At 69.6% G+C, this 100,573-nt stretch carries 95 protein-coding genes and 2 pseudogenes; 57 read left to right on the top strand and 40 right to left on the bottom strand.

Annotation, left to right across the window (positions count from 1 at the left end):
- Window positions 1-409: response regulator (locus tag GAS53_RS34875; RefSeq protein WP_151481761.1), on the bottom strand; the 409-nt coding region annotated here is incomplete at its 3' end.
- Window positions 410-496: 87 nt separating this feature from the next.
- Here GAS53_RS34875 and GAS53_RS34870 point away from each other — a divergent pair.
- Both GAS53_RS34870 and GAS53_RS34865 read left to right on the top strand, forming a co-directional pair.
- Complete coding sequence (locus tag GAS53_RS34870) at window positions 497-1,150, top strand: M15 family metallopeptidase (RefSeq protein ID WP_151481760.1); 654 nt, start codon at window positions 497-499, stop codon at window positions 1,148-1,150.
- A gap of 23 nt (window positions 1,151-1,173) precedes the next feature.
- Window positions 1,174-2,292 carry an endonuclease/exonuclease/phosphatase family protein gene (locus GAS53_RS34865; protein ID WP_151481759.1) on the top strand — a complete coding sequence of 373 codons (1,119 nt, stop codon included), beginning with the start codon at window positions 1,174-1,176 and terminating at the stop codon, window positions 2,290-2,292.
- Between the two features lie 67 nt (window positions 2,293-2,359).
- Here the strand turns inward: GAS53_RS34865 and GAS53_RS34860 are convergent, their stop codons facing one another.
- Window positions 2,360-4,051 carry a dolichyl-phosphate-mannose--protein mannosyltransferase gene (locus tag GAS53_RS34860; protein WP_225859274.1) on the bottom strand — a complete coding sequence of 564 codons (1,692 nt, stop codon included), beginning with the start codon at window positions 4,049-4,051 and terminating at the stop codon, window positions 2,360-2,362.
- A 169-nt stretch (window positions 4,052-4,220) separates the two neighbouring features.
- Here GAS53_RS34860 and GAS53_RS34855 point away from each other — a divergent pair, with 169 nt between their 5' ends.
- Entirely contained in the window at window positions 4,221-4,478 is a 258-nt protein-coding gene (locus GAS53_RS34855) for a hypothetical protein (RefSeq protein ID WP_151481758.1), read from the top strand.
- Between the two features lie 231 nt (window positions 4,479-4,709).
- Here GAS53_RS34855 and GAS53_RS34850 read toward each other — a convergent pair whose 3' ends face one another.
- The gene (locus tag GAS53_RS34850; protein WP_151481757.1) at window positions 4,710-5,216 is read right to left on the bottom strand and encodes a SigE family RNA polymerase sigma factor; all 507 of its coding nucleotides are present in this window, start codon (window positions 5,214-5,216) and stop codon (window positions 4,710-4,712) included.
- Between the two features lie 352 nt (window positions 5,217-5,568).
- Here GAS53_RS34850 and GAS53_RS34845 point away from each other — a divergent pair, with 352 nt between their 5' ends.
- The gene (locus GAS53_RS34845; RefSeq protein ID WP_151481756.1) at window positions 5,569-6,318 is read left to right on the top strand and encodes an SDR family oxidoreductase; all 750 of its coding nucleotides are present in this window, start codon (window positions 5,569-5,571) and stop codon (window positions 6,316-6,318) included.
- Window positions 6,319-6,678: 360 nt separating this feature from the next.
- Here GAS53_RS34845 and GAS53_RS34840 read toward each other — a convergent pair whose 3' ends face one another.
- Together GAS53_RS34840 and GAS53_RS34835 are read right to left on the bottom strand one after the other, a co-directional pair.
- Window positions 6,679-7,554, bottom strand: coding sequence for a PaaX family transcriptional regulator C-terminal domain-containing protein (locus tag GAS53_RS34840; protein WP_151481755.1), 876 nt, complete (start codon window positions 7,552-7,554; stop codon window positions 6,679-6,681).
- The gene (locus GAS53_RS34835; RefSeq protein WP_151481754.1) at window positions 7,551-8,195 is read right to left on the bottom strand and encodes a GNAT family N-acetyltransferase; all 645 of its coding nucleotides are present in this window, start codon (window positions 8,193-8,195) and stop codon (window positions 7,551-7,553) included. The genes GAS53_RS34840 and GAS53_RS34835 overlap by 4 nt, the downstream gene beginning before the upstream one ends.
- Before the next feature lie 113 nt (window positions 8,196-8,308).
- Here GAS53_RS34835 and GAS53_RS34830 point away from each other — a divergent pair, with 113 nt between their 5' ends.
- Window positions 8,309-9,373 (top strand): alpha/beta hydrolase family protein, encoded by a 1,065-nt coding sequence (locus GAS53_RS34830; protein ID WP_151481753.1) that lies wholly within the window; start codon window positions 8,309-8,311, stop codon window positions 9,371-9,373.
- A 411-nt stretch (window positions 9,374-9,784) separates the two neighbouring features.
- On the opposite strand, the gene GAS53_RS34825 is transcribed toward GAS53_RS34830, so the two are convergent.
- Entirely contained in the window at window positions 9,785-10,276 is a 492-nt protein-coding gene (locus tag GAS53_RS34825) for a hypothetical protein (RefSeq protein WP_151481752.1), read from the bottom strand.
- A 192-nt stretch (window positions 10,277-10,468) separates the two neighbouring features.
- On the opposite strand from GAS53_RS34825, the gene GAS53_RS34820 reads away from it, so the two are divergent.
- Window positions 10,469-11,758 carry a tetratricopeptide repeat protein gene (locus GAS53_RS34820; protein WP_151481751.1) on the top strand — a complete coding sequence of 430 codons (1,290 nt, stop codon included), beginning with the start codon at window positions 10,469-10,471 and terminating at the stop codon, window positions 11,756-11,758.
- A 145-nt stretch (window positions 11,759-11,903) separates the two neighbouring features.
- On the opposite strand, the gene GAS53_RS34815 is transcribed toward GAS53_RS34820, so the two are convergent.
- The gene (locus GAS53_RS34815) at window positions 11,904-12,839 is read right to left on the bottom strand and encodes a LysR family transcriptional regulator (RefSeq protein WP_151481750.1); all 936 of its coding nucleotides are present in this window, start codon (window positions 12,837-12,839) and stop codon (window positions 11,904-11,906) included.
- 279 nt (window positions 12,840-13,118) lie between these two features.
- Here GAS53_RS34815 and dnaE point away from each other — a divergent pair, with 279 nt between their 5' ends.
- Window positions 13,119-16,724, top strand: a complete 3,606-nt coding sequence (gene dnaE / locus GAS53_RS34810; RefSeq protein WP_151481749.1) for a DNA polymerase III subunit alpha — start codon at window positions 13,119-13,121, stop codon at window positions 16,722-16,724.
- Window positions 16,724-17,083: a DUF6300 family protein gene (locus GAS53_RS34805; protein ID WP_225859272.1), complete on the top strand. Its 360-nt coding sequence runs from the start codon at window positions 16,724-16,726 to the stop codon at window positions 17,081-17,083. The genes dnaE and GAS53_RS34805 overlap by 1 nt, the downstream gene beginning before the upstream one ends.
- A gap of 128 nt (window positions 17,084-17,211) precedes the next feature.
- On the opposite strand, the gene GAS53_RS34800 is transcribed toward GAS53_RS34805, so the two are convergent.
- Window positions 17,212-18,324: an ABC transporter substrate-binding protein gene (locus GAS53_RS34800; RefSeq protein ID WP_151481771.1), complete on the bottom strand. Its 1,113-nt coding sequence runs from the start codon at window positions 18,322-18,324 to the stop codon at window positions 17,212-17,214.
- Window positions 18,325-18,508: 184 nt separating this feature from the next.
- Here GAS53_RS34800 and GAS53_RS58510 point away from each other — a divergent pair.
- A pseudogene (locus GAS53_RS58510) lies at window positions 18,509-18,634 on the top strand (HNH endonuclease); the annotation flags it as partial.
- 34 nt (window positions 18,635-18,668) lie between these two features.
- Here the strand turns inward: GAS53_RS58510 and GAS53_RS34790 are convergent.
- On the bottom strand, window positions 18,669-19,109 hold the full coding sequence (locus tag GAS53_RS34790) for a VOC family protein (RefSeq protein WP_151481747.1): 441 nt from the start codon (window positions 19,107-19,109) through the stop codon (window positions 18,669-18,671).
- A 187-nt stretch (window positions 19,110-19,296) separates the two neighbouring features.
- On the opposite strand from GAS53_RS34790, the gene GAS53_RS34785 reads away from it, so the two are divergent.
- The 3 genes from GAS53_RS34785 to GAS53_RS34775 all read left to right on the top strand — a co-directional run bounded on the left by GAS53_RS34785 (window position 19,297) and on the right by GAS53_RS34775 (window position 21,633).
- Entirely contained in the window at window positions 19,297-19,650 is a 354-nt protein-coding gene (locus GAS53_RS34785; RefSeq protein WP_225859271.1) for a hypothetical protein, read from the top strand.
- A gap of 174 nt (window positions 19,651-19,824) precedes the next feature.
- Entirely contained in the window at window positions 19,825-20,703 is an 879-nt protein-coding gene (locus tag GAS53_RS34780) for a trypsin-like serine peptidase (protein ID WP_192583408.1), read from the top strand.
- 237 nt (window positions 20,704-20,940) lie between these two features.
- Window positions 20,941-21,633, top strand: a complete 693-nt coding sequence (locus GAS53_RS34775; protein ID WP_151481745.1) for a hypothetical protein — start codon at window positions 20,941-20,943, stop codon at window positions 21,631-21,633.
- A 263-nt stretch (window positions 21,634-21,896) separates the two neighbouring features.
- On the opposite strand, the gene GAS53_RS34770 is transcribed toward GAS53_RS34775, so the two are convergent.
- Window positions 21,897-23,030, bottom strand: a complete 1,134-nt coding sequence (locus GAS53_RS34770; protein WP_151481744.1) for a beta propeller repeat protein — start codon at window positions 23,028-23,030, stop codon at window positions 21,897-21,899.
- Between the two features lie 575 nt (window positions 23,031-23,605).
- Between GAS53_RS34770 and GAS53_RS34760 the strand changes: the two genes are divergently transcribed.
- The 4 genes from GAS53_RS34760 to GAS53_RS34745 all read left to right on the top strand — a co-directional run bounded on the left by GAS53_RS34760 (window position 23,606) and on the right by GAS53_RS34745 (window position 26,787).
- Window positions 23,606-24,682 (top strand): tyrosine-type recombinase/integrase, encoded by a 1,077-nt coding sequence (locus tag GAS53_RS34760; RefSeq protein WP_151481743.1) that lies wholly within the window; start codon window positions 23,606-23,608, stop codon window positions 24,680-24,682.
- A complete protein-coding gene (locus GAS53_RS34755) occupies window positions 24,679-25,032 on the top strand; it encodes a helix-turn-helix domain-containing protein (RefSeq protein ID WP_151481742.1) in 354 nt (117 codons plus the stop codon). Before GAS53_RS34760 ends, GAS53_RS34755 begins: the two co-directional genes overlap by 4 nt.
- Before the next feature lie 811 nt (window positions 25,033-25,843).
- Window positions 25,844-26,113, top strand: a complete 270-nt coding sequence (locus GAS53_RS34750) for a hypothetical protein (protein WP_151481741.1) — start codon at window positions 25,844-25,846, stop codon at window positions 26,111-26,113.
- A 113-nt stretch (window positions 26,114-26,226) separates the two neighbouring features.
- Window positions 26,227-26,787 (top strand): site-specific integrase, encoded by a 561-nt coding sequence (locus GAS53_RS34745; RefSeq protein ID WP_151481740.1) that lies wholly within the window; start codon window positions 26,227-26,229, stop codon window positions 26,785-26,787.
- A 461-nt stretch (window positions 26,788-27,248) separates the two neighbouring features.
- Here GAS53_RS34745 and GAS53_RS34740 read toward each other — a convergent pair whose 3' ends face one another.
- Window positions 27,249-28,076, bottom strand: a complete 828-nt coding sequence (locus tag GAS53_RS34740; RefSeq protein WP_151481739.1) for an SAVMC3_10250 family protein — start codon at window positions 28,074-28,076, stop codon at window positions 27,249-27,251.
- Between the two features lie 612 nt (window positions 28,077-28,688).
- Here GAS53_RS34740 and GAS53_RS34735 point away from each other — a divergent pair.
- Window positions 28,689-29,903, top strand: coding sequence for an alpha/beta hydrolase family protein (locus GAS53_RS34735; RefSeq protein ID WP_151481738.1), 1,215 nt, complete (start codon window positions 28,689-28,691; stop codon window positions 29,901-29,903).
- A gap of 452 nt (window positions 29,904-30,355) precedes the next feature.
- Here GAS53_RS34735 and GAS53_RS34730 read toward each other — a convergent pair whose 3' ends face one another.
- The gene (locus GAS53_RS34730; protein WP_151481737.1) at window positions 30,356-30,889 is read right to left on the bottom strand and encodes an SMI1/KNR4 family protein; all 534 of its coding nucleotides are present in this window, start codon (window positions 30,887-30,889) and stop codon (window positions 30,356-30,358) included.
- Between the two features lie 444 nt (window positions 30,890-31,333).
- Here GAS53_RS34730 and GAS53_RS34725 point away from each other — a divergent pair, with 444 nt between their 5' ends.
- The gene (locus GAS53_RS34725; RefSeq protein WP_151481736.1) at window positions 31,334-32,152 is read left to right on the top strand and encodes a hypothetical protein; all 819 of its coding nucleotides are present in this window, start codon (window positions 31,334-31,336) and stop codon (window positions 32,150-32,152) included.
- A 673-nt stretch (window positions 32,153-32,825) separates the two neighbouring features.
- On the opposite strand, the gene GAS53_RS55460 is transcribed toward GAS53_RS34725, so the two are convergent.
- From GAS53_RS55460 to GAS53_RS34705, 3 genes are all read right to left on the bottom strand, one after another.
- Complete coding sequence (locus GAS53_RS55460; RefSeq protein ID WP_192583407.1) at window positions 32,826-33,167, bottom strand: hypothetical protein; 342 nt, start codon at window positions 33,165-33,167, stop codon at window positions 32,826-32,828.
- Between the two features lie 809 nt (window positions 33,168-33,976).
- Entirely contained in the window at window positions 33,977-34,825 is an 849-nt protein-coding gene (locus GAS53_RS34710; RefSeq protein ID WP_151481734.1) for an alpha/beta hydrolase, read from the bottom strand.
- Window positions 34,826-35,159: 334 nt separating this feature from the next.
- Complete coding sequence (locus tag GAS53_RS34705; protein WP_225859270.1) at window positions 35,160-35,774, bottom strand: hypothetical protein; 615 nt, start codon at window positions 35,772-35,774, stop codon at window positions 35,160-35,162.
- Window positions 35,775-36,093: 319 nt separating this feature from the next.
- Here GAS53_RS34705 and GAS53_RS34700 point away from each other — a divergent pair, with 319 nt between their 5' ends.
- The 3 genes from GAS53_RS34700 to GAS53_RS34690 all read left to right on the top strand — a co-directional run bounded on the left by GAS53_RS34700 (window position 36,094) and on the right by GAS53_RS34690 (window position 40,122).
- A complete protein-coding gene (locus tag GAS53_RS34700) occupies window positions 36,094-37,062 on the top strand; it encodes a DUF3500 domain-containing protein (RefSeq protein WP_225859269.1) in 969 nt (322 codons plus the stop codon).
- Between the two features lie 471 nt (window positions 37,063-37,533).
- Entirely contained in the window at window positions 37,534-39,234 is a 1,701-nt protein-coding gene (locus GAS53_RS34695) for a TlrC/CarA/OleB/SrmB family ABC-F type ribosomal protection protein (protein WP_151481732.1), read from the top strand.
- A 258-nt stretch (window positions 39,235-39,492) separates the two neighbouring features.
- Window positions 39,493-40,122 carry a hypothetical protein gene (locus tag GAS53_RS34690; protein ID WP_151481731.1) on the top strand — a complete coding sequence of 210 codons (630 nt, stop codon included), beginning with the start codon at window positions 39,493-39,495 and terminating at the stop codon, window positions 40,120-40,122.
- A gap of 219 nt (window positions 40,123-40,341) precedes the next feature.
- On the opposite strand, the gene GAS53_RS34685 is transcribed toward GAS53_RS34690, so the two are convergent.
- Window positions 40,342-40,746 (bottom strand): RidA family protein, encoded by a 405-nt coding sequence (locus tag GAS53_RS34685; protein WP_151481730.1) that lies wholly within the window; start codon window positions 40,744-40,746, stop codon window positions 40,342-40,344.
- Window positions 40,747-40,999: 253 nt separating this feature from the next.
- Here GAS53_RS34685 and GAS53_RS34680 point away from each other — a divergent pair, with 253 nt between their 5' ends.
- The gene (locus GAS53_RS34680) at window positions 41,000-41,635 is read left to right on the top strand and encodes a TetR/AcrR family transcriptional regulator (RefSeq protein ID WP_225859268.1); all 636 of its coding nucleotides are present in this window, start codon (window positions 41,000-41,002) and stop codon (window positions 41,633-41,635) included.
- A gap of 165 nt (window positions 41,636-41,800) precedes the next feature.
- Here GAS53_RS34680 and GAS53_RS34675 read toward each other — a convergent pair whose 3' ends face one another.
- On the bottom strand, window positions 41,801-42,436 hold the full coding sequence (locus GAS53_RS34675) for a TetR/AcrR family transcriptional regulator (RefSeq protein ID WP_151481728.1): 636 nt from the start codon (window positions 42,434-42,436) through the stop codon (window positions 41,801-41,803).
- 237 nt (window positions 42,437-42,673) lie between these two features.
- On the opposite strand from GAS53_RS34675, the gene GAS53_RS34670 reads away from it, so the two are divergent.
- The 6 genes from GAS53_RS34670 to GAS53_RS34645 all read left to right on the top strand — a co-directional run bounded on the left by GAS53_RS34670 (window position 42,674) and on the right by GAS53_RS34645 (window position 49,565).
- Window positions 42,674-43,477, top strand: a complete 804-nt coding sequence (locus GAS53_RS34670) for an SDR family NAD(P)-dependent oxidoreductase (protein ID WP_151481727.1) — start codon at window positions 42,674-42,676, stop codon at window positions 43,475-43,477.
- Window positions 43,478-43,519: 42 nt separating this feature from the next.
- On the top strand, window positions 43,520-44,641 hold the full coding sequence (locus GAS53_RS34665; protein WP_151481726.1) for a DUF5938 domain-containing protein: 1,122 nt from the start codon (window positions 43,520-43,522) through the stop codon (window positions 44,639-44,641).
- Between the two features lie 12 nt (window positions 44,642-44,653).
- Window positions 44,654-46,213 (top strand): acyl-CoA synthetase, encoded by a 1,560-nt coding sequence (locus tag GAS53_RS34660; RefSeq protein WP_151481725.1) that lies wholly within the window; start codon window positions 44,654-44,656, stop codon window positions 46,211-46,213.
- 378 nt (window positions 46,214-46,591) lie between these two features.
- Entirely contained in the window at window positions 46,592-46,954 is a 363-nt protein-coding gene (locus GAS53_RS34655) for an ArsR/SmtB family transcription factor (protein ID WP_151481724.1), read from the top strand.
- Window positions 46,951-47,265 (top strand): hypothetical protein, encoded by a 315-nt coding sequence (locus tag GAS53_RS34650; RefSeq protein ID WP_192583405.1) that lies wholly within the window; start codon window positions 46,951-46,953, stop codon window positions 47,263-47,265. Before GAS53_RS34655 ends, GAS53_RS34650 begins: the two co-directional genes overlap by 4 nt.
- A gap of 191 nt (window positions 47,266-47,456) precedes the next feature.
- A complete protein-coding gene (locus GAS53_RS34645) occupies window positions 47,457-49,565 on the top strand; it encodes an MMPL family transporter (RefSeq protein ID WP_151481723.1) in 2,109 nt (702 codons plus the stop codon).
- 41 nt (window positions 49,566-49,606) lie between these two features.
- Here GAS53_RS34645 and GAS53_RS34640 read toward each other — a convergent pair whose 3' ends face one another.
- Window positions 49,607-50,944 carry a cytochrome P450 gene (locus GAS53_RS34640; RefSeq protein ID WP_151481722.1) on the bottom strand — a complete coding sequence of 446 codons (1,338 nt, stop codon included), beginning with the start codon at window positions 50,942-50,944 and terminating at the stop codon, window positions 49,607-49,609.
- A gap of 145 nt (window positions 50,945-51,089) precedes the next feature.
- Window positions 51,090-51,338 (bottom strand): DUF6336 family protein, encoded by a 249-nt coding sequence (locus GAS53_RS56810; protein ID WP_151481721.1) that lies wholly within the window; start codon window positions 51,336-51,338, stop codon window positions 51,090-51,092.
- Window positions 51,339-51,383: 45 nt separating this feature from the next.
- On the opposite strand from GAS53_RS56810, the gene GAS53_RS34630 reads away from it, so the two are divergent.
- Together GAS53_RS34630 and GAS53_RS34625 are read left to right on the top strand one after the other, a co-directional pair.
- Window positions 51,384-51,851, top strand: a complete 468-nt coding sequence (locus GAS53_RS34630; protein WP_151481720.1) for a hypothetical protein — start codon at window positions 51,384-51,386, stop codon at window positions 51,849-51,851.
- A 144-nt stretch (window positions 51,852-51,995) separates the two neighbouring features.
- Entirely contained in the window at window positions 51,996-52,958 is a 963-nt protein-coding gene (locus GAS53_RS34625) for a nucleoside hydrolase (protein ID WP_151481719.1), read from the top strand.
- 62 nt (window positions 52,959-53,020) lie between these two features.
- On the opposite strand, the gene GAS53_RS34620 is transcribed toward GAS53_RS34625, so the two are convergent.
- The 4 genes from GAS53_RS34620 to GAS53_RS34605 all read right to left on the bottom strand — a co-directional run bounded on the left by GAS53_RS34620 (window position 53,021) and on the right by GAS53_RS34605 (window position 56,613).
- Window positions 53,021-54,313: a serine/threonine-protein kinase gene (locus GAS53_RS34620; protein ID WP_225859267.1), complete on the bottom strand. Its 1,293-nt coding sequence runs from the start codon at window positions 54,311-54,313 to the stop codon at window positions 53,021-53,023.
- A gap of 883 nt (window positions 54,314-55,196) precedes the next feature.
- On the bottom strand, window positions 55,197-55,646 hold the full coding sequence (locus GAS53_RS34615; RefSeq protein WP_151481717.1) for a MerR family transcriptional regulator: 450 nt from the start codon (window positions 55,644-55,646) through the stop codon (window positions 55,197-55,199).
- Window positions 55,643-55,957 (bottom strand): hypothetical protein, encoded by a 315-nt coding sequence (locus tag GAS53_RS34610; RefSeq protein ID WP_225859266.1) that lies wholly within the window; start codon window positions 55,955-55,957, stop codon window positions 55,643-55,645. The genes GAS53_RS34615 and GAS53_RS34610 overlap by 4 nt, the downstream gene beginning before the upstream one ends.
- A gap of 251 nt (window positions 55,958-56,208) precedes the next feature.
- Entirely contained in the window at window positions 56,209-56,613 is a 405-nt protein-coding gene (locus GAS53_RS34605) for a MerR family transcriptional regulator (protein ID WP_151481715.1), read from the bottom strand.
- A gap of 429 nt (window positions 56,614-57,042) precedes the next feature.
- Here GAS53_RS34605 and GAS53_RS34600 point away from each other — a divergent pair, with 429 nt between their 5' ends.
- The 8 genes from GAS53_RS34600 (at window position 57,043) to GAS53_RS34565 (ending at window position 63,579) form a co-directional block, all read left to right on the top strand.
- Entirely contained in the window at window positions 57,043-58,551 is a 1,509-nt protein-coding gene (locus GAS53_RS34600) for a SulP family inorganic anion transporter (protein WP_151481714.1), read from the top strand.
- 312 nt (window positions 58,552-58,863) lie between these two features.
- Complete coding sequence (locus tag GAS53_RS34595; RefSeq protein WP_151481713.1) at window positions 58,864-59,541, top strand: CDP-alcohol phosphatidyltransferase family protein; 678 nt, start codon at window positions 58,864-58,866, stop codon at window positions 59,539-59,541.
- Window positions 59,542-59,673: 132 nt separating this feature from the next.
- Window positions 59,674-60,159, top strand: coding sequence for a hypothetical protein (locus tag GAS53_RS34590; RefSeq protein WP_151481712.1), 486 nt, complete (start codon window positions 59,674-59,676; stop codon window positions 60,157-60,159).
- Between the two features lie 176 nt (window positions 60,160-60,335).
- Complete coding sequence (locus GAS53_RS34585; protein ID WP_225859265.1) at window positions 60,336-61,037, top strand: Crp/Fnr family transcriptional regulator; 702 nt, start codon at window positions 60,336-60,338, stop codon at window positions 61,035-61,037.
- Window positions 61,038-61,128: 91 nt separating this feature from the next.
- The gene (locus GAS53_RS34580; RefSeq protein WP_151481710.1) at window positions 61,129-61,701 is read left to right on the top strand and encodes a redoxin domain-containing protein; all 573 of its coding nucleotides are present in this window, start codon (window positions 61,129-61,131) and stop codon (window positions 61,699-61,701) included.
- A gap of 6 nt (window positions 61,702-61,707) precedes the next feature.
- Window positions 61,708-62,607, top strand: coding sequence for a cytochrome c biogenesis CcdA family protein (locus GAS53_RS34575; RefSeq protein WP_151481709.1), 900 nt, complete (start codon window positions 61,708-61,710; stop codon window positions 62,605-62,607).
- Window positions 62,608-62,934: 327 nt separating this feature from the next.
- Entirely contained in the window at window positions 62,935-63,240 is a 306-nt protein-coding gene (locus tag GAS53_RS34570) for an SRPBCC family protein (RefSeq protein ID WP_151481708.1), read from the top strand.
- Between the two features lie 9 nt (window positions 63,241-63,249).
- Complete coding sequence (locus GAS53_RS34565; protein WP_151481707.1) at window positions 63,250-63,579, top strand: TfoX/Sxy family protein; 330 nt, start codon at window positions 63,250-63,252, stop codon at window positions 63,577-63,579.
- Between the two features lie 198 nt (window positions 63,580-63,777).
- Here GAS53_RS34565 and GAS53_RS34560 read toward each other — a convergent pair whose 3' ends face one another.
- From GAS53_RS34560 to GAS53_RS34525, 8 genes are all read right to left on the bottom strand, one after another.
- On the bottom strand, window positions 63,778-64,773 hold the full coding sequence (locus tag GAS53_RS34560; RefSeq protein ID WP_225859264.1) for a sigma-70 family RNA polymerase sigma factor: 996 nt from the start codon (window positions 64,771-64,773) through the stop codon (window positions 63,778-63,780).
- A 14-nt stretch (window positions 64,774-64,787) separates the two neighbouring features.
- Window positions 64,788-65,537, bottom strand: a complete 750-nt coding sequence (locus GAS53_RS34555; RefSeq protein ID WP_151481705.1) for an SDR family oxidoreductase — start codon at window positions 65,535-65,537, stop codon at window positions 64,788-64,790.
- Between the two features lie 198 nt (window positions 65,538-65,735).
- Window positions 65,736-66,881, bottom strand: a complete 1,146-nt coding sequence (gene pstS, locus GAS53_RS34550; RefSeq protein ID WP_151481704.1) for a phosphate ABC transporter substrate-binding protein PstS — start codon at window positions 66,879-66,881, stop codon at window positions 65,736-65,738.
- Between the two features lie 274 nt (window positions 66,882-67,155).
- Window positions 67,156-68,115: a formylglycine-generating enzyme family protein gene (locus tag GAS53_RS34545; protein WP_151481703.1), complete on the bottom strand. Its 960-nt coding sequence runs from the start codon at window positions 68,113-68,115 to the stop codon at window positions 67,156-67,158.
- 148 nt (window positions 68,116-68,263) lie between these two features.
- A complete protein-coding gene (locus tag GAS53_RS34540) occupies window positions 68,264-69,247 on the bottom strand; it encodes an aliphatic sulfonate ABC transporter substrate-binding protein (protein WP_151481702.1) in 984 nt (327 codons plus the stop codon).
- Between the two features lie 77 nt (window positions 69,248-69,324).
- Window positions 69,325-70,104 (bottom strand): ABC transporter ATP-binding protein, encoded by a 780-nt coding sequence (locus GAS53_RS34535; RefSeq protein ID WP_151481701.1) that lies wholly within the window; start codon window positions 70,102-70,104, stop codon window positions 69,325-69,327.
- A complete protein-coding gene (locus GAS53_RS34530) occupies window positions 70,101-70,913 on the bottom strand; it encodes an ABC transporter permease (RefSeq protein WP_151481700.1) in 813 nt (270 codons plus the stop codon). Before GAS53_RS34530 ends, GAS53_RS34535 begins: the two co-directional genes overlap by 4 nt.
- A 19-nt stretch (window positions 70,914-70,932) precedes the next feature.
- The gene (locus GAS53_RS34525; protein WP_151481699.1) at window positions 70,933-72,174 is read right to left on the bottom strand and encodes an ROK family transcriptional regulator; all 1,242 of its coding nucleotides are present in this window, start codon (window positions 72,172-72,174) and stop codon (window positions 70,933-70,935) included.
- 409 nt (window positions 72,175-72,583) lie between these two features.
- Here GAS53_RS34525 and GAS53_RS34520 point away from each other — a divergent pair, with 409 nt between their 5' ends.
- A complete protein-coding gene (locus GAS53_RS34520) occupies window positions 72,584-74,077 on the top strand; it encodes a sulfatase-like hydrolase/transferase (protein ID WP_151481767.1) in 1,494 nt (497 codons plus the stop codon).
- Between the two features lie 353 nt (window positions 74,078-74,430).
- Entirely contained in the window at window positions 74,431-75,753 is a 1,323-nt protein-coding gene (locus tag GAS53_RS34515) for a family 43 glycosylhydrolase (protein ID WP_151481698.1), read from the top strand.
- A 142-nt stretch (window positions 75,754-75,895) separates the two neighbouring features.
- Here GAS53_RS34515 and GAS53_RS34510 read toward each other — a convergent pair whose 3' ends face one another.
- Genes GAS53_RS34510 through GAS53_RS34500 form a run of 3 tightly spaced genes read right to left on the bottom strand, consistent with a single transcriptional unit; the run spans window position 75,896 to window position 78,590 of the window.
- Entirely contained in the window at window positions 75,896-76,777 is an 882-nt protein-coding gene (locus tag GAS53_RS34510; RefSeq protein ID WP_151481697.1) for a metal ABC transporter permease, read from the bottom strand.
- Window positions 76,774-77,640: a metal ABC transporter ATP-binding protein gene (locus tag GAS53_RS34505; protein WP_404829370.1), complete on the bottom strand. Its 867-nt coding sequence runs from the start codon at window positions 77,638-77,640 to the stop codon at window positions 76,774-76,776. The genes GAS53_RS34510 and GAS53_RS34505 overlap by 4 nt, the downstream gene beginning before the upstream one ends.
- Window positions 77,641-77,651: 11 nt before the next feature.
- Complete coding sequence (locus GAS53_RS34500; protein WP_151481696.1) at window positions 77,652-78,590, bottom strand: metal ABC transporter solute-binding protein, Zn/Mn family; 939 nt, start codon at window positions 78,588-78,590, stop codon at window positions 77,652-77,654.
- Window positions 78,591-78,830: 240 nt separating this feature from the next.
- Between GAS53_RS34500 and GAS53_RS34495 the strand changes: the two genes are divergently transcribed.
- The 10 genes from GAS53_RS34495 (at window position 78,831) to GAS53_RS34445 (ending at window position 86,329) form a co-directional block, all read left to right on the top strand.
- Window positions 78,831-79,145, top strand: coding sequence for a DUF1490 family protein (locus GAS53_RS34495; protein ID WP_225859263.1), 315 nt, complete (start codon window positions 78,831-78,833; stop codon window positions 79,143-79,145).
- Between the two features lie 12 nt (window positions 79,146-79,157).
- Window positions 79,158-81,518, top strand: coding sequence for a heavy metal translocating P-type ATPase (locus GAS53_RS34485; RefSeq protein WP_225859262.1), 2,361 nt, complete (start codon window positions 79,158-79,160; stop codon window positions 81,516-81,518).
- 224 nt (window positions 81,519-81,742) lie between these two features.
- Window positions 81,743-82,213: a Fur family transcriptional regulator gene (locus tag GAS53_RS34480; RefSeq protein ID WP_151481694.1), complete on the top strand. Its 471-nt coding sequence runs from the start codon at window positions 81,743-81,745 to the stop codon at window positions 82,211-82,213.
- 8 nt (window positions 82,214-82,221) lie between these two features.
- Window positions 82,222-82,443 carry a hypothetical protein gene (locus GAS53_RS34475; RefSeq protein WP_225859261.1) on the top strand — a complete coding sequence of 74 codons (222 nt, stop codon included), beginning with the start codon at window positions 82,222-82,224 and terminating at the stop codon, window positions 82,441-82,443.
- Window positions 82,444-82,461: 18 nt separating this feature from the next.
- Complete coding sequence (locus GAS53_RS34470) at window positions 82,462-83,478, top strand: CobW family GTP-binding protein (protein WP_151481693.1); 1,017 nt, start codon at window positions 82,462-82,464, stop codon at window positions 83,476-83,478.
- Window positions 83,475-84,506 (top strand): WD40 repeat domain-containing protein, encoded by a 1,032-nt coding sequence (locus GAS53_RS34465; protein WP_151481692.1) that lies wholly within the window; start codon window positions 83,475-83,477, stop codon window positions 84,504-84,506. Before GAS53_RS34470 ends, GAS53_RS34465 begins: the two co-directional genes overlap by 4 nt.
- Window positions 84,503-84,910: a (2Fe-2S) ferredoxin domain-containing protein gene (locus GAS53_RS34460; protein WP_151481691.1), complete on the top strand. Its 408-nt coding sequence runs from the start codon at window positions 84,503-84,505 to the stop codon at window positions 84,908-84,910. The genes GAS53_RS34465 and GAS53_RS34460 overlap by 4 nt, the downstream gene beginning before the upstream one ends.
- Complete coding sequence (locus GAS53_RS34455; RefSeq protein WP_192583404.1) at window positions 84,897-85,331, top strand: ArsR/SmtB family transcription factor; 435 nt, start codon at window positions 84,897-84,899, stop codon at window positions 85,329-85,331. Before GAS53_RS34460 ends, GAS53_RS34455 begins: the two co-directional genes overlap by 14 nt.
- 376 nt (window positions 85,332-85,707) lie before the next feature.
- The gene (locus tag GAS53_RS34450; RefSeq protein ID WP_151481690.1) at window positions 85,708-85,944 is read left to right on the top strand and encodes a DUF6186 family protein; all 237 of its coding nucleotides are present in this window, start codon (window positions 85,708-85,710) and stop codon (window positions 85,942-85,944) included.
- Between the two features lie 16 nt (window positions 85,945-85,960).
- Window positions 85,961-86,329: a DUF6256 family protein gene (locus GAS53_RS34445; protein ID WP_151481689.1), complete on the top strand. Its 369-nt coding sequence runs from the start codon at window positions 85,961-85,963 to the stop codon at window positions 86,327-86,329.
- Between the two features lie 100 nt (window positions 86,330-86,429).
- Here GAS53_RS34445 and GAS53_RS34440 read toward each other — a convergent pair whose 3' ends face one another.
- Window positions 86,430-88,739 carry an ABC transporter permease gene (locus GAS53_RS34440; RefSeq protein ID WP_151481688.1) on the bottom strand — a complete coding sequence of 770 codons (2,310 nt, stop codon included), beginning with the start codon at window positions 88,737-88,739 and terminating at the stop codon, window positions 86,430-86,432.
- On the bottom strand, window positions 88,736-89,443 hold the full coding sequence (locus GAS53_RS34435) for an ABC transporter ATP-binding protein (RefSeq protein WP_151481687.1): 708 nt from the start codon (window positions 89,441-89,443) through the stop codon (window positions 88,736-88,738). Before GAS53_RS34435 ends, GAS53_RS34440 begins: the two co-directional genes overlap by 4 nt.
- 78 nt (window positions 89,444-89,521) lie before the next feature.
- On the opposite strand from GAS53_RS34435, the gene GAS53_RS34430 reads away from it, so the two are divergent.
- Together GAS53_RS34430 and GAS53_RS34425 are read left to right on the top strand one after the other, a co-directional pair.
- Window positions 89,522-90,460, top strand: coding sequence for a sensor histidine kinase (locus GAS53_RS34430; RefSeq protein WP_225859260.1), 939 nt, complete (start codon window positions 89,522-89,524; stop codon window positions 90,458-90,460).
- A complete protein-coding gene (locus GAS53_RS34425) occupies window positions 90,457-91,164 on the top strand; it encodes a response regulator (RefSeq protein ID WP_151481686.1) in 708 nt (235 codons plus the stop codon). The genes GAS53_RS34430 and GAS53_RS34425 overlap by 4 nt, the downstream gene beginning before the upstream one ends.
- A 114-nt stretch (window positions 91,165-91,278) precedes the next feature.
- On the opposite strand, the gene GAS53_RS34420 is transcribed toward GAS53_RS34425, so the two are convergent.
- The 3 genes from GAS53_RS34420 to GAS53_RS55455 form a co-directional block, all read right to left on the bottom strand.
- Window positions 91,279-91,458 carry a hypothetical protein gene (locus tag GAS53_RS34420; protein ID WP_151481685.1) on the bottom strand — a complete coding sequence of 60 codons (180 nt, stop codon included), beginning with the start codon at window positions 91,456-91,458 and terminating at the stop codon, window positions 91,279-91,281.
- 209 nt (window positions 91,459-91,667) lie between these two features.
- Window positions 91,668-93,257, bottom strand: a complete 1,590-nt coding sequence (locus tag GAS53_RS34415) for a S8 family serine peptidase (RefSeq protein ID WP_225859259.1) — start codon at window positions 93,255-93,257, stop codon at window positions 91,668-91,670.
- A 287-nt stretch (window positions 93,258-93,544) separates the two neighbouring features.
- Window positions 93,545-94,051, bottom strand: coding sequence for a hypothetical protein (locus GAS53_RS55455; protein ID WP_192583403.1), 507 nt, complete (start codon window positions 94,049-94,051; stop codon window positions 93,545-93,547).
- 413 nt (window positions 94,052-94,464) lie between these two features.
- Here GAS53_RS55455 and GAS53_RS34405 point away from each other — a divergent pair, with 413 nt between their 5' ends.
- From GAS53_RS34405 to GAS53_RS34395, 3 genes are all read left to right on the top strand, one after another.
- Window positions 94,465-94,767 carry a hypothetical protein gene (locus tag GAS53_RS34405; protein WP_151481683.1) on the top strand — a complete coding sequence of 101 codons (303 nt, stop codon included), beginning with the start codon at window positions 94,465-94,467 and terminating at the stop codon, window positions 94,765-94,767.
- 71 nt (window positions 94,768-94,838) lie between these two features.
- A complete protein-coding gene (locus tag GAS53_RS34400) occupies window positions 94,839-95,156 on the top strand; it encodes an ArsR/SmtB family transcription factor (RefSeq protein WP_151481682.1) in 318 nt (105 codons plus the stop codon).
- A 635-nt stretch (window positions 95,157-95,791) separates the two neighbouring features.
- The gene (locus GAS53_RS34395) at window positions 95,792-98,431 is read left to right on the top strand and encodes an FG-GAP-like repeat-containing protein (protein ID WP_318723305.1); all 2,640 of its coding nucleotides are present in this window, start codon (window positions 95,792-95,794) and stop codon (window positions 98,429-98,431) included.
- 111 nt (window positions 98,432-98,542) lie between these two features.
- On the opposite strand, the gene GAS53_RS34390 is transcribed toward GAS53_RS34395, so the two are convergent.
- A complete protein-coding gene (locus GAS53_RS34390; RefSeq protein WP_151481680.1) occupies window positions 98,543-99,145 on the bottom strand; it encodes a class I SAM-dependent methyltransferase in 603 nt (200 codons plus the stop codon).
- 229 nt (window positions 99,146-99,374) lie between these two features.
- Between GAS53_RS34390 and GAS53_RS34385 the strand changes: the two genes are divergently transcribed.
- Entirely contained in the window at window positions 99,375-99,977 is a 603-nt protein-coding gene (locus GAS53_RS34385; RefSeq protein WP_151481679.1) for an XRE family transcriptional regulator, read from the top strand.
- Between the two features lie 469 nt (window positions 99,978-100,446).
- A pseudogene (locus GAS53_RS34375) lies at window positions 100,447-100,573 on the top strand (DNA-directed RNA polymerase subunit alpha); the annotation flags it as partial.

The raw sequence follows: 100,573 nt of genomic DNA, 5'->3' as shown, positions 1-100,573 counted from the left end.
ACTGCTTCCGGGTCAGCGCCACGTAGCGGCCGTCGCGGTAGACCTCGCGGCGGAACGGGTCCAGCCGCAGGCCTGCGATCTCCCGCACAGGGGGCCGGCTGTGGGCGCGCCTGCGGTCGAGCGCCCTGAGCCTGAGCACGAGCTCTTGCAGCTCGAACGGTTTGGTGAGGTAGTCGTCGGCCCCGAGCTCGAACCCGGAGGCCTTGTCGTCGAGCCGGTCGGCTGCGGTGAGCATGAGGATCGGCATGCCGCTGCCGGAAGCGACGATGCGTTTGGCGATCTCGTCACCGGACGGCCCGGGAATGTCGCGGTCGAGGACGGCGATGTCGGCGGCGATCGCTTCCAGGCGCAGACCATCGCGGATGGCTTCTGCCAGATAGGGCTCGTCCTCGACGATCAACACACGCATGCTCTCGATGCTAGAAGCCGACGCATATCGTCGACATATCGAAAAGCACATACGCGCCGGCAACACCGCGCTGCCTTGACTGACGGTATGGCTCGAATCCCACCATCAGCACGAACACCGACGCGCCAGTTTCGCCGGCTCCTTGTCGTCGGCCTGTTAGCCGTCCTAGCAGTGATCACCGCAGTCCTCGGCTACCAGGTGCCGAAGTCCTCGTCCCCCTCGGCCTCCTTGTCCCCCTGGGCCGCATCACCCTCGAAAACTCCTCGCAGTGAGCACCGTGGTGCGCTCGGCGAGGCCGACGGTGTGGTCCCCGACGGCGTGACGGTCTTCGATGACGCGATTCCGGCGGTGGCCAAACTCGATCCAAGTCTGCTCAAGGCTCTCCGCCAGGCTGCAACGGCTGCCGCGGACGACGGAGTCGAGTTCTACGTCAATAGCGGCTGGCGTTCCCCGGAGTATCAGAATCAGCTTCTTCGCGAGGCGGTCTCCAAGTACGGGTCTGAAGACGAGGCCGCCCGATGGGTGGCCACCGCGGCGACGTCTCCTCACGTGTCGGGGGACGCGGTCGACATCGGGCGGTCCAATGCCACGGCGTGGCTGTCCGAGCACGGTGCAGAGTACGGACTGTGCCAGATCTACAAGAACGAGCCCTGGCACTACGAACTGCGCACCCATGCGATCGATCGTGGTTGCCCCCGCATGTATGCCGACCCCACCCAGGACCCGAGGATGCAGCAGTGACCGGCAGTGAGCGAGGACTGACGATGGCGCAGGTGGACACGGCGGAGACCGGACAGGACGGCGCCCGCCGCCGGGATGTCGGCTCCGGAACCCGCCGCGCGCGCATCCGCCGGGGTGCCGGCTCCGGCGCCTGGCGCGAGGGCATCCGCCGGGTGGTCCGCATCGGTTCCCGGCCGGGCCCGTGGAAGCGCGGCCTGGTGCTCGTGGCGCTGGCGCTGCTGCTGGGCCTGCTCATGCTGCTGCACGCGAAGATCCCGAACCGGATCGGCGGCCTCGGCAGCCTGGTGGAGACCTTCCTGCCGTGGTTCGGACTGTTCATCCCGGTGCTGCTGGCCGGGGCGCTGTGGCGCCGCTCCGCCTCCGCGGTGGCCGCGCTGCTGCTGCCGGCCGTGGTGTGGCTGCACCTCTTCGACGGGCTGCTCGGCGACAAGTCCCACCCGGGCGGCGACCTCACCGTGGTCAGCCACAACGTCGGCGCCGCCAACCCCGACCCGGCCGGCACCGCCCGCGACCTGGCCGCCTCCGGGGCGGACCTGCTGGCACTGGAGGAGCTGACCGAGCAGGCCCGGGGCACGTACGAGCAGGAGCTGGCGAAGGCGTACCCGTACCACACGGCGCGGGGCACGGTCGGGCTGTGGAGCAAGCTGCCGCTGTCGGACACCCGGCCGGTCGACATCAAGATGGACGTCGGGCCGCTGGGGGACACCAAACCGGTCGACGTCAAGATGGCCTACGACCGGGCGCTGCGCACCACGGTGGCCACGAACCAGGGTCCGCTGGCGGTGTATGTGGCCCACCTGGGGTCGGTACGGGTGAATCCCAGAGCGGGCTTCTGGACGGACTCGCGGGACCGCAACGCGCAGGCGCTCGCCGAGGCCGTCGCCGCCGAGCAGAACGAGCGGGTGGTGCTGCTGGGCGACCTGAACGGCACCATGGACGACCGCGCGTTCGCCGACCTCACCTCGCAGCTGCGCTCGGTCCAGGACGCGTCCGGGGACGGCTTCGGCTTCAGCTGGCCGGCGAAGTTCCCGGTGGCGCGGATCGACCAGATCCTGGTCCGCGGCGTGGAGCCGGAGAGTTCGTGGGTGCTGCCGGCCACCGACAGCGACCACCTGCCGGTGGCGGCCGGAATCAGCTGGTGAACACCATGTCCCGCCACGAGCCCCATCGACGAGCGCGCCGGCATGCTGGCCAGGAGCCCAGCTCTGTTCAGATCCAGGTGTCGAGCCACATGCGGATGTGCCAGCTGGGATACGGAATCGTGAGACCCGTGTAGATCGGGAAGAAATAGATGAAGTTCCAGACGATGAGCAGGACGAGCGTGCCTGCCGCCACCGCACCGCGTGCCCGGCGTTTCTCACTCGAACTCGGCGGCCCCAACAGCGCGCCCAGCATCATCGCCACCGCCAGACACAGGTACGGCACGAAGACGACGGCGTAGAAGGAGAAGATCGTTCGGTCCTGGTACAGGAACCAGGGAACATAGCCCGCGCCGACGGCACACAGGACGGCGCCCGCGCGCCAGTCGCGACGCAGCGCCCAGCGGTAGAGCAGATACACGAGTGCGCAGCACGCCGACCACCACAGCAGCGGTGTGCCCAGCGCGAGGATCGCCTGTGAGCAGCCGGACGCCGCATGGCAACCGTCCTCGCCGCGTTCGGGCGACTGGTAGGAGAACAGCACGGGACGGCCGAGGACCAGCCAGCTCCACGGGTTGGACTCGTATTTGTGCGGGGTGTGCAGTCCCACGTTGAACTCGTAGACGCCGTACTCGTAGTGCCACAGGCTGCGAAGGGATGCCGGGATCCACGACCACGGGCCGCCGCGGTCGTCCGCCCAGTGCCGGCCGTAGCCCTTGTCGGTCAGGAACCAGCCGGTCCAGGTCGCCAGATAGGTCACCACGGCCACCGGCACGAGGGACAGTACCGACCAGCCGAGGTCCTTGCGCAGCACCGCCCGGTAGGGGTGGCGCGCCCCCGCGACGCGGCGGGCGCCGACGTCCCACAGCACGGTCAGGACGACGAAGAAGGCCATAAAGTACAGGCCATTCCATTTGCTGGCGGCCGCCAGGCCGAGGAAGGCGCCGGCCGCGATCCGCCAGGGCCGCAGGCCCGTCCCCATACGGTCGCCGGTGTGCCGGTCGGGGCCCGCCAGGCCGTCCGCGTCCACCGGCAGGGCGGCCGCGAGCCGGGCCCGCGCCCGGTCCCGGTCGAGGAGCAGGCAGCCGAACGCCGCCAGGACGAAGAACATGACGACGAGGTCGAGCAGCGCGGTGCGGCTCATCACGTAGTGCAGGCCGTCCACCGCCAGCAGCAGCCCGGCCAGGCAGCCCAGCGCCGTCGACCGGAACAGGCGGCGCCCTATTCGGCACAGCATCAGCACCGACAGCGTGCCGAGCACCGCCGTCATGAAACGCCAGCCCAACGGGTTGAGGCCGAACATCCACTCACCGACGGCGATCACCCACTTGCCCATCGGCGGGTGCGCGACAAAGGCCCCGGTGTCGGAGAGCGGGATGACCTGCGGATCCGCCAGGATCTGTGGGTCGGCGATCTTACGGTCCGGCCAGGTCCCCTCGTAACCGAACCGCAGCACGGACCACGCGTCCTTGGCGTAGTACGTCTCGTCGAACACGACGTCCCGCGGGCTGCCCAGACGCCAAAAGCGCGGCAGCCCGGCCAGGAGCGCCACCAGCAGCGGCCCGCCCCACCCCGACCAGCGCGCCAGCCGGCCCGCCGCCACCGGGGACAGCCCGAGCGTGCGCCACAGCCGTGACCCGGGCTCGGGAAACGGCACCACCAAGCGGTCGCGCACGGACGTACGCGGCCGCTCTACGTACCCGAAGCGGCGCAGCCGCCGCTCCCAGGAGGTCGGTCGGCTATCCGCCGCCTTCCGCGGCACGTCGACAAACGCGGTCGCGTTCTCACGGATCACGGGGGTCAGCTTTCAACTCGTGGAGAGCAGGACAAGCGGGGATCAACTGCCCGGCGGTCGGTGGCAGTCACGCCGGCTCAGCAGCCCCACTCATCGGGACCGCTTGAACCTGGCCAAGGCGCTACCTTGCTACCTGGTGGTTGACGTCCGTGTCGGCATCGGGACCGGCTCGGACGTTGAGGGGCGATACGGCATCGGCACCGGCCGGGTAGTCGACGTACAGGTCGGCATCGGTACCTCCCTGGCAGTGGAAGCGGGGCGGGCCGTCGACGGCACCGGCAGCGGCCTGGGAGTTGACGTGCAGGTCGGCACCGGCGCCTCGTTGGCAGTGGACGCGGGGCGGACCGTCGACGGCATCGGGGCCGACTCGGCAGAGGTGACGGGCCGGGGCTGAGGGCCAGTAGGCCGGCCCTGAGCGAAAGAGCTGGGCAGGACCATCAGTCCGACTCCCAGTCCAGCAACGGTCAGTACGGATCCGGTGGCCATCCAGGCCGCCCGGGCCCGCCGTCGGGCGCGAACGCCGGCTTGCAGTCGGTATCGGTGCCGGTCCTCATAGGGCGTGTCCTCCTGGCTGTCACGCATCATCCGTGCCAGCTCCTGCTCGAAGTGATCCATGGCTCCTTCTTCACTCCACCGGATTGGCTGCCTCAGCCAGAAGCTGCCGCAACCGTGCGACACCGCGTGCGGTGAGTGAGCGGGCGGTACCCACCGGACACCCCAGCACCTCCGCGACGTGCCGCTCGGGCAGGTCCTGGTAATAGCGCAGCACCACCGCAGCCCGCTGCCGCGCAGGCAGCAACGCCAACATGGCCTCCAGCCGGGTCCGTTCGTCCACGGCGGCGGTTTCGTCTGCCACCTCGGGCGGGTCGGGCAGCTGGTCCACGGGGTGCTCACCCCACCAGCGACGCCGTGCCGAGCGAGCCGCGGCACGGACCAGAACCCGGCGCACATACGCCTCGGGCGCCTGCTCGGCCACCTTCGGCCAGGCAAACCACAACTTGACAAGCGCCTCCTGCAGAAGATCCTCCGCCCGGTGCCGGTCTCCGCCGGTGAGCAGCCGCGCCAGGTGAAGCAACGCCGACCACCGAGCCGCCACGAACCGGTCGAACGCGTCGGCCCGCAACTGCCCCATCAGCGTCGTCCCTTACCTCCACACGCCCCTACATCTTCATAAAGACACTGGCCCCTGCCCCGCTATGCACTCCCGACATGTGGTCTGGCTCACACATGCCCATGCTGACATCGGCAGCGCGGGCGGGAGCAGCGCCAGCAGTTCGGGACGCCTCGTGGCGTCGGAGCCAACGTACTCGCGCCCCTCCGACGGGATGCAGCGCGGGCCTCGAAGGAGGATCGTGCAAGGAGTAGCGAGGATAGTTCTACTATTTGCGCAGGTCAGAGCGATTCAATGGGAATACCAGTTCTTCCGAGGAGCAGGAAAGTACCTGTTCTTCCGCGGATCCCATGACATCGCGAAGGGCCCCAGCATGAAGACCGTTCTGATCACTGGCACCTCCTCCGGATACGGGCGCGAGACCGCCCTCTACTTCCACGCGCAGGGGTGGAACGTCATCGCCACGACGCGCACGCCGCGTGCGGGCGTCCTGCCCGAGTCGGACCGGCTCCGCGTAGTCGAACTCGACGTGACCAAGCCAGATTCCATCGCCGCCGCTCTCGAGGCAGCCGGCCCCGTCGACGTCCTGGTCAACAACGCGGGCGTCCCCTCGATCAGCGTGTTCGAGGGCACCCCCATGGCCCGTGTACGGGAGGTCTTCGAGACCAACACGTTCGGCGTGATGGCGACGACCCAGGCGGTGCTGCCCCAGTTCCGCGAGCGCGGCTCCGGCGTGGTGGTCAACGTGACGTCCAGCGTGGTGCTGGGACACATGCCGCTCTCGGCCGTCTACAAGGCGAGCAAGATGGCCATCGAGGGGTTCACCTCATCCCTCTCGCTTGAGCTCGCGCCCTTCGGTGTGCAGGCGAAGACGGTCGAGCCGGGTGCCTGCCTGACGACGAACTTCGCGGTCAAGGCGACCAACGGCGCCTCGCTGGACGAGCTGGTCCCGGCCCCCTACGCACCGTGGGCGAAGAAGGCCATGGACGACTTCACGGGCCAGGGCCTGTTCACCAAGGAGAGCGATGTCGCCGAGACGGTGTGGCGAGCCGTGCACGACACGACCGGCCAGCTGCGATTCCCGGCCGGTCCGGACGCGGTCTGGCTCGCCCAGGCGAAGTGATCAACCAGCGGCCGAGCTTGAAACCGCACTGATGCCACGAGTCGGCCCCGCGCGCTCGCCCGCGCACGGGGCCGGCTTCGCGGTCCGGCATCCACCCGGACGAGACCTGCGCGCACACGTCGACAGGATCGACTGAAGGGCGCCTGCGTCCGCTCACTGCTCGAATCGGCAACCCCGGTCGGTCCACGGCTAGTTGGCCGAGCGGCCGCCCCTCGACCGAACGCAGCGCGGCCAACTGCTCCTGCACGATGGCGCGATGACGGCGCAAAACCGTGATGTGACGCGCGTCTGTCCCAAGGGCGGGGTGCTCGCTCGGTGCCTTCGCCCAGCAGGCATAACCTGCGCCGTCTGTTCCCGTCTTCAGCGCGTGGCCCGGTCTGCCGCTTCTCGAGTGATGTCGGCGTAGTGGCGGAAGAGGGCCGGTCGGGCTTCTCCGTGGTCGCGTTCGTGCAGGGCCGCCCAGCACCGGGCGATGAGCTCCCGGGCCTGGGTGCCGGGCCAGGGCTGGGGCAGGAGCTGAGGCGGCAGCAGCGGGTCGGGCTCCATGGCGCGGGTGAGTTCGGCCGCCAGCTCGACAGCGATGGTGAGGAGTTCGGACGGGGAGAGTCCGGCAGAGCCGGTGAGCCGGTCGAGGCGGGGCCGGGCGATGCGGCTCAGGCGGTGGTAGCGGTCGGCGATCTCCTGCAGGGGCCATAGGCGGCGGGCAAGTTCGGCGGGCTCTTGGGTGTCGCCTCTGCGTAGGTCGGTCGTACTGAGGAGGGTGAGCGCACCGTGGGCGTCGAGGCGTTGCGCCGCGTCTTCGACGTACGGTTCCCAGGCGTTGGCGCAGACGTACAGTCCGCCCTGGAGGGGGGCGCCGCCGAGGTGGACGAGTGTCTCGCGCAGGGCGTCCCGGGCCGTGCGCGCCGATTCGGGGACGGCGAAGGCGGCCAGGTGCCAGACGCCGTCCCAGGGGGCGAGCCCGGCGTCCTGGCGGAATGCGTGCCGCAGGAAGTCCGGGTTGGGGGCCAGGGCTTGTGTGGTGTCTTCCGTGGCGTGCAGCACTGCTTTGCGACCGCGGCCTTCATGGGTGAACCGGTTCTCGGCCACGAGGCGCTTGACGCAGAGCCGTACCTGCTGGTCGCTCATGCCGAGGGTGGCGGCGACGGTGTACAGCTCGTCCGCGCTGACCGTGCCGTCCTCCCGGATCAGCGCGTGGACGAGCATGCGGGTGGGGATCTCGACGTGGTCGGTCACGGTGTGCACAGTCCTCTCGGCCCATCCGCCTCGACAGGGCGATGCATGGTGGTCACCGCGCCGAATCCCAGCAGCCTGCGGAGGTACGGCGTGTGCTCGGTCCGTACGGCCGCGAAGCCGCGCCGCTCGTACAGGGCTCTGGCACGCGGATTGGTGTCGATCACGTCCAGTCTGATCTCCCGACAGTCCTGCTCCGCCGCGACGGCGGCCACTTCCTCGATGAGCAGGCTTCCGACACCGCGGCCGCGAACGTCCGGGGTGACGGCGATGCCGTCCATGACGAGCTGTCCGGGGGCCGGCTGGCGTTCGAACAGGGCGAGGAGCAGGAGTCGATGCAGTCCTCCCAGGTGTCCGTACGCGCGCAGCACGGCGGAGGCCGACCCGCCGGTGAGGGCCCGCCCGCCGAGCTGGTAGCCGGCGAGGCCGACGAGCTGCCCGTCGAGGAGCGCGCAGACCGCGCGATCGGCGTTCAGGTGGGCGGCGATAAAGGGCACCGCCTTGCCCGGCGGATTCAGTGCGGGACCGAGTTTGCGGCCGAAGGCGTCCCAGTACAGCTCGGCCGCCCGCCGCTCGGCTCCAACCGGAACGCCTCGCTGGACCGCCACCGGTCCGGTCCCGGGGCCTGTCGCGTCCAGTCCCATGCCGTGCCCCCTCTCGCACTGAAGCTGAAACCCAAATCTATCGTACTCAAGACGACCGTTCTCACAATGATAGTTTTGGGTGCTGCGCAAACCCGAACTGAGGCGGTCATCCCATGTGTCCAAAGACCCAGCCCCGACGGCGCGGGCTCCGCATCGCCGTGTGGTCACTCGTCACGGTCCTGGTCGTGGCCGCCGGTCTCGTCGGTGTGGTGCTGTGGCAGAACTCGTACGACATGGACGAGCAGCGGGTCTCGATCCGCCACGGCGGCCACACCCTCAACGGCGTACTGGCCACCCCCAAGGACGGCCGCAAGCACCACGGCCTGGTCGTGTACGTCCACGGCGACGGCCCCGTCGACGCCACCCACGACGACGGTTACAAGCCCATGTGGGAGGCGAACGCCAAGGCCGGGTACGCCTCTCTGTCCTGGGACAAGCCCGGCGTCGCAGGCGCACCCGGCAACTGGCTCGACCAGTCCATGGACGACCGGGCCAACGAGGCAGCCGCCGCCATCGCCTGGGCGCGCGCCCGCCCCGACATCGACGGCGACCGAATCGGGCTCTGGGGCGCCAGCCAGGCGGGCTGGGTCCTGCCAAAGGTCGCCGCCAAGACCCCGGTACGGTTCGTCATCGCCGTGTCGCCCGCGATCAACTGGCTCCAGCAGGGCCGACACAATCTCCTTGCCGAGCTGCGCGCCGACGGCGCATCGGCAGCCCGCACCAAGGCCGCGATCGCCAAGAGCGACACCACCCGCCGACTGCTGGAACGCCGTGCGGCTTTCGAGGAGTACGTCAAGGCCATGCACGGTGACACGGACGGCATGACCGCCGACCGCTGGGGCTTCATCTCCAAGAACCACACCGCGGACGCCACGCAAGACCTGCGCGCCCTGCGCGGCATACCGGTGTTGCTGACCCTCGCAGGCCATGACATCAACGTGGACACCGCCGACACGGAGCGCGTCTACCGCAAGGTGCTGGACACAGGCGGTGCACTGACCGTCAAGCGCTACCCGAACGCGGCCCATTCACTGCTCAAGCAGTCCATCGAGCAGTCGGACGTCAAGATCACGCTCACCGCGCTCTTCTCCCCCCGCTCGCTCTTCGCGAACGGATTCCTGGACGACCAGCGACGTTTCCTCAAGGATCTCGGCCGAGGCAGCAACGCCACTCCATGACAGTCCCGCAAGGTCGGCCATGGCGCACGGTGCACGTTCGTGTGTACCGCCTTGAAGCGAACGCCGACACAGCCGGTTCACCTCCTGGCGTAGCTGCAGTTGGGGGGGTATGCAGGTATGCAGTGCCTCCAGCGCGGCTTCCAGGCCGTCGGCCGAGGCGCCTTCCTTCCTGACAGCCCTTTAGATGTCATGTCACATCATGTTGTGCTCAGCCAGTATTGAGCCGAAGGAGGCGGCCGTGAACGAGACGTTGACCGCGTCAGCGGTCCGGGAGCCGATGGACGTGGCCCCGGGCCGGGTGGCCCGAAACAAGCCGCTGGAGTCCGCGGGCGAAGTGCCTGGCAGTCGGAGGACGGCGATGCACAAGGCGCCGCCGGGCCTGAGGACTTCATCATCGAATCCCATACAGGCTCAAGAGGTAGTGGAAGAGATCCAGTCGTCGTTGCACCGATGACGGTCCAGGCCCACGGCCTCGAATTCGTCCTCGCTCAGACCCCTCCTGGCGCCCAGCCGCCGAAGAGCGTGCGAAATCGGGCTGACTGCACGAGAGAACCGCTCGAACCGCGTCCTCGTCGGCACATCCAGCGGCCCCAACACCACTGCCTGATCAGCCCAGACGGCAGCTCGTTGCTCGCCGACGCCACCGAAGTACTCGGCCTCCACATAGGCCATCGGCCCTGCGGAGGACCACTGAGCGAGCAGCCTCTCGAAGCCTCCCGGCAGCCGCCAAAACCCCAGAGCCCCCGCAGCGCCGCCGTCCGTCACGGCATCGAAGACCTCATCCGTCATCGGCATCAGCGACAGGCCCTGCCGAAGAGGAGCCACGCGGGCGCCAGGAATGTCGCGTGACGCGGCACGGAGCAATTCGTCTCCCGCGATCACTGCCTGCAATTCGTAACCCACCCCAGGGCTCTCCCCACCGACTCGAGACCTCATCTTGCCTGATTCGCACGGTTCGAACAGCCGGACTTACCAGTGACCCCGAGGGAAGTGATGACACACCCATCATGACAGGTCAAAGGGTGTTTGCGTAGGACGAACGGCACAGGTCACCAGCCTTGTTCGGCCCTCTTCGAGACGCCCAGAATCTCCGTTATGAATCACTCGGGGAAAGTAGATCAGGACGACATTCTGCGGGCACGGAATGTACTGCTCGCATCGGGACGCCGCACTCCACGCGAGGAAGTCGGCGCCTACCGGGTGCTCGCCCAGGTCAGCCCCTCCTCCTACCTGCCCCTCCTGGTCAAGGCCCTGCAACGCTTGAGTTACGACTCCGGCTCCGGCTCCGGCGAACGGCATGCAGCCTGTCTCGCGCTGCGCGAGGAGGCGGTGGCCGCGGCGCGGGCCATCGATCCGGCCGAACCTGCCCGTGCGGATCTTCTGTACGAGGCACTCGACACGTGCCAGACAGAGCTGTACACCCTGGGCAGACGCGCCGAAGGCCTCGCCATGCGCGCCGAGATGCTCGCCATCGGCCGTGTTCAGGCCGAACTGTCCGGAGACCCCGCGGTCAAGGGGCTGCGTGACTGGGCTGCCGGTCTCTCCGAGGAAGGCCGCTATGCCGAGGCTGCCGATGCCCTGGCCGAGTGGGTCGCGGCGATCCTGCCCGACGGGCCCGGCGGTGGGGCGCTCGCCTGGTCACTCCTGGAGTGGATCGCCGCTCTCGATGACGCCGGCCGGTCCGGCGAAGCACTCGCGGCGTTCGAGACACTCGTCAGCACGGAAGTGGTCGAGGCCGCCAACGACCGCGGCCCGATGGCCTGCCGTCTCTACTCACTGATCGGGTACGCACGGATGCTCGACACCTGCGGCCGAGGTGAGCAGGCGGTCGCCGTACGGCAAGAGGCACTCGCCTTGCTGACGGAGTTGGCCGCCACCGGTGAGCGTAAGTCCTGGAGTGGCTATCAGGCGTCCTATTGGGCGGTTCTGCTGTCCTTCTCCGACGCCGACAACGAGCGGCCAACGTCCGGTGGACCGCGTCCGCCCTCGGGGGCGACGCCCATGCAGTGGTCCCCCGATGCCAAGCGGCGCTACTTCGGCAGCCTCGTCCCTCTGCGTGAAGCGGTGGACACCCTTGTTCCGCGAGCCGCCGACGATCCGGACCAACACCTGGCCGAACTGGTCCGGCTGCACCGGGTCCTCACCGTCCGCGCCGCTGTCTACTGGGAGCACCGCACTCATCTGTTCGCGGAGCGAGTGCGCTCCCTGTTCGATGGCGGGGTGGGCCTGGCCCGCCGGCTGTCCCAGCACCACCCGGCTGACGGAACCCCAGCACTGGCCAAGATCCTGATAGACCGATCGACCTTCCACACCGCGGCCGGCGAGTTCGGGCCGGCCCTCGATGACTTCTGCCAAGCCCTGAGCTGTCTGGGGGAGGCCAACTGACGCGAGTCAGCCGACGTCCGCATCAGGCGCCGCACCCTTGCAACAGGCCCAGGAGCAGGGCGCGGTGTGCGGAGCAACGGACGGTCGTCATGAGTCCCACCAGGGCCAGGACCATCAAGACGGTGAGGTGGGTGAAAGCGGCGGTCTAAGCGCGCTGGGCCCACTTCGGTGTCCAGATCCCGCTGTCGGGGCGGCCGGGGTATGCGGAGGTGAGATGGTCACGCAGTGCGGTGAGGGCGGGGTGCGGGTTGTCGGTGCGCCAGATCAGTGAGTGCGGGTAGACCGGCGTCGGGTCACGCAGGGGGATGCGCCGCAGGTCGTGGCCGGCAGGCCAGACCAGCGGAGTCTGCTCGCTGACGAAGGTCGCCAGCGTCGAGGAGCCCGCGATCGTGTCAAGGAGGGGCTCGATACCGAAGTTGGGGCCGACCGAGTCGATGGTGAGACCGAACGTGGCGGCGAGTTCGTCATAGTAGGCGGCCCACTCGGTGCCGGGCATGTTGCCGGGCATCCAGATCCGGCGCCCGGCGAGCTGGGCGGGAGCGATCGCGCGGGCGGCGGCGAACACGTGAGCCGGTCCGGTGAACAGGTGCAGTGGTTCGTCGAAGACCGGAGTCGCCTCGATGCCGTCAGGGAGCTGCCGGCCCGGCATGCTCACGGCGCGGAAGGTCGCGTCGATCGTCCCGGACCGGACGGCGGCGATGGCCGTGTTGGAGTCGAACAGGGTCACGACATCAAGATCGGTCTCGGGATACGCACGGTGGAAATCGCGTAGCAGTCCCGCCACTGAGAGTCGGCGCCCGATCACGTCGACACGCAACGCCCGGCGCCCTGGCCGCACGGAAGCGGCTGCCCGTTCCTCGGCTTGGAGGAGAGCCCGGGCGTAGGGCAGGAACGCCTGCCCGTCGATGGTGAGCCGGGCTCCGCGGGCCGTACGGCTGAACAGCTGCACACCGAGGTCCTTCTCCAGTACAGCGATGCGCTTGGAGACGGCCTGCGGGGTGATCGACAAGTCGGTGGCGGCTTCTTGGAACTGTCCCGCGTCCACGGCGGAGACGAAGGTGCGCACGGAGGTGAGGTCCACGCCGACCATCCTAGGCGGACAACCAATCGTTGAGTCTGGTCGGCGAAATGGTTGTTTGATTCCCGTACGCCACGCCCACTTTGATGTCTCTGGTCAACGTGCGGTTTGGCAAGCAGCACGGCAGGAGGCGTACTGCCCGGCAGCCGGGCGGCGTGACCGCGTCGCGACGTGTCGAGCCGTCCCGCCGTCTGGCGATGCCGTTGCGGTCGGCCACCGACAAGGCCCCTATCGCGTCTCTGGCCGGGATGGGGCTTCCTACTCACCCTGGAGGCGACCCACGTGCCGGATTCGTTTGTTCACCTGCACAATCACACCGAATACTCAATGCTGGACGGCGCGCAGAAGCTGAAGCCGATGTTCGGCGAGGTGGCCCGGCAGGAGATGCCCGCGATCGCCATGAGCGACCACGGCAACATGTTCGGTGCCTACGAGTTCGCGCAGGTCGCGAAGGACTTCGAGGGGATCAGGCCGATCATCGGCATCGAGGCGTATGTGGCGCCTTCCTCTCGGTTCGTCCGGAAGCAGGAGTTCTGGGGGCCGGGAGGCCGCCGTGCTGTGAGCCAGGACGGTGAGGGGTCCAAGGATGTCTCCGGTGGCGGCCGCTTCACCCACATGACCATGTGGGCGCGGAACAGCCAAGGCCTGCGGAACCTGTTCTGGCTCAGCACACAGGCCAGCTACGAGGGCCAGTTCCCCGCCGGCAAACCGCGCATGGACCGGGAACTGATCGCTGAACGACCGGACGGCATCATCGCCACCACCGGCTGCCCGTCCGGCGAGATCCAGACCCGCCTGCGGCTGAACCAGTACGACGAGGCGAAGGCCGCTGCCGCGGCCTACCAGGAGATCTTCGGACGTGAGAACTATTTCCTGGAGCTGATGGATCACGGCTTGGACATCGAGCGTGAGGTCCGTGAGGGCCTGCTGCGTCTGGCCAGGGAACTGAGCATTCCCCTCCTGGCCACCAATGACGCGCACTACGTCACCGAGGACCAGGCCGACGCCCACGACAGCCTGCTGTGCATCGGTGTCGGCAAGAACAAGGACGACCCGAACCGCTTCCGTTTCAACGGTTCCGGCTACTACCTCAAGAGCGCCGTCGAGATGCGCAGCCTGTTCTCGGAGCTTCCGGAGGCCTGCGACAACACTCTGCTGATCGCCGAGCGCATCGAGTCCTACGACGAGGTCTTCGACTACGTCGACGAGATGCCGCAGTTCCCTGACGTGCCCGAGGGCGAGACCCAGGAGTCGTGGCTGCGCAAGGAAACCCTCAAGGGCCTGGCGATGCGCTACGGGGACCCGATCCCCCAGCACGTCCTGGACCGCTTCGAGACCGAGATGACGGTCATCGGCCCCATGGGATTCAGCTCCTACTTCCTGGTCGTTGCGGACATCTGCCGCCACGCCCGGGACAACAAGATCTCCCTCGGTCCGGGCCGGGGTTCGTGCACCGGCTCGATCGTCGCCTACGCCACCCGCATCACCGAGCTGTGCCCCCTGGAGCACGGCCTTCTCTTCGAGCGGTTCCTGAACCCCGAACGCATCAACCCGCCGGACGTGGACCTCGACTTCGACGACCGTCAGCGCGACCGGATGGTCCGCTACGTCACCGAGAAGTACGGCGGGGAGTACACCGCCATGGTGAACACGTTCGGCAAGATCAAGGCCAAGAACGCGATCAAGGACTCCTCACGCATCCTCGGTTACCCCTACGCCCACGGCGAGCGGATCACCAAGGCGCTCCCGCCGGACCAGAACGGCAAGCCCGCCCCGCTGGCTGCCGTCTTCGACCCCTCCCACGAGCGGTATGGCGAGGCCGGCGAGATCCGGCAGATGTATGACAGCGAACAGGATGTGAGGCGGGTCCTCGACACCGCCCGGGGGGTGGAGGGCCTCACTCGCGGCACCGGCGTGCACGCCGCGGCGGTGATCCTGTCCAAGACGAGGCTCACCGACCGCATTCCGCTGCACATGCGTGCCTCGGACGGCGTGAAGATCACCGGCTTCGACTACCCGTCCTGCGAAGCCATGGGCCTGATCAAGATGGACTTTCTCGGGCTGCGGAACCTGGGGGTCATCGACCAGGCGATCGAGAACATCCGCGAGAACCGGGGCATCAGCCTGGCCACCGTGGATCCCCTGGACGGCGACCCGGCCACCGTCGTGATCCCTCTGGACGACGCCAAGACGTACCGGCTGCTGGCCGAGGGCAACACGTTCGGTGTCTTCCAGCTCGACGGCGCCGGCATGCGCGTACTGCTGAAGCAGATGGAACCCACCCGGTTCGAAGACATCGCCGCGGTCAACGCCCTCTACCGGCCCGGCCCGATGGCGGCCAACGCGCACACCAACTACGCGTATCGCAAGACCGGCCGCCAGGAGATCACCCCGATCCACCCCGAGCTGCGCGACGCTTTGGAGCCGATCCTCGGCAACACCTTCCATCTGCTCGTCTACCAGGAGCAGATCATGGGCATCGCCCGGGAACTGGCCGGGTACACCCTCGGCGGCGCCGACCTGCTGCGCCGTGCGATGGGCAAGAAGAAGCCAGAGGTACTGGCCGCGGAGTGGGACAAGTTCCACGACGGCATGCGCGGCAACGGATACAGCGAGGAAGCCATCAAGGCCCTGTGGGACGTCATGCTCCCGTTCTCCGGCTACGCGTTCAACAAGTCCCACACCGCCGGCTACGGCCTCGTCTCCTACTGGACCGCCTACCTCAAGGCCAACTACCCGGCCGAATACATGGCCGCCCTGCTTACCTCGGTCGGCGACGACAAGGACAAGGCCGCGATCTACCTCGCCGACGCCCGCAAGAACGGCGTCCGTGTCCTCCAGCCCGACGTGAACGAGTCCGTCGCCGAGTTCACCGCCGTCGGTGACGACGTACGGTTCGGGCTGCGGTCCGTACGCAACGTCGGCGACAACGTCATCGAGGCCATCGTCGACGCGCGCCGCCGGAAGGGGAAGTTCACCTCCTTCTCCGACTTCCTCGACAAGGCCGACCTGCCCGCACTGAACAAGAGGGCCGTGGAGTCCCTGATCAAGGCCGGCACCTTCGACTCCCTGAAGCATTCACGCAAGGGCCTCACCGCCATCCACGAGGACGCCATCGACGCGACCATCCCCGTGAAGAAAGCGGCGAGCTTCGGACAAGACGATCTCTTCGCAGATCTGCGCGGCGAAGGAAGCGGCGAACCGGCCTTCGGCCTCGCCTTCCCCATCGGCTCCGTCGACGACACAGAATGGCCCCGCAGACAACTCCTGGCGACCGAACGCGACATGCTCGGCCTCTACGTCTCCGCCCACCCGCTGGACGGCGCCGAGCACATCCTTTCCAGGGCACGTGACTGTTCCATCGCCGAACTCCTCGCCTCAGGCCGCACCACCGGGGACGTCCAGCTCTCCGGACTGATCACCGGCATCCAGCTCAAGATGAACAAACAGGGCAACGCCTGGGCCATCGTGAGCCTCGCGGACCGTGATGCCGGTATCGAAGTCCTGTTCTTTCCCGCCGCCTACCAGCTCGTACGGCACGCACTGGCCGAGGACAACGTCATCTCCGTCAAGGGCAAGATCGAGGACCGGGACGGAACCGTGAACGTCTTCGGCAGAGAACTCGCGGTACTGGACGTGTCCTCCGCCGAGCACGGCGGGAAACTCCCCGTGCGGCTCGCCCTCCCCGCCCACCGGCTCACCGAACAGTCCGTCAGAGAACTCAAGCGCATCCTTGCGGACCACCCAGGCGACAGCCCGGTCCACCTCAGTGTCCGCAGCGCACGCAAGACGACCGTCTACGTCCTGCAGGCCAAGGTGGACGCCATCACCGTCGCCTCTGACGTAAAGGGCACATTCGGAGCTGACGCGTGGGCGGGCCTGGCGTGATGCCGAGGACCGGTGAGACTGCCGCCGTCGAACTCCGGATCTCCGTGGCGCCCCCTCCTTGCCCACGCTGCGAGACGCCGGTGGTGCTGGTGGCTCGCTACCCACACACCTGGCGCAACCGGGCCGGAGAACGGATCGACGGCCTCAAGGAGACGGTGCTCTGCCGATCCTGCGACACCGATGACCCCGCGGCGGGAGAACTGCTGGCGCTGTTCGCCGCAGACGGCCAACTGAGCGCAGTGTGTCGTGAAGCGTTCGACAGGCTCGTTCATGACTGGCTGAACGTCGTACGCGACCGCACGCCGAACCGCGCGAATCTGGAATCAGAGGAGGCACGGTGGAGAGCCGGCGAACTGTAGTAGCTGAAAGTCGCGGTCGTCGTACGAAAGTGACTGTCACGAATGACCAGTTGAGCGAGTTCTGGGAGAGGGTCGGAGGCGATCACGTATGTGCGGACAGATCTGGGCAGTGGGTCCTCCGTGCGCTCTCAGCCGGCGTGGAGGATCCGAAAGCGATCGGGTTCCGCCGGATCTCGATCAACGACCTGGATCGGCGTCGAAGCCCACTGCCACACGCTGATGCCTGGCGTGCGGGAGAACTGGATCTGGCCACGGGTGCCTTCGACTGCAACGCGCGGCCAGGATTGGGCAGTGCGCGCCCGGTCCGCGCCGTGAGAACGCAGCACATCGGCGAGGACGGCGACCGTGTCGTAGCCCTCGAAGGCGACGAAGGAGGGCGCTTCGGCCAGCCGCTCACGGAGGGCCGTGTCGACTCGTGCACCGAGTGGGCTGAGGCGCTCTGGCAGGTAGCGCAAGAACGGGATCGCGGCGCCGTCGTCGCCCAGCGACGTTGTCCATTCGGCGAACTCCGGTTGTCCGGCCGGAGCACCGATCATGATCTCGGCGAGGCGCTGGTCGCGGCGGACGGACTTGACGATGGACACGGCCGGCTCCGGGTGGCCGACGAGCAGAAGGAGGGCCGTCGCGCGATGGTCGACGAGTTCGTCGCACACGGCAGTGGGGGCGAGCGCGCGCATGTCGAGTTCGATGACGGTGCCGCCGCGTGGAGCGAGGTAGTCCCGCAGAATGCGCGTCCCGGATGCCCAGTAGACACTCGGCTGGGCTGCTACGGCGATTCGGCTGTGGCCCGCGCCGAGGAGGAAGTCCGCGTAGACCTGCCAGCCGCGGGACTGCGGCGGGGAGAGACGCGCGACCCATTCCGTCGGCTGATCGGTGAGCGCGTCGAGAACCGCTGACGAGCAGAGGAACGGCAGGCCGAGGGCGTCCGCCCGGCCGGCAGCGGCGCGAGCGACGACGCTGTGATACTCCCCCGCCAAAGCAGCCACACCCAGGCTGGCCAATTCATCTACGGCCGCCACTGCCCTCTGTGGATCAGCCGCGGTGTCCCGGACCACCAGCTCGAGTGGTCTTCCGACGATCCCGCCCGCGTCATTGACGTCACGAACGGCCAATTCGAGTCCAGCGAGCAGGTGTTGGCCCGCCTCGACCCAGCCAGGCCGAGTCAGCGGAACGAGAGCACCGATCCGGACGGATGATCCGTCAGTCCGCTCCGCTCCAAGTGGTGTTGGTGCCGTATTCATGCGTTGACGTCTCCCGAGTGGCGATTCAGATTGCCGTTCGCCCGGATCGCAGGGTGGCAAGGCCCGGTGCCCGGTAGTACGCGTTCATCGCATCTCGCCGTGGCGGGCGCACCGGGGTGATCATGCCGGACATTGCATCCACTCCATCGCCAACAGGCAACCAGTTATTGTTCGCTGAGCTGCCGGGCTGTGCCTGTGTTCGCTGCACCACAAGCTCTTCGACCAGGGTGTCCTCAGTGTCGGATGGGGGTCCCCGCTCGAGCGAAGCCGAGAGTGGGGGGGTCACCGCATCCCCACCGCACCGAGACACCCGATGCACCCGTGCACGTTCCCTTCGGCAGCCTTCAGCTGAGCTGCTCGGCCAGTCCGACGATGATGCCCTCGGGGCCGCGGACGTAGCACAGCCGATAGCTGTCCTCGTACTGCGCCAGCTCGCCGACGAGTTCGGCGCCGTGGGTGCTCAGGCGGGCAACGACGTCCTCGATGTCGTCGACGGCGAACATGATGCGACGAATGCCCAGTGTGTTCGTCGGCGCGTCCTTCGGCTCGGCGCGGATCGCCTTCGGCGTGTGGAACATCGCCAGCTCGATTCGGCCGTGGCCGTCCGGGGTCCGCAGCATTGCGATGTCCTGTCGGACGTCGTCGAGCCCGATGACACGCTCCACCCAACGTCCCTCGATTGGCCCCTTGCGCTCCAGCTCCATGCCAAGTTCGACGAAGAACGAAATAGCAGCGTCGAGGTCGTCGACAACGATGAGTACGTTGTCCATCCGCTGGATCGTCATGTTGAGACTCCCTGGTGTGGCACGGCCACGGTGGCCGCCGCATCCGCCCTGAGACGGAGCCGGTAGTCCGGTTCTCGACATCCACTGCGACATCTTCTTCGAGAACCTCTTCACGTAGTAGTGCCCGTCACGCGCCAGTCGTACCGCTTCGGCCGAAACACCGCAGGTCAGAGACGCTCTCACTCTCTTGGCGCACCCTCAAGGTCCGAACACGCTGTACCCGCAGCCGGCCGGCACCGGCGGCCCGCTGCGCATCGTCTTCGCCGAGGGCCCGGGCCGGTACGTCCCTGGCGGGTTCCCCCTGGGCTCCGGGGACGTGGGGTACGTCCGGGGCGGCTCCCTGAACCTGCACGAACCGGGCGCCGTCCGGGCCCTGCTCGACGCGGCGGCGGCCCGCGGGTGGCAGCCGGGAGAGCGGGGGGCGGTGGAGGTCGACGGCCGGCCCCTGCTGGAGGCGGCGACCGCCGCGCGAACCGGGGAAGCCGACCCCGCGGGCCCTCCGTCGAGACGGGGACACCTGAGTGTCCTGGTTGGCCAGTGAGTCATTCACTCAGCCGCTTCGGCGCTCTGCTCAGCGTCGGTCGGGACTGTGAGCATGACAAGGCCCGGGCTCTCGACAGGCGGATAGTCCGGCCCTCGCATAACCTCATCTGCGGGGTGTGTCCCGAACCCACAAGCTGCCCATGAGCTGCGCATGGGCAAGGAGGTGGAAGGCATGCATCGGATCGTTGCACCCGCGCTGGCCATCGCTTCCGTCGTCGCGGTCGTTGCCGGGAACCCTTTAGGCAGCACGCCGAGCGGTGAGGCGGCGATCAGTACGGTGAAGTTCACCGCGGCCGAGCGCCGTGAGACTCTCACGTACTGGACGGCGGACCGGATGCGCAAGGTCGTCGCCGGTATCGACCTCGGGCACGACTCCGCATCCGTCAAACCCTGGCGCGGCCCGGCCATGAAGACGGTGGGACGGCTCTTCTTCACCAACGAGAAGGGCCAGGACTCCTACTGCACCGCCACCGCGGTCCAGAGCCGCAACCGTTCCGCGGTGATGACCGCCGGGCACTGCGTGCAGTTGCCCGCCTCACTCCCGGAGAACCACTACAGCAACATGGTCTTCGTGCCGGGCTACAGCGAAGGCAAGCGCCCATACGGGGCGTTCGTGGTGCGGGCGGTCGTGATGCCGCGCAGTTGGGAGCACGACGGCAAGAACGACATCGCCGCCGTCGTCGTGGACTCGCGGGACGGTACGTCACTGACCGACGCGGTCGGAGGCCAGGCCGTGGCCGTGGGCCGTAAGCCCGGCGGCGAGGTGACCGTGTTCGGTTATCCCGACAGCCAGGAGGAGCGCGGCGAGCGGCTCATGTACTGCGCGGGCACCACGTCGACTGCGCCCGAGGGTAGGCAGAGCGTGCGCTGCCCGATGGAGGGCGGGTCGAGCGGTGGGCCATGGCTGGCCGATTTCGAGGAGAAGTCGGGGCTGGGCAAGCTGGTGTCGGTGAACAGCTCCGGCGACGCGGTGGAGGGCAGCTCGGTCATGCAGGGCGAGGTCCTGGGCACGACGTCGGACGAACTCCACGCACGGGCCGAGCAGTTGTGAGCTCCGCGCCACGACCGTCGGGGATTCCATCCTGACTGGACCATGTGTCGCCACGGTTCTCCCTGGCCAACCTGTGGCTGCTGTGGTCGTACCTGGACTGACTGCGGAACGGGACGAAGGAGGGGCGCGCCGCATGCCATTCCTCCGCTTGTGTGAATTCAAGTCGTTTGTCTGGTGCGGGCGTTGGGGCGCGGTTAGCGTGCTTTGACCGATGTGCATCAAGGGGGGAAGCACCACATGCGAAAGACAGGCATGCGCAAGATTCTGGCGAGGCTGGGTGTCGCGCTGCTGGCGGCCACAGGACTCGTCCTGACCGGACCGAACGCCGCCCACGCCAGTACCGTCGTCGACATCCCGGCGCCCACGCCGGGCGGCGTCTCCATGACCGTGAAGTTCTACGGGGCCGTCGTGCCCCAGCCGTACACCCCGGACCCGGACGCCGCGTACAACGAACCGAACACCTGTCAGCTCTATTTCCGGCAGTTCGACCCGACCTCCGGCTGCGGTGGCTTCAAGCTGGGGACGGTGCTGCACAACGTCCGCGAGCAGCCCGGCTATCAGGCGGGACTGTCCGGCACCGGCTACTTCGACGCGTACGCCGACACGGACCGTACCTTCGGCTGCCTGCGTCCTGACGGCAGCTTCGACCACTCCACCGCCTTCGTCGTCCACCAGGATCAGCGCCGGCTGTCCCCGGTCTACGTCGAGGGTGGCGCCTACAACCTCGTCCAGCGGTTGCGGGACAACCCCGACGCCGAATACGGGCCCAACTGGTTCGTCAACTTCACTCCCATCGTGGACGTCGACTGCCCGGCAGGCATGACCCCGACCCAGTACGGGCTCAAGGTCAGCAACCTGCGGATCTCGATCGACGACCCCGAGATCTTCGGTACGACGACGTGGTCCCACCCGGGGCCGTTCTACGCGTAGCCCATTGAAGAACCGAGTCGTCGTACGGGGGCCGGCCGCGCTGCACAGGCCCCCGTACAGAACATCCGCGCCCATGGCCTGTGCCTCTAAGCAGCTTGGGTCAAGTTCGCTGCTGATCGCGGTGGAGGCACTCCTCGTACGGAGGCGTTGTTGAGCACCACCGTGTCCGGCCGGCCGATGGCAGACGAACTCCACCGGCACGGCCGTGTCGGCCGTGCCGGTGGTGCGCTCCCACAGCAGATCGGGCGCGGAGCGCACGGCCGCTAGCCGGGCTGCTCGTAGTGCCGCCACTCGCGTCCGCCGTCGTGAGAGATCCATAGCCCTTCGCCCTTCACCAGGTCGTACGTCGCCGTCGTCGCGTCCGCGATGCCGTAGAGCGTCGTGCCGTCGACGGTGAACGACGTGAATTTCACCGGCGTCTTCAGCTCGTGGAAGGCGCTGTGGGTGCGGTCGGCGGCGAGCCAGTAGCGGCCGCCTTCCTCGCCGACGAGCAGCCGCCCGTCCGCAAGCACCTCCAGGACCAGCGACTCCGGGCCACGCTTCAGGTCCCTCCAGGGAATGCCGCCGAGGATCGTCTGCCAGTGCCCGCCGCCGTCCGTCGTCACCAACAGGCCGCGCACGCCCTCGCCCCGGGTGAGAGACAGTGCCACAGTGCCACCCCGCGCGGCGAGGATGCCCCCCGCGTACGGCTTCGGGACGGCCGTGGAGCCAAGGGTGCGACCGTCGCGCTGCCATACGACGCGGTTGGGGTCTTCGGTCAGGGGCTGGTCCAGGCTCCAGGCCGTGCCCCGCTCGTCGACGGCGAGGCGGATGGCGTCGTCCGGCACTCCGGCCGGGGGCCCCACGGTGCGCGCGGCGGGTCGGTAGATGAGGGTCGGCTCCAGTTCGGCGAGCAGGATGTCGCCGGGGCGGGTGCGCAACGGGGTCTCGGTGATGATGACCTTGTGCCGCTTGCCACGTACATCGAGGGCGTACGCTCCCTCGGCCCCCTCCCCCGGCGGCACCCGCACGAAGCCCCCGCGCACCCCCTTGAACGCGGCCGGCGCCGCCTCCGCGTCCGCGTGTTCCGCGTGCTCGGCGACCGTACGGCCGCCAGGGCCGACAATGCGCCAGGCGGTGGCGGCCGGCCCCTCGTCGTCCTCGACGTTGCCGGCTTCGTACGTCAGGAGCAGCGAGCCGTCGTCCGCGCGGACCACGCCAGTGGGTGCGCCGGCCGCCTCGATGACGTCGGCGGGGCGCGGGTGAGGGTCTTCGATGACGCGCTTGTACTTCGCCTCGCGGTCTCCGGAGTCCCCGTCGTCGGAGCCGCCCGAGCCACAGGCGGTCAGCGCCACCGCCGCACTCGCCGCGGCCAGGAGCCCGACTGTCCGCCGCCCGCGTTTCCTCAGCCACGCCATTGCCGCATCCTCACATAAAGTGGCGGCCGCCTTGGCTGGAGGCAATAACCCAGGCCGCTCAAACGTCAGCGGCACCCAGTCAAGGTTCCGTGTCAACAGGACAGCCAACGAGCGAAGTCAGCGGGGGCGGCGTGCTCGTGGAGCGTGCCACTGATACCGCCGATCTCACCGATGCTCGCCGCCGCGCACGACCGGCCGCCTCCCGATGGGGCACTCCCTGGCGGCCCCGTCATGACCCGGAAGCCGGACGGCTTCCGGGTCATCGTGTTCGTCCGGGCGGGCAGTGTCGTGGTGCAGTCTCGTGGTGGCGCCAGCATGCCCTAGGAGCTCGCCGCCGCGATCCATTTCCAGGTCGACCAACCCGACCCCCTCACCGCGCTCCCAGACATTCTGGCTCTCGTCCACCCCGACCACCGCGGCCGCTACGCCACCGTCCTCGCGTCCGACTGGCACCCCGATCAGGCGACCGAGTTCAACAGTTGTCCGACCGCCGGAGGAGGCGCAACAATATTGCATCTAATGCAACGCTGGGAGGCGGTGTGAGACGGCTCGAGCTGCCAGGCGCGGCACATCTGATGCTCGTCGAAGGCGTCGCCTACCTCGACGAGTCGGCCGCCGTGTTCGACGCCATGTTGGAGGGCTGGGCACTTCAGCAGACCAGCCGAGTGCTGCAGCCCACGACGATCAACCCGCGGTTGTCGCTGATGCGGCGATTCCGGGACTTCACCGGCGAGTACCCGTGGGCGTGGGGGCCGGGTGATGTAGAGGACTTCACCGCGTCGCTCTGCGCGAAGCGGCGGGCCCACTCGACGATCCGCGGCTACCAGAACACGGTGGGCCTGTTCTGCGATTACCTGATCGACCGTCGGTATGGCTGGCAACCACTGTGTCTGGAGCGCTTCGGGGATGCGCCGGTACAGATCTGTCACGAGTGGAATACCGCGGCCCACCTCAACGAATACGAGGGCAAGCCCGAGCGCCGACCGATGTCCCACGAGGAGCTGCAGGCGTTCTTCGACCATGCCGACGGGCGTGTGCAGCGGATCGTGGATTCGGGCCGCAAGGGCGCGATGGCCGCGCTGCGCGACGCGATGATGTTCAAGACCAAGTATGCCTACGGTCTGCGCCGTCGCGAGCTCGTCCGGCTGGATCTGCCGGATCTGCGGCCGAACCCGCACGTGCCGGCGTGGGGCCGGTACGGGTCGCTGCACGTGCGCTACGGCAAGGCGGTCCGGGGCAGTCCGCCGCGGCGGCGCACCGTGCTGTCGGTGCCGGAATTCGACTGGGCGATGGATGGCCTGCAGCAGTGGGTGGAGCAGGCCCGACCGCGGTTGCGCGGTGCGGCGCATCCGATGTTGTGGCTGACCGAGCGGTCCAGCCGCGTGTCCGTGAACTACGTGGACACGCGGTTCGCGGAGCTGCGCGACGAGCTCGGGCTCGACAAGGCCCTGGTGCCCCATTGCCTGCGCCACAGCTACATCACCCACTTGATCGAATTCGGCTATCCGGAACAGTTCGTACGCGAGCAGGTAGGCCACCGGACCGCGTCGGCCACGGCGATCTACACATCGGTCAGCAACGACTTCAAGAACCAGGTGCTGGCCCGGGCGCTCGACCGGGTCTACGCACCCCAAGGAGGCGGACCGCGATGACGCGGAAGATGACGTTCAACTGGCACCTGCGGCAGCTGATGGCCACCCGCGGGATGTTCCAGACCTCCGACCTGGTCCCGCTGCTGGCCGAGCGCGGGGTCCACCTGTCGCGTGAGCAGGTGTACCGGCTGGTGACCAGCCCGCCGCAGCGGTTGAACGTGGAGGTGTTCGTCGCGCTCTGCGACATCCTGGCGTGCACCCCCAACGACCTCATCGAGCCCGTGGCGGCAACGCAGCAGGACCGCAAGGACACCGCCGTCGGGGAGACCGGCAGCGCCGGCATCGGGGACCTGCGGCCGGTGCGTGCCCGCATCGTCAAACCGGCCACGCCGGACGGTGAGTCGAACTGAGCTACCAGCGCCCCAGGGGCCGCTGCCAGGAGTGCGGGCGCGACGGCATGGAACTCCGCCTGATCGCCCAGACCGGGGGCCTGTGCCCGGCCTGTTACACCCGGCAGCGCACGGTGACCTGCGTCCGCTGCGGGCGGTTACGGCCAGCCAACCTGCGGCTGCCAGAAGGGCCGTTGTGCCTGCGCTGCTACCGACACGAACCGGACACCCAGACGGAGTGCATCCGTTGCGGACGGCGCAGCTGGAGCGACGCCCGGACCCCGGAGGGACCGCTGTGCAGCAGCTGCCGCCCCCGGCGCAAGGAGCCGTGCCACCTCTGCGGCCAGATGCGCGCCTTCCGCACCGTGCTGATGGGCGGTCCGGCGTGCCGACCGTGCTTCCTCCAGCTGCGACGGACCCCTGGTCCGTGCCCGTTGTGTTCGAAAACCAAGGTGCTGGCCTTCCACGCTCAGCGGGCTCCGGGGCAACGCGTGTGCGCGGCCTGCGCCAGCGAGCCATCACTGTTCGCCTGCCAGCAGTGCGCCAGCGAGGCGCACCACTACGGCAGCCGCTGCGCGGTCTGCGTCCTCGCCGAACGTGCCACCGCCCTGCTCAGCGGGCCCAACGGGCACGTCGTTGACCAGCTTCAGCCAGCCCTCCAGGCCCTGCTGGCCGTCGAGCGGCCCAAGTCGACCCTGTTCTGGCTGCAGACCAGCGACGCCGCCGGGATCCTTCGGGACATGGCGCAGGGGCCGTCACCCACCAAGGGCTGGACGCCCTGCCCCGCACCCAGCGCCTGGACCACCTGCGCGACTTCCTCATCGTCGCCGGAGTGCTGCCCGAACGCCCGGTCCATCTCGATCGCCTCAGCCCGTGGCTGGAGCGGCTTCTCGCCGACCGGCCCGTCGACCAGGCCCGGATCGTGCGCACCTACGCCGTCTGGCAGGTGCTGCGCCGCATCCGCGCCCGGGCCGCGCACACCCCGATCACCGTCAGCCAGGCCCAGCGGGCCCGCGCCTGCCTGCGCTGCGCTGCCGATCTGCTGACCTGGCTCGACGCACGCGGCCAAGACCTCGCCAGGCGGACCTGGAACAGTGGCTGATCGAAACCCCCAACAGCCGCAACTACACCCAGCAGTTCCTGTCCTGGGCCCGTGCCCGCCGTCTGACCGGAGATGTGCGCGTCCACCGGCCGCCGGAGGGCGAACCGTCCCAGATGATGGACCACGACCGGCGCTGGGCACTGGTCAACGACCTGCTCCACCAGCAGCACATCTCTGGCGAACTGCGCGTGGCCGGCCTGTTCGTCCTGCTCTTCGGCCAACCCCTTACGCGCATCGTCCAACTGACCGTCGACGACGTACACCTCGACGGCCCATGCGTCCAGGTCTGCTTCGCCCAAGACGCGATCATGCTCCCGGCCCCGCTCACCAATCTCGTCCGTGAACTGATCGGACGACGTGGGCAATCCAGCTTCAGCGCCGAGCCGCGCAAGTGGCTCTTCCCCGGCGGCGCCCCCGGACGCCATCTGACCACGAGCACCCTGGGCAACCGACTGCGTGCCCTGGGCCTGCCCGCGCGCGCCGCCCGAAACACGGCCCTGATGCAGCTCGCCGCGCACATGCCCGGCCCGATTCTCGCCAGCATGATCGGCATCACGCCAAGCCGGGCGGCCGCCTGGACGGACCTGGCCAAACGCGACTGGGCCGCCTACACCGCCCACCGCGCACGCGCGCAGCACCTCGACGCCCTTCCCGGGAGCACTCCGAACACATAGTGCCGGGGGCCACCCAACGTCGAGGACGGGCGTGGCCAGGGCCGTGCGGCGAGATGCCACGGAGGCGAGCTCCGTCAGCGATAGGCCCTCGTCGGCACTGACTGCCGTATCGGGACGGCTGTAGCCGCCTTGCAACGCCATGCACTGGAAGCGGCCAGGCCACCGGCGCTGCCGTTCGCCCGATCCCTCGCCCCCTTTCTCGCTCGCACTCCTCAATAATCGAACATATCTGCGATCACTTCAAGACGCCGGGAGCGCCGATTCAACCGAGGCCGTTGTGACTGAGCGCTCCAGTTGGCCGATCGAGCACCGTACGTGGCCGGTGGGGTGCTCAGCCGGAGTCGTTGACGACCGGTTGCCGTTTGTCCCGGCCCAGCGCGAGGCTCCGCGGCCGCGACAATCTGTGCCAATGTGTCCGTACGCCCGTCCTTGATTTCGACGTCCCGCCAGGTGGAGGGCCATCATTCATTCGACGGCGGGGACACATACTCGACGTAGAGCGGTGTGGCGATCACCGCCAAAGGATCAGGGCCTTGCCCCGAAGGGAGCGGTAGGACCGCAGTAACACGCGCGTGGCCCGCCATCCAAGCCGCTGTCAGTCGAGGTTCTAGCAGGTGGTCCAGCAACTCGACGACCGGCGGTACCTGCATTTCCAGTCTGTATCGCGTGCTGTATGGCGCTGTCATACGGTCCAGGTCCGGCTCTGCATCCGACGAGGGCACGCGAAGGTTCAGCTGGTCGCGAAGGTTCAGCTGGTACAGGAGTCGGGCGAACGTTCTGAGCTCTGTGTAGCGCGATGGGTTGCGGCTGCCGTCAGTGCGGCCGTCATCTTGACTGGCAGGCGAAACTACCGCCCCGCCGAGCAGGTGCTCGGCCGATCCGTGCATCAGGAGCCGAATCGCGCCTCCGGTCGGATAGCTCGCGGTCGGTTCGCCGTGATCGAGGAAGACTACGGCTCTGGGCTGGTGGCCGTCGCTAAGCGGGGCGTAGCGGTCGCTAAGCGGGGTGTAGCACAGCGGAGCCTCGAAGTAGACCCACTGGCCAGGCTGTACAGCATCGTCGGCGAACCATCCGGCAGCTCGATCGGAGCTCTCCAGCGCGGAAATTACTCTCGCGAGGTCGGGGATCACCCCGTCGTCCCCAGTGGGCGCGGTGGGGCCGACCTTGACACCGCCAAGGCCGGGGAACTTGACCTCTCCCTCGACCGGGGGCCGGCTGACCCAGCGTCGCGGTTTCTCGATCATGAACTGTCGAAGTTTGCGTTCGGATAGATAGACCAGTTCGCGCACAAACTCATGATGCAGGCAGGTCGAGTCCGACGTAGGCGGTCGGACGAACTTGGTTACGGGTCGCGCCCGCACAGACCCACATCTCGTGCGCTCGCCACCCGGCGGAAGCGTGACCTGCCGGGAAACAGCGCTGCACCGGTACCAGCCCGAGGCATGACGTTGCACACCAGAACAGCAGGTGGCCAATTCTCACGCTCAACTGGCCAACTGGAGCGCTCAGTCACAGTGTGACTGATGTCCTGTGTCACCGGACCTTGAGCGAATGTCACCGAACTTTGACTACTGGGCAGTTCGTGTCATCGAAGTTTGACCGCCCGGGAAAGTGCAGGTCAGGGCCTATTCTCTGGGCCCATGAAGGCGCGGGCGCTTCCCGGTCGGTGACACAGGTCACCGGTCCTGCTGGACCGCGAGCCCGAGGTGATCGGGATGGCCTCACAACCGGACGAACCGCCGACCGCATCAGCCCCAGGGTGTAAACCCGTGGGCCAATGCCCTCGCGAGAAATCAAACGGTGGGCCGATGTTGTGCGGGAGGGGCACGCGACACCGTTCCCTTGTGCCCACGGACTGGCCGTCGCGGCACGGTTGACGTTCTGTCACCACGGGAGGGCCCATGACCACCATGCCGTTCATCAGCCAGAAGGGCATGACGCGCCGCAGCGTGCTCGGAGCCGCGCTGGCCGCCGGGACCGCCGTGCCGCTTGCCGCGGTTGCCAGCCCTGCGCGGGCGGACTCGGGCACGCCCGCCCCGAAGCGGCTCATGCTGCCCGTGCCGACCGGGCCGCACCCGGTGGGCACGGTCCAACTGCACCTCGTGGACCGGTCACGTCCGGACGACATTGCGGGCCCCGGGCACTTTCGCGAGCTGATGGCCACCGTCTGGTACCCCGCCCGGGACGTCCAGCGGTACCCGGTGGCGCCCTGGATGCCGACCGGCGCATTTGAGGCGTTCCTCGCCGACGCCGGGTTCAGCGATCTGGCCCCCCTGGGGCCGCTTTCTGCCGGCCACGTGGGCGCTCCGGTGCGGCGATCGGGACGACGGCTGCCCGTGGTCGTGTTCTCGCACGGCGCGCACAGCCACCAGGGCGACCACACCGTCATGGTCCAGGAGCTCGCCAGCCACGGATACGCGGCTGTGTCGGTGGCCCATCAGTACGACACGTACACCGAGTTCCCTGGCGGTCGGATCGCCGTCCCGATCGACGACGAGCAGGCGCCGACGCTGCCCGGGGACTTCGCCACGGACCTGCGCTTCGTCCTCGACTGCGTCGAGCAGCTCGCCGCCGGGTGCAATCCCGACGTCGACCACAGGCAGCTGCCGGCCGGACTGCTCGGCTCCCTCGACCCGCGGCGCATGGGCGCGTTCGGCTGGTCGAAGGGCGGGACGGCCACCGCCTGCGCCACGCTCGCGGACGAGCGCATCCGGGCCGGGCTGAGCCTTGACGGCCCGATGCAGATGAACCCGCCACTGGCCGGCGACTTGGACCGGCCGTTCATGATGATGTCCGCCGAATTCACTCGGGCAACAGATCCCGAGGTCGCCGCATTCTGGTCGCACCTGCGGGGCTGGCGGCTGAACATCCAGGCCCAGGGCGCCGCCCACGTCTCGTACGGCGACAACGAGGCGCTGTTCCCACAGGTGGCGAAGCTGCTCGGATGGAGCAGGAAGCAGCTCCAGGACGTGATCGGCACCCTCGATCCCGACCAGGCGGTGAAGATCCAGCAGGCGTACCCGCTCGCGTTCTTCGACAAGCACCTGCGCCACCGTCGGGGACACCTGCTCGACGGGCCGTCCCCAGCCTTCCCGGCAGTGACGTTCCTCCCCTGAGTACCCGGGACCGCAGCACCGCGGTCCCTCGCAGGCCCTTGAGGGAGCAGGACGACTGGGCCGAGTTCTACGTTGGGCCCGAAATCCCAGGACCGGTGACCTGTGCCACCGAACCTTGATCTACGGCATCAAAGTTTGGCCGGCCACGAAACCCCTGGCCAGACGGTGCACGCCAGCCGGACCAGAGGGAGACGCGCCGGAATCAGCTTCGCCGCGCTGCGGAACCGTGGGAAGCGCCCGCGCCTTCATGGGCCCGGAGGACGGGCCCTGACCTGCACTTTCCCGGGCGGTCAAACTTCGATGACACGAACTGCCCAGTAGTCAAAGTTCGGTGACATTCGCTCAAGGTTCGGTGACACAGGACAACTGAGCGCTTCTGTCCCGTCTCTGCCGATGTGGCCCTTGTCTCAAATGATCTGGTCCGATTCGCCCCTGGTCTCAGGCGATCGGGTTCAGCGGCAGAGTTCCATGATGGTGTCGTCGAAGTCGGGGAACTCTCGCGTGGCCTGCTCAATCAGGAGCACTGCTGCCGCGCGATGGAGTGGAGCGAATTGTTCTGCAACGGCGGTCAGTTCACGGTTGGGGTGTGGGATCCAGTCGGGCGCGGGCTCGTACGAGGTGGTTGCCTCCCATGGGCCGAAGCCGTCGGCCAGCAACCACAGGAAAGCGCCCAGGTTGCGGGCGACGACGCCGGTCTCCCCTTCGGAGCCGAGGAAGACGACGGGCTGCTCGACCAGTGCTCGGCCTGGGCGGATCAGCCAGAATGCGGCGTACCCGCCGGTGCCATCTTGGCCGAACACGCGGAAGTCGTCGCCGCTCAGCTCGCCGTTGCCGGTCCACGCCCGGAACCAGTCGGTTGTCTCATCGGCAGTCAGGAAAGCCTCGAAGGGCTCGAAGTCGACACCGTCCTCGCCGACGCAGCCGAGCCGGACTGCCATGGCAGCGGCAAGCGGGGCAGGGAACTGGCGGTCCTCATTCGGTGTCACACAAACAGATTAGCGACGCGAAACCTTCCGCAACTACCAAGAGTGGCCGGCCACCCAGTGCTGGTATCAGTTCAGCACGCCAGTACCAGACCAGATCAACTGAGACGTGGTTCGGCATCCACCCCCGCCGAACCATGTCGGGTGAGAAACCGACTCGCAGGGCGTCTCAAGCGATCTGGTCGCCGCAGGTCACAGCCTGACTCGCGAACCAGATCCTTTGAGACGGGACAGCTTCAGTTGGCCAGTTGAGTGCTCGTCGGCCAGGGCCCGACTGCCCCCTGCACCGGCTCTGCCCCCGACGCCCTTTTGTAGACTCGCTGTGCTGGATGCAACGTCAAGGGGCTGCGTGCAGGTCTGACAGTCCGGGTGGGGAAAAGTGAGCGCACTGCAAAGGCGGCGACGAACAGCACGGCCGGTTTATCCGGTCTCCGGGCGGATAGCCACATGACCGTTCTCCGACACTCCGTGACCGTCCTTGCCCTGGGACCCGACCGGCTCCAGGAACTCACCAAGCTGATCTTGGACTTCACCGAATCCACCCAGGGCCGCGGACAGGAGATCGTGCTGGAGAACGGGCAGCCGGTCGCGGACGTGCGACTGATCAAGGGTCGGCACTTGCAGCCCGGCGCCCGGTACGAGCTCTCGGAAACCGGCTCCACGGACCAGGTGACTGTGCTCATACGTGAGTGGCGGCGCAGCAAATCGATCGCCGTGGAACAGCTACTGATCTCGGACGATTTGACGGTGTGGACGGTTCTGCGGCTGAGCACCCCCGACCGACCGCGGCTGCTGGAGGCCGAAGGACGGGTGCGGGGCCCAGAGGGATCGGGCGCGCTGCGCCGGGGGTCAGGAAAAGCGCGGCTCGACCTGGCCGCGTGGTGGGCGGCGGTCGACCTTGCGCCCCGGGCCCGGTCGGCGGTTCGTGCCCCTGCGACGGCACGGCTGAAGCACCGGCTGTTCGAGGCGCGGCTGTATCTGCGACCGCGTATGACGGATGACGGCCGGTGGCAGGTGGACGTCGCGGTCACCGTGCGAGGGCGGTGGCTGTTGCGGCCGGTCGCCGCTTTCGCCCTGATGGTGGCCGGGCGCCCGGTGCGACGGGGCTTCTGTTCCGCGGTGGAGCAGGCGGCCGACGGATGGAACCGGGCGATCGGCGATCTGCTGGCGCTCGGCCCGGACGACCTCCGAGCCGAGCTGGCGAGGCAGGCCACCGAGCGGACCCCGGAGGAGCCGATGGATGCCCGGCCTCCTGACCGCCCGTAAGTCGGCTTCCAAGTTCCGTACTGCCTACCACGTTCTGCAGTTATGGACGGCAAAGATGAGAGCTCACATGCTGTCGTGTACGGCGTTCGGCTGGAAGTTCATAGCTGCGACGTCTATGCGCGATACGTAGCAGCCCTCGACGCAGAACACTCAAATGGCCAACTCGCGCGCTAACTGGCCAACTGAAGCGCTCAGTCTCAGCCGTTGCGACCGAGTCACCGCTGTCCAATGAGCGCGTCACTCCAGCGGGCCTAATATCAATATTTGGTTCACTATGTCCACATGGTGGAGGCGTCGGCATATAACGCACAGATAATGGCGTGGCACTGGTTCTCGCGTGATCATGCGCTCGCGGCCACATTGCTCTGCCGCAAGTGCGGGGAGCTGGAGCACAACCCAGCTCAGCCCAATACCGAAGAGACGGCGCGAGGGCTCACCTGGTCCGAGGCTCAGGCAGCAGAGCATCGCACTTACGCGGTGGCGACCATCATGACTGCGGCGGCTTTCCTAGAAGCCGCATTCAACGAACTGGTGGAGTCGGCCCAGGGGGACAACCTAGCCGTAGGCGGAGGCAGGGGGAGGGCTCCAGAGTGCCGAGCGAGCAGTTCTCGCGGAACTGGGGAACAAGTGGGGCTACCGGCCGCCACCACTGGTGGAGCGGGCACAGACGGTCCTACAGCTTCTCGGCAGGGAGGAATTCGATGAGAGCGAGGCGCCGTACACGCCTGCCGAAACGCTGGCGCGCTTCCGAAACCGCTTGATCCATTACCGGCCCGAATGGCGCGCTGCTGGATCCGGTCCGGGGGATTACTGGACCGCCAGGAAGCTGGAACCGCTGGGCCTTGCGCTGCACCCCTTCACCACGCCTCACAATCCGTTCTTCCCGGACCGCCGCCTCGGGCACATCCAGCCCTGCCGCCTCCGCCGCGAGCGCCCCCAACTGCGGCAAGCCCACCGCCGCCCAGCCCACCGACGTGTGAGAGGCCTCGGCCGCGAGCGCGAGCAGCAGCGGCATGTCATGACCGGCCCTGACCGCCGTACCAGGGCGGATACGCCCGCCGGGCAGCAGCGAGCCGAGCGGAGACGAGGGCGCCGGCTCACCTGGACCGCCGCCCGCTCGCCATCGGTCTCGCAGACATGCCTCGATATTCGAGCATGAGTTCGAATGAATCAGGTCAGCCACGGCGGGCTTTGTGACGCGCAGCTGTGACTGAGCACGCTAGCTGGCCACTCTGAGCATCACAGTTGGCCAGTAGGCTCATGCCGGTGGATGCGTTCTTACCGTTCCTGATCTTGATCGGTGGCCTTGCCGCAGTCCTGGGTTTCTTCACCTGGCTGGCATCACGTATTCGCAGCCGCGGTCTCGCAGGCGGCGCCGTGAGTGCGGCCCTGGCCTCCTACGAGGAGGCGTTCCGCATCACCGCTCACGAGTCTCACGTTGAGATCCGAGCTCAGGCAGAACGCAAGGCGCCGATCCTGTCACCCGACGATCACTGGGGGCGAAGCCCCGGTGAAGCCGGTCAGGCAGGAGCAGAAGGTCGTCGGCCGGTGCAGCCGCGTCCTCGCCGGTCACGGTGGGGTCTTGGCCGCTGGGTCGATCGCCTGAGGTCCGGTCGCTGATCCCGGTCGCTGATCATGGACACCGTGTTACTGGTTGCCGGAGGAGTCGTTGCGCTGGGTGTCCTCGTGTTCCTGGCGGACCGGGTTCTGCTGGCGATGGAGGCTCGGGGCTGGATTCCTGATCAGGCACGACGTCTCATGGCCCTTGAGTGCTTCAGTTGGCCGCCTTGGTGCTCAGGGTTGTTGATCAATACCTGGCTGCACTCAGTCCTCGTCGGATCGCCACATCCAGCGGAGGGCATCGGGGAGCAGAACGCCGCCGTGGTTGGGGCTGTGACCGCCGTCGCCCAGGACCAGGCGGAAGTCGTAGCCGGCTTCCGCGAGCGCGGCCGCGACGCGCAGGTTGTTGGCGAGCCAGTTCCCCTCGGGCTCGTTCCAGCGCAGGTCACGATGGCCCGCTTGGAGGAAGATGCGCAGCGGCTTGCTGGGGACGCGGGGAATGAGTTCGGGGTAGGGGTTGCCGCCGGGCATCTGCGTGAAGCTGGACAGGAACGCGATGACCCGGCGGAACTTGTCGGGGCGCAGCCATGCTGCAGTGAACGCGCAGTTGCCGCCGCTGCTGCCACCGCAGATGCCCCACTGATCGGGGTCCTCGGCGATCGAGTAGTGCTTGCCGACCTCGGGGATGATCTCGTTCAGGAGGAAACTGACGTACCGATCGTCGAATGCGTCGTACTCGGTGTTGCGGTTCTTCGGATCCTCGGCGTCGGGGAAGATGCCGGGGTCGAGGAACACGCCGATGGTGACCGGGATGTCACCCCGGTGCATGAGGTTGTCCAGGACGATCGCCCCGCGGACCTCACCGGCCGGGTCCAGGTACCACCATCCGTCCTGGAACACCATGAGCGACGCTGGGTTGGCAGGGTTGTAACTCGCTGGCACGTGGACCCAGAACTTCCGGGACGTGCCGGGGTATATCGCGCTGTCGTTCCAGCCGAACTCGATCGTCTCGCCAGAGGGCACGCCGGGCTGTGCTGCAGAGTCGGGGCCGTGGGCGTAGCGAACGTTTGACTGGTGCATCGGAAGCGGCTGGTAGGGCACCTCGATCGTCACGCGGGCCAACTTAGGAGAGATCGCGACCTGCCTCAAAGGGGTTTGGGGTCTGTTGTGAAAGCGCTGGTCACAGCGATTCGTTGAGGCCGTTCAGACCGGCCTTGCGGACCGTCTCGACCAGCAGCACCGCGCCCGTCTGCGTCACCGCCCCACGACCGCCGCCCTCGACACGGACACACGGACACACGGATAGAACCCGTTACGCTTCTTCACCTGGAAAGTGCCTTCGACGCCACGGGAACAAGGACCTCGACAATCCTCGTTCTGCCTGGTCAGGGGCACTTTCCAGTTACTTGATCACCTGTCGGACAGCCCACGCCGTGAAAGCGCGAGGCTAGGGCGACCACAGGAACGCGTGCATGCTGCCGTCCGCCGCGGTGCCGAACCCGGTGACCTGGCCCCGCTCGTTGATCGCTTGCCCGAGGCTGGTCGCCCCGCCGCTGAGCGTGCCCAGATCCCGCATACCGCCCGAGGCAGACCGCAAGAACGCATGCACGCTGCCGTCCGCCGCGGTGCCGAACCCGGTGACCTGCCCCTGCTCGTTGACCCCCTGTCCGGAGCTGGTCCCGCCACTGAGCGTGCCCAGGTCCCGCATACCGCACGAGGCAGACCACAAGAACGCATGCAGGCTGCCGTCCGCCGTGTTGCCGAACCCGGCGACCTGGCCCCGCTCGTTGATCGCTTGCCCGGAGCTGATCTCCCCACCGAGCGTGCCCAGATCCCGCATGCCACCTGAGACAGACCACAAGAACGCATGGTCGCTGCCGCCCGCCGTGTCGCCGTACCCTGCGACCAGGCCCTGGTCGTTGATCGCACGCCCGACGCTGGACGTCCCACCGCTGAGCGTGCCCAGGTCTCTCATCGTCCCTGCGGGCGGCACCGGCGCCGCGACCTCCGCGGCCCCGGCGACCCCAACAGGCGCTGCCAGCACCCCGACCAGTAGGGCCACAGCGGCTAGACCACGTCTGCCCCGATTCCGCCCAACCAACATGCCTTACCCCTCCCCCAGCCGACCCGTTTGGCCAGCACGTCAGGCAATCACAAGGCTGGACAGGCGTTCAATCGATTCCCAGCCAACCGGGCCAGGCAGCCCACCCAACCTCGATCATTCATGGGGGCGGTCAGCTTGCTGACGGCCCGTCGCACATGCGGAGCGGACCCGCGACCGCTCGCATGCCTTTCTCGAACGGGCTTCCCTCAGGCGAAGCCGCATGGCGCACCATGGATCACGGGGGGCGTCAGATCGGGCGCCGACGGGAGGAGGAACGGTGGGCGGGAATCAGTTGAAGGCGACGGCCGCGGAGATGCGGGAGGCCGTGCGCGCGTTGCTGTCCGTGCTGGAGCCGGAGCAGGTGCGCGAGCTGCGCGCGGGGCCCGCCCGGCTGGACGCGCCGGAACTGCGGGAATGGACGTATCTGCCGGGCCCGCGCCCCGGGCTGCCCACCGAGGGCCTCGGCGGCGAGCAGCGCGAGGCTGTCGACGCGCTGCTGGCCGCGGCGCACAGCGCACCCGGAGCGGAGCTGGCGCGCGGCGCGATCGAGGTGGAGCGGCACCGCCGGGCCATGCTCGGCGCCACGGGTGCCGACCGCTACTGGGTGCGGCTGCTGGGCGACCCGGACGGCGACGATCCTTGGGGCTGGCGGATGAACGGCCACCACCTCGCCGTACACATATTGATCACGTCGGCCGAGATGCGGGTGACGCCGCACTTCATCGGGGCGGAGCCGGCGCACATCACGGACGGTCCGCAGGCCGGCCGCCGGCTGCTGGGGACGGAGGAGGACCTGGCCCGGGAGCTGGTCACGGACCTGGACGCCGGCCGACGGGCGAAGGCGGTCTTCGCCGCCGCGCCGCCGGAGGACATCTTGACCCGCGCCGACCCGTTCGCCGATCCAGACCTGCTGCCGGCCGGCCTGCCGTACGGGGACATGACGCCCGGTCAGCAGCGGCTGCTGGAGCGCCTGGTGCGCCGCTACCTCGACCGCGCGCCCGCGGCGTACGCGCAGGAATGCTGGTCCGATGCCGTGGCGCGAGGACTGGACGCGCTCTCCTTCGCCTGGGCCGGCGGCCTCGTTCCCGGGGACCGGCACTACTACTGCGTACGGGCCCCGGACTTCCTCATCGAGTACGACAACACTCAGGACGACGGCAATCACGCCCACTCCGTCTGGCGGCACGTCCGCCACGACTGGGGTGCCGACCTGCTCCGCGCGCACTACACAGAGCAGCACTGGTAGAAGGAGCGCGGCCGCCTCCGATCCCCTCGGCGGCGGTGCGGAGTCGCCAGTCGAGCGTCCGGTGGAGTCCGTGCGGTGCCGGTGCCGGTGCCGGTGGCGCCGGCACCGCGGCACAGCGGCACAGGCTCCGGCCGACGGCGGTCAGGGGAGGCCGAGCTGCGCCGTGCAACGTGCGATGGCACGTGCTCAACATCGGCTGTCACAGGACAACTGACCCCTCGCAGCAAAGGTTGAGCCACCACGCCCACCTCACCGCGCGGGGCCCGTTCGCGACAAGACCCGCGACCACGACGAGACGTATCGTCTTGCCAAATCCCTCCTCCGTGTCGTACCGTCCTCCGCATGGGTTCCCTGTGAGAAAACCGGCTCCGATGGCGTAGAGCACCGCTCCGCCATCGCCGCGCCCCGTCGTGCCCTCTCATCCACCCGATCCGGCCCGGGCCGAAGCCCGCGGCCAGGAGGGACCCGTTCATGCGCAGCTCACAACTCACCCTTCACCACGTCACCAAGCGCTATCCCGGCCGCACTGTCCTCGACCAGGTCTCCTTCACTCTGAAGCCGGGCGAGAAGGCCGGGCTCATCGGTGACAACGGCTCCGGCAAGTCCACTCTCCTGCGGCTCATCGCGGGCCAGGAACGCCCGGACAGCGGCGAGTTGACCGTGACCGCCGCCGACGGCATCGGTTACCTGCCGCAGACCATCCCCCTGCCCCCGACCGCCACCGTCCAGGACGCCGTCGACCTGGCCCTCGCGGACCTGCGCGCACTGGAGGCGGAGCTGCGCCGGGCCGAGCAGGCGCTCGGCGACGGCGCAGACCCGGCGGCACTCGCCGCGTACGCCGCCCTCCTCGAGCGCTACGAGGCGCGTGATGGCTACGACGCCGACCACCGTGTCGACCTCGCTCTGCACCATCTCGGCCTGCCCACGCTCCCCCGCGACCGACGACTCGGCACCCTCTCCGGCGGCGAACGTTCCCGGCTGGCCCTGGCCGCCGTCCTCGCAGGCCGCCCGGAACTGCTGCTCCTGGACGAGCCGACGAACGACCTGGACGACCAGGCCGTGGAGTGGCTGGAGGCACAGCTGCGGGCACACCCCGGCACGGTGCTCGCGGTCACCCACGACCGCGTCTTCCTGGAGCGCCTGACCTCCACGGTCCTGGAGGCCGAGGCGGGAAAGGTCACGCGGTACGGAGACGGCTACGCCGGCTACCGCACCGCCAAGGCCGCGGAACGCCGCAGCCGGCTCCAGGAGTACGAGGAGTGGCGGGCCGAGTTGGCCCGCAACGAGCGGCTGGCCGCCGGCCATGCGGTCCGCCTCGACGGCATCCCGCGCAAGGCCCCGCTGGCCAACTTCGGCCACGGCGGCTTCCGGGCCCGCGGCCGGGCGCACGGCGCGATGGCCCGTATCCGCAACGCCCGTGAGCGGGTCGACCGGCTGACGGCGAATCCGGTGGCGCCGCCACCGGAGCCGCTGGCCTTCACCGCGTGCATCGGGACGGCGGGGGACGGCGCAGATGCGTCAGCGGTGGTTCTCCCCTCGGTACAACTGTCGGACGTACGTGTATCGGTACAACTGTCGGACGTACGTGTAGGAGACCGCCTCCGCCTGGACTCCCTCACCCTCGGCACTGCCGGCCGGCTGCTGGTCACCGGCCCCAACGGCGCGGGCAAGACCACGCTGCTGAAGCTGCTGGCAGGTGAGTTACGGCCCGACGAGGGCTCGGTGCAGGTGCCGGGCCGGGTGGGCCATCTGCGCCAGGACGAGACGCCGTGGCCGCCGGGCCTGACGGTGGCGGAGGCGTTCGCGCTGGGCCGCGTGGGCTCCGCCGACGAGCACGCGGACGCCCTGCTGGCCCTCGGCCTCTTCCGCCCGGCGGAGCTCCGGCTGCGCATCGGCGAGTTGTCGTACGGCCAGCGCCGCCGCGTGGACCTGGCACGGCTGGTCTCGGAGCCTGCGGACCTCCTGCTGCTCGACGAGCCGACGAACCACCTGTCCCCGGCGCTGGTAGAGGAACTGGAGGCGGCATTGCTCGACTACCCGGGCGCGATCGTCCTGGTCACGCATGATCGCGCACTGCGGACGCGGTTCCGGGGCGAGCATCTGGATTTGCCGAAGACGGCCAGGTTCCGCTTGGGGATGACAGCCGGGCGGTTGGGGCGTGGCATGGGATAGCGGCGGCAGCGTCGCCGTCGCACCGGACCGCCACCTGTAGCGGTCGCACCCCGCTGACGAAGGTCGCATTCGTGGTCGGCTGCTGCCCGCGTTGGACTTCCTGGGTGTGTCGGACGTGCTGCCGCCGTTCTGCCTGTACTTCGAGCACAGGCAGGGCCGCGGACGGCACATCCCGGACTTCCTGGCGGTCAGTACCCCGGCACTCTCCTTCGGAAGAGCATGATGCCCTTCAGCACCCGCGAGCCCTTGGGGGAATGCATGCGTACCCGCGCGGCCATCACGCTCACCGCCGCCTGCCTCGCCGTCGTGACCGCCTGCGGCAGCACAGCGACCACCGCAGGCGGCCCGGAGCGCTACACATCTGCCCCAGCCGATGAACCCGAGGACCATTCGGAGGAGGACTACACCGGCCCCATCCTGATTCCGGACATGACCGGCAAGCAACTAAGTCTTGCTGTCTTCGAGGCAACAACACTGAACTTCGAATCCAGCGCGCACGACGCCCTGGGCCACGGACGCGTCCCGGATGTCAGCGGCGACGACCGCCGCTGGAAGGTCTGCTCCCAGACCCCGAAGGCCGGTAGCTACACCTCCGGGAACTTCGCCTTCGCCGTGGTGAAGCTCGACGAGGTCTGCCCGGTCGCGGACGCGGACGAAGGGCAGGCCACGGGATCGACCATGCCCGGCGTCGAGGGCAAGGCCGTCACGGCCGCCCGCCGAGCTCTCGGGAACCGCGCCGACATCACCGTCACCGACGCCTCCGGCCTGGACCGCATCCTCCTCAGGGAATCCGAGTGGCGGACCTGCACCCAGCAACCGGCCGCCGGAATCAAGCTCGACGGGCAGCACGTGAAGCTCACCGCGGTGAAGATGGAAGAGTCCTGCTGACCACCGCTGACAGGTAGGTGGAGCCAGAACGGGGTCAGCGGCGTCATCACGCTGCCGGCCATGGCCGCCACCGTGTACACCCTCACCCCACGCGGCCTGGACATCACCAAGCAGCACCACTGACGAGGCAACCGCCCCCGTCACCTGCCCTCATCCATGGACCAGTAGAGCCACTGACCAGTAGAGCCACTTGATTTCGGGACACACGTGAGTGGTCCGCTAAGGCCGTACTGCCACCGCGTCCACCTCGAACAGCATCCCGGGCAGTGCGAGGGAGGCAACGCCGCTCAGTGTCTGGGCCGGCAGCCGGTCGCCGAAGCGGGCGTGCAGCGCCTTGCCGAGGATCTCCAGTTTGTCGAGGTCGTGGTCGACGATGAAGGTGCCGAGGCGGACCACGTTCTCGTACCCGAGGTCGACCGCTTCGAGCGCCGACCGCAGCCGGTCGAAGGCCAGGTCCACTTGGGCAGCGAAGTCTCCGGGCACGGGAGCGCCGCTGGCGTCGGAGGCGTACTGGCCGCCGATGAAAACGAGTTCGCCGGGTGCTGAGACGGCGTGGCTGTAGCCGAACGGTGTCGGGTCGTGGAGGGCGGCCGCGTTGGTGATCGTGCGCTGATCGGTCGTCATATCTCCTCCAACATCTCGCGCGCGCCTGCCCATTCCACGGGGAGCGCGTTATGGGAACCCCCGCCTGCCGTTGGCTCCTGGACTTCCGGGCCAGCAGCGACAGTCGGCCGTTCGCACAGCTACTTGGCCATGCGAGACCGCCTCGGCGCCTCCCGCGCAGATCAATGTCACTTAGCGACATACTGCCTCTTGAAGACAGCAGAAGGGGAGAGTGCGAGGCGACATGGCCACAAAGCAACGCAGCGGGGGAGGGATGAGTGAGCAGCGGCGTGCGCGGCTGCGGCTGGAGATCTCCCGAGAGGCGGCGCGTCTCTTCTGGGACCAGGGAGTGGCCGCTACGAGCGGCGATCAGATCGCGGAGGCCGTGGATCTGTCCACGCGTACCATCTGGCGGCACTTCCGCAGCAAGGAGAGCTGCGCCGAGCCAATCATCATGCAGGGCGTAGTCACGTTGCTGGGCGTGCTGCGCCGCTGGCCCCGGCAGAGCTCCCTCGAAGACCACCTGGCCACGGAACTGACCGGCATCAGACTCGGCCACGAGAAGCCGCCCGTCGACCTCGCCGACGAGATGCTCGCGATGAAGATGATCCGGCTCGCCGACACCGAGCCGGCGTTGCGCACCGCGTGGCTGATGGCCTGCGATCAGGTGGAACGCGAGATGTGCGCGATCATCGGTGATCGTCTCGACCGCCCGGCCAGTGATCTTCAGGTGCGGATGCACGCCGCGTCGGCAGCGGCCGTGGTGCGGGTGCTGGACGAGCACATCGGCACCACCGTCCTCGCCGGCGACGACCTCACCGAGTTCCACGACGTGACGGCCCTCGCCCGGCGCTACGCCCACGCGATCCGCACCGCCACCGGCGGAGCCGTCGGCGACCCCATCGCCTGACGCCGCCGCCGGGCCACCGCTCGCCGGCCTCGGAGGAATCCGGGCCGGCCCGGCGGCCGTGGACCATCCAGGGCGGCGGCCGGCAATCGCACCGCCTCCTCGGGCAGCGGGCCGTGGTCCAGGACGGCGTGCCGCAGGACGCCGGACTCACGCGCGCCTCCGGGCTTACGCGGGGGTGACCAACCGCTCCAAGAGTTGTTCCACGCCGGCCTGCAGATCGGCGGGGGCACTGTCACGTCCGGTCAGGAACCTGAGCAGTGCCTGCTGGAACAGCCCGTCAAAGAGTGCGTACGCGACCGCGGGAGAGGCTGCGGCGGGTGAACCGGCGAGTTCCGCGTAGTGACTGACGATGCGCCAGATCATCTGTTCCAGGCTCTGGTCGATCTCGAGGACATCGTCGCGGAACGACTCCTCGAACAAAGCCTGATTCCGGAGGTCGTACCACAGCCGGTGCATCGTCGCGTCCTCACGCAACGTGCCGGCCATCGCCGCACCGAAGCCGTGCTTGAGCTCTTCGGCCGAGCCGGCGGTGATGACGATCTGGTCGTAGCGGGTGACGCACTCCGCCTTGTACTGCCGCACGCAGTAGGTGATCAGCTCCACCTTGTCGCGGAAGTAGTAGTGCAGGACGCCATGGGAGAACTCGGAGTTCTGTGCGATCTCGCGCAAGCTCGTACGGGCATAGCCGAGCTCGGACAGGGTCTGCAGCGCGGACGCGGCGAGTTGCGCCCGCCGCTCGGCGAACTTGTCGACCTGCCGCCGGGAGATCCGTTCCTGGTTCTTGCCCACGACCTGGGTCACAGCACGTCTCCCCGCCTACTTCGGCCCTTCCGCCCGCCCGCACCGTGCGGGTCCGCCACCAGGTTATCCCGGCCCGCGACGGCTCTCGGCAAAAATCTTGACAGTCGTCCAAGAAAGTCTTGACGACTGTCAAGAAGTGCCTACGCTGGCGTTGCGTCCCACGGTCCGGGCTGCCGGCCTGCGGCTGAGCGTGCGGCGCTGTCACGCAGTGCAGTCATCTCAATGAGGAGATGTTCCATGAGTGTGTACGACTTGACCGGACGCAAGGCCCTGGTGACGGGCGGTGCCCGCGGACTGGGTGCCGGGATGGCCGAGGCGCTTGCCCGGGCCGGCGCCGCCGTCGTCATCGGCGACATCCAGGAGGAGCTGGGCAAGGCGACTGCCGATGCGCTGAAGGAGTCCGGCGCCACCGCCGGATTCGTCTCGCTCGATGTGACCGAGGACGCGAGCTGGGAATCGGCCGTCTCGCAGACGATCGCCGAGCTGGGCGGCCTGGACATCCTCGTCAACAACGCCGGAGTCAAGATCTCCGGTCTGGTCGTCGACCTCGACCCGGCCGACGTGCGCCGGATGCTGGAGGTGAACGTCCTCGGGACGGCGCTCGGCGTCAAGCACGCGTTCCGCGCGATGCGGCCCGGCGGTCCGGCCGGCAGCGGCGGTGCGGTCGTCAACATCTCGTCGGTCGCGGCCACCATCCCGTTCCCCGGCATCGCGGGCTACGCCGCGACGAAGTCGGCGGTCGACCGGCTCACCCGGGTGGCGGCGCTGGAATCCGGAAAGCTCGGCTTCGGCGTACGCGTCAACTGCGTCTACCCCGGACTGGTACCGACCGACATGGGCGCCAAGCTCGCGGCCGACATGGTGACGCTCGGCCTGTGGCCCAGCGCGGAAGCGGCCGTCGGTGACGTCATCGGCCTGACCCCGCTCGGCCGGCTCGGCGAGGTCGCCGACATGGCCGACGCGGTGGTCTTCCTCGCCTCCGACGGCGCCCGCTTCATCACCGGCGCCGGCCTGCCGGTCGACGGTGGCATGGGCATGTGACGGGCCCCTCGTCCCCTCCCTCCTCCGAAAGGACGCATGAGCATGAGCAGTGACAAGCCCGTCGTCGTCTACGGCGCCTCCGGCTACACCGGCCGTCTCGTCTGCGAGTACCTGCGCGAGTACAACGTCCCCTTCATCGCCGCCGGCCGCGACAAGGCGCGTATTCAGGACGTCCTCGACAAGGTCCCCGGCATCGACACCGTGGACCACGAGGTCGTCGAGGTCGAGCACGCGGTCGGACCGCTGACCGAGCTCTTCCGCGGCGCCAGGGTCGTGAGCAACATGGTCGGCCCGTTCATCAAGTACGGGCCGGAGGTCGCAGAAGCCGCCCTCGCGGCAGGCTGCCACTACCTCGACACCACCGGCGAGCAGGACTGGGTCCTCGACGCCCAGGCCAGGTGGGGCGACCAGTACGCCGAGAAAGGCCTCCTGCTCTCCCCCGGCGTCGCGCAGATGTACACCACCGGGGAGATCGCGGCCAACATCTGCCTGGAGACCCCCGGACTGGACACCCTCGACATCCTCGTGCTGTGGAAGGGATTCCCGACGTACGCCTCGACGCAGACGATCTTCACCATCCTGAAGGCCGACTGGCACTACCTGGAGGAGAACCAGTACAAGAAGTGGGACCCGCTCACGGCCGTCGAAGTCACCGTCCCCGGACAGCACGAAACGGCGCTGGCCCTGCCGTGGGGCGGCACCAGCCACCCCGTGTGGTTCAAGAACGACCCGCGGGTGGCGACCTGCAGGGTGCTCGGCGGGGTCACGGACCGCGCCGTCATGCAGGGCGTCGTCGACACGGTGAAGATGGTCGAGTCGCAGATCAAGACCCTCCCGACCGACCAACAGGACGCCGCCCTGGCCGAGGTGGCCGCATCGGTCCAGGCCGGCATGCCACCCCGGGAGAACCCGCGGATCAACACCTCGGTGGACTCCGTCCACGCCTCGGGCCCGTTGGGCCGTGCCCACTGCGTGATTCACGGCAACAGCAACTACAAGCAGACCGGGCTGCTCCAGGCGTACGCCGCGTATTCACTCCTCCAGCAGCCGCCCCGCCGCGCCGGCCTGGCCTCGGCCTGCCAGGCCTTCGGCCACCGCGAACTGCTCGGCGTACTCAAGAGCTTCGGGCTCGTACTCGACCCGGTGCTCACCGTCCACAGCTGAAAGGGTGCTGCCGTGCGTCTGACCGACTACCTCGACAAGGGCACCTCCCTGGGCCCCGGAGCACCCTGCCTCACCACAGGGGACCGCACCCTCACCTATGGCGAGGTCCAGGAACTGTCCTGGCGGGTGGCCCGGGCCCTGGACCGGTCAGGCGTACGGCCCGGGGACAAGGTGGCGGTCCTGTCCGCCAACGATCCCACCGCGTTTTCCTGTGTGTTCGGCATCTCCCGGGCGGGCGCCGTGTGGTGCCCGGTCAACCCCCGCAACGAAGCCGCCGAGAACCGCGACCTGCTGGACCTCTTCGACTGCACCTGCCTGATCTTCCAGGAGGCGTACGCCCCGCTGATCGCGAAGATCCTCCCGGACCTGCCTAAGCTCACCACGCTGGTCTGCCTCGACGGATCCCCGGACCTGGGCGTGCCCTTCGCTCGCTGGCTGGACGGTGTGCCCGCCGAACCGTGGGAGGCCACGCCGGCCGACGACACCGTCATGCTCGTCGGCACCGGCGGCACCACCGGCAGCCCCAAGGGCGTCATGCTCACCGACCGGAACATCGAGACGATGTCCGCGCTGACACTGATGAGTTACCCCTTCGGCACCCGCCCGGTCTACCTGGCGCTGGCCCCGCTGACCCATGCGGCCGGAGTGCTGTGCTTCCCCGTCATGACCCTCGGCGGCGAGATCGTCATCATGCCGGCCCCCGACCTCACCGACTTCCTCGCGCAGGTCGAACGCCACCGCGTCACCCACACCTTCCTGCCCCCGACTCTGATCTACATGCTCCTCGGCCACCCCGACCTGGCGTCCACCGACCTGACGTCGCTGCGCTGCCTCTGGTACGGCGCGGCCCCCATGTCGGCGACCCGGCTGGAGGAGGCCATCGACCGGATCGGCCCGGTGATGGCACAGCTCTTCGGCCAGTCCGAGGCGCCGATGATGATCTCGACGATGGCGCCCGCGGAGCACTTCCACGCCGACGGCTCGCTCGCCGTCGAGCGCTTCGCCTCCGCCGGGCGCCCCGCCCCGCTGGTGACCGTCGCCATCATGGACAGCGAGGGCCGACTGCTGCCACCCGGCGAGCGCGGCGAGATCGTGGTGCGTGGCTCCCTGGTGATGGCGGGCTACTACAAGAACCCCTCGGCCACCGAAGAGGCCTCCCGGCACGGCTGGCACCACACCGGGGACATCGGCTACCTCGACGCCGACAACTACCTCTTCATCGTCGACCGCGCGAAGGACATGATCATCAGCGGTGGCTTCAACGTCTACTCCGCCGAAGTCGAGCAGGCCGTGATGGAACACCCGGCCGTCCAGGACTGCGCGGTCGTCGGACTGCCGGACGACAAGTGGGGCGAGCGGGTGACGGCGGTCGTGCAGCTCCACCCTGATCAGAGCGTCACCGACGACGACGTACGCGCCTTCGTAAAGGCCCGCATCGGCAGCGTCAAAGCGCCCAAGCAGGTCGAGGTGTGGCCGGACCTCCCCCGGTCGAAGGTCGGCAAGGTCCTCAAGAACGAGGTCAGGTCCCGCCTGCTGCACAAGGATTCGCCTGACTGTGAGGACGCACCATAGTCAGTCGCATGCGCATTGGCCGGCCTTGTTCCGCGTGCACGTGCTGCCGGCCCACTCGACCTCCCGGGCGTGGCTCCGTACCAGTGCTGCCATTCACCGACCGGGATCCGGACAACGGCGCCCGATTGGATCTCTTGGACGCTGCCGCCGCGCATCTGGACGAGGCCGGCTGCCGCTGGAGCACTCGCACCGTTATGGGCGGGAACGCCCATGTGCATACGACACCAGGAGTACCCGCGCGAGCGGCAAGACCCGGACGTGTCCCCTAGCCGACCCTGAGATGTCCCCCATCTCTCCCCGACATGTGTCAGGAATCTTTGACAGGTGATCGAGGGAGCTGTCAGCCTTTTCTGACAGGCACGACGGAAGGGGGCCACGATGGCCGAGGTCCCGCCTCCGGCACCGACGGGCGACGAGTTGCTGAAGGTGCTCTCCGCGCTCGGCAATCCGCACCGCCTGCGGATCGTCGCGGCGCTCGTGGAGAACCGCAACTACGTCAGCGCGCTGGCCCGCGAGATCGGGATGGGCCGCCCGCTGCTGCACATGCACCTGCAGCGCCTGGAGGCGGCCGGACTGGTCGTCGGCACGCTCGAACTCTCGGAGGACGGCAAGGCGATGAAGTACTACGAAGTCGCGCCCTTCTTCTACGAGTTGACGCCCCCCGTCATCGCACGGGCAGCCGCGACGATCACCGAGAACGCCGACCGGACCGACCGGACCGCGAAAGAGGAAGCGAAGTGAATGAGCAACTGGTGACCCTCGCCGCCGGAGAGGACGAGTGGGGGATTCTGGTCGGCGCCGTCGGCGCGGCCGGACTCTTCACCCTGCTGATCGTCATCGTCTGGCAGGCCGCCGCCACCTGGCGGGCCCGAATGCTGGCCGCACGCGAGGAGCAGTACAAGGAACTCGCCACGAAGTACGCCCAACTCCTCGAAGACACCGTTGAGTTGCAGCGCCGGACGGCCGAGGAACAGCGGCAGACCCTCGACGAACTGACGCAGACCCGGCTCGCGGTCGGCTCGATGGAGAAGATGATGCGCGAGATCGAATAACACCCGGCCGCGGCCGACCGCGTACGGCCGGGAGCGGCAACTCCCGGCCGTACCAAGGAAGAACACACCCCGGACACACCCATCCCGTACGCCACGGCAGGTCGTCACACCTTCTACGCCGTGGTGCGGGTCCCGTGCGCCCTTGTGCCGGTCACCGACCGGCGGCGCGTTCCACACCAAGGAGATTACTCATGCGTGCGCTGCTGCAGCGTGTCGCCCGTGCGCCCGGCGGGCGGCGCGGCAAGTGGCTCGTCCTGGCGGCCTGGCTGATCGTGGCCGTCGCGCTCGGCCCGTTGGCCGGCAAGCTCGGCGACGTCGAGGACACCAGTGCCAACGCCTTCCTGCCGCGCGGCGCCGAGTCCGCGCGGGTCAACACGGAGCTGGAGAAGTTCCGTACGGACCCGGTCATGCCCGCCGTCGTCGTCTACACCGGCGACGGCGCGGACGCGAAGGCCGCCGCCGACCGGACCGCCTTCGAGCGCTTCGCCCCCGCGGGCGAGGAGGTCTCGCGGCCGATCCCGTCCGAGGACGGCAAGGCCCTGATGACCGTCGTTCCGCTGGACAGCGAGGACGAGATCACCGACAAGGTCGACGAGCTGCGCGAGATCGCCGGGGCCAACGCTCCGTCCGGCGTGGACATCGAGGTGGGCGGCCCCGCCGGATCCCTCACCGACTCGGTGGCGGTCTTCGACAGCCTCGACTCGACGTTGCTGCTCGCCACCGGCCTGGTCGTGGCCGTCCTGCTGCTGATCACCTACCGCAGCCCGATCCTGTGGCTGCTGCCCCTGCTCTCCGTCGGCTTCGCCGCCGTACTCACCCAGGTCTGCACCTATCTGCTGGCCAAGCATGCCGGGCTGCCGGTGGACCCGCAGAGCGCGGGTGTGCTGATGGTGCTCGTCTTCGGCGTCGGCACCGACTACGCGCTGCTGCTCATCGCCCGCTACCGCGAGGAACTGCACCGCCACGAGGACCGGCACGCGGCCATGCGGATCGCACTGCGCCGCTCGGGGCCGGCGATCCTCGCCTCCGCAGCCACCATCGCGGTCGGCCTGGCCTGCCTGGCCTTCGCCGACATCAACTCCTCGCGCTCGCTGGGGCTGGTCGGGGCGGTCGGCGTCGTCTGCGGTTTCCTGGCGATGGTCACGGTGCTGCCGGCGCTGCTCGTCATCACGGGCCGCTGGGTGTTCTGGCCCCTGGTCCCGCGGTACGGCACGCCCGCCCGCAAGCCGCGCACCGTGTGGTCCCGCATCGGAGCGGCCGTCGCCCAGCGCCCCCGCTGGTCGTGGATGATGTCCGTCGCCGTCACCGGCGCCCTCGCGCTCAGCGCGGCCGGCGTCTCCATGGGCCTGACGCAGGCCGAGATGTTCCAGGACAAGCCCGAGTCGGTCGTCGCCCAGGAGAAGATCTCGGCCCACTATCCGTCCGGGGCGTCCGATCCCGCGAAGATCGTCACCAGCACCGACGAGACCGCCAGCGTCCGCACGGCCGCCTCCGGCGTGGACGGCGTCGCCCGCGTCGAGGATGACGTCGACCGTACCCCGGACGGTGAACTCACCACGCTCTCCGTGGTGTTGAAGGCCACTCCCGACAGCCAGGCGGCAAAGGACACGATCGACGACCTCCGCGAGGCCGTGCACCCGATGGACGCCCTCGTCGGCGGCACGACCGCCGAGACCCTCGACACCCAGCGGGCCGCCGACCGCGACCTCACCACGGTCATCCCGATCGTGCTCCTGGTCGTCCTGGCGGTCCTGATCGGGCTGCTACGAGCCCTTGTCGCCCCGCTGCTGCTCCTGGCCACCGTGGTGCTGTCGTACTTCGGAGCGCTCGGGGCCTCGAACCTGCTCTTCGAACACGTCCTGGGCTTCGCGGGCGTCGACTGGTCGATCCCGCTCATGGGCTTCGTCTTCCTGGTCGCCCTCGGCATCGACTACAACATCTTCCTCATGCACCGGGTGAAGGAGGAAGCCGGCCGTCTCGGCCACACGCGCGGCGTCCTGGAGGGGTTGACCAGTACCGGAGGCGTCATCACCTCCGCGGGCGTCGTCCTGGCTGCCACCTTCGCCGTCTTCGCCGGGCTGCCACTGGTGACCATGGCCCAGATGGGCGTCCTCGTCGGCATCGGCGTCCTGCTGGACACGTTCCTCGTCCGTACGGTCCTGGTGCCCGCCCTCGCCCTCGACCTGGGCCGCTGGTTCTGGTGGCCGGGCAAGCTCTTCCACCGCCTCGCCCACGACGAACCGGACACTCCGGCAAGCCCTTCGACCACCGCACCCACCCCGGCCCACGATCCGGCCTGATACGTACGAGGCGACGCTGACGCGGGTGTCCTCCACCCGCGTCAGCGGCCGTTCGACGAACTGCCAGGCGGTACCAGGGTTGCGGGGGTGGGGCCGTCGGGGCGGACGGTGATGCCGTACACCGCCTTCGTGGGGGTGGAGTGGAAGGCCGGGGTGTGGACCGGCAGCAGGTGTTCGAGCAGCACGGTCGATTCGCGGAGCGCGAATTGCAGGCCCAGGCAGGCGCGGGGACCGATACCGAAAGGGAAGTAGGCGCCCGGGTGGGAAGGTCGGCCGTCCGGGATGAGGAAGCGCCGCGGGTCGAAGTGCTCTGGGTCTGGCCACAGTTCGGGATCGCGGTGCGTGAGGTACGGGCAGATCAGGAGGTCGGTGCCCGCCTCGACGGTGTAGCCGGCAAGGGTGTCGTCCTCGGTGGCGTGGCGGGGCAGGATCCAGGCGGACGGGTAGAGCCGGAGCGTCTCGTGGACCAGGGCCTGGATGGCCTGGCGGCGTTCCGCTGAGCCTTCGCCGCCGGCCGCGAGCGCTTGTTCGCGGGCGGCGGGGTGTCGGTCGAGGAGCAGGTAGAGCCAGGTCAGGGTGGTGGCGGTGGTCTCGTGCCCGGCCACGAGCAACGTGACCAGCTCGTCGCGGATCAGCCGGTCGGTGTACTCGGGGCGCTCGGCGGCGGCGTCGATCAGGACGTGCAGCAGGCCCGGGCCGTCCGGGCCGGCCGCCCCGCTGCGGGCGGCCTCTATGGCGTGCCGGGCGACCGCATCAATTCGGGCGAGATCGGCGGCAACGGCGTCGGTGGCATCGGCGGGCAGAGTCGGCAGGGCGGTCGCCACGGCTGCCACGGCGGCCAGTTCGCGCTCGGTCCCGTCATCGAGGGGATGCCCGGTGAGGGAGCGCCAGATGGCGTCCAGGGCGAAGCGGCGCATCTCCTGCCCGACGTCGAAGGTCTGCCCGGTACGGGCGTACCCGGCCCAGCGCCCGGCGGTGGTCCGGGCAGCCTCGGTGATCCGCTGTTCGTAGCGACGCATCCCGGTACCGGTGAACTGGGACTGCAACAAGCGGCGTTGCTGCTTCCATGCCGTACCGGTGGCGGCGAGGACGCCGTCACCGATCAGCACACGGGCGCGGTGGGAGCGCTTGACGTACCGCTCCGGGTGCCGGGCGAGTACGTGCTGGACCGCCTGCGGATCGGTGACCAGAACGGTGGGGGCCGACCCGAGGCGGAACGCGGCAAGGCCGCCGGACCTCTCGCGCACCTGGGACAGCAGCTCGACCAGTTCGCCTCCCCCGGAACGCCACCGCTCCACGAGTCCAGGCTCGGCTTCGGGGACCGACCGCCCCGTTCCGGGACCGTACGGAGGGGAGCCGGGACTGGCTTCGGTGTCCATGTTTCTTCTCCTGGTCAACCACTGGGCTTGGCCGTAACGGAGCGCTGGCACCACGGACTGTACGGGAGGGGGCACATCCGGTGACAGCCCGCCCCGGCGCGGCCACTGTTCGGGCATGGCCCCGGATCCCGCCACCCTGCACCGTTCAACGACTGCGAAGCCAGCTGCCGTATGCGGCGTTGTCGACGAGGGCGAGCAGCCCGAAGGCTGCGAGCGACAGGACGAGAGCCGGCGCGCCGCACCGGACGTGGACCGGCGGGGCGACAGCGCGGCTGCGGGTAGCCCGGCGACGTGCACGGCTGCGGGACCCCTCCCGAGTCCAAGGTGTTAGACAACTGCCCCAGCCGTGTGGGCGGCGAGGGCGGCAGACGGCAGCCGTCCGGCCCCGCACCATGCCCCCTTCACGGAGAGCGCCGGTGCCACGTCCAGGAGAGACACGATGGCCAACGACAGCCCCGTACCCATCCCGGACCCCTCCGAGCAGCCGACGGACGGCCGACCGCCGCAGCCACCGCGGCCCGTCTGGTGGCGGCGGAGGACGGCCTTGATCTCTGGTGCGGCGGTACTGACCGGCGTCGTGATCGGCGTCGTCATACTGGCGATACGGCCGGAGGGGTACGACAACACCCCGGAGGGAGCCGCCCAGAGACTCATCGACGTCGTGAACGATCCCGACTCCAGCTATCGGGATCTCTACGCAAATGCGTGTGCGAGTGAACGCCGCGAGCACGACGGCCCGGATCGCCCGCTGCAGGGGGCCCTCCACCTGGTTCTCGACAAGGTCACGCGGATCAGCGACACCAAAGCGGTGGCCTACACCCACATCAAGGAGATCCCCGAAAACAGCCTCGAGCTTCCCCTGGTCAAGGAAGACGGTGTGTGGAAGGACTGTGGCGACGCCCCCTGACCACACGGAGCCGTCGGGGGCGGCGATGCCCGTCGCGGCACTCCTGGATCGGATCGGCGCCGGGTCGGGGTTTGCGGCGCCGGACCACGAGCGGCTGCGTATGGTCACTGTCGAACAGACACTCTTGGACGAAGGAGCATCGCTGTGACCGGTCAGCCCATCCCGGTGATCATCGACTGCGACACCGGTGTCGATGATGCCCTGGCCCTGCTGTTCGCCGTACGGCATCCCGGTCTCGACGTGCGCGCGGTGACCTGCGTGGCCGGGAACACCGATGTGGACGGGGTCGTCCGCAACACCCTGACCGTGCTGGAGCAGGCCGGCGCCCCCGGTATTCCGGTCGCGCGGGGTGCCGAGCGGCCGCTGATCGAGCCGGTGCGGACGGCGCGGCACGTGCACGGGCAGGACGGGATGGGCGACCTCGGGCTGCCCGCGCCGGCCCGGGTGCCGGTCGACGTGGACGCGGTGACGCTGCTGCGGCGGGAGATCCTCGCCTCGCCGAGGCCGGTCACCCTGATCCCCACCGCGCCGCTGACCAACATCGCGCTGCTGCTGCGTACGCACCCGGAAGTCGTGCGGAACATCGAGCGGATCGTGTTCATGGGCGGCGCGGTGGCGACCGGAAATGCCACGCCGGTCGCGGAGTTCAACGTGTGGCACGACCCGGAGGCCGCCGCGATCCTGCTCACCGCCGGGGTACCGATCACGATGTACGGACTCGACGTGTTCAAGGAGGTCCTCGTCCCGGCCGCGGATGTCCAGCGGCTGCGCGTGAGCTCGGACCCCCGGCTCCGGCTGGCCGGTGAGCTGCTCGCCCACCGCGACCCGGCCACCTCCGGCGACCCCACCCCCATGGGCGGCCTCGGCGACGCGGGCGCGGTCTGCGCGGTCGTCGACCCGGAGGGGATCACCACCGAACGCATCCCGGTCGAGGTGAGCCTGGCCCCGGGCCCCGCCCGAGGCCAGACGATCGTCGATCGCCGCCCTCGTCCCGGCGAGTCCGAGTTCCATGGCGACGCACGCGAACAGAGCCTGGTGGACGTGGCGTTGGGCGTCGACGTGGAGCGGTACGTGCAGCTGTGGCTGACGACGGTGGAGAAGCCGTAACCAGTCCTGGCACATGCGACTCCGGGTGGCCGAATGCCGTCCGGGTGCGCCTCGGTGTCGGGTCAGTCGTCGTCGCGCGCTTCTTCCGCAGCCTTCTTCCTCTCCTCTTCCTGCTTCTTCCGTTCTTCCTCTTGTCGCTTCTGTTCCTTCTCGGCTGCCTTGCGCTCCTCCTCCGCCTCTTCTTCCGCGTCTTCGTCGTCGTTGTCGTCGTCAGCCACCGGTGCGGAGGACATCGACGGCAGGGGCGCGGCGGTGGACTTCTCGGTGGCCGGCGAGGAAGCGGGAGGTGGCGTGCTCGCGGGATTCGGCGAGGAGCCGCCGTCGGTTGTCAGTGCCACCCCGACGGCTGCCGAAACGGCGAACACGACGATGCCGGCGAGGGCGAACAGGGCTTTCGGGGACATGCCAGGACGCCGGACGGCCCGCCGCCGGATCGCCGCTGGGAGCCCAGCCGTCCGGGGCAGGTGCGCTGAGGGCGACGGCGACGGCAGCGGGGGCGAGTCGGCCGGAGACATCTGCTGCGGTGCCGGCGGGCCGGCCGGTTGCGCCGTGTTGGACAGCCAGGCGGCCGTCTGGTCGGCGGTGGGGCGTTGTGCGGGATCCTTGGCCAGCAGCCGCAGCACCTGCTCGGCGAGCGGGCCGGGGATGTCCGGGCGCAGCCGGGTGGGCGGCACCGGGGCGGCCTCGACGTGCTGCTGGACCACGGCCAGGCTGGTTGCGCCGGTGAACGGCGGGCGGCCGATGAGCAGTTCGTACAGCACACAGCCCAGGGAGTACATGTCCGAGGCGGGCTGCGCGGGGCGGCCCAGGGCGCGTTCGGGCGCCAGATAGGCGGCACTGCCGACGATCTTTCCGGCGGCGGTCAGGGTGCTGGCGGCCTCGTCGGTGAAACATGCGATCCCGAAGTCGGTGATCTTCACGGTGCGGTCGGCGGTGAGCATCACGTTGGCGGGCTTGATGTCCCGGTGGATCACGCCCTGGCGATGGGCGGCGGCCAGACCGGCCGCCATCTGCGCCGCGATCCCGGCTGCTTCCTGCGGGGGCAGGGTTCCTCGCCGGGACCGCTCCTGGGCCAGGGTCCAGCCGTCGACGAGCTCCATGACCAAGTACGGCCGGCCGTCATGGGAGCCGAAGTCGTAGACGGCGACCACGTGGGGGTGGTTGAGGCGGGCAGCGGTCCGGGCCTCCAGACGGAAGCGTTCGGCATCGGTCGCCGCTACCTGCTCCGGCTGGTCGGTGTGCAGCAGCTTGACCGCAACCGGCCGGTGGAGGATCTGGTCGGTGGCGCGCCAGACTGCGCCCATCGCGCCGCGGCCCAGCGGTTCGTCGAGCTGGTACCGATCCGCCACAAGCACGTGCACACCTGCCCTTCCCCCGCGGGCACCGCATCGCTCCACGCCCAGATCGTGCGCTGCCGGGGGCATGCGGACTGCGCGAGGCAGGCAGGCGACGGGGGATGTGGCCTGCCTGCCCCAGCAACGAGTGCCCGCTCACGGGGGGAAAGCGGGCCTCAGGGAGCCGCCGTCGCGGTCCACCTCCTACAGCGCGCCGGGCGCTGCAGATGTCACACCTGGTCCATTGGCCGAGGGCTGGACGAGGCGCTCGCCGCCACCCGCCCAACCACGCAGGGATCGCCGCGCCTCGCAGAGGACGCTCTGGTTCCTACGGGCGGTCGCCGCCGAGACGAGGGGAGCCCACGGTGCCCCGGCCTGCGACGGGGGGACGCGGGCCGGGGCACTCAGAGGTGCGCCCTGCGGTACGGACCGGCGGGCGCTGCGGCGCTCTCCGTGCCGGGGGGAGGGTACGAAGGGCGACGCGGCGACAACAATGCGCCACGGTGACCGGAAAGCACAAGTCCGTCATGGATGGATTCCACCGGTCCGCAGGCCGAGCGGAGTCTCTTCCGCCCGGCGGGCGTGGCTCTGCTCCGGTCGTGCAGGGCGGCCGCCCGCCGCCGGGGCGGTCATGCCGCCGCACCCGCAGGCAGGCCTGGTGGCCGACCGTGAGCAGGAGCATCCGGCCCGATGGCGGCGCCGGCTCAGCCACCTGGTTCCGGCAGCGGCCGCTGCCGACGCGAGGGCACGAGCGAGGGCGGGGGCGGGGAACCATCCGACGACCGCGGCTGCTCCGCCGCCAAGGACGCCGGCCGTGATGAGCACGGGCAACAGGCAGCACGCCAGGCAGGCGAGCCCGGCCAGAGTGCCGAGCACACCGGGCGCCCGGCCGGCGCGCCGAGGATCAGCAGCACGGTCCGCTACGGCGGCCCTCCTCGACGAGTTCGGCGAACGGCAGCGGGCAGGCCGGACTGCTCGCGCACACGGTCAGGTCGTCGCAGCCGGCCGCGACCGCGTCGATGAGACTGGTGCGGATCACGTTGAGGTCGGCGATCTTCGCGTCGATCTCGGCGATCTTCCGTCGAGCCCGTCGCTGGAGCCCGGCATCGCCGCGACCGTGCCCGTGTGTGCCGGCTTCAAGCAGCTCGGCGATCTCCCCCAGGGTGAAGCCGAGGCGCTGCGCGGCCTTGATCACCCGCAGAACGGTCACGGCATACGGCGGATACATGCGGTGCCCGCCGTTGGACCGCTCCGGCTCGGGCAGCAGGCCGCGCCGCTCGTAGTAGCGCAGCGTCTGCGGGTTCACCCCCGCCGCCTCGGCGACCTGCCCGCTGCGCAGCGTCTGCGTGGTCACGATGCCGCCCGCGTGGCCTCGGCCCGCACGGCGAGTGCCTCCACGACCGCCGAGTGCTCGGCGGGTGCACCGACGTCCATCTGCAGCCGCCCCTGTTCATCACGGTGGAAGGCGAAGGTGAAGAAGGAGCAGCAGGCGGTCTCCCGCTGTGCGAGCTCCCGGGCCCGCTCCTCCACCGCCTCGTTGAGCACCAGCCGTACGCGGCCGGGCTCTGGCCGGTCGACGTCGAGCAGCGCGTCGGCGAACAGCGCGTCGAACTCCGCCACGCGCAGCGGCCGCTCAGCGGTCGGCAGTGTGCATGCAACCGGCACCCACGGCACCATCGCGCACCCCCTGTCGGTATGACCGCATCCTGCTGAGGCGGCCCTGGAAATCGACGGTAAGCCTGTACCTGGGTACCGGATGCAACTCTTGTCCACCGGCACGTATGCCCGGTGCCGCATGCGGGCGGCCCATGGCGCAGTACGGCGATGGTTGTCCGCGCAGCACTGCAGCGATCACGTGGCCGGGGTGCGAGTCGGCCGGCCCATGAGGGTGGCGGAGGCGGAACCAGGGGTCTGCTTCAGGGCGCGGGAGTCCGGGCGAGGCGGTCCGCCAGCGTGGCCGCGAACTCCTCCGCCCGGGCCAGCTGGCTACGCAGGTCCTCGACCCGCTGCTGCGCGGCCTGCTCGAAGCCCCGTATGCGCTCCAGCAGTTGCTCCCGCTCTTCGGGCGGCAGCTCCTCACCGGAGTCGAGGCGGTCAGTGGCCTCCAGCAGGGCGCGCATCTCGTCGAGAGTGAAGCCGAGCGGCTTCATGCGGCGGATGACCATGAGGCGGGCGACGTCGGCCTCGGTGTAGAGGCGGAAACCGCCCTGGGAGCGGGCGGAGGGAATGACGAGGCCGGTGTCCTCGTAGTGCCGAATGGTGCGCAGCGACAGCTCGGTCCGTGCGGCGACCTCGCCGATCTGCATGTGCTCGCTGCTCACGCGGGGTGCCTTCCTCGTCTTTCGCCGCGACCGCGGGGCCCCGCGCCGATCTCTACTCTAACGTTAGGGTAGAGTTGCCCCGGTGTTGGGTCGGCTGCCTGCCGTGCCCGTTCCCATGGTGCGGGATGCCGTCCCGTGACCGTCAGCCGTGTCGGGGCCGACGAAGCCCCCGGCGAAGACCGTAATCCGCAGGAGAGAGCGTGCGCATGTCCGTGATGCCCGGCGTCGCCGCTGCCTGCCCGCCGTGACCCTTCGCCCCCAAGGAGCGCTCGATCCCCTCGCGGGTCGCTTCGCTGCTGCCCCCTGACTCCGGTCCGCGCCGCTCGCGGACTTTGTGGCGGGCCGCCCTCGGTCCGCCATGCGCTCCATGCCTTCCTGCGCGCCCGTCGTGATGCCGGGTGTGCCCGAGCACGACAGGTTCCCTTCGTCTTGTCTTCCTCCGCACTGTCCCCGGCCGCGTGGCTGCGCGGCGCCCGGCGTCCGTCCTGGCTGTCCGATCCGAAGGTGCTGCGCACCGAGGTGCTGGCCGGTCTTGTGGTCGCCCTGGCGCTGATCCCGGAGGCGATCTCGTTCTCGATCATCGCCGGGGTCGACCCGGCCATCGGGTTGTTCGCCTCGTTCACGATGGCCGTGACCATCGCGGTCGTCGGCGGCCGCCCGGCCATGATCTCCGCGGCCACCGGCGCGGTCGCCCTGGTCATCGCCCCGCTGAACCGGGAGCACGGCTTCGGCTACCTGGTCGCCGCCGTCATCCTCGCCGGTGTCTTCCAGATCGTCCTCGGCGCGCTCGGCGTGGCGAAGCTGATGCGGTTCGTGCCGCGCAGCGTGATGGTCGGCTTCGTCAACTCCCTCGCCATCCTCATCTTCATGGCGCAGGTCCCGGAGATGACGGACGTGCCCTGGCCGGTCTATCCGCTGATCGCCGCCGGCCTGGCGCTGATGGTGTTCTTCCCGAAGGTCACCACGGTGATCCCGGCGCCGCTGGTGTCGATCGTCATCCTCACCGTCATCACGCTCGCGGCCGGCATCGCCGTACCGACCGTGGGCGACAAGGGCGACCTGCCCTCCTCACTGCCGGTGCCGGGCCTGCCGGACGTGCCCTTCACCCTGGACACCCTCACCACCGTCGCCCCATACGCGCTCGCCATGGCCCTGGTCGGCCTGATGGAGTCGCTCATGACCGCGAAGCTGGTCGACGACATCACCGACACCCACTCCTCCAAGACCCGCGAGTCCCTCGGCCAGGGCGTCGCCAACATCGTCACCGGCTTCTTCGGCGGCATGGGCGGCTGCGCAATGATCGGCCAGACGATGATCAACGTGAAGGTGTCCGGGGCCCGCACCCGCCTGTCCACCTTCCTCGCCGGCGCCTTCCTGATGGTGCTGTGCATCGCCTTCGGCCCGGTCGTCTCCGACATCCCCATGGCCGCGCTGGTCGCCGTGATGGTCATGGTGTCGGCGGCCACCTTCGACTGGCACTCCATCGCCCCGAAGACCCTCAAGCGGATGCCCGCCGGGGAGATCACCGTCATGGTGGTCACCGTCGCTTGTGTGGTCGCCACCGACAACCTCGCCATCGGTGTCGTCGTCGGCTCGATCACCGCGATGGTCATCTTCGCCAAGCGCGTCGCCCACCTCGCCGAGGTCACCGCCGTCACCGACCCCGACCACGCCACCGTCGTCTACCGGGTCACCGGCGAGCTGTTCTTCGCCTCCTCCAACGACCTCGTCGGGCAGTTCAACTACGCGGACGACCCCGACAAAGTCGTCATCGACCTGTCCGCCGCCCACATCTGGGACGCCTCCTCCGTCGCCGCCCTGGACGCCATCGAGACCAAGTACACCCAGCGCGGCAAGACCGTCGAGATCATCGGCCTGAACGAACCCAGCGCCCACATCCACAAGACACTCAGCGGCGAACTCGCCGGCAGCCACTGACCGGCGTACGCGCAACCAAGGTCCGCGGGGAGGCGCCGCTCTCCGCGGCCCTCTCCCCTCCCCCGCCAGGGTCCACCGCGGCGCCGTCCCTGAAGCGCAAGCCTCGTGGGCTGCCCGCCTGAACAAGTTGGCCGACCGAGTCACGCTCTGGAAGTGTGCCCTCTTGCGCTTCGGCCTGCGCCTCGTCCGGAACAGGACGCTACGTCCGGCGCACGGGCGGATGGGTGAGCGCGCGCATGTTCCGCCCCCGCGTCGGCTGTTTACGGTGAGCGAGCACGCTCCGCGCCCGGCGAAAGGCCCACCGACGTGTCCATGTCCGACCTCACCGACAGCCGCGCGGCAACCGACGCCCTGCTGGGGACGCTGAGAGAGGGCCGCTGGAGACCGTACGCCGTGGCGCGTTTCCTGTGGCTGGCGGCTGACCGGTCGGTGCGGCAGGCGGTCCGCCGCCCCAGGGCGCTGGCCCAGCTCACCGTCCTGCACGGCCTGCTGTTCGCCCTCGCCCGCGATCGCGAACCGGGGCGAGGCTGGGTGGCGGCCGGGTGGCTGCTCGGAGCCCTGCATCTGGGCCTGCTCGAGCGCCGCGACCGACTCGCACCGGCGGATACCCTCACCCTGATCCGCGGAAGTCTCCCCGCCACGGCCCTGGGGCCGTGCCGCTGGTCGGGGGTGGTGGCGATCGGCCTGGACCTGGCCGACGGCCGCCTGGCGCGCCGGCAGGAGACCGTGTCCCCGTTCGGCGACTACGCCGACTCCCTTGCCGATGCCGCGTTCTGGACCTGGCTGGTGCTGCGGCACGAGCCGAGCCGCGCGCTGCGGGTTACTGCGATCGCCGCGTGGGCGGTACCGGTCGTCACGGTCACCGTCGTCGCCCTCCGCCGCGGCACCATGCCCGAACGGCCCCGCCCCACTCTGCTGCGCCCGGCCGCCGCCCTGCAGGGCCTCGTCGCTCTGCGCCACCTCCTGCGCCGCCGGCCGGGTACCACGTGACGCCCGCCCTGTGGGCCTGACGGCCGTACCTCTACCGCCGGGTACGTAAGCGCCCTCACATACCTGTACATGCCCCACGTCCTAGCGTCAGCGACAAGAGCAGAAAGTCACCGCACCAGGAGGACAGTCATCATGAGCACGACCCTGCGCGTTTCCCCGAGCACGGCCGTCATTCCGGTGCACGCGGTGTGGGGCGCCGCGGCCGGTCTGGTCGGCGGTGTCGGGATGGGCATCTGGATGTCGGTGTCGAGGCCGATGATGGACACCGCGATGATCACCATGGTCGCGGGTCTCCTCGGCTCGACCAACGCCGTCGTCGGCTGGCTGGTCCATCTGTCCATCGCGCTCTTCGCCGGCATCACCTTCGGCGCCCTGCTGGGCCAGTTCGCCCAGCGCCTCGCGCCCGCCGTGCTCCTCGGCCTGGCCTACGGCGCGGTGTGGTGGACCGTCGGCGCCCTGTGGATCATGCCCGCCAACCTGGGCATGCCCGTCTTCGAATGGAACGACGTCACCTCCTCCAGCCTCGGCGCCCACCTCGTCTTCGGCCTCCTGGCCGGACTCACCTTCTCGCTCGTCGCCCGGATGGCGGGCAGGCAGACCGGCCGGACCACCGGATGACACCGATCCCACCAGCGTCAACACCTGGTTCCGGCGCACCACTCCGGGGTACCGAGCCTGTCCTGGGTGCCCCGGACGACTACTGTCTGGCCAGCAGCGAGGGCGCGCTGGCCAGCCCGGCGTGGGGTGCCGCACCCCCGCCCTGGGCACCGGGACGACGCGAGGAACCACACCACATGAGCCACACCGGCGACGACGCCGAGAAGACCTGGTGCATCTCCGAGGTCGACATCTTCCGCGACCTGGACGACGCGGAGATGGACGCCATCGCCGCCGCGGCCCCGATGAAGACCTACAGCGCCGGAGAACTGCTGTACTCGCCCTCCCAGCCCTCCGAGGTGCTGTTCATCCTCAAGAAGGGCCGGGTGCGCATCTTCCGGGTCTCCGCCGACGGCCGTGCCCTGACCTGCGCGATCATCAGCCCGGGCACCATCTTCGGCGAGATGGTGCTGCTCGGGCAGCGGATGTACGACAACTTCGCCGAAGCCCTCGACGACGTCACCGTCTGCGTGATGAGCCGCGCCGACGTCCACCGCTTCCTGCTGTCCGACGCCCGGATCTCCGCCCGCATCACGGAGATCCTCGGACGGCGCCTGACCGACCTCGAACAGCGTCTGTCCGACAGCGTCTTCAAGTCCGTGCCGCAGCGCATCGCCACCACCCTGTTGACCCTCGCGGCCGAGACCCGCCCCCGAGTGCTCGGGGCCCGCGGCCCGCAGATCGCGCTCACCCACCAGCAGATCGCCGCCCTGGCCGGCACCTCCCGCGAAACGTGCACCAAGGTGCTGCGCGACTTCGCCGACCAGCACCTGATCCGCCTGGCCCGGGGCCGCATCACCGTCCTCGACCCGGAGCGGCTCGCCGACCACGCGGGCTGACGTCACCGAACCGTAAGCACCCGCCCCCGCGCATACCGCCCGCCGCCAGGCCTACAGTTCAGCCGACCCCGACCACAGGAGCCGTCCCGCCATGCGTGCCCGCCTGATCCTCCCCGGCCTGCTGGCCGCCACCGCCCTCACCCTCGCCGGCTGCGGCACGGAGAAGACCGCCTCCTCCAGCGGTGACGCAGAGAAGACCGGCCCCACAGGCTCCGGCTCCTCCGCGTCGGCGCAGGCAGGGGCCGGCACCGCGGCGGTCCCCAAGGCCCTGCGGTTCACCGGCACGACCGTGGAGGGCAAGCCGTTCGACGCGGCCACGCTGGCGGGCAAGCCCGTCGTGCTGTGGTTCTGGGCGCCATGGTGCCCCACCTGTAAGGCCCAGGGCCCCGAAACCGCCAAGGTCGCCGCCCAGTTCCAGGGCCAGGCGCACGTGATCGGGGTGGCCGGACTCGACAAGACGCAGGCCATGAAGGACTTCGTCACCGACACCAAGGTCGGCACCTTCCCGAACCTGGCCGACGAGGCCGGGGACATCTGGAAGAAGTTCGAGATCACCCAGCAAAGCATCTACGTGATCCTCGACAAGGACGGCAAGACCGTCTTCACCGGCAGCCTCCCGGCCGGCAAGGGCCTCGCCGACAAAGTCAGCCCGCTCGTCGGCTGACCCGCCATGGCCGATCTACCGCTCGCCCTCGCCCTGACCGCGGGCATGCTCGCCGCCGTCAACCCGTGCGGCTTCGCCCTGCTGCCCGCCTACCTCTCTCTGCTCGTCCTCGGCGACGGCTCCCCCAGCCGCACCGTCGCCGTCAGCCGGGCGCTCACCGCGACCGCGGCGATGACCGTCGGATTCGCCGCACTCTTCGGCGTGTTCGGCCTGGCCGTCCAACCCGTCGCGGGCCAGGTGCAGGAGCACCTCCCCTGGTTCACCATCGCCTTCGGACTGCTCATGGCGGCGGCCGGCACCTGGCTGCTGGCCGGGCGCCAACTGCCCGCCCTGGCCCCGAAAATGCGCCGCGCCCCGGCCCTGACCCGCTCGCTGCCCTCGATGGCACTGTTCGGCATGGCGTACGCCACCGCCTCCCTCGGCTGCACCATCGCCCCGTTCCTGGCCATCGTCGTCTCCGCCTTCCGCAGCGGCTCCACCGGCGAGGGCATCGCCCTGTTCGCCGCCTACGCCGCCGGGATGGGCCTGATCGTCGGCGCCGCCGCGCTGACCGTCGCCCTCACCCACAGCACCGCCGTCACCCGCCTGCGCCGCGCCGGCGCCCTCGTACCCCGGCTCGGCGGCGCCCTCCTCCTGAGCATGGGCGCGTACGTCGCGTACTACGGCTGGTACGAAATCCGCGTCCAACGCGACCCGACCACCCAGGACCCGGTCATCGACGCGGCCGGCGCCGTCCAACGCGCCATCAGCGATGCGCTGAACACCGCCGGCCCCACGGCGATCACTCTCGTCTTCGCCGCCCTGCTCATCACCGCCGTGGCGCTCATCCGCTTCCGACGGGCCCGAGGGGCCCGCCGGTCACCCGGCGCAGACACCGGTGCGCGGTCAACGCCCAGCACCCCCTGAACGAGCGGGCGGCCGAGAGGTCAGACGGTCATGGCGGTGCCGTCGAAGCGGCTGAAGGTGAAGCCCGCGTCTTCCGGGGTCGACTCCTTGGCACAGGGCAGTGAGGTCGTCGACGCGGTACGCATCATCGGCCGGAGTTGATGGGGCCATCGGGTTGTCTTGTCTCGAGGCAGCCGACAGGCCCGACCGGTCCGGGTCCCGGCTCGGCATGCGGCGTCTCGCGGGGCGGAGCCTCGCAGCGCGCCCGACGGTTACCGTGCGCGGAGCGGCCGACGCGAGGATCCTGAGACCAACGGATCCCGGTCGGGAGGACAGGGCGGCAGCACGATGACGATCGACGTGCCGGCGGAGCGGGTGATCCCGCTGCCGCCCGAGCAGGTGGCGACGTACGCCATGGACGGGCGGCACGACGCCGAGTGGACCCAGGACATCCGCACGGCGGAGCTGACCCGTGAGGCGGGCGGCGGCTTCGGTGTCGGCGTCGAGGTCACCCGGGCGGCGTACTTCGTCCGCGTCCAGGCTGGTGAGGGCGGCTTCTACCGGCTGGCGGCACCGCTCCTGGCCCGCCAGGTCCGTTCCTCGATCAGCGTGGACCTGCGCGACCTCGAACACCGGCTCACCGAACGGGAATGAGGATCCCACATGGCGTACGACGAAGGACTCGCCGAACGGATCCGGGAGCGCCTCGGCGCCGAGCCGGACGTCACCGAGAAGCGCATGTTCGGGGGCATCGCCTTCCTGCACCGCGGCAACATGGCCGTAGGCGTGAGCGGCGACGACCTGATGGTCCGCGTCGGCCCCGACGCCACGGACACGGCGCTGTCCCGGCCGGGCACGCGTGTGTTCGACATGACGGGCCGCCCGATGCGCGGCTGGATCCTCGTCGCCGGCTCCGCCCTCGCGGAGGACGACGTGCTCGGCGACTGGGTCGACGAGGGGCACGCCTTCGCGGCGAGCCTGCCGCCCAAGTGATGCTTCGTCAGGCCGACCTGAGGCACCGCAGGCACACAGAGTCCACTCCCAGGCATCGGCCTGCGCCCCTGAGGGCGGGGCCGCCGGCCTGCGAGACAGACAGGCCCTCACCTGGTTCGGCGCCGGGAATGGCCTCGATCGCGGCGAGGGTTCGCGCCTTCCTGCTTACGGTCAGAAGCAATAAGGCAGCCACGCGATTCAGATGGTGAGCGCGGGCGCGAGGCCGAACACGGGTACCAGACCCGGGTCGTTGAACGCCGTGATGCGGCTGATCCGGTCGCCGATCAGGGTCAGGACCTGGACTCCGTACGCCTCGTAGCGGTCGCCGGCCGCGCGTTTGTAGGCGACGAGGGCGGGCTGGCCGTTGGCGAGGGTGGGCACCATTCGCCACAGGCCAGGACGGAGTACGCGGGCGGAGAGGAATCCGACGACGGCTCGGCGGCCGGTGAACCAGGTCGGGGTCGGCGGCATCTCCAGCTCGACGTCAAGCCGCAGCAGGTTCACCAGCGCGTCGGCGTCGGCCCGGGTGAACGCGTCGACGTAGTCGTCGAGAAGGACGCGGCGGGTCTGCTCCGCCGGTTCGGCCAGGTCGTCCTCGACCGGTCCGGCCTCGGCCAGGCGGGATCGGGCGCGGCGCAGCGCGCTGTCGACGGCTGCGGTCGTGGTGTCCAGGATTTCGGCGACCTCGGCGGTCCGGAACGCAAGTACGTCGCGCAGTGTCAGCACGGCCCGCTGCCGGGCGGACAGGAACTGGAGCGCGGCGATGAAGGCGAGCCGCACCCCGGTCCGCCCGGCCACCACCACCGCCGGGTCGTCACCGCCGAACAGCGCATCGGGTGCGGGCTGGAGCCATGCCGCCGACGGCTCGCGGGGCGCCATGGCCACCCGGTGATCGTCCGTAGGCGCGCCGAGGCCCGACGGAAGCGGTCGTCGGGAGCGCGTTTCCAATGCCGTCAGACAGGCCCTGGTGGCGATCGTGTACAGCCATCGCCGCACCGAGGAGCGGCCCTCGAACCGGTCGAACGCCCGCCACGCGCGGAGGTAGGTCTCCTGCACCAGGTCCTCGGCGTCATGGATCGAGCCGAGCATCCGGTAGCAGTGCGCGAGCAGTTCCGGCCGGAACTGCTCGGTCACGGCGGCGAATTCGGCGTCCGAAGGCATCGCGGCTTCTCCTGAGGGTGCGGTGAGGTTCACAGTAGGGTCTTCGCTCAGTCGACCGGGCTCAGCCCGTCGCCGCCGACGACCCGGTACTCCGGGGCGCTGTCCGGGTTCCCGGCGAGTTCCACGACGGCCTTGGCGACCTGGTCCGCGGTGAGGACAGGTCCCCTGCCCTTGACGAAGGTGTCACGGTCCACGCCCAGGCGCGCCGAGTAGCCCGCCACCGCGACCGAGCCGACGCCGCCGGCCGGGGTCATGTTGGGCAGCAGCGTGACGAACCGGATGCCGAGGCCGGCCCGCTCCGACTCGTCGGCCGCGTACCCCCGGATGTACCGGATGGCCGCCTTGGCGCTGGCGTATCCGCCGCTGAGTGGAGATCCGCCCAGGACGGCCCCGCTGGACATCGTGACGACCGCGCTGCCCGGCGCCAGCGGCTCCCGCAGTGCCGCCCGGGTCCAGGTGAAGACATGCCGGGTGTCGGCGTGCCAGTTGCGGCTGAAGGTCTCCCAGGTGTGCTCGTGCACGGGTGCCATGTGCGGTGCGGCCCCGGCGTTGAGGACGAGCAGGCCGGGTCGGTGCGTGCGGATCACGTCCTGCGCGAGCGCTTCGTCGGTGGCATCGGCGGCGACGGGGGTGAAGCCCTGGCCGAGTTCGTCGCGGACGGCGTTCAGGTCCTGCTCGTGGCGGGCGATGCCGACGACGTGGGTACCCGCGGTGACCAGGGCGGCGGCGATCGCGCGCCCGAAGCCGCGGCTGGCACCAGTGACGACGGCGGTCTGGAAGGGATGGGACTCAGACATCGGACACTCCGAAGTGGTGGTCGGGTTCGGTCCGTATCAAGACCAGCCGCTGAGGGAAAATCCGTCGCCCCGGTCACAATCGACAGAGCGGTACAGGTCAGGCGCTCAGTCGGTTCGCGCGAGGTTTTCTGTCCGCTGACCGGGAGCACGGCGGGTCACCATGCAGGGCGCCCCGCATTCGGTTCTGTCCAAGTGGGGTCAGGACAGGTTGTTGATCTTGCTGCGGACCTTGTCCACGATGGTGGCCGGGAGCGTCGCGTAGCCCTGGAAGCTCAAGTCCTCCTGACCCTTCGCGCCGGCGATGTACGTCAGAAACGCCTGGGTGGCGGACCACGTCGCCGGTTTGTTGCCCTTGTCGCAGACGATCTCGTACGTGACCATGGCGATCGGGTAGGCGCCCCGGGCCTTGGTCGCGTAGTCGAGCTTGAGTACGAGGTCGTCACCGGTGCCGGCGGTTTCAGCATCGGCGATCGCCTTGGAGGCCGTGAGGACGCTGGCGTAGACCGGAGCGGGGGCGCCGGTGGCGATCGCGACCGTGGGAATGTTGCGGGCGATCGCATACGACAACTCGACGTAGCCGATCGCACCCACGGTCTTCTTCACCTGTTCGGCGAGGCCCGAGGAACCCCGGGCGGACCGGCCGCCCTTGGCCATCCACTCCTTGTTGTGCCCGTACGGCCAGGCGCTCGGTGCGGCGGCGCTCAGGTAGGAGGTGAAGTTGTCCGTCGTGCCGGAGGAATCGGAGCGGTGTGACGTCTGGATCGGCGTCGACGGCAGCTTGGTGCCGGGGTTGAGCTTCGCGATCGCGGGATCGTTCCACTTCGTGATCTGTGAGTCGAAGACCTTGGCGAGGGTGGGGGCGTCCAGCACCAGCTTGCTGACCCCTGGCAGGTTGTAGCTGATTGCGATCGGGCCGCCGAGCATCGGCAGGTGGACGGCCCGACCGCCGTTGGCGCAGACGCTCTTGGACCGGGTGATCTGGGTGGCGCTCAGCGCGGAGTCGGAACCCGCGAAGGCCGTTCTGCCCTCCAGGAAATCGGTCTGGCCGGCACCGGAGCCGTTGCCCTCGTAACTGATCCGGGTACCGGGGCAGGCCCGCATGTAGTTCTTGATCCAGAACTGCATCGCGAACTCCTGAGCAGTCGAGCCGGAAGCCGACACAGTGGCCGCCTTACCGCACTGGACGCCGCCGGCACCCGTGGTGGCGGGCGAGGCAGCCGTGGGCGATCTGCGGGAGGGCTGGGAGCTTCCGTTCGAGCCGCAGGCCGTCAGGAGCAGGGCGCCGGAGACCACCGCCGAGCCGACCGCGAGGGTGCGCAGCCCGTTCTTGCGCTGAAGCGTCACTCTTCGGTGCTCCTATCTGCAGACCGTCAGAGCCGGCTCTGTAGACCGCTGGAGTCGGCACAGCGCGGGGGTGTGGAGCCGCGTGATCGCTGCGGCGTACGTCTGGGCAGCGATGTCTGCTCACAGGTCGGACGGCCGTGGATCGGGCAGCGGTCACGACCCTCGCCTGCTGGTAACCATACGTAGCGAGTCAGTCCGTATGTGGTAATGACGTCGCCGGTCGGTCGTCGGCACACGGCATGGCGGCTGCGCCTGCTGAGCCGGTCGCCCGGTGTCAGTCGATGTCCCAGGCCATGCGGAAGCCCAGGTTGCCTGCGGAGCTGTCGATTGTGTTCGCGGTGCGGGCGGCGACGCGGTACCGGTTGCAGTACGAGTCGTGGCAGAGGTAGGAGCCGCCTCGCATGGCACGACGGTGGGAGTCATCGTCCTGCCAGGGGTCGGCGGACCACTCCCAGACGTTTCCCGCGACGTTGTAGAGGCCGAATCCATTGGGGACGAAGGCGTGCACGGGAGCGGTGCCGGCGAAGCCGTCGGCTTCGGTGTTGCTGAACGGGAAGGTGCCCTGCCAGATGTTGCATCGGTGCTCCCCATCCGGCGTGAGTTCATCGCCCCAGGGGTAGCGGGCCTGGTCGAGGCCCCCGCGTGCGGCGTACTCCCATTCCGCCTCGGTGGGCAGTCGTCCTCCGGCCCACCGGCAGAAAGCGGCCGCGTCTCGCCACGTCACGTGGATCACGGGATGGTCCCAGCGGCTGTCCAGTCGGCTGTCCGGCCCTTCCGGCCTGTTCCAGGCGGCACCTTGGACGCCGCACCACCAAGGGGTTGCCGACGGGCGCGGTGAGGTCTTGCGCAGGGAGCCCGGCAGGAACTTCGCGAACACGTAGCTCCAGCCGAACTCCTCCGCTTCGGTGCGGTACCCGGTTTGCTCGACGAAGGCCGCGAAGCGGGCGTTGGTGACCGCGTAGGCGTCGATGGCGAAGGGCGCGACCGATACATCGCGAACGGGCCCTTCGCCGTCACCGGGGTTTGCGTCCTGGTCCTCGCTGCCCATGCGGAAGGTTCCGCCGGGCAGGGTGACGCGGTCGGCGTACTCGGCGTGCGGACGGCGGCGCGCAGCCGTGGTGGAGTCGCATCCTCTTTCGGGGGTGTTGGGGATATTGCGCGCCTGCGGCTTCGTCCCTGATGGGGCGCAGCAGCTCTTCGGACTGTGTCCTGCGGTGTCGGTGGTGCTGCTCATGGCTGTCCTGCGGATGTCGGCTGGATCTGGGGGTGAGGGCGTGCCCGGCGTAGGTCGCGGGTGATCGACGGGCCGGGGAAGGTGTCGACCGCAGGGCATGGCGGCTCGGTCCCGTCCTGTCCTGTCCTGTCCGGTCCGTGGTCGAGAACTACTTGCTGTATGCCTGCGAGTAGAGATCGCCGTCGTAGTACTCACCGGGGTCGGGGTTGTCGTCCAACTGCTCGTTGCGGACGAAGAAGTCGCCCAGTTTCTTCAGCCACGCGTTCACCTCGCCGCTCTCGGTCTTTGCTGCCAGGTCCTTGGTGGAGAGGGTCTCGACGTGAGAGGCGTCGGCCTTGGTCTGGGCCTCGGTGACCTCGAGCATCTCGGCGGTGAGCGCGATGGATTCCTCGGGGTGCTGCTTGCGCCAGTCGTTGGCTTGCTGAAGCACCTTGATCACCTTGCTGTTCTTCTCCTCGGGCACCTTGTTGCCGGCGACGAAGGCGGTGGGGAAGGCATCCCCGGTGTCCTTGGTGCTGGCTATCTCCTCGAGGTCCGGGACCTTCTTCTTGATGGTGTCGATCGCGGGGTAGAAGAAGCCGGCACCGTCGATCTGTCCGGAGGAGAAGGCGGAGACGATGGTGGACGGGTCCATGTTGACCTTTTCGACGTCCTTCGCGGTCATCCCGGCCTTCTCCAAGGCGATGTTGAGGACCATGTCGCCGGAGGTGCCCTCGGGTACGCCGACCCGCTTGCCTTTGAGGTCCTTCATGGACTTCACGCCGGGTTGACCGATGACGCGGTCCGCGTAGGTGAGGGTGTTGACGGCGATGACCTTGGACTTGCCGGAGGCGGGCAGCCACATCGCACCGGGGCCGATGTAGCCGTAGTCGAGGTCACCGGCGGTGAGTGCCTGGATCTGCACCGGACCGTTGTTGAACGACTTCACCTGTGCGGTGAGGCCCGCCTCCTTCCAGAGCCCCTGCTTCTCGGCGATCGCCAGCAGGCTGGCACCGTTGTAGTCGCCGATGTAACCGAACCTGACCGTGTTGTCGTCGCCGGACGCACTACCGGAACATGCGCTGGCGGAGAGTGAGAGCGTCAAGGCGACGGGCACGGCCGTGAAGGCGCGCCTGATCGTGCTTCTGGGCATGCTGAATGGTCCTCTCGGGAGGATGCGGTGATGGCTTTGAGGAGCGCCTGGGGCGAGGGCTCGGGTGACCGAAAGGGTCAGGCGGCCTGGGCCGGCGCTTCCTGGTGGTAGACGGAGGTCCACACCTCGTTGCGGATGCGCCGGAACTCGGGCGAGAGGCGGATCTCTTCGGTACGGGGGTAGGGCAGCTCCACGTCGACGACGCGGTGGACGCGGCCGGGCCTGGCGGCCATGACGACGACCCGGCTGGCGAGGTAGACGGCCTCGTCCACGTCGTGGGTGATGAACAGCACGGTGCGCTTGTCCTGGCTCCAGGTCTGCAGCAGCTGGTCCTGCAGCTGCACCCGGGTCAGGGCATCGAGCGCCCCGAACGGCTCGTCCATCAGCAGCACTTGGGGATCGACCGCGTACGCACGGGCGATGGCGCAGCGCTGCTTCATCCCGCCGGACAGCGTCTTGGGGAGGGCGTCGGCGAAGTCGCTCAGGCCGACGAGGCCGATGGCCTGCTCGGTGCGCCGACGCCGCTCCTCGGCCGGTACGGAGGCGAGCTTGAGTCCGAACTCCACGTTCTGCCGCACGGTCAGCCAGGGGAACAAGGCGTACTGCTGGAAGATCACCCCTCGGTCGGGGCCAGGTCCGGATACCGGCGTGCCGTCCACCAGGACGCTGCCCGAGTCGGGCTCCTGCAACCCCGCGGCCATGCTCATCAGGGTGGACTTGCCGCAGCCGGACGGGCCCACGACGGTGACGAACTCCTGGTCCGCGATGTCCAGGCTCACCCCGCCGAGCGCGGTGAAGGTGGCGTCCTTCAGCGGGAAGGTCTTCACCACGTCCCGGAAACTGATCTTGCTGTTCATCGTCGCTCCTGCCAGCCGGTGAGGCGCCGCTCGGCCAGCAGCAACAGCCGGTCCATGACGAGGCCGAGCACGCCGATGGTGATCAGGGACACGAAGATCGTGTCCATTTCGAACCAGGTGGACGCCTTCTGCATCCGGTAGCCCAACCCCTCCTGTGCGCCGATGAGTTCGGCGGCGACCACGGTCGCCCAGGACGCGCCGAGGCCGATCCGCATGCCGACGAGGATGAACGGAGTGGAAGCCGGGATGACCACCTTGGCGAAGATGATCCGGTCCGAGGCGCCGAGCACCCGGGCCGCGTTGATCAGTGTCTTGTCGACGTCGATGACGCCCTGGAAGGAGGAGACGACGCAGGCCATGAACGAGGCCAGGAAGATCACGGCGATCTTCGGCACCTCCCCGATCCCCAGCAGCACGACCGCCAGCGGAATCATCGCGAGCGGCGGGATGGTGCGGAAGAACTGGATGTACGGCTCGACCAAGGCGCGCACCGTCGGATACCAGCCCATGAGGAAGCCGACCGGTACGGCCACGACCACGCCGAGGGCGTAGCCGAGGAGGACCCGGCGCAGACTGGCGAAGGTGTCGGACACCAGGGTGCCGTCGGCGATCATGGTGCCGGCCTTCTGCGCCACCGCCGTCGGCGTGGGCAGGTTCTCGACCAGCCCCAGCGCGGCGACGACGGCCCACAGGGCGACACCCGCCGCAAGTGCCACGGCGTTGAGGACCAGCGGCCGGCGCCGGGAGCGGCGCGGTTGCTGCTGCCTCTGCCCGGCGGCGGTCTTCTCGGGTGGGGTGATTACGGCCATGGGTTCCTCGCCGGTGGCTTCACGCGTTCTCCTCGGAGACGGGCTGCGGGTAGTGGGAGAGCAGGGGGGATTCATGGAGAACCAGGGCGATGCCGCCCAGCGCGCTGCCGGCCTCGCCGAGTGTCGCGCGCCGTACGTCCACGTGATGGCGGGCCATCGGCATCAGGTGCTGCCGCAGGGCCCGTTCGACCGGCTCGAGCAGGGCGGGGCCGGCCTCTGCCAGCTCACCGCCGACGACGATGACGCCGGGGCCGACGGCGTGGCAGACCGCGGCCAGCACCCCGCCGATCTCGCTGCCGACGCGCTCCAGCACTTCCAGGGCGGGCCGTTCGGCGGCCGAGGTGGCGTCCAGGAACTGGTCGAGGTTGTCGGCCCGGCCGCCGGCTTCGCGGTAGCGGCACAGGACCGCGTCGAGCGAGGCACGGGTCTCCAGGCAGCCGGTCTTGCCGCATTCGCACTGCCTGCCAGCCGGGTCCACGGTGATGTGCCCGAACTCGCCGGACAGGCCGTACCTGCCGCGGTGCAGCGCGCCGCCCACGACCAGCCCGCCGCCCACGCCGTGCGACAGCCGCAGGTAGAGCACGTCGCTGCTGTCCGCCGCCGCGCCCCACACCGCTTCGGCGAGGGCCGCGAGCCGGGTGTTGTTGTCCAGCAGCACCGGCACCCCGAACCGCTTGCGCAGCAGGTCCGGCAGGCCGTCGATGCCCTGCGCATGGGCGTTCTCGCTGCCGGGGTCGGTGGTCGGTCCGACCACGCCGACGCCGATCGCGCTGAGCGCGTCGAGGTGGACGGCGGCCTTCCGGCCCCGGCCGCCGCCCGCCGAATCGTCGGACGAGCCGGTGGCCAGCGTGGCGAGGAGACGTCCCGCGATGTCGACCCGCTCGGGCCAGGACAGGTCCGAGGCGTGCGCCTCACTGGCCGAACCGATCACCTCATGGGCGAAGTTGACCGCCGCGACGTGCACGGCACGGCGCGCGAAGTCGATGCCGACCGCCTCCCCGGCGGCCGGGTTGAGGCTGAGCTTCTCCACCGGCCGGCCGCGCTTGCGCACCTCGACATGCGGTGTGCCCGCGACCACCGTGCCACTGCCCACCAGGCCGGCGACGATGTCGTAGAGCGTGGTGCGGGACAGCCCGCTGCGGGCGCCCAACTCGGCGCGGCTCAGCGGACCGTGCTTGCGGAGCAGTTCGAGAACGCATTGCTCATGGCTGCGTCTCAGCCGCGTCAGCGGACCGTCGTGTTCGTGCATGACGGACAGCATGTGAGCGCCAAGGGTTTTCGTCAATGAGTCGGAACAAAATCTTCTCGCCCTGCCGAACCCCGTGACACCACTCGCTTCAACCGCCTTGACCTGCAAAGACGTACAGTCGGGCAATTCCGGCATGGCGCTTCGTAACTTTTCGGTAACACGGAGCGGCGGTCACGCGATGCGACCGAGAGCACCCTGGACGATTTATGGCCGCACTCTTGACATAAATCACGGCCGGGTCGGAACATGCCTCGCATGGCATCGGTCGGGCACGCATCGAAAGCCGCACCAGCCGCCCCAAGTCGGTGTCCGCCGAGGCGTCATGGCGGCGTGCCAGACAACCCGTATGTCCGGACACGTCCGCCTGCCCCGGCTGACGCGCGAGCCGGACCGACCCGAGAGGCCCTCTGTGCGCCACAACATGCTCTTCCTGATGACCGACCAGCACCGGGTGGACACTCTGGGTGCGTACGGCAACCCGCACACGCGCACCCCGAACCTCGACCGGCTCGCGACCGAGGGCACGCGGTTCGACAGCTTCTACACCCCCACCGCGATCTGCACCCCGGCGCGCGCCAGCCTGCTCACCGGGGCGGCCCCGTTCCGGCACAGGCTGCTGGCCAACTACGAGCGCAACGTCGGCTATCTCGAGGACCTCTCCGACGACCAGTTCACCTTCGCCCAGCAACTGCACGCCGAGGGCTACCACCTGGGGCTTGTCGGCAAGTGGCACGGCGGCGTGCGGCGCACCGCCGCCGACTACGGCTTCGAGGGTCCCGACCTGGCCGGCTGGCACAACCCCGTGGACCACCCCGACTACCTCGCCTACCTGGAGGAGAACGGCCTGCCCCCGTACCGCATCACGGATCCGGTGCGGGGCACCACGCCCAACGGCAGCCCCGGCAACCTCCTCGCCGCCCGCCTCCACCAGCCGCTCGAAGCCACCTTCGAGTACTACCTGGCCACGCGCACCATCGAGATGCTGCACCGCTTCGCCGCGCAGGAGGATCACGGCGAAGGGGCGCCGTTCTTCCTGGCGACCCACTTCTTCGGCCCGCACCTGCCGTACATCCTCCCTGAGGCGTACTACGACATGTACGACCCGGAGCTGGTCGAACTACCCGCCTCCGTGTGCGAGACCTTCGCCTCGAAACCGGCGGTCCAGCGCAACTACAGCAAGCTGTGGGCCTTCGACACCATGTCGCCTCAGGAGTCACGGAAGCTGATCGCCGTGTACTGGGGCTACGTCACGCTCATCGACGAGCAGATCGGCCGCATCCTCGACGCCGTGCGGGAGTTGGGCCTGGACGACCGGACGGCGGTCTTCTTCACCGCCGACCACGGCGAGTTCACCGGCGCCCACCGGCTGCACGACAAGGGCCCGGCGATGTACGACGACATCTACCGCATCCCCGGGCTGCTGAAGGTCCCCGGCTCCCCCCAGGGCCAGGTGCGCGAGGAGTTCGTCTCTCTCACCGACTGCACCGCCACCATCCTCGACCTGGCGGGCAGCAAGACCGAGCCGGCCGTGGACAGCCGCAGCCTGCTGCCCCTCGTGCGCGGCGAGCACCCGGAGTGGGACGAGCACCACCTCGCCGAGTTCCACGGTCACCACTTCCCCTACCCGCAGCGGATGCTGCGCACCAGAAGCCACAAACTGGTGATCAATCCCGAATCGCGCAACGAGCTGTACGACCTCGATGCCGACCCCGATGAACTGCACAACCGCTACGACCACCCCGAAATGCGCGGCGTACGCACGGAACTGACCCGGCGGCTTTACCACCTGCTCCGCGACCGCGGCGACAACTTCTACCACTGGATGACGCCGATGTACGACGTGGAGACGGACTACGACACCACCCTCTCCGCCTTCGAAACCGACGAGCCCCAAGCGCATTCCGAGGCCCGGTAGCCATGAACTGCGCGCCGGCGGCACACTGCGCACCCTCGCGCGAGGCGAAACCCGCGCACCACAAGACGGCTCGACCTGCCGCGACCTCGACCAGGCGCGCTGCTCCTGAGGCGACGACGTCACTCCGGACAGCGAACAGCGCCGAACACCCGGATTAATTTTCCGACCCATTGACGAAAATCGGCGAGCCTTCGCATGCTGGGCGACAGCCATCCCGGGCGTCCGCTGACCCGACTGAGGCAGGACGCGAAGAGCTCGTGCTCGAACCGCAGGACACGCAGGCGCCGACGTCCGGTGGAGAGGCTGATCCACAGACAACACCGGCGTCCTGGACGACGAAGGAGACGCGACTGATGACCAGCTCCGAGAACGGAACGCACATCGGCCGACGGCCCCTGCTGGCCGGTGTCGCCGGCTTCATGGGAGCGGCGGCACTGCCTACGGACGCTGCCCAGGCGTCGCCGGCGAAGGCCGCGGCGACGCGGCGGTACCCGTCGAACTGGCCCGACCCCCAGCCGTACGGCCTCGCGGACACCCGCGACGACCTGTGGCCGCGCGAAGACAACTCCTTTGTCCTGCGCCTCGAGCTCCGTCCCCGCGACAGGGAGCTCGGCCGGGTCTGGATGCGCGACACCTACGTCAACTGCTTCGTCGTCGACGGCCGTCCGCTCTACGTCGCGACCGGCACCACCCGCGTGCCCGGCCTCACGGCGGCCGCCCCCTGGAACGACGGCATCTTCGTGTGGACGGCGCCGTCCCTGCGCGGCCCGTGGCGGCTGGCCGACACCACCGGCATCCGGCCCGGCGCCGAGCGCGGCAAGGTGTGGTCGCCCGAGTTCGCCGGCGAGAACCGCCCCGGGCGCACGGTCGTCGCCCCCTGGCAGGAGTACTGGCACGACGACCGGTTCGGCAAGCGCGGCGAGGCGTGGGCACCCGAGCTGCACCACTTCCGCGGCCGGTGGTATCTCGCCGCGTGCATGGGCGACCACTCCCAGAAGGTCGGCTCGTTCCTGCTGGTGAGCGAGGGCGGGGTCGCAGGCCCATACCGCCTCGTCGAGGGCAATCGCGACAAGCCCTTCGGCGACTCGTTCATCGGCGGGCCGTCGTTCATCAAGCCCGGCGCGTACCACCACATCGACGGCAGCCTCTACACGGAGGGCGACGACGCGTGGCTGGTGCTCCACAACAACCTCTACGCCAAGTTCCGGGACGACATGGAGGACATCGTCCCGACGACGAATCTCCCGGCGTTCCGGCAGACGCCGTACGCGCCCGAGCCCTACCTCGAGGGCGCGTACGTCTTCAAGCACGGCGGCAAGTACTACCTGCTGCACGCCGCCTGGGACCGCACCTCGGCCAACCCCGACGGCAGCACCCGCTACGCCTACGACCCGCCTGGCAACGGCCGCACCCAGTACCAGTACGACGCGGTCGTCGCCGTCGCGGACCGCTTCGAAGGCCCGTACTCGCGGCGCTGGACCGCGGGCGTGGGCGCCGGTCACAACAACTTCTTCAAGGATCACCACGGCGGCCTGTGGGCGACGTTCTTCCGCAACCCGGCCTTCGGCTACTGGGCCGACCCGTCCCGCGCCGGCGATGCCGCGGTGGCCGGCGTCGTACGCCTGGAGTGGACCGGCCCGGAGGGCAACCGCCTGTACGTCCGACGTCGGGCGTAGGGAGGAGTCCGCGGGGGCCTGGCCCACCACGTGATCCTCCACGACGGAACCGCCCGCGGCCGCGCTCGGCTCCTGGTTGGGCGCGGGCGCGACGAGGCCCGCGATCTCCATGCCGTACGCCTTCGCGAGGTACGCGAAGGCATCAGGTGGTCTCGGGAACCGCTCTCCTGGCTCCCCACTGCCGGGTCCGGTAGGTGCCCGCCAGTCGACAGACGATGTAGATCGTGAACGAGATGGTGGTGACGTAGGGGCTGATGGGGATGCTGCTGCCCAGAGCGAGCAGGATCCCGCCCTCGATCGAGGCCACCGCGAAGACCACGCTCAGCACGGGCAGCAGTACCGGTGACGCGGTCACCCGTGCCGCGGCGGCCGCAGGGGTGACGACGAGGGTGAGGACCAGCAGGGCGCCGACGATCTGCACCGACAGCGCGACCGCGAGCCCCAGCACGATCATGAAGGCGAAGGACAGCGCACGGACCGGCACCCCCCGCGCCTCGGCCACCTCCGGGTCGGCGCTGGCGAACGCCAGCGGCCGCCACATGACCGCCAGCGCGATGAGCACCAGGGCCGAGGTGCCGAGCAGCCAGGACATCTGCGGGGTGTCGACGGCGACGATCTGCCCGGTGAGGATGCCGAACTTGTTCGCCGCCCGGCCCTCGTACAGGGCGAGGAAGAGCACGCCGAGGCCGAGGCCGAACGGCATGATGGTGCCGATCACCGAGTTGCGGTCCCGGGCACGGGAGCCGAGCAGGCCGATCGTGCCGGCCGCGATCAGCGAGCCGACGATCGAGCCGGCCACGATGTTCACCCCCATCAGCAGGGCCGCCGAGGCGCCGGCGAACGACAGCTCGCTGATGCCGTGCACCGCGAACGGCAGGTCCCGCATGATCACGAAGACCCCGACCAGGCCGCCGACCAGGCCGAGGGCCGCGCCGGCGATGAGGGAGTTGCGGACCAGCGCGAGCAGTTCGCCGTAGTTGTCGAAGTTGAAGATCTGCTGCCAGATCCCGTCGGCGAGGGTCATGGCCGTACCCCGTGCGGCAGTTCAGGGTGGTGCGCCGGCTCGGCCACCTCGTCGGGCACGCCCACGACCGTGATCCGGTTCCGGACGCGGACGACGTCGACCTGTGTGCCGTACAACTGCGACAGCGACTCGGAGGTGAGCACCTCGTCCGGCGTGCCGACCCGGTAGCTGCCGCGGGCGAGGTACAGCACGCGGTCCACCAGTCCGAGGACGGGGTTGATCTCATGGGTTACGAAGACCACCGCGGTGCCGTGGGAGCGGCGTCGGGCGTCCACGAGTTCGGTCACGGCCCGCTGGTGGTGCAGGTCGAGGGAGAGCAGTGGCTCGTCGCAGAGCAGGATCCGCGGGTCGGTCGCCAATGCCTGTCCGATGCGTACGCGCTGGCGTTCGCCGCCGGAGAGCAGGCCGACGGGGACGTCCGCGTACGCGGCTGCCCCGACCGATTCGAGGACCTCGTCGACCCGGCGGCGGACGGCGCCGGTGCGCAGCCGGGGTCCGAAGCCGTGTCCGTCGATGCCGAAGCGGACCAGGTCCCGGGCGCGCAGCATGGCGTGCGCGGACAGCGTGGCCTGCTGCGGGACGTAGCCGATGTGCCGGCTGCCGCCTCGGGGCGGGCGGCCCAGCACGGTGAGCGTGCCGTCGGACAGTTGGCGCTGGCCCAGCAGGGCGCGTACGAAGCTGGTCTTGCCCGATCCGTTGGGCCCGAGCACGGCCAGGAACTCCCCCGGCCGTACGTCGAGATCCAGGCCCTGCCACAGCACCCGCTCCCCGAAGGACAGGGCCGCACCGCGCAGGCTGACCACCGCGGCGTCGGCGTCGCGGCCCTCGGTCCTGACCGCGCGGGCGTGGGACACGGAGGCCACGGTGGGCCGCCTCACTTGGCCAGCGCGCTCGCGAGCGCGTCTACGTTGGCGGTCATCCAGCCGAGATAGTCCTTACCCTCGGGCAGGGTCTCGGTGACCGGGACGACGGGAATCCCGGCGGCCTTGGCCGCCTGCTCGGCCTTCTCGGTCTGCGGGCCGGAGGTCTGCTCGTTGTAGACCAGCGCCTGGACCTTCTTGCCGGTGAACAGCGCCAGCGTTTCCTGCAAGTCCCTGGCGGAGACGTCGTCGCCCTCCTCGATGGCCTCGCTGAAGGCGGCAGGCGTCGCGTTCCTGAGCCCGCCGGCCTCGATCATGTACAACGGGACGGGCTCGGTGATGGCCACCGCCTCGCCGCCGTGGTCGGTCTTGATCTGATTCTCCTTCGCCTCCAGCGGCTTCAGCTTCGCTTTGAAGTCCTGAGCGTTCTTGGTGAAGGCGGCGGCCTCGGCCGGGTCGGCCTTGCCCAGGGCGGCGGCGATGCGGTCGGCGACCTTGCCGACGCTGGGGAAGTCGTACCAGACGTGCTCGTTGAGCTCCCCGCCTGCCGGGGCGGTCTTCCCGGAGACCTCGACCGCGTTGATCACCTCGGCGGACGAGTCGCTGCTCTTCAGCATCCGGTCGATGAAGTCGTCGTAACCGCCGCCGTTCTCGATGACGACCTTCGCCTTGGACAGCGCCAACTGGTTCTGGGTGTTGGCCTCGTAGGAGTGCGGGTCCTGGTCGGGGTCGCTGATGACCGAGGTGACCTTCACCTTCCGGCCGCCTATCTGCTCAACCATGTCCCCGTAGACGTTCGTTGAGGCCACCACCGGGATGGCGGAGGCCGCGGCGGGGCTCTGCGAGGTATCGGTGCCGCTGCCGGAATCCGACGAACTGCCGCAGCCCGCCAGGAGGATCAAGCAGGCGCCGGTCATCACCGGCGTGAGGCGTCGAAACGAGGACGCGCGCATGGATTCCTCCGCAACAAGGTGAGTTGTCCGCCGAGTGCAATCCGTCCCGGCGTCAGCACCAAGCTAGATGGAAACGGATGTCAAGACCGTCTTTAAGCCATTCCATATGACAATCATTACCGGGAATTGGCCCTCTGTCGCTTCGGCTCGGCGCGCTACGGCTGGTGCGCGATATCCGCTGAGGGAGAGAATGGACTTACCGCACCGAAGACGGATGAATCCGCTCCGCGGAAGGAGGCCATGATGCATCCCGCCGCTTTCGCGGGTGCGGTCGTGGGCCGCATCACGCACTACGCCCTCTCCGGTACCGCCGGCATGCTGGTTCTGCGGGGAGCCGCCAAAGCCGCGCCCAAGGCGAAACCCGTGGCCCGCCGAGTTCTGGTCAACGGCATCGCCGGCGGCATCACGACGGGGCGCCGGCTCGGCGAAGCCGCCGAGGAGGCCCGCCTGAAGGCAGGAGACCTCCTGGCGGAGGCCAGGGAGCAGTTGGGTGAGGAGGCGCCGCCGCCCTCGGCGGTCGGTGTCGAGGGACACGCCCACGATCACGAGCACTGAGAGGCGGTCGCCATGTCCGGCACGTCCGCACCCGGCGACGTTCCGGCGCCCGCTTCCGGCTCCGCCGCCGTTCCCGCTCCCGCTCCCGCTCCCGGCCCGGTATCCCCCGAACCCGAACCCGGCTCCGGCTCCGGCTCCGGCTCCGGCTCCGGCTCCGGCTCCGGCTCCGGCTCCGGCTCCGGCTCCGGCTCCGGGGTGATGGTGCGGTCCGCCGCCGCAGGCCGTGTACGGCTGATGGTTCCCTGGCTGCGGGCGCGGCCCGGATGCGCCGGGATCGTCGATGAGCGGTTCACGGATCTGCCGGGGTTCAGGGCGCTGCGTATCTTCCCGCGCACCGGTGCCGTGATCGTCTGGGTGCAGCCCGACCTGGTCGACGTGGACCGGCTGGTCGCGGCCCTCGACGCGGCGCCGCCGCCCGGGGTGCCCGCGAGGGCCAGCCGGTCCGTGCCCGATTCCTCCACGGGGGAGGTCGCGCGACTGGTGGTCGGCGGTGCGGTGCTCGCGCTGGTGGGACTGCGGCGTCTGCTCGGCCGCCCGCCGTGGACCCCGGGGGGCTCGGCCGGCTTCCTCGGGGCGGTCACCGTGTTCACCGGACTGCCGTTCTTCCGCGGCGCCGCACGCAGCCTCGGCGGCCGACGCCACGCGGGCACCGATCTGCTGGTGACGACGGCGACCGTGATCTCGCTCGTGCTGCGCGAGAACGTGGTCGCGCTCATGGTGCTGTGGCTGCTCAACATCGGTGAGTTCCTGCAGGCCATCACCCTGCGACGGACCCGGCGCGCCATCGAGGAACTGCTCTCCATCGGTGAGGAGCGGGTCTGGCTGGTCCGCGACGGCGTGGAGGTGGAGGTCGATCTCGCGGAGGTCAGGGCCGGGGACGTGGTCGCGGTGTACGAGCACCACCGCATCCCTGTCGACGGCACCGCCGAGTCCGGAGAGGCACTGGTCGACCAGGCGGCGATCACAGGCGAGGCGCTCCCGGTGTACGTGCAACCGGGCACCGAGGTGTACGCGGGCACCCTCGTCTCCACCGGCTCCCTCACCGTACGGGCCACCTCGGTCGGCCAGGACACCGTCGTCGGGCGGATCATCACCCGGGTCGAGGAGGCGCAGGCCGACCGGGCCCCGATCCAGACCGTCGCCGCCACCTTCACCCGCCGCTTCGTACCCGTCTCGTTCGCCCTCGCCGGAATCACGTACATCCTGACCCGCGACGCCCGACGGGCGATGACCATGCTGCTGATCGCCTGCCCGTGCGCCGCGGGCCTGGCCACCCCCACCGCGATCAGCGCGGCCATCGGCAACGGCGCCCGCCGAGGCACACTCATCAAGGGTGGCACCCACCTGGAGGGCATCGGCCGTGTCACCGCCGTGGTCTTCGACAAGACCGGCACCCTCACGCTCGGCCGTCCCCTGGTCACCAGCGTGGTCACGCTCGACGAGACGTTCAGCGCCGACGAGGTGCTGAGCCTTGCGGCATCCGGAGAACTGCACGCGCGGCACCCGCTCGCCGAAGCCATCGTCCGGCGTACCGAGGAACAGCACCTGCACATCCCGATCCACCAAGCCTGCGAGGTCGTCCTCGGCATGGGCGTACGCGCCGAACTCGACGGCAGCCGCCTGCTGGTGGGCAGCCCCGCCCTGCTGCGCCGCCACGGCCTCGAACTCTCCGAAGTGGCCCAGGACTGGACAAGCCGGCTGCGCGCCGCCGGCGAGACCGTTATCTGCCTCGCCCACGACGACAAGCTGATCGGCATGCTCGGCCTGTCCGACGCCGTACGCGGCGGAGCCGACACCGTCGTGCGCCAGTTGACCGACCTCGGGGTGACCCGCATCGTGCTGCTGACCGGCGACGCACCCGAGACCGCCCAGGCCGTCGCCGACACCCTCGGCATCACCGAAGTCCACGCCCACGCACTGCCCGAGGCCAAACTCCAGCTGATCCGCGACCTCCAGGCAGAGGGACACAGCGTGGCGATGGTCGGCGACGGCACCAACGACGCCCCCGCCCTGGCCCTCGCCGACGTCGGCATCGTCATGGGCGCCCACTCCTCCCACGTCGCCCTCGAGACCGCCGACATCGCCCTGGCCGGCAACGACCTGCGCAATGTCGCCGCCGTCGTCGAGCTCAGCCGGCACACCCTGCGCGTCGTACGCCAGAACTACACCCTGTCCATCGGCGTGAACCTCGCCGGCCTCATCGCGAGCGCCGGAGGCTCCATCAACCCCGTCCTCGCCGCCCTGCTGCACAACACCAGCAGCATCGCCGTGGTCGCCAACTCCGCCCGCCTGGTGGGTCATACACCGCATCTGCCGAGCGATGCCGCCGGACGACTGCGGGCCGCACCGCTGGAGGAACGGCGACTTCGCTGATCCCTCACCCCGCGGGGCCGGCGATCCCGGCTGCCTTGCACCGGACCCTGCCCCTCCGTGTCGCCGGCGGCGTCTGTGTCGCCGACCGCGCGGCCGGGGCACCTCCGCTCATCTTGGCTCGCACATCCACCCACACATGAGCTATCGTTCATATGGATATGGATTTCATTTTCACTTAGTATGGCGTGTGCCGATCCGGCGAGCGCTGATGGGGGTGATCTGCCGTGGGTGGCCGGACGACCCGGCAGCGGAGGGCGGTCCTGAGTGCGCTCGCGGGCTGCCAGGACTTCGTGTCGGCCCAGGAGTTGCACGCCCGGCTGGTCGCCGACGCCCAGTCGATCGGCCTGACCACCGTCTACCGCGCACTGCGTGACCTGGAGGCGGAGGGCGGCGTGGACGTCGTACGCGACGAGGCAGGCGGACGGCTCTACCGTCGGCGGCCCGACGACGGCCACCGCCATTACTTGATCTGCCGCTGCTGCGGCAGCAGCCGTCCGGTGGACTCCGAGATCGTCGAGCAGTGGGCTGATCAGATCGCCGCCGAAACCGGGTTCGCGGCGGTGGAGCACACAGTCGAACTCACCGGCCTGTGCGCCGACTGCCACACCACCGAAGACCAAGAGGGAGTGCCGCAGTGCCGTTGGGATCCCGCACACCAGGACAGCCCGGGCCGAGCCCGCAGCTGCGCGAGCTGAAGGAGACCGTGCGCACGCTGCTCGGTCTCGACGACGACACCGCCGTCATGGTCCGGCAGCTCGCCTGCACCGAGCCCGGCTGCCCGCCGTTGGAGACCGTCGTCGCAGTTCTCCCCATGGACGGCGCGGCCCGCCGCTGGACCCTGCTCCAGCCCGCCGAGCAGATCACCGAGGACGACCTTCGGCACGCGCTGCTCGCCCCCGACCAGGACCACCATCAGGACCACTAGGACCACCAGGAGCCCGAATTGACCACCACAACGGAACCTCGTGACGAACGAGTTCCCGTCACCGTCCTGACCGGCTTCCTCGGCTCGGGCAAGACGACCCTCCTCAACCGCATCCTCACCGAGAACCACGGACTCAGGGTCGCCGTCATCGAGAACGAGTTCGGTGAGGTCGGCATCGACGACGCCCTCGTCCTCGACGCCGAGGAAGAGATCTTCGAGATGAACAACGGCTGCATCTGCTGCACCGTGCGCGGGGATCTCATCCGCATCCTGGGCGCGCTGATGCGCCGGCGGGAGAAGTTCGACCACATCCTCATCGAGACCACCGGGCTCGCGGACCCGGCCCCCGTCGCGCAGACCTTCTTCATGGACGACGAGATCGCCGCCCAACTGCGCCTCGACGCCATCGTCACGCTGGTCGACGCCGCCCATGTGCTCCAGCACCTGGACGAGGTGAAGCCTGAGGGCGTGGAGAACGAGGCCGTCGAGCAGATCGCCTTCGCCGACCGCCTGGTGCTCAACAAGACCGACCTCGCGGACGAGGAATCCGTTGGGGAGGTGATCCGCCGCGTCCGGGCCATCAACTCCGGCGTGCGCATCATCCCCGCCCAGCACGCCGAGATCGACCTCCAGCAGGTGCTGGATGTCGGCGCGTTCGACCTGGAGCGCGTCCTCGCCGACGACCCGTCCTTCCTCACCGAGACCGAGCACCAGCACGACACCACCGTCACCTCGGTCGGCATCGACCTGCCCGGCGAACTCGACGAGAACAAGCTCAACGCCTGGCTCGGCACCCTGCTGCGCACCAAGGGCGTCGACATCTTCCGCTCCAAGGGCATCCTCGCCCTCGCCGGGACCCCCAGGCAGTACGTCTTCCAGGGCGTGCACATGCTGCTGGACGGGCAGTTCGGGCGGGACTGGCGAGACGGCGAGGAGAGGCGCAACCGGCTCGTGTTCATCGGCCGGAACCTCGACCGGCAGGCGCTGGAGCGCGACTTCGCCGCGTGCCTGGCCACGGCGGGGGCGGTGGCGTGAGCACCACGGTCGACTCCGACCTCACCGTCGCCTGGGACATCACCGTCGACGACGCGCCCGTCGCACTGAGCGCGCGCGGCGACCTGGTGGCCGTCGCGGGCGCCGAGGGCACGGTCCGTGTGCTGGACGCGGCGATGGGGGCCGAGGTGGGCGCCCTCGAACTGCCCAGCGGGGCACTGAGCGTCGAACTGGCCCCGGATGCCGGGCACTTGGCGGTCACCGGTCCGCTGGAGTACGCGCTGTGGCGGCGCGCGGACGGCCGTACGACGGTACGGGAGCCCGGCGCCTGGTCGGCGGCCGCGGCATGGGCGGATCCCGGGCGGGTGGCCGTGGCCTCGGGGCGCCGCGCGCTCGTCCTGGACGCGGACGGTGAGGAGTTGTGGCGTACGGATCCCGCCGCGTCCACGGTCACCGACCTGGCCTGGCTGCGGCAGGGGCGGCGGCTCGCGGTGGCCGCCTACGGTGCCGTGCACGGCCACGAGCGGCACACGCCGAAACCGGTGGTGACGTACCCCTATGTCGGGTCGCACCTCGCGCTCGCCGTCGCACCCACCGGGAAGTGGATCTGCAGCGGCAACCAGGACGCCTCGATCCACATCTGGCGTACCCGGGACGGCAGCGAACTGACCATGTCCGGCTACTCGGAGAAGGTCTCCCGCCTCGCCTTCGACGACACCGGGTTCTGGCTGGCCGCCGACGGCGCGCCGGACGTGACCGTCTGGGACTTCTCCGGCAAGGGACCGGCAGGGACGGCACCGCGCTCCCTGCGCTGCCACGAGACGGTCACGGCACTGGCCTGGCGGCCGGGCAACGGAGGCCACCTGGCCAGCGGCAGCGCCGACGGCACGGTGGCTCTGTGGTACGCAACCGCCGGACGACCGCAGCAACGCCTGAGCCCCGCACGCGAGTTGCCCGCGGACGGCGCGGCCGTCGCGGCGCTGACCTGGGCCGGACCGCACCTGCTGATCGCCGCGTACCGGGACGGCCGGGTCCGGGCTTACGGGGTGCCCTCCAGGACCGCCCTGTGAGCCGGCGTACGGTGACCGTCGGCGCGGCGCACGCACGCCCCTGCACGCTCGTCGTCTGCCGGGGCTGCTGCTGCGGCAACCCGCGCAAGCACCCGGGCACCGACCACGCCTGGCAGCTGGACCGGCTGCGGGCCGGCGCGGCCGAGCACGGCTTCGAGGTCCGTACGACGGACTGCCTGGGCCCCTGCGACCAGGCCAACGTCATCGTCGTCCAGCCCTCCGCCGCCGGACGCCGGGCCGGGGGCAAAGCGACCTGGATCGGCTTCGCCATGGACGACGACTGCACCGACGACCTGCTGCGCTGGGCCGCCGACGGAGGGCCCGGGGTCGCGGAGCCCCCGGCCACGCTGGAGCTGCAGTTCGTCCGCCCGCCGCGCGAGGCCCGAGCCCGTGCACGCCGCTGAGCCCGTCCGCCCCGACGGGGACGCGGGCGGCCGCGACATCATCGCGGCCGCCCGCCTCGACGAGGTCACCGCGGCCTCCGTCGCCGCCACCCTCCAAGCCCTGGCCACCCCCTCCCGGCTGCGCATCCTCACCGCCCTGCGCCACGCCGCGTACTCGGTCACCGAACTCGCCGCCGCCATCGGCATGGAGCAGTCAGCGGTCTCCCACCAGCTGCGGCTGCTGCGCGTCCTCGGTCTGGTCACCGGGCAACGCGACGGCCGCCGTATCGTCTACCGCCTCTACGACGACCACGTCGCCCAGCTCCTCGACCAGGCCGTCCACCACATCGAGCACCTGCGGCTCGGCCTGCGCGACCGCGTGCAGGCCGAGATCTTCGCCTACGAGACAGGCATCAACCGGCCACGCGACGCGTCGCCCTGAGCCGGACATCACGCAGCGGGACGGCCGCCTCAGAAGTTCTCCACGAGCCAGGTCGCCGCCCACAGCAACACCGCGACCGCAGCCAGCAGCGCGACCGCCTGCACGACCCAGCGGGGCATCTGGTTCATCGTGTCCATCCTCACCTCGGGTCCTGACGGGCTTCTACCCCGTGACACGGCACCCAGTTCCGCATCGACGCGCCCGAAACCCACTTCCACGACCCGCTCGGCCGCCGCCTCCGCGCCGACGCTCCGCCGAACGCGGATGACCGGTTCCTCGGGCGGCTTGACGCGCGGGCCGGGTCCGGAGTGCCGAGCCCGTTGTGACCGATCATCGACCTGACAGCCACCGATACCCCACCAGAGCAGGAGACGCAGTGGCAGAGCATCCGGTGATCGGCTATCTCGTCTGGGCAGTGCTGTTCGGCGCCGTCTTCGCCTGGGAAGGCATCGGCCTGCTGCGCCCCGACGACGGCTTCCCCACCCTCAGCGACGCAACCAACGCCGTCATGCGCTACCCCGCAGGCCGCTGGACTCTGTTCGCCCTGTGGCTGTGGCTCGGCTGGCACACGTTCGTACGCGGCTGGCACTTCCTGCTCCAAGAGCCCACCTGACCCCGTGGAGCCTGCCATGCTGCCTGTGCACCTCAACATCGCGGTCATGCTGACCGGTTACCTCCTGGTCATGGGCTACCTCGGCCTCGGCCTGCTCATCCGCCGACACCGCCCGACCACCGCCTGGGCGCCTGCGCGACGGCTCGCCCCGGCGCCGGTCAGGCGGGGCTGGCCCACGTTGGTCCGGAACGTCGTGGGCACCGCGATCGGCGGTTATCTCGTGCTGATGGCCGTGGTGGTTGGCTGGTACCAGGGCATCGCCCGCCTGGAGGACGGCTTCCTCCTGAGCGCGGTCACCGGCGCCGCACAGCTGATCGGGATCTCCCTGCCGATGTTCTTCCTGGCCTCCTGGGCCGTCTCACGTCGACGCAGACAAGGCCCGTAAGGGCATGCCGCTCTGTGAGCGGCCCACGTGCTGACTGGCTCACTCCGTCTCGGAAACCATGCGCACTGCGGTGAAGCGACCCTCTCGCAGCTGACCCGCCTCACTCGTTGTGCAGCACCTCGGCGATCGTCAGCCGCGCGGCGCGGCGCGCCGGAACGTACGCGCCCAGCACCGCGATCGCGACGCCCGCGAGAGCCAGGCCGGTCAGGGACAGGGCCTGCCAGACGTCCGTCATGTACGAGGGCAGGCTGATGTCCACCGCGTCCGCCATCCTCGGCACCACCAGGTCGTAGCCCGCCATGCCCAACGGGATGCCGAGCAGCGAGCCGATCGCGCCGAGCACCGCCATCGATGTCACCGTCATCACCGTGACCTGTCTCGGGGTCATGCCGATGGACTTGAGCATGCCCAGGTCGCGGCGGCGGTCACGGGTGTTGAGGACGACCGTGTTGAAGACGCCGAGGGCGGCGACCAGGGCGAGCATCAGGGTGAGCACCGAGGCGGAGCCGATGATTGTCTGCGTGACGCTGTTGGGCCCCTGCGGCGACGGGCTGATTCCGGGGTCGGCGGCCCTGGCCGCGCGTGCGTAGGCGGCCGGGTCGGCTCCGTCGCGGAGCTTGACGTGGTAGGCGATGGGCTTCTCCTGCGGGGACAGGGCTGTCATCGTCGGCCAGTCGGCGACGATCCGCCGGGCGTCGCTCTCCATGTACTCCCCGACGACGACCGCCTTCTGGCTCCGGTCGCCCCTCTCCAGGCGGAGGTGGTCGCCGACCCGCAGGCCGTTCTGGCGCAGGAAGGCCGACCCGGCCACGATCTCGCCGGTGCCGCGCGTCCACCGGCCTTCGGTGAGCACACTGTCCAGCTGGAGCCGATCGCCGCGCCGGCCTTCGAGCTCCACCTTGTGCGCGGAGCCCGCCACGCGCACATCGGTGTTGGACCGGGCGGTGACCTCACGGGCGCTGGGCAACGAGCGCAACAGCGACTGGAGTTCGCGGTCGCCGTGCGCCGGCTTGATCTCCTTGCCGTCCTTGAAGTTGCTCGCGTACACCGTCACCTGATAGGCGTCGCGGCCCGCGTTCCCGAACCGGTTCATCGTGGTGGCCAGTCCGGTCGCGAACGTCACCGTGGTCACGCCGAGGAGGACGGCGGCGAGGGTGAGGGCGCTGCGGCCCGGCCGGGCGAACGGCAGGCCCATCCCCAGGCTCACCGAGCGCGGCAGCCTGCTGCCCGCCAGCCGCCGCTGGATGCCCAGGGCACGCCCGGCGCGCGGTGCGCTGCCCGCGCTGATGGCCTGCGCCGCGGACAGGCGGCGCGCGCGCACCGCGGGGGCGAGGGCGGCGAGGACGCACACGGCGGGCACGCCGAGCAGGGCGACGGCGTTCACCCAGGGCGCGACGGAGACGTCGTCGTGGAACACGCCGGCGTCGGGCCCCGTGAACACGAACCCGAAGAAGGGGCGCGCCAGCACGTTGCCGAGGACGGTGCCGAGCGCACAGCCGAGGACCGCCGGGACGGAGATCATTGTGAGGTAGACGGCGACCACCTGCCCCGGTGTGAACCCCAGGGCCTTGAGCACGCCGATGTGCCGGAAGCCGGAGATCACCGCACCGCTGACCACGTTGCCGATGATGAGCACCGCCACCGCGATGCCGAGGATACCGAAGGCCATCAGGTAGGGGGTGTAGGCCCGGGCCGAGCTGCTCACCTGGTCCTTGAGGGTGAGATACGACCGTGAGGCGGTCAGCGCGTCCGCCGGGAGCCCCTCGGTCGCCGCGTCCGACTGCATGCGCAGCCGTTCCTCCGACGAGGCGTCCGGGAAGCGGAAGAGCATCTGGGTGACCGTTGGGTGCAGGGCGCCGATCTGCGCGGGAGCGACCCAGGCGTCCGCCGTCCGGCTCAGGTCGAAGGCGAAACCGACGACGGTGAGGGACCGGCCCGACGGCACCCGGACCTTCTTGCCCAGGTCGTCGGCGGTCCAGTCCGGGTCCCGGTTCAGGACGATCTCGCCGGGCCGGGTGGCCCAGCGGCCCGCCCACACCTCCAGCCGGTCCACGGGGCCGCCGGGGTCGGCACGGCCGGCGACCGTGATCTCACGGCCGAGGCCGAAGTTCATGGTGCCGTCCGGGAGTTCGACCGTGGCCTGGGCGAAGGGCCCGGCGGCCTCGGTGCCCGACCGCCCGGCCGCCTGCGTCAGCTGTGCGTCGGACACCTTGGCGGGGTCGAAGGCGGCGATGACATGCGGGCCGCGTTGCTTGCCGAAGGCCTTGTCGAAGGGAGCGGAGGCCGCGTCCACCAGGCCGAGCGCCACGACCATCGCCGCCGTCGAGGTCAGCGTCACCAGGGCGATGACGAGCGTCTGGAGCCTGCGCCGCCGTACCGCCGCGCGCGCGGCCCACCACACCGCCCTCATGCGGACGGCTCCAAGGTGTGCTCGCCGGTGACCCGGCCGTCGGTGAACTCGACGAGCCGGCTGGCGCAGCGCCTGGCGAGATGCTCGTCGTGGGTCACCAGGATCAGCGTCTGGCCGATCTGGTTGAGGTCGAGCAGCAGGTCCATCACCTGCTCGCCGGAGCGGCTGTCCAGGGCGCCGGTCGGCTCGTCGGCCAGCAGCAGGGCGGGCCGGTTCATCAACGCCCGGGCCACGGCAACGCGTTGGCGTTCGCCGCCGCTGAGCACCGCCGGATAGGCGTTCCGCCGGTCGGCGATGCCGAGTTCGTCGAAGAGTTCCAGCGCGCGGCGACGGGCCTGCCGGGCCGGGCTGCCGGTCAGCTGCGCGGCCAGGGCGACATTGTCGAGCGCCGACAGGTCGTCGACGAGGTTGAAGAACTGGAAAATCATGCCGATGCGGCGCCGCCGGTACAGGGCGAGGCCCTTCTCGCTCAGTTCCCCCACATTCTCGCCGTGCACGACGACCGTGCCGCCGGTCGGCCGGTCCAACCCGGCGATCATGTTGAGCAGGGTGGACTTGCCGCACCCCGACGGCCCCATCACCGCGACCGCCTCCCCGGGCCGGATCTCCAGCGACACCCCGTCCAACGCCGTCGTCTCGCCGTACTCCTTGCGTACGCCGTCGAGCCGTACGACGGCTTCTCCCCTGCTGTCCTCAGTGACCATGCACAGGACGCTAAGGGGAGGCCGCGTGCCCGGACATCCCTCTCCGGGTTGCACCTCGGCCGGCTCCTCATCCTGGAGATGCAGGTCCTGCATCCACAGGCCGATGCGGTCCCGGTGATCGTCTGCCAAGGTGAACCCGTGTGGGAGTGGGAGCCGAACGGGCTGATGGCGGGGCTGGGGGTGGCGTGTGCGGCTGTGGTGTGGCTGGCGGTGGCACTGGTGCGTACGCGACGGAGGTGGCAGGCGGCCGTGGGGGAACGCGGCTGGCTCCTGGAGCGGGAGCGGGAGAGCGCGGCCCGCGCCGCGATCGCGGCCGAACGCGACCGTATCGCCCGGGAGTTGCACGACATCGTGAGTCACAGCGTCAGCCTCATGGTGGTCCAGGCCGGGGCCGCCCGCGAGGTCCTGGGCACGATGCCCGACGAGGCCTCGGCGGCCTTGCGAGCCGTCGAGGACGCGGGGCGCGGCGCGATGACCGACCTGCGGCATCTGCTGGGAGTACTGGCACCGTCGCAGAGCGGCGAGGACACGGACCCGGGCCCCGACGGGGACGGCGACGACGACCGGGCAGAGGTGGGTCTGGCACCGCAGCCCGGCCTCGACCGGCTGGGCCCGCTCGTCGACCGGATCTCCTTCGCCGGCCTGCCCGTCGAGGTTCGCATCTCCGGCGAGCCGCGCCCGCTGCCGCAGGCAATCGACGTGACGGCGTACCGGATCATCCAGGAAGCGCTGACCAACGCGCTCCGGCACGGCGACGGCGGCAAGGCCGAGGTCACCGTGCGGTACGCGGACCACGCGCTGCGCGTGGAGGTGCTGAACACGGGCCCGAGCGTGCTGACCGGCGGCACCCCGCGGCCGCCGACCCCGCGGCTCCGCACGGGCACGGGCACGGGCACGGGCCGGGGGCTGCTGGGCCTGCGGGAGCGGGTCGCGGTGTACGGAGGAGACCTGGACGCCCGGCGCCGCCTCGGCGGCGGCTACCGCGTCCGTGCGCGCATCCCCCTGGACCGCCCGTGAGAGCGCCCGCGGTCGACTCGACGCCCCGCGTGCTGATCGTCGACGACCAGACCCTGATCCGGACCGGCTTCCGACTGATCCTGACCGCCCGCGGCATCGAAGTGGTGGGCGAGGCGGCCGACGGCGCGGAGGCGGTGGCGCTGGCGCGCGAGCTCGGCCCGGACGTCGTGCTGATGGACATCCGCATGCCGACCATGGACGGCCTGGAGGCCACCCGCCGCATCCTGGAACAGTCCCCGGACTGCCGGGTCCTGATGCTGACCACCTTCGACCTGGACCACTACGTCTACACGGCCCTGTCGATCGGAGCCAGCGGCTTCCTCCTGAAGGACGTCACACCGGAACACCTGGCGGCAGCCATACGCCTGGTGAACACCGGCGACGCCCTCCTGGCCCCCTCCATCACCCGGCGCCTGGTGGAACGCTTCGCCAGGGACGCCGCCGACGCCCCACCCGCCGTACGCGCCGACCTGGCCTCCCTGACCCCCCGCGAACTGGAGGTCCTCACGCTGCTGGGCCGCGGCCTGTCCAACACGGATCTGGCCGCCCGACTCACCCTGAGCGAAGCCACGGTGAAGTCCCACGTGGCCCGCATCTTCGCCAAGCTGAGCCTGCGCGACCGCGCCCAGGCCGTCGTGCTCGCGTACGAGACAGGGCTGGTCAAGCCGGGTGCCCCCGGCACGAGCAGGTCCCCGGGCCCGTGAAACCCACGGGCTCGGGACACAGGTCGCCGGCGTACGCCTCGTGGCTTTCGTCGCCCTTCCGCATGGCCGGGCACGAGGCCGGCTCCCGCTGACAGCGACTTCCCGGCGCGGAGTTCACTGACCCGTCGGGATGTCGTCCGCCCGCTCGCCCTCCGCTTGAGATGGTTCGGTCCTGGGCACGTCCGGGTGCCGTTCCATGGCGCTGCGATCGCCCGGCTCGTCGCGCTCCCCCTCGGCCTGCGACGGGGTACGCGCGTACAGCCAGCGGTCGTCATCCGAGGCTCCGGATTGCATGACGGGCCTCCTTCGCTCGCTAACCCCATGCTCCACCTTCGGCAGTGACAAGGCGAGAGAAGCGCGAACAACGGGGCAACCACGTGCCCACCATCATCGCCGGACGCTACGACGACTTCTGCTTCCCCGCCTGCTGCGGAAGCGGCGCCCGTCCCATCAAGGCCGGGCGCCGCTCGGTGGCCGTGTTGAAGGGGCAGGGCCGACCGCCCCTAGCCGGCCATGGAGGGAGCGTGGGGTGACAAGGCCGGAGCGAGTTGCACTCCCGTTGCCAGGCCCAGGGCGACGAGAGCGTCGGGCAGGCCACGCCCGACCCGCGCCCCGTCCACGGTGCCCGGAGCGGCCAGCGTGCGGCAGCTGGCCGCGATGATCTCGAACAGGTGGTTCACCCTCCCCGGTCCGCGGGGCAGCAACTGGCCGTGGAAGTCCTCGTGATGGGCGAGCACGAGGGCAGCGAGACCGGCGACGTGGGCCGAGGCCGTGCCGGTGCCGTCGAGGGCCACGTACCCGCCCTGCGGGGAACACGACAGGACCGCCACGCCGGGGGCGGCCGCGTCGACTCCGGGGCCGTAGCAGCTGAACGGCGCGGCGAACAGCCCGCCCGGCGTCAGCTGCGAACCCGAGTGGGTGGCTTGGGACGTGTCCGGCGGGTAGGAGCCGAAGACCCCCAGCGCGCCCACGGCGAACACGGTGGGCAGCGAGCCCGGGAAGGCGACCGGCCCTGCCGTGTCGCCCGCAGGGGCGACACAGGCGACACCCGCCGCGTTGGCATCGGCCAGCTTGCGTGAGACCAGGGCCGACGAGTACGGGGCGGCCACCGCGATATGGGCGATGTCGATCTCGCGCTCGATACAGTGGTCCAGAGCGGCGATCAGGTCACTGAAACAGCCGTCCGGCAGTACCTGACACACTTCGATCTCGGCGTCGACCGCGATGCCGATCAGACCCGTGCCGGTGTCCGCCCCGGCGATGATCCCCGCCGCGTGGGTCCCGCTGCCCACCGGGTCATGGGCCCAGCCCTCGTCCGTGCCACGGACCAGATCGATCCCGGAGCGCACCCGGTCCTTCAGATCGGGGTGCTCCGAGGCGGCACCCGAAGCGATGACCGCGATCTTGACTCCGAAGGCACGGAACGTGGGCGGCAGCCGGTCCAACCGCATGGCCTGCTGGCCCCAGCCGTACTGCTGCCTCTCGTCCAGCCCCGGGGACACCTTGCCCAGCGGTGTGAGGGTGACCAGGTTCTCCCCGGTCACCGACAGGTCCGGGCGATGGATCCAGCGGTCCACGTAACCGCCCGCAGGCCGGACGTACAGCGACTGAACGGACCCCGCGGTCTCCGTGGCCAGCGTGACGGTGACCTTTCCGTCGGCCCCCGTGATGCCCTGGCCCGGCCATGACGCCCCGATCAGGAACACCACCGCTCCGGCCAGCGGTTCGTCCTCCGGGCCGCACACGCGCAGCGAGATCTGCGCAGGTTCGTCCAGCGGCACGACCAGTCCCGGATCGCGGAGTGGCACGACCCCCGGGATCGGTGCCGCGGCCGGTCCGGTTCCCGGCAGCGGCAGGTCCGGCTCGATGTGTACGTGCAGCGACCGCAGCGCCGACATCTGGGAGTCGGCTGCTTCGACGACCGCGAATTCCGGGCACGAGGGGTGCTGCCCGGCCGATTGGAGCTTCTCCGAAGGGTGGAGCCTGCGGATCACCTTGACCTCGGGCATCTGGCCCATCCGGTCACACACCGCGTCCATGCTGAGCTCGGCCACTCCTGGTGGGAGCAGATGCTGGGGCAACGGTGTCACCATGTACCGCTCCGGGCGCGGTTGCACCGTGCGCGGTGACCGCGCGCCTTTCTCCCGTGGTCCCGCATTCCTGCCCTCGGGTTCGGACCCTCCCCCGCCGTCACCCTCGGACCCGCTCGAGCGGCTGTTCTCGGGCCTTTCCTTGACCATCACGTCCACCTTCACCACGCCTACGTCGTACCTGTGCGTACTTGTGCTTCTGATCGGGCCACGGGGCGGCTCGCGCTCGCACGCTGATGCGGTGTGCCCGGGAACCGCTCCGGGGCACACCGCATCGCGCCGCCCTCAGGTCAGCCGATACCGAACGGCTGACTCATCTGGCCGAAACCGAAGCCAGGCTGCTGGTACTGCTGGCCGAACGCCTGCTGGCCGTACGGCTGCTGAGACTGCTGGCCGAACCCACCGCCCCACTGCTGCTGGCCCTGCTGGCCCTGCTGACCCTGCTGACCCTGCTGGCCCTGCTGGCCCTGCTGGCCCTGCTGGAGCAGCGCCAGCATCGCGGTCGGCAGCGCCTGCTGCACGGACTGCTCCACCGCGTGCCGGACACCCGAGGCCAGCGTGCGGTGCAGCGCGAGAGCCAGGTAAGGGTGCGCATGCTGGGCGATCCCCTGCTGCTGGAGCTGCTGCTGGACCTGCTGGATCTGCTGGAACGTCTGCTGCACCTGCTGCGCGACCTGCTGGGCCGTCTGCTGGCACGCCTGCTGGATGGTCTGCTGGACCAGCTGGGCGATCTGCTGCGGGCCGCCGGTCTGCGGGCCCGCCTGCTGCAGGGGTTGGGTACCGGTCATCACCGACATGAATGCTCCATTCACTGCCACCAAACGGAAGCCGACATAGGAATAATGTCGGCTCCGTCGTTTAAAACGACATTCATGACGCTAAGTCGGTGCCGACTCGGTCGCAATCGGACCTGCGGCTCCTGACAGAGGCCCCGCAACCGGAGCGCCGGCCAGCACCCGGATGCCTGGAAGCTCAGGACCTGCGTTACTGCCATCACGTCGCACCTGGCTTGACCACCATGGCGAGCCGCTCGCCGGCCGAGGCGAGCGCCGGCACCAACCGGCTGCTGTCGGACCTCGACCCGGGCCAACCGCCCCAGTTGGTGGACTTCGGGGCGACACATGCGTGAATTGCCATATGTTAATGTGGCCACGCACGGCCTGCGGAGCACGAGCCTCAGGCAACCGGAGAGCACCAAGAGGAGCACCACATGACCACCGCCACCGAGCACCGCACGCACGACGACCACACGCACGCCCACGGCGAGGGCTGCGGCCACGTCGCCATCCCGCACGGCGACCACATCGACTACGCGCACGACGGCCACATCCACAAGTCCCACGAGGACCACGTCGACGAATGCGCGAGCGCCGGCCACACCGCCCATGGCGGCCACGACCACCAGCACGGCGAGGGCTGCGGCCACGTGGCCGTGCCGCACGAGGACCACGTGGACTACGTGCACGACGGCCACCGTCACGCCGCGCACGAGGGCCACTGGGACGACCACTGAACCGGATCCGCGTTCGGCGACACGAACCCGGACCGGAAATCATTGTCACTTGCTAATATATGCATGTGACGATGACCCCTCCCCCCTCCCCGACAGCCCCGGCGGACGAACCGATACGCGCCCTGGAGGCCGCCAGTGACCTGCTGAAGGCACTGGCCTCTCCCGTCCGCCTCGGCATCGTGCGCGAACTGTCCGAGGGCGGAAAGTACGTCCACGAACTGGTCGCCGCCCTCGGCGTGAGCCAGCCGCTGGTCTCGCAGCATCTGCGGGTCCTGCGCAACTCCCGGATCGTGACGACCCGCCGCCAGGCCCGCGAAATCCAGTACCACCTCAGCGACGACCACATCGCCCACATCGTGCTGGACGCCATCCGGCACGCTCAGGAGTAGTCCGGCGCCGTCACGGCACGACGGCGCCGGACTCTTGTTGACGGGCTCCGTTTCGTCGTACTTCGTCGCACGCGGAGGACTGTGGGGACGCGCAGGCGTGCAGGGACAGGCCCGTTCCCCACGTGACAGGTCTGCCCCTGCACGCGTCACCGGCAGCAGCGCGGGTCGAAGGACAACACCCCGCTCGCTCCCCCTGCGTTGGAGAGGTTCCCCCGCCGCGAGGGCGGCACTGACCAGCAGGTCAGGGAGGATTGACGGCGTTTCAGGTTCGCCTGTTCGGCCCTTGCCTGATCGGCATGGCGCTTCTCCTCGATCAGGTTGCCCCAGCTCCAACCGGGCCGCTGCGACAACCCGGCGGCGGAGTCTTCTCACCAACGCTCGGTCGCCCAGCGCCTCGTGACAGGCCGAGCCGTGCCGGCGGCCCAGTCCGCATCGCCCCAATCAGTGATCTGCGTCACTTCACCCTCGTGAGCTGTGACGTTTCACGATCACGTCGCGCTGGGCACAGCGGTCCGCCCGCGTGACGGGTGTGCCTCACGTGACTTTCCAATGGGGTGGGACATTTGAGTCGCCGTACGACGCATGCGTACAAACCGCTGAGTCTGAAGCGAAGAACCTGGCTGACCCTCGGGGCCGTGGTTCTGGGAGGCGGGGGCATCGTGACGTATGCCGTCGCCGGACCGTCCGACGAGCGGCCGAGGCCCGGAAAAGAGGCCAGGCCGGCGTCCGTGCACAGCATGAAGCTGGAGGCGCGGGGCACGGGCCGCAAGGGTGTGGACAAGCAGGAGACCGAGCGGTTCAGCGGGCTCATGCTCACGTGGAAGGGGGCGAAGGCGCCGCTCGACGGTACGGCCGAGGCGCGCGCCCGCAGCCTCGAGACCGGTGAGTGGTCCGGGTGGAAGCCGCTGGTGGCGGAGCTCGCCGCCGACGGAGCGGAGGCGAAGCGGGCCGGGGCGCTGGGCGGCACCGAAGTGCTGTGGACCGGTGCATCCGATGCCGTCGAGCTGCGGGTCACGGCCGCGGACGGCGCCACGGCCACCGCGCTGCCCGAGGGCATCGCCCTCAAACTGATCGACCCGGGTACGACGGCAAGGGAGGCACAGGCACCCGCCGCCGAGCCGGCCGCTTACGCCGTGGAGGAGACCACGCCCGCGGCCACGCCGACGGACACGGCCGCTCCGGCGGACAGCACCTCGCCGGACGGGAGCGCGGCGCCCGCCGTGTCGGACCCTGCCACCGAGACCGCCTCACCGACCCCCGCGGATCCGTCCGGCTCTGCTTCGGCATCGCCGACGGTTTCCGCATCGCCGTCGCCGACGGTCCCGACCGCTCCTGGGTCGACGGTCGTCAAGCCGCCGGTCATCCCCCAGGCCGAGTGGGGCGCCAGCAGCAAGTACAACGGCACGCCCGAATACGGCACCGAGGTCAAGGCCGTCGTCGTCCACCACACCGGTGTGGACGTGGACAACGGGACCTCGTGCGTGAACTCCGCCGAGCGCGTGCGCACCATCCAGCAGGGCCACCTGGCCAAGGGCTGGTACGACATCGGCTACCACTTCCTCGTGGACCGCTGCGGCAAGATCTTCGAGGGCCGCAGCGGCGGTATGGACCTCCCGGTCCGCGGCGCGCATGACTACGGCTTCAACACCAACACCATCGGTATCTCCTTTCTCGCCAACACCGAGACGGTGAAGCCGACCCGGGCGGCGTTGGACGCCATCGCCCGGGTCGCCGCCTGGCGACTCGGTCAGTACGGCGCCGACCCGAAGGGCACCGTGACGCTCACCTCGGCCGGTGACAAGGGCGTCGACGGCAACCTGATCGCGAAGGGCGAGTCGATCACGCTGCCGAGGATCTTCGGCCACCGCGACACCAACGCCACCGCCTGCCCGGGCAGGAACCTCTACGCGCAGCTGTCGCTGGTCCGCTCGCTCGCCGCGAACCCCGGCATCTCGCACGCGCTCGCCACCACCGACTTCAACCGTGACGGCGTCACCGACCTCGTCGCCGGTGTGCCGAGGGCCTCGGGCAGCGTCGGCAACGTCGTCGTCGTGCCCGGCGGCACCGACGGCCCCGTCGGCAGCGCCAAGATCAAGCTGACCCAGTCCAGCCCGGGCGTGCCCGGCGCCTCCGAGCTGGGCGACAGCTGGGGCGCCGCCACGGCCTGGGGTGACGTCAACGGCGACGGCACCGCGGACCTCGCCATCGGCTCGCCCGGCGAGGACGACACATCCGGCAACGCCGACCGCGGCGCCGTCACCGTCCTGTACGGGCCCGGGCTGAACTCCGGTCACTCGTACACGACCACCGGAGTCACCGCCCCCGGTGCCAAACTCGGCATCACCGTCGCCGTGGGCGACTTCAACGCGGACGGCAAGGCCGACGTCTTCGCGGCCGGCACCGGCACCGGCGGCTCCTGGAACGCCCGCCTCACCGGCGGCGCCACCCAGTACGGCAAGCTGACCACCGCCGCCGGACCCGTCGCCTACGCGGACTCCGCCACGGGCGACTTCAACCGCGACGGCTACACAGACGTGGCGCTGAACTACCGCGACCAGTCGGGCATCGGCCGCGTCACCTGGTTCAAGGGCACCCCCTCCGGCCTGGTCAAGGTGAGCGTCCTGTCCGTCAAGGGCGGGCGCTCCATCGCCACGGGCGACGTCAACGGCAACGGCTACGACGACATCGTCATCGGCCAGCCCTACACCGCCGAGTCCGGCGCCTACAAGGGCGGCCAGGTCACCGTCGTCCCCGGCACCTCCACCGGCTTCACCACCACCGGCATGCGGACGATCCACCAGGACACCACCGGCGTCCCCGGCGCCGCCGAGTCCGGCGACGCCATGGGCTGGTCCGTCTCCGCCGGCGACTACAACCTCGACGGCTACGCAGACGTCCTGACCGGTCTGCCGAACGAGGACATCACCCGCAGCGGCACCAACCAGACCAACGCGGGCCTGGCCCTGCTCCTCAAGGGCACCTCCACCGGCCTCACCGGCTCCGGCGCGCTGAGCTTCCACCAGGACACCAGCGGCATCACCGGCTGGACCGAGGCCAACGACAAGTTCGGCTCCTCCGTGGTCCTGCAGGACCTGTCCGGCTGGGGCCGGGCCGACCTCGCCATCGGCGCGGAGGGCGAGAACAGCTACGACGGCACCCTTCTGCAGCTGGACAGCGGCAGTTCCGGTGTCTCGACCAGCACGGGCGTCTACTACGGCCGCGAGATTCTCGGCACTCCCACGGGCGCCCGCCTCGGCCAGACCCTGACCCCGTAACCGTCAACCGCTCGCCCCGACAACAGAGCCGGGGCCTCCACCGTGGAGGCCCCGGCTCTGCTCCCACCCCCTAGGAGCACGCGAACAGACCGTCAGCCCGCCCAGGTCCGATTACCGCAGCCGTTGCGCTCGCAGGATCGTGTCGTGGGTGTGGTGTGTGCCGGCGGGTGCCGGGTCGGTTCGTGGGCGGGTTTCGTTGATCAGAACGGTCCAGTCGTGGTCGAGGAGCCTGGCGATGTCGTCGGGCTGGTAGTAGTCGCCGGGGTCGAACCCGTCCTCCGGGCGTGGGGAAAGGCCGGCGGGGTCGTGGCTGACGAAGAGCAGGGTGCCGCCGGGTGCGACGGTGTTCAGCAGGCCGCGCAGCACGGTGTGATCCGGCACGTGCGAGAGCGGGAAGTACTGAACGGACACCAGATCGAAAGAGCGGACCGCGGGTGGCGCGGTGGTCAGGTCGGCCAGTGTCCACGCCACACGACCCGTGACATCCGTGGCCGCGGCGGCGGCGCGTTGCAGGGCGGTCCGGGAGATGTCGACCGCGGTGACCTGCCAGCCTTGTCGGGCCAGCCACAGTGCGTCGGCGCCTTCACCGCATCCCACGTCGAGTGCTCGCCCCGGCGTGAGGTCGGTGACCTCGGTGACGAGCACTCGGTTGGGTGCGCCGCTGAAGACCTGGTCCCGACTGCGATACATCTCGTCCCAGAACTGAGTGTCCATGATCCTCTCCTTGGTGGTGGAGGTGGGCCGCGGGCGTGGCCACAGGCCGGCGCGCCGGTCGCCCATGGCCAGCGCGCGCAGAGGGGCTGCCGACGCGAATGACCGCTGTCGATCACCGGCACCGGCCTGAGCCGAGCCGTCGTGACCGCCTCCGCCGCCAACCTGCCCCCGCCATGACGAATCGACAAAGTTCTTTGCGAAAAGTGCAAAGCGTGGGCACGGTGAGCGGATGAGCGACAAGTTCGATGCCGTGCCGGCCGCGGTCGGACCCCGGCTACGCGAGTTGCGACGCCGACGCGGAGCCACCCTGACATCCCTGTCGGAGACCACCGGAATCGCGGTCAGCACCCTGTCCCGGCTGGAGTCCGGGCACCGCAAGCCGGGCCTGGAACTACTGTTGCCCCTGGCCAGGGCCTACCAGATGCCGCTCGACGAACTCGTCGGCGCCCCGGCCGACGGCGACCCCCGGGTGTATCCGAAACCGATCACCCGCAACGGCATGACCGTCATCCCACTGACCCGCAAACCCGGTGGGCTACAAGCGTTCAAGCAGATCCTCCCCGCCGGCCTGACGACCGGTCGCGAACCCGATCTCCGCTCACACGAGGGCTACCACTGGCTGTACGTCCTGAACGGACGGCTGCGCCTCGTACTCGGTGACCAGGACCTCGTCCTCAGCAGCGGCCAGGTCGCCGAATTCGACACCCACCTCCCGCACTGGTTCGGCAACGCCGACACGCGACCGGTGGAGTTCCTCAGCATCCTCGGCCCCCAGGGCGAACGCGTCCACGTCAGAGCCAGCTATCGGCCCGACGAGCTCCACCACGGCTGAGGCTGTGTAACGCCCCAGGCGCTCCTGGCTGAACGATTCGCGCGCCGTCGCGTGGTCGGATGACCCCGAGCCCGGCGGGCCGATCCGCTGCGACATCGAGCGCCGCGTCCGCGGACTCCTCGACGACGTCGGCGTCGGCGTCGGCGTCGGCGTCGGCGTCGGCGTCCCGGCATACCGCTGACCGCGCACAGGGCGTACGGCGGCGGACCTACGACTCTCCTTCGCCGGCGTGGACAGCGACTGAGGCAACGGGGATTCCGTGCCGGGACGTAATTGCTGAGCACAGGGCCATGAGCTGCAGAAACGGCCGTGGGGGCAGCGAGCGGAAGGGAGGCCCGAAGCCTCCTCGCCGGGTTGGCGACACGGGCGGTTCGGCCTCCGTGGCGACCGCATCGTCCGCATCGCCCGTACCCTTCATGGTGTCAATGGCGTCACATAGCGGGCGCCGAACCACTGGAGGCAACATCTCGTGCTGATTGCTCAGCGTCCGTCCCTGACCGAAGAGGTCGTCGACGAGTTCCGCTCCCGGTTCGTGATCGAGCCGCTGGAGCCGGGCTTCGGCTACACCCTCGGCAATTCCCTGCGTCGTACGCTCC

Source organism: Streptomyces albicerus (assembly GCF_008905045.1).
GTDB lineage: Bacteria > Actinomycetota > Actinomycetes > Streptomycetales > Streptomycetaceae > Streptomyces > Streptomyces albicerus.
The sequence above is the reverse complement of the archived record's forward strand: the minus strand, read 5'-3'. Positions and strand labels throughout refer to the sequence as shown.

Coding starts and splice junctions, on each gene's coding strand:
- GAS53_RS34870 (WP_151481760.1), top strand. CDS start 497: ATGGCTCGAATCCCACCATCAGCACGAACACCGACGCGCCAGTTTCGC.
- GAS53_RS34865 (WP_151481759.1), top strand. CDS start 1,174: ATGGCGCAGGTGGACACGGCGGAGACCGGACAGGACGGCGCCCGCCGC.
- GAS53_RS34850 (WP_151481757.1), bottom strand. CDS start 5,216: ATGGGGCAGTTGCGGGCCGACGCGTTCGACCGGTTCGTGGCGGCTCGG.
- GAS53_RS34845 (WP_151481756.1), top strand. CDS start 5,569: ATGAAGACCGTTCTGATCACTGGCACCTCCTCCGGATACGGGCGCGAG.
- GAS53_RS34835 (WP_151481754.1), bottom strand. CDS start 8,195: ATGGGACTGGACGCGACAGGCCCCGGGACCGGACCGGTGGCGGTCCAG.
- GAS53_RS34830 (WP_151481753.1), top strand. CDS start 8,309: ATGTGTCCAAAGACCCAGCCCCGACGGCGCGGGCTCCGCATCGCCGTG.
- GAS53_RS34820 (WP_151481751.1), top strand. CDS start 10,469: ATGAATCACTCGGGGAAAGTAGATCAGGACGACATTCTGCGGGCACGG.
- GAS53_RS34805 (WP_225859272.1), top strand. CDS start 16,724: ATGCCGAGGACCGGTGAGACTGCCGCCGTCGAACTCCGGATCTCCGTG.
- GAS53_RS34800 (WP_151481771.1), bottom strand. CDS start 18,324: ATGAATACGGCACCAACACCACTTGGAGCGGAGCGGACTGACGGATCA.
- GAS53_RS34790 (WP_151481747.1), bottom strand. CDS start 19,109: ATGACGATCCAGCGGATGGACAACGTACTCATCGTTGTCGACGACCTC.
- GAS53_RS34780 (WP_192583408.1), top strand. CDS start 19,825: ATGCATCGGATCGTTGCACCCGCGCTGGCCATCGCTTCCGTCGTCGCG.
- GAS53_RS34775 (WP_151481745.1), top strand. CDS start 20,941: ATGCGAAAGACAGGCATGCGCAAGATTCTGGCGAGGCTGGGTGTCGCG.
- GAS53_RS34770 (WP_151481744.1), bottom strand. CDS start 23,030: ATGGCGTGGCTGAGGAAACGCGGGCGGCGGACAGTCGGGCTCCTGGCC.
- GAS53_RS34760 (WP_151481743.1), top strand. CDS start 23,606: ATGCTCGTCGAAGGCGTCGCCTACCTCGACGAGTCGGCCGCCGTGTTC.
- GAS53_RS34755 (WP_151481742.1), top strand. CDS start 24,679: ATGACGCGGAAGATGACGTTCAACTGGCACCTGCGGCAGCTGATGGCC.
- GAS53_RS34745 (WP_151481740.1), top strand. CDS start 26,227: ATGATGGACCACGACCGGCGCTGGGCACTGGTCAACGACCTGCTCCAC.
- GAS53_RS34735 (WP_151481738.1), top strand. CDS start 28,689: ATGACCACCATGCCGTTCATCAGCCAGAAGGGCATGACGCGCCGCAGC.
- GAS53_RS34725 (WP_151481736.1), top strand. CDS start 31,334: ATGACCGTTCTCCGACACTCCGTGACCGTCCTTGCCCTGGGACCCGAC.
- GAS53_RS55460 (WP_192583407.1), bottom strand. CDS start 33,167: ATGCCGCTGCTGCTCGCGCTCGCGGCCGAGGCCTCTCACACGTCGGTG.
- GAS53_RS34695 (WP_151481732.1), top strand. CDS start 37,534: ATGCGCAGCTCACAACTCACCCTTCACCACGTCACCAAGCGCTATCCC.
- GAS53_RS34690 (WP_151481731.1), top strand. CDS start 39,493: ATGCGTACCCGCGCGGCCATCACGCTCACCGCCGCCTGCCTCGCCGTC.
- GAS53_RS34685 (WP_151481730.1), bottom strand. CDS start 40,746: ATGACGACCGATCAGCGCACGATCACCAACGCGGCCGCCCTCCACGAC.
- GAS53_RS34680 (WP_225859268.1), top strand. CDS start 41,000: ATGAGTGAGCAGCGGCGTGCGCGGCTGCGGCTGGAGATCTCCCGAGAG.
- GAS53_RS34670 (WP_151481727.1), top strand. CDS start 42,674: ATGAGTGTGTACGACTTGACCGGACGCAAGGCCCTGGTGACGGGCGGT.
- GAS53_RS34665 (WP_151481726.1), top strand. CDS start 43,520: ATGAGCAGTGACAAGCCCGTCGTCGTCTACGGCGCCTCCGGCTACACC.
- GAS53_RS34655 (WP_151481724.1), top strand. CDS start 46,592: ATGGCCGAGGTCCCGCCTCCGGCACCGACGGGCGACGAGTTGCTGAAG.
- GAS53_RS34645 (WP_151481723.1), top strand. CDS start 47,457: ATGCGTGCGCTGCTGCAGCGTGTCGCCCGTGCGCCCGGCGGGCGGCGC.
- GAS53_RS34640 (WP_151481722.1), bottom strand. CDS start 50,944: ATGGACACCGAAGCCAGTCCCGGCTCCCCTCCGTACGGTCCCGGAACG.
- GAS53_RS56810 (WP_151481721.1), bottom strand. CDS start 51,338: ATGGTGCGGGGCCGGACGGCTGCCGTCTGCCGCCCTCGCCGCCCACAC.
- GAS53_RS34630 (WP_151481720.1), top strand. CDS start 51,384: ATGGCCAACGACAGCCCCGTACCCATCCCGGACCCCTCCGAGCAGCCG.
- GAS53_RS34595 (WP_151481713.1), top strand. CDS start 58,864: ATGTCCGACCTCACCGACAGCCGCGCGGCAACCGACGCCCTGCTGGGG.
- GAS53_RS34590 (WP_151481712.1), top strand. CDS start 59,674: ATGAGCACGACCCTGCGCGTTTCCCCGAGCACGGCCGTCATTCCGGTG.
- GAS53_RS34585 (WP_225859265.1), top strand. CDS start 60,336: ATGAGCCACACCGGCGACGACGCCGAGAAGACCTGGTGCATCTCCGAG.
- GAS53_RS34580 (WP_151481710.1), top strand. CDS start 61,129: ATGCGTGCCCGCCTGATCCTCCCCGGCCTGCTGGCCGCCACCGCCCTC.
- GAS53_RS34575 (WP_151481709.1), top strand. CDS start 61,708: ATGGCCGATCTACCGCTCGCCCTCGCCCTGACCGCGGGCATGCTCGCC.
- GAS53_RS34570 (WP_151481708.1), top strand. CDS start 62,935: ATGACGATCGACGTGCCGGCGGAGCGGGTGATCCCGCTGCCGCCCGAG.
- GAS53_RS34565 (WP_151481707.1), top strand. CDS start 63,250: ATGGCGTACGACGAAGGACTCGCCGAACGGATCCGGGAGCGCCTCGGC.
- GAS53_RS34555 (WP_151481705.1), bottom strand. CDS start 65,537: ATGTCTGAGTCCCATCCCTTCCAGACCGCCGTCGTCACTGGTGCCAGC.
- GAS53_RS34545 (WP_151481703.1), bottom strand. CDS start 68,115: ATGAGCAGCACCACCGACACCGCAGGACACAGTCCGAAGAGCTGCTGC.
- GAS53_RS34540 (WP_151481702.1), bottom strand. CDS start 69,247: ATGCCCAGAAGCACGATCAGGCGCGCCTTCACGGCCGTGCCCGTCGCC.
- GAS53_RS34535 (WP_151481701.1), bottom strand. CDS start 70,104: ATGAACAGCAAGATCAGTTTCCGGGACGTGGTGAAGACCTTCCCGCTG.
- GAS53_RS34530 (WP_151481700.1), bottom strand. CDS start 70,913: ATGGCCGTAATCACCCCACCCGAGAAGACCGCCGCCGGGCAGAGGCAG.
- GAS53_RS34525 (WP_151481699.1), bottom strand. CDS start 72,174: ATGCTGTCCGTCATGCACGAACACGACGGTCCGCTGACGCGGCTGAGA.
- GAS53_RS34520 (WP_151481767.1), top strand. CDS start 72,584: ATGCTCTTCCTGATGACCGACCAGCACCGGGTGGACACTCTGGGTGCG.
- GAS53_RS34515 (WP_151481698.1), top strand. CDS start 74,431: ATGACCAGCTCCGAGAACGGAACGCACATCGGCCGACGGCCCCTGCTG.
- GAS53_RS34510 (WP_151481697.1), bottom strand. CDS start 76,777: ATGACCCTCGCCGACGGGATCTGGCAGCAGATCTTCAACTTCGACAAC.
- GAS53_RS34500 (WP_151481696.1), bottom strand. CDS start 78,590: ATGCGCGCGTCCTCGTTTCGACGCCTCACGCCGGTGATGACCGGCGCC.
- GAS53_RS34495 (WP_225859263.1), top strand. CDS start 78,831: ATGATGCATCCCGCCGCTTTCGCGGGTGCGGTCGTGGGCCGCATCACG.
- GAS53_RS34485 (WP_225859262.1), top strand. CDS start 79,158: ATGTCCGGCACGTCCGCACCCGGCGACGTTCCGGCGCCCGCTTCCGGC.
- GAS53_RS34445 (WP_151481689.1), top strand. CDS start 85,961: ATGCTGCCTGTGCACCTCAACATCGCGGTCATGCTGACCGGTTACCTC.
- GAS53_RS34440 (WP_151481688.1), bottom strand. CDS start 88,739: ATGAGGGCGGTGTGGTGGGCCGCGCGCGCGGCGGTACGGCGGCGCAGG.
- GAS53_RS34435 (WP_151481687.1), bottom strand. CDS start 89,443: ATGGTCACTGAGGACAGCAGGGGAGAAGCCGTCGTACGGCTCGACGGC.
- GAS53_RS34430 (WP_225859260.1), top strand. CDS start 89,522: ATGCAGGTCCTGCATCCACAGGCCGATGCGGTCCCGGTGATCGTCTGC.
- GAS53_RS34420 (WP_151481685.1), bottom strand. CDS start 91,458: ATGCAATCCGGAGCCTCGGATGACGACCGCTGGCTGTACGCGCGTACC.
- GAS53_RS34415 (WP_225859259.1), bottom strand. CDS start 93,257: ATGGTGACACCGTTGCCCCAGCATCTGCTCCCACCAGGAGTGGCCGAG.
- GAS53_RS55455 (WP_192583403.1), bottom strand. CDS start 94,051: ATGTCGGTGATGACCGGTACCCAACCCCTGCAGCAGGCGGGCCCGCAG.
- GAS53_RS34405 (WP_151481683.1), top strand. CDS start 94,465: ATGACCACCGCCACCGAGCACCGCACGCACGACGACCACACGCACGCC.
- GAS53_RS34400 (WP_151481682.1), top strand. CDS start 94,839: ATGACCCCTCCCCCCTCCCCGACAGCCCCGGCGGACGAACCGATACGC.
- GAS53_RS34390 (WP_151481680.1), bottom strand. CDS start 99,145: ATGGACACTCAGTTCTGGGACGAGATGTATCGCAGTCGGGACCAGGTC.
- GAS53_RS34385 (WP_151481679.1), top strand. CDS start 99,375: ATGAGCGACAAGTTCGATGCCGTGCCGGCCGCGGTCGGACCCCGGCTA.